Below are 115,343 nucleotides of genomic sequence, written 5' to 3'. Positions count from 1 at the left end.
AACATCATATTTATCTAGTAAAGGTACAAGTTCTTCTGCATGTCCTAAATCTAAACTTAACACAAGATCAATACCATTTTCAAGAGCAACTTTAATCTCTTTAGGATTCAATGTATCAATACTTAATGGTCTATCTCCAACAATAGGCCTTAAAGTTTTAATTAAATCTGGAATCATATCAGAATTGTCTTCACCTGCAGCCATTCCAATATCAATCATATCAGAACCACTTTCAACAAAATGTTTACATTTTTTAATTAAACGTTCTTTAGAAAGAGAAGGTGCATTTGCAATTTCAGACAATACTCTAATTGGGAAATCTTCACCAACAGGTAAATTTCTAACTAATATATTATTTGGTTTTTTAAGAAGTTCTTCTCTTTTATCAGTATCATTTTCAAAATCTTCAATAAATTGAAATGCCCTTTTTCTTTTTTCTTCTTCAATTAATTTATCTGCTGCTTTATCTGTAGCTAAATCTAAATCATTTATTAAATCAATAACCATACCTAAATCAGCACAATCAGTTGGTCCTTTAAATGTAGGGATACCTAGCTTTTCATTAATTTCATTAGTTGTTTTTCTTATTAAACCTGGAACCAAAATCATGTCAATTGTAGATAACTCATTTTCATAATTATCTTTAACTTCTTTTATGATTTTATTAGGAGTTAAAAAAGCAGCTACTTGAGTATTTGCTTTATGAACAATAACATCTTCTTTTGAATTTTTTACAATATCAATAATTGCAGGATATGCAAGATTTCCAGTAACAATAAGTATTTTCATAAAAATCCCCTTAATAATTAATATAATACATATTTATTTTACTAATTATTAACTTTTTTTAAAATAAGTTTAACCTATAAAAATAGCTAAAAAAAATAAGTTTTATTAAAATTCACTAATATTTAAAATGAACTTTTTAAAATTTAATTTCAAGTATTAAAGATTGTTTAATTCTTTATAAAAAATAGAATTTTAAAAAAAAAATTAAAAAAATGTTAAATTATTGTTCATTATGAATAAATTTATAAAAAACCATTTTAAATTTATCCACAATTGAATCATTAACATTTTCAAAATTAACATCATCATCTCCATGAGCCATGAAATAATCTTGTGCTGAAAGAAGGTCTACTCCCCTCATAACTTTAGCATAATTACCATTTGAATCAATAAACCTTGCTTTAACATTATCGGTAAGATAAATATTTAAATCACGAAGAATTCTTTTTTTCAATTCATCACTATAAATAGGGAATGCAATTTCTACCCTTTTATTCATGTTTCTAGTCATTAAATCAGCACTAGATAAATATATCTCAGTATTAGATGGAGTGATAAAACAGTATATTCTAGAATGTTCTAAGAATCTTCCAACAACACTTATAACCTCAATATTATCAGTTACTCCAGGAATTCCTGGAACTAAACAACAAATACCACGAATAATTAATTTAATTTTAACTCCTTCTGCAGAAGCTTGTTGTAATTTATCAATCATCTGTCTATCAGTAAATGAATTCATCTTCATAATAATACTAGTTGGAATTCCACTTTTAACATTTGTAATAGCTCTATCAATTTTTTTAATAAGATTTTGTTTAAGAGAAGTTGGTGCTACTAAGAAATGTTTATATTTACCATTTAAATTAGATATTGCTAAATTTTTAAAGAACAATGTAGCATCTTTACCTATTTCTTCATTACTAGTAATTAAACAGTAATCAGTATAAATTTTACAGGTTTTTTCATTATAATTACCAGTACCTAATTGAGTGAAATATTGTAATTCATTGTTTGGTCCTTGTCTAACTACAAGACATATTTTTGAATGTACTTTATATTTATCATAACCATAAATAACTTTAGCACCTGCATTTTCAAGAAGTTCTGCATAATAAATATTATGACTTTCATCGAAACGTGCTTTTAATTCCATTAAAACAGTGACAGTTTTACCATTTTCAATAGCAAGAAGAAGATTTTTAACAACTTCAGAATTATTAGCTAAACGATAAATTGTCATTTGTATAGATAAAACATTTTCATCAATTGCTGCTTCATGTAAAAATTTAACAAAAATCTCAAATGATTGATATGGATAAAAAAGTAAAACATCTTTTTCTTGAGCTAAATCCATTATTCTATTATTTTTAAAAATTGGATTAAATTTAGATTTAAATGGTTTATAAGAAATTTTCTCAAATATTTTAGGTTCTACATGCTTTAATTTATCATAAACATCAGAAACATAATCCATATTAATAGGTGTTTCAGTTAAGAATACTTGTTTTTTAGATAAATCAAATTTTTTAATTAAAAATTTAACCATATCATCATCAAAGTACTTATAAAATTCAAGTCTTATAGGTGCAAGACGGTTTCTTTTTTTAAGAATCTTTTTCATATATCCCCTATAATCTTCATCTTCATCAATTTTAGATTTAGATAAGTTAATATCTGCATTACGTGTTAAACATACAACTGTTTTAAAATCAATTGAATAATTAGTGAATATATCATTAACATATTCATATATTAAATCTTCAATTAACATATACCTTAAAGAAGATTCAGGTGAAAATACTACTTTAGGTAAACTATCTGGAATTTGAATAATACCAAATTCTTGTTTATTATCATCTAAATTAGTCATTGAAATAATAATATTCAATGCATTATTAATTAAATGAGGAAAAGGATGTTGTGGATCAATAATTTGTGGAGCTAATACAGGGAAAACATGATCAAAAAAATATTTATTGTAAAATTCTGCTTCTTTCTCATGTAAATCAGCAAATTCTAACTGTTTTATATTATGTTTATTTAATAATTTTTTAGATATTTTTTTAAATATTTCATCTCTTCTTCCATATAAACGTCTAGTTTCTTTAAATATGTGATTTAATTGCTCTTGTGGAGTCATACCTGTTTTATTATCAATATCATTCTTTTTAACAAGAGTTAAATCATAAAGAGAACCACAACGAATCATGTAAAATTCATCAAGATTACTTGTAAAAATGGATATGAAGTTTAATCTTTCAAGAAGAGGAACAGTATTATCTTCAGCTTCTTCTAATACTCTTTCATTAAATTTAAGCCAAGATAACTCTCTATTTTGTGTAAAACTATAATTCCTTTTCTTTTTACTTTTTTTATCTTTTTTAGATTTTTTAGATTTTTTTGACATGAAATATCAATTCCCCATTATAATGAATTTTAAATTAATATACTTAAAATAATAACTCATGACTTAAGATAATAAATCACAATACATAGATATTATAATTATATTTTATATATTTATAAATTTTAAATTAAACAAGTGAATTTAATATTGAATATAAACAATATTTTAAAAATTGTTTAATAAAAAGATACAATAGTTTTAAAAATAATTATAAAAGAATAAAATTTAGATAAATAATTAATTAAACCTTTAAAAGAATTTCCAAGTTCTGTGCTTACTTATATATAAAATTTAGACAAATTATTAATTAAACCAAAGTTTTAACTGAAAATATTAAATTTAAAAAAATTAAAATAATTATTAAATTAAAATTTGAAATCTTTAAATTTAAGATATATTTTCAGTAAATAAAGAATTTAAAAAATTAAAACCTAAAATAAAATATCTTTTCAATATTTAAATTAAGAATTAACTTAAACTTTAATTAATTTAATATAATATCATTTAAATATGTAATTTAATTAATCATTAATATATTTTTTATAAACATTTTCTATAAAGAATCCTTCCCTTACACCAAATTTACTTACCTGAATTTCATTACATCCAAAATATTTAGTTAATACTTTAAAAATTAATAAACCAGGTACAACTGTATGGATTCTACTAGGTTTTACATGTAAAATAATATCATAACTTGATCTATCACCATTAGATAATTTTCCATCTAATTCAGTAAGCATTTCAACAGGAATACAATCTTTCTTTTTAAGTAATCCAAGTTCAGATAACATATTATTTACTGCACGTATAGTACCACCTACACCACACATAAATGGAATTTTTTTATCATATTTAATATTAAGTTTTTCAATTTCTTTAAAAACCCTTAATTCAATTAATTTCTTTTCTTTAGCATTAGGAAGAATATGTGAAACATATTCATTAAATAAATTTAATGAACCTATAGGCATACTATAAGATTCTATAACTTTATTATTTTCATATATTACAATTTCAGTAGATCCACCACCAGAATCAATAACTACTCCATCTTTTTTACTACAATTTTTTTTAGCTCCAATAAAACTAAGTTTAGCTTCATCTTCAGAAGGTAAAATACTAACATTCATTCCAATAACATCTTTAACACATTGAACTACTTCATCAGAGTTATCTACATTACGAATAGATGCAGTTGTAAATGCAGTAAAATCATGAATATGTAAAACTTTTAAATCTTTTTGCATATTTTTTAAAACATTGATTAATTTTTTAATAGCTTTTTTTGGAAGTTTATTATCTTTAACATATGCAATTAAACCTAAAGTTTCTTTTTCTGAGAAAATTTTTGAAAAATGTTTTTTATCATAAGAATACACATTCATACGAACAGTGTTTGAACCAATATCAATAATTCCATATAACAATTTAGACACCTGTAATTATTAAGATATAATTATATATAATATTATAATTATTTTTTATTATTTAAAATTATACTTTTTGTGAATAAAAATTCATATTATTAGAATAAAACTTAAATAGAAAATTAAAATACATTATAAAAATATAATAGAAAGAAAAATTAAAAAATTATAAAAAATATATAAAAAATTAAAAAAATAAAAAATTATAAAAAAGACTACTATATTAATAATTTAAAAATAAAATAGATAAAAATCGATTTAAGTAAATTTTAAAATTTATGTTCGTCATTATAAAAAACAATAAACAAAATAATATTTTAAAGCAAAAATAACATATCTTTTTTGTTTAATTTTAATTAAAAATATAATAAAAAATATACAAAAAAATAATTTATAATGATTTTACATGATAAATATAATTAAATTTATATACTTGGTAAATTATAATAATTTATAATGATTATACATGATAAATAATTTTTACTAATCATCAAAATTTTTTAAAAAATGGAGGAAAGATAAATGATTGAAATTCGCTTTCACGGACGTGGAGGTCAAGGTGCTGTAACTGCAGCTGAAATTTTAGCAAAAGCAGCATTCGAAGATGGTAAATATGCACAAGCATTCCCATCTTTTGGAGTAGAAAGAAGAGGAGCACCAGTAGCAGCTTTCACAAGAATTGATGACAAACCAATACAATTAAGATATCAGATTTACAATCCAGATCACATTATTGTACTTGATGATGGATTAGCAAATGTAGTAGATATCTATTCTGGTATTAAAGAAAATAGTGATGTTGTAATAAATACTAAACATGATATTAATAGTGATAAAGTACCAGTATATAAAATTGATGCAACTAAAATTGCACTTGAAACTTTAGGAAGACCTATTGTAAACACTATTATTTTAGGATACTTTGCTAAAAAAACAGGTATTGTAAGTATTGAATCATTAGAAAAAGTTATTAGGGAAGTATTCCCTGGTAAAATTGCTGACAAAAACGTAACAGCTATTAAAAAAGCTTATGAATTAGAATAGGTGATTATATGAGACCATCAGTAGGATGTACAAATAATAAACCAGGTAGTACAAAAATTAACAAAACTGGAAGTTGGAGAACATTTAAACCTATTAACAATCAAGAAAAATGTGTCAAATGTAATAATTGTTACATATTCTGTCCAGAAGGTTGTATAGACACAGAATTTAATATTAATTATGATTATTGTAAAGGATGCGGCATATGTGGACAAGAATGCCCAGTCAATGCTATTGAAATGGTAATTGAAGAATAAAAAATTAAAGGGAGAATTTAATAATATGACAAAAAAAGTTATGACAGCAACAGAAGCTATATCCGAAGCTGTAAAATTAGCTAAACCAAAAGTTATTCCTGTTTATCCTATCACACCAATGACTACAGTAGCAGAACATATTGCAGATTATGTAGCTAATGGTGAATTAGATACTGAATATATTAGAGTAGAATCAGAACATTCTGCAATGAGTGCAGCAATTGGAGCAAGTAGTACTGGTGTAAGAACTTTTACCGCAACTTCATCACAAGGATTAATGTATATGCATGAAGTATTATTTGCAGCAGCAGGAATGAGAGCACCTATAGTCTTAGCAGATGCAAACAGAGCAATATCTGCACCATTATGTATTTGGAATGATCAACAAGATTCTATTGCACAAAGAGATTCTGGATGGATTCAACTTTATGCTGAAGATGGACAAGAAGCATTAGATATGGTACTTGCTGGATTTAAAGTAGCAGAAAATGAAAATGTTTTATTACCAGTTATGATAACCATTGATGGATTTATCATTACTCATACAAATGAAGTTGTTGATATTCCAGATCAAGAACAAGTAGATAAATTCTTACCAGATTATGTACCTAAATATTCTTATTTAGACCCAGAAAAACCTGTAACTGTTGGAAGTTTTTCAGATCCAAGATTTTATATGGAAGCAAGACATGCAATGCAAGTTGCAATGGATAAATCAATAGATGTATTTGAAGATGCATTTAAAGATTTTGAAGAAATCTTTGGAAGACATCATGACCTTATTGATACATATAGATGTGAAGATGCAGATATCATATTCGTTGCATTAGGATCTGTTTGTAGTACATTAAGAGTTGTTATTGATGAAATGCGTGAATCTGGAGAAAAAGTAGGACTTGTAAAAATATTATCTTACAGACCATTCCCTGGAGAAAAAATCAATGAAGCTGTTAAAAACGCAAGTAAATTAGCAGTACTTGATAAAGATATTAGTTTTGGTGTTGGTGGAGCATTATATGAAGATATGAAAACCAACGTAGACAAAGAAATGTATAACTTTATTATTGGATTAGGTGGAAAAGATATCACTCCAAGTACCCTTTATGAAATATTAGAATTAACTAAAAACCCAGTTGAAAAAGTTAATTGGGTAGGAATAGAGGAGGATGAATAAGATGGATATACCTAAAGAAGAATTATTAGCACCAGGACACAGAGGTTGTGCAGGATGTGGAGCAGCTATTGGAGTAAGATTAGCACTTAAAGCATCTGGAAAAAACACTGTTGTAATAGCTGCAACTGGATGTCTTGAAGTTATGACTACCCCTTACCCAGAAACTGCTTGGGAAGTTCCATTTGTTCATGTAGCATTTGAAAATGCAGGTGCAGTAGCAAGTGGTGTAGAACGTGCACTTAAAAGCCAAGGAAAAGAAGATACACATGTTGTAGCATTTGGTGGTGACGGTGGAAGTGTAGATATTGGTTTACAATCTATTTCAGGAGCTATGGAAAGAGGACATAATATAACATATATTTGTTATGATAACGAAGCATATATGAATACAGGTATTCAAAGAAGTGGAGCTACCCCATGGGGAGCATCAACTACTACATCACCAAGCGGTAGTGAAAGTTTCGGTGAAGATAGACCTAAGAAAAATATGCCAATGATTATGGCTGCACATGGAATTCCATATATTGCAACTGCTTCTATCGCATATCCTGAAGATTACATGAGAAAAGTTAAAAAAGCAGTAGAAACTAAAGGACCTGCATATATCCATTTAAATCAACCTTGTACTACTGGTTGGGGATTTGCTGCATCTAAAACCATAGAAGTTGGAAGACTTGGAGTAGAAACTGGATTCTGGCCATTATATGAAATTGAAAATGGTGAATTCAAAGTAACTTACAGGCCAACTGAAAGAAAACCAGTTATTGAATACTTAAAAGCTCAAAAAAGATTTAAACATTTAACTGAAAACGAAGTACAAATAATCCAAGATTATGTAGACAACCAATGTGACGAATTAGGAATCTGAGGTGAGAATATTGAAAAAAATATTAGTACAAAGAGATATTTGTGATGGTTGTAAAGATTGTGAAAAAGCTTGTGAATCATTACATGGTACCTCTAGAATAAATATTTTAGAATATGAAAATTCTTACTATCCTGTTCTCTGTCAACAATGTCAAGATCCATCTTGTGAAGTTATTTGTCCTACTGATGCAATGACTAGTGAAGGTGTTGACTCAGAAAAATGTATTGCTTGTGGTTTATGTGCATTAGCATGTCCATTTGGAGCAATTAGTATTTATGATAAAAGTTCTGAAAAATGTAATAGATGTATAGATAGACCAGAAGGACCAGCATGTATTAAAGCTTGTTCTAAAAGGGCAATTTCATTAGTAGACACTGATAAACTTGTTGAAGAAAAACGTAAAGAATATGTTAAAAAAGCATTTGGACACAGTAAAAAACAAAGAAGTGTATTAAGTGTTTTAACTAGTGGTTCTAGATCACAAAAAATACTTGATGAAAAAATTTCAAAATAATCAACAAAGGAGGATAAATATGAGAGAACTAGTATTAAATCCTGAAGAATGTGTTGATTGTGGAAATTGTGAACGTGCTTGTCCAAACAATGCAATACATCTTTATGGAAATGTTCCATTATTCTGTATGCATTGTAGTCCAGATAAAGCACCATGTCTTAAAAATTGTCCAGAAGGAGCAATTGAATATGTTGGAGGAGCAATAACAATCAATGATGAAAAATGTATTGGTTGTGGAATTTGTAGAGATGTTTGTCCAATAGGTGCAATACATATGGATGATTCCCATGCAAAAAAGTGTGATTTATGTATAAACAGAGATACACAATATTGTGTAGAATCTTGTCCTACAAATGCGTTAACTTCAAGTTCACAAGACATGATTAATAAAAAAAGAGCTAAACTTGCTAAAGAGCTTAGTTTATTAAAATCTAAAAATAAAATTTTACTTGAAAAAGAATAATTTAAATCATATTATTCTTTCCCCTATTTTTTATAAATTTTAATATATTGAAATCCTATTTTTTATATAATTTAAAAGTATTAATACTCAAGAATTAAATTTAAAAAAGTTATTTAAAAAATAGAATGATTTTCAATAAAACCTAAATTTTAATAATTAATAATTAAATACTATTTTTAAAAATAAAAACTTATTTTAAATTTATTATATTTAGTAAATTCTATTTTTCATAATAATACATAGTATTTATTTAATAAGCAATTAGTTTAGACTAAAATAAAATATTATAAGCATTATAAAAATATAAATTTATATATCAATTATAATTTTAAGAATAAAAAATAGATTTATAAAAATAAAAAACTATGAAAAAAATAAAGAAAAAAATTTATAAAAATAAAAAGCTATGAAAAGAAAAAATATAGAAACTTATTTAATTTTTTAAAAATAAAATACAAATATTATTCTTATTAAAAATTAAAATTGTACATAATTTAGATAATAATTTATTGATGATAATATGATAAGTGAAAAAACAATTGAAAATACTGTTTGTCAACTTTATAAAGAAGCAGTAAATGATCTTAATGAAGATGTTATTAAATCACTAGAAAATGCTCTTAAAAATGAAGAAGATGATATAGCTAAATTAAATATTGAAGCTATATTAAAAAATATTAAAATAGCTCACGAAAAACAGATTCCAATGTGTCAAGATACAGGTCTTGGAATAATTTTTGTTAAACTTGGAAATGTTCAAGTTGAAAATCTTAAAGAAGGAATTAAAAAAGGAGTTGCAAAAGCAACAAAAGAAGTTCCACTTAGACCAAATATTGTAAATCCATTAACAAGGAAAAATTCAGGTAATAATATAGGTGTTGAAATACCATACATTAATATTGAACTTACAGACACAGATTACCTTGAAATAACAGTGCTTCCAAAAGGATTTGGATCTGAAAATAATAATAAACTTAAAATGGCACTTCCAAGTGAAGGAAAAAAAGGAATAAAAGAGTTTACAGTCCAAACAGCACTTCAAGCAGGAGGTAAACCTTGTCCACCTATGGTAGTTGGTGTAGGTGTTGGAGGTACATCTGACTTTGCTATGAAACTTGCAAAAGAAGCATTACTTGAAGAAATTGGAAAACCAAACGAAGATCCTGAACTTGCAGAATTAGAAAAAGAAATTTTAGAAGAAATTAATGCAAATGGAAAAGGACCAATGGGGCTTGGTGGTAAAACAACTGCTCTTGATGTTAAAATTAAAAAAGTTGATACACATACAGCAGGTTTACCTATAGGTGTATGTATACAATGTTGGGCAAATAGACATGCAAGTAAAATATTAAAAGATGAATAAATTAAATTAAAATATTTAATATATTATTGCTTTTAATATATTCTTATTTTTAATATATAAAAATCAATTATCAATTAAAAAATCAGAGTATTAATTTTTATTATTAGTTTAAAATATAATCAAATAATATAAAAAAAGCTTTTATTAATACTAAGTCTGTTGAAATCTTATTTTTTATAATAATTTAAACAGTATTAATACTTAAAAATTAAATTTAAGAAGATTTATTCTAAAAATTAAAAAGATTTCAACAAGCATAAATACTTAAAAATTTTAATACTAAAAATTAAAATAAAAAAATAAAAAAAAGAATAAGATAAATATTTATCTTAAATTATTCATCCTTTTTATGAATTGGATTATGTTGTTCTTTTTCAACAAATTTAGAAGCATCTTCTTTTAAGAAAGGTTCCTCATCATCATGATGAGGTTGATTATTTGGCCTTCTAAGAGTCATCATATAAATAGTTCTAGAACCAATAGCTACTGTACGATCTGCAATACGTTCAAAGAATCTTGAAATAAAAATAATTTGAACAAAACACATAACATCATATTGTGAATCATCAGAAGCAATATACTTAACACATGAATTCAATATTTTATCAAATAAACTATCAATTTTATCATCATCTTCACTTAATTCACTAGCCATTGTAATATCATAATTTAAAAATGCACAAATAGATTTTGAAATCATTACTTGTGTATAATCTGCCATATAAGATAATTCTTCAATTAATTCAGAAGGTACTTCAAAATCATTTAATTTTTCAATAGCTTCTGCAATATTAGAATCTAAATAACCAATTCTTTTAAGATGGCTAATATTTCTTACAGTAGACTGAATATATAATAAATCAGAAGCAACAGGTTGTTCTGATGCTAAAAATTTAATACAATCTCTTTCTAAATCAAATACTGCAAGGTCTATTTCTTCACTATTAGCTAATATTTCTGTTTTAATATTGTCATTATATTCTTTTAATAATGAAATAACTAAACGAGTATTATCTACTACTTTTTGACCAATATCTTTTGTTTGTTTATATACTAATTCAATCCTATCTTTAAAATTTGAAGTTGGATAATCTTTTATAGTGTATTCTTCATCCATAAATTATAACTCCTTTAATGAAAAAATTCTATTTAATCTAAATATGAAAATATCTTCTATCCAAATCTTCCAGAGATATATTCTTCTGTTTTTTCTTCTTTTGGATTTACGAATAATTCTTGTGTTGGACCATGTTCAATAATTTGACCATTTAAGAAAAATGCAGTTGAATCTGAAACCCTTGTTGCTTGTTGCATATTGTGAGTAACAATTACAATTGTATAATCTTTTTTAAGTTCAGTCATTAAATCTTCAATTTTTAAAGTAGAAATTGGATCAAGAGCAGAACAAGGTTCATCCATGAGAATTACTTCTGGTTCAATAGCAACAGTCCTTGCAATACACAATCTTTGTTGTTGACCACCAGATAATCCAAGAGCAGATTGATCAAGTTTATCTTTTACTTCATCCCAAATAGCTGCAGATTTAAGTGCTGCTTCAACTTTTTGTTTAATATAATCTTCATCTTCAATACCATGAATTCTAAGACCATAAGCTACATTTTCAAAAATTGATTTTGGGAAAGGATTTGCTTTCTGAAATACCATTCCGACTCTTTTTCTTAAGTTAACTACATCTACACTATCATCATAAATTTCATTATTATCTAAATATACATTACCTTCATGATGAAATGTAGGAATTAAATCATTCATCCTATTTAATGTTCTAAGGAATGTTGATTTACCACAACCTGATGGGCCAATAAGTGCAGTAATTGAATTCTCAGGCATACTAAGATTAATATCATGAAGAATATGTGCATCTCCAAAATACACATTTAAATTTTCACTTTTAAGTTTATCCATTTAACGTTCCCCCATCATTTTTTCTTGATATCTGTTTACTAAATAATTTGTTATGAAAGTAATTGCTAAAACAATAACAACAAGTACTGCTGCAGTACCAAATGCATTTTGCATAGATAATCCTTCAGTTGCAAGTACATACAAGTGAAGTGGTAATGGCCTACCAGGATCTGTAATAGAAATTGGAACAGTAATTGCAGAACCCACACAGAACATTACTGCTGCTGCTTCAGATATAGCACGAGTTAAACCTAAAATAACACCAGTGATTATTCCAGGAATTGCTGCTGGTAATATTACCCCAGTAACTGTTTGCCATTTTGTAGCACCTAAACCATAACTACCTTCTTTATATAAGCTAGGAACTGAAGATAAGGTTACTTCTGCAACTTGGAAAATTGTTGGAAGTGCCATAATAGCTAATACTAAACCTCCAGATAAAACAGAATATCCTAAATTTAAGGAAATAACAAAGAATTGGAGACCAAATAAACCAAATATAATTGAAGGGATTGAAGCGAGAATTTGAGCACCAAATCTTACAATTTCTACAATTTTTCCTTTAGAAGAATATTCAGAAATATAAATTGCTGCACCTACTGCAAGAGGAGTTGCAATAACAACTGCAATCGCAGTTACATATAAACTAGATATAATCATTGGGAAAATTCCACCAGATTTACCAGAATCAATTGGATTTGAAAGTAAAAATTCCAAATTCAATGAAGGAAGTCCTTTAACAATAATATAACCAATAATAATAATTAAAATTATTAATGTTAAAAGTCCAGCAAATATAAAAACTGCATTCATTATTTTTTGTGATGTATTAGGAGATATCTTTGAACCAGATTTTTTAATCTCTTCTTCTACTGAATTCATAATGTTCCACCTCCAACATCCATTTTATATTTACGTTGTACATAATTTGTAATAAGAAGCAATATAATAATTATTATAAATAAAACTACACCAGTTGCAAATAATGCATTATAATGAAGACCAGTAGCATAACCCATTTCAAGTGCAATGTTAGAAGTTAATGTTCTAACTGGAGATAATATAGATGATGGAACTTGACTTACATTACCTGCTACCATAATTACTGCTAAAGTTTCACCTATTGCTCTACCCATACCAAGTATAATACCAGTAACAATACCAGGTAAAGCTGCAGGGAAAATAATTTTCTTAATTGTTTGCCAATTAGTTGCACCTAATCCATAAGAAGCTTCCCTATAAGAGTTTGGAACAGCTCTTAATGAATCTTGTGAAACTGAAATAATTGTTGGTAAAATCATAATTGCTAAAATAATACCTGCTGTAAATATACTAAATCCAGTACCTCCAAAATTAGTCCTAACCATAGGAACAAGTACCATTAAACCAAAGAAACCATAAACTACAGATGGAATACCGGCTAAAGTTTCAATAACTGGTTTAAGAAATTTTCTTACATTATCTGGAGCTACTTCTGCCATAAATATAGCACATAATAATGACAATGGAACAGCAAGAAGAAGTGCAAAGAAGGTTACACATAATGAACCAACAATCATCGGAAATACTCCAAATATATTATTATTAGGATCCCATTTAAAACCTAATAAAAACTTAAAAAATCCATAATCTGCAAATGCTGGCCATCCTTCAACAAAGATAAAAGCCATAATAAGAAAGATTATGAAAATTGAGAATAAAGCTGTAATTAAAAGTATACTTTTAACTCCAGTTTCTTCAGTACTATTTGCCATATTAAACCTCTTTAAACTTAACATCATAAAAAAATATGACTTAAATATCTTATAGATTTCACAATAAGAAAAAAATAGTATAATTATTAGAAATTAATTTAAGAAACCACTAATTTAAATTATTAAGTTATTATAAAAAAATAAAAAAAAATAAAAAAGTAATAATCAATGATTATTAAAACACCTTTTTTATTATTCAAACTAATGGAGAAGAATATGGTTGTTTGTTAAATAACTTCATAATAAATAACTTTTAAATTTTCAACTTATTGTTTAATAACTATCAAATATAGTCTAAAATTTATTTATTACTAGTTTTATTGTTTGATTTAACAATTTTTTCATCTTTAATAACTTTTTGACCTTCAGGACCTTGTACCCAATTTAAGAAGTCTTGAGTATCTTTATTAGGAGTTCCTTTAACTAAGAATAAGAAAGGTCTTTGTAAAGTATATGAACCATCTGCAATAGTATCATCAGAAGGAGATACACCATCAATAGAAACAGCTTTAACATCAGAAGACATATGAGCATAAGATACAAATCCTATAGCATTTGGATCTTGTTTTACAGATTGTTTAACTGCTTCAGTAGAACTTTGTACTACTGCATCAGATTTAATTTTATCATTTCCCATTACTAATTTTTGGAATGCATCTAAAGTACCTGATCCATCTTCACGACGAATAACATTAATTTTAGCATCAGATCCACCTACTTGATTCCAATTAGTAATTTTACCTTGGAAAATTTCTTTTAATTGATCTTTAGTAAGAGAGTTTACTGAATTTTTATTGTTAACTGCTACAACAACACCGTCTTGACCAAGGTTAATTTCAGTTAATCCTTGTTTTTCACTATCTTTTAATTCTTTGGAACTTGTTCCAATATCTGCAGTACCTTGTTGTGCACTTTTAATACCTACACTAGATCCCCCACCTTGAACATTAATTTGAGCATTAGGGTGAGAGACTTTATATTTCTCTACTAATTTTTCTGCTACAGGTTGTACTGAAGTAGAACCTACAATTTCAATTTTATGAGAACCCCCATTTATTGCATAGTAAGCTCCTAAAAGTACAAGAATAACAACTATTATAAGAATAATCTTTTTTGTCTTTTTTTTCATTTTTTAACACACCATTTAAAATAAAATGAAATTTAAGATGGGTTTTAGAGGAATTATTTAATGAATATATTAATAAATATAAGATAATCAAATCTCTTAAACTTCATTTAATTAAAAACATAAGATTGAAAACAATGAGTTTTTTTCAACCTCAAATAAAAATTAATTTTTGTTACATATAAATGTTATCATTTTGTGTAAAAAAATTCCCATAATGTGAAATTATTAAATAATAAGTGAAATAATATGAAAAATAATTCACATAATGAGAAATTAGAAAAAATAAAAAAAATATAAGATGAAAAAAATATAATAAAATTAAAATATAATACTAAAATTAGTATTAAAATAAAAAAATAATAAAAAAAATTCATATAAAAATAAAAATATTAAACTAAAAAATATAATAAAAAATAGACAAAATGTACAATAATTTAAGAATAGTAAAAATATATTAAAAAATATCATTCAAAAATAAACTAAAAAGGTGATAAAATTAAAAAAACTAAGAATCTTCCCTAAATGTACGAGGAGTAATTGTACGTGGAATATTCTTATGAAATTCACCAGCAGTATCTGATATTTCTACAGAAATATCACCAATACGTTCAAATGCTTTAACAACACGAGATAAATAAATATAATAATTAGAACGTTCTTTATCATCAAATGAAGTTTCCGCCATTTGAGTAGCAATTTGACCAATAGAAACTTTCTGTAATTCATGAATATGTTCTTCTAAATCCATAATTTCACCTTTAAGTTCAATATTACCACTTAAAAATGCATCCATAGAATATTCAATCATTTTATCATTAATTTGATACATTTTTTTAATATATTTCAACATTTCTTCATCTGCTTCATAAACATCATTAACAACAAATTTAGCAATATGACCACAATAATCTCCAATACGCTCAAGATCATATGCAACTTCATTATAAACAACTGTTTTTGAAAAATGAGATTGTTGATTAATACTTACAACGGTCTCAACAGATGTTCTAATTTTTTCAAACATATTATTAGTTGTATAATCCATTTTTAAAGCATCTTCTGCTTTATCATAATCATTACTTAATAAAGATTCAACAGATAATTTTAATTGATTTTGAACATGCTCCTTCATACTATTTAACATACCAGTAATTAAAATATTACCAGAATGTTGAGAAGAGTTTACACTATCATCAAAATTTTCAGCAATTTTTTCATACTTATCTAAATCAATCATATATGCTCTTTTAATTGTTCCATCATTAATTAAAGGTCTAATTAATTGAGTAACATAACGACGTGTGATTCCTAATTTATCTGCAATCTCTTGTTGAGTAGATGGATTTTCATATAGTATAATATCTAAAATATCTTTTAGAGTTCTATTACCTTTAGAAACCATACTTTCACCTCTTATATATTATGAAAAATAAAAACCTAAAAAGTTCATATAATAGGAACTAATATTCACAATTATATTTATAGAATAAAACATTTAAATCTTATCATGAATTTATAAAAAATATTATAAAATTTTTAAATTTTTTAAAAAAATATTAAATAATATAACAAAATTTAAATAAAAAATAAATTTAAAAAAGTTTTCTTGAAATTCTATTTTTTATAATAATTTAAATAAAATATTCATACTTGAAATTTAAATTTAAGAAAATTAATTCTAAAAATTATAATAATTTTAAGATATCTAAAAAAATAATAAAAATAATAATCAAAATTAAAAAGATATAAAACCCAAATTTAATTTAAGTAGAATTTAAATACTTTTAAGTTTTTTAAGCAATAATAATAAAAATAGTATTTATTTAAATTAAACCTAATTTAAAACTTGTTTTGATTTTATAATAATTAAGAAGCTAAAAATTTAAATAAATAGATTTTAAAAAAAAGTTAATATCATGAAAAAATAAAAAATAATAGATAAAATTAATTAGCTATTTTTTCTTATTTGAAAAGAATTTTAAAGAATTTGATGATGAGTTAATTTTTTCATCTTCATCTCTATAATAAGAATGAATATTTTTTCTAATTGGTTTATTATATCTTCTATTTCTTGGATTATCATATTTAAAATCTTGTCTAGGTCGATTATATTCATAATAATCATCATATTCTCTATGACTATAAGGCTCATCATAATAAATATCTTTTTCATATCTTCTTTTAGGCATATTTGGACGATAAACTTTAGAAGAAAAATTCCTATTTCTTGAAGAAGGTTTCTCAGATTTCCTCAAAAGAATTGAAAATATTACATAAATTAATATTAATGATATTAATAATGAAATAAAGAAACCAAGTTTTTGAATTACAATTCCAATAACATCAGATATTGGATTATTTAAATCTATTAATCCCCATGCTAAAAGTAAAACTCCACAAAAAACAAGTAAAAAACCATTTACTTTTTTAAGAGTTTTAGAATCAAACATTGGATAAATACCTAAAATAATCAATCCAAAACCAATAACTCTAAATAGATTACCACTAGTAACATCTTCAAGTTTCATGAAAACTAATGAAAATCCAGAACTAAAGAATGTAAATATATAACAAATTTCTATTAATAAAATAACTACTAATGGAAATATGTAAAATAGTTCTAAATCTAGGCGTGGTTTTGAAATATCAATATTCAATCCACCAGTTTCTTTATGTTTTTCATCAATATAACCAGTTATAAAGTTATAAAGAACTGATGAAAATACAGAACCTACAACAGTTCCAGATAAACCAAATTTTGCAGTTAAAATAGCGACTAGACCGGAGACAATCCCTGCCCACATAATTTTTTGATGTTCAACCAAATAAATCACTTCCGAATTTATCACTAAACTTAATAAACATTCTAATTAAAAAATAAACAAAACAAAATATTTAAATAAATTATTTATTTTTTAATTAAAACCCTTAATTAAATTTGATTCTATATTGTGTTTTTAAGTATAATAATATAAAAAACTTTCTATAAGTTAAAAAATAGATAATAGAATTTAATAAAAGTAAAGTTAGTTTAAAATTAGAATAAAATAGCTAAAATTACTTTAAAACTAGAATTAAATAATTAAAAAGAATTAAGAATTTACTAAAAATAAATTTAATAATAAAAATAAAAAAAACTAGAAACAATTATAAGAGCTTTAGGGGGGATTCGGACCCCCGACTTCCACCTTACCAAGGTGGCGCTCTACCAGCTGAGCCACTAAAGCATTGAAAAAAATAAAATCACAAAAAAGTTCAGTGCAAGGGAAGGGATTCGAACCCTCGAAGGCCTACACCAGAGGATCTTAAGTCCTCCCCCTTTGGCCGCTCGGGCACCCTTGCATACAGTATAATTTTAGTAATAACTACTATATAAATGTATCGTTTTTTACTAAATATTACTGAGAAAAAACTAAAAGAAATATTTTAAAAAATACATTTTCCAAAAAAGTACAAAATATACTTTGTTAAAAAAACTATATAAATCTTAAGATATTTAAAATAGTAATTCATATAATATTATGTATGTCATAATATAAAAAGTATACGATTAAACTAGTATATTTTTTATAAAAAATTAAAATATAAAAAAATAAATCAATATATTTAATATTATTATATAAAATTATTAAATTAGAAATCAAATAATAATTATTATATAATATCTAATTTTATAATATATTATAAAAATTAAAAAATATAGGTGTTAAATTGATTATAATAGATTCTGATGAATGTGGAGTTTGTGAAGATTGTATTGATGTTTGTCCAAACGAAGCAATAGAAAAAAGAGCATTTAAAGTAATTGTCCATAATGAACTTTGTGATGACTGCGAAGAATGTATTGAAGTTTGCCCTACTGGTGCAATATACATTGATAAAGAAGAATAAAAGGTAAAAAATATGAAAAAACCTAATTTTTTAAAAAAACTTACAATAATTGATTTTATAATAATTATTGTAATAATTTTAATAGGATGTATTGCTATTTTACATATCTCCCCTGGTTCTAATCAATCTGATTCATCATCTTATGATTCATCAAGTTTTGATAAAGTAAATCAAAAATATTTATCTTTTTATGATGAAGGAGAAATTGTTAAAACACAGATTAATGGTATAAATGCAAGTTCTGGAAATAATTTAAGTATTCAAGGAACTGTATTATGGTGTGACGATGATTATGATAATAAAAATATAAGGGTTCTCGTAGATGATAATGGAAAAAAATTACTCGGAGGAACTTATAAAAACAATCCTGATGGAGATATTTATATTAATCAAATGACATTAGAAGTTGATGGAAGTAAAATAAATAATATTACAGAAGTTAAACTAGATCCAATATCTATTAATAATTTTAATGAATTAAATAAAGGACTTGAAAACTATACAAATTATGAAGTATCAACAAAAATTTCAATAAATAATATAGACATGATATCTTGTCAAAATATAGAAAACCAAGAAATTAATATCAGTAAAAAACCATGTATAAGCTTATTAAAAGACAATCAATTAAGAGTTGTAAGAGCAAATAATAAAGACTTAAATATAGCAAATCAAAATTACAAATCATTTGAAGGAAAAACTTCACCTATTACAATAAGAATATATAATTGTACAGATGATGAACTAAACACTATTAAATCTAATTATCATATTATTAATATAAAACATATAAATAGCTAATATTCATTAAAATAGAAATAATCAATAATAAATGAGGATAATATGAGTTATATATATTCAATTATTGCAAAATTATGTAAATTTATAGAACATAGAATAAGAGAATCTTATATTTTTTATATAATTCATAGTATCTTCTTATTTTTTGACAGACAGTGGGAAAAAAGCATATTAAGAAATATTTACCCAAAACAAAATAAAGAATTTATAAAAAGTAATATACTAAAAAATGAATTATTTAATCCACTTATTGTCATATTTTTATTTAGTCTATTTTTAATACTTGGATTAAGAGCAATGTCTTATTCTTTAACAATAAATATAATAATAGCATTCTTATCATTTATTATAGGTGCAAACTTAATTCCAAAACATTTTTTTAATAAGAATAAAAAATTCTTAAAATTTAATCCAGAAGATATTTATTCAATAGGTTTCTGCTTATTAATAATTGGAATAATATTTTTCTTTATAAATATTGCTTATCTTAAAGGAATTCCTCTTTTACATCCAACATTAAGATATAAATTAGTAGCAGCATTAACAATGCCTGTATTTTTAATTATTCCTGGAATAGGCATTATGGAATCTTACTATATTCATCTTAAAACAGAAGGTAAACTTACAAGATCACAAGTAAGATTTAGATTTTTAGTCTTAAATATAATAGGAATAATATTACTTCTCGTTTTAGCATATAGAACACCAATACTTGCATTATTATTAATAATGATAATAATAGGATATTATGGAGATAGCGTTTCTATAAATGAAGTAATATTAGTTGGTATAATAGGACTTTTAGGTTTAATTGGACTTGGATACATGCGATCATTAAGTGAGATGTTAATTACAAGTAATACTAATCCTTTTTATACCTTAGAAAGTAGGGCCACATTTACATCTAATGTACTTGACTTATTAACTTTATTATCTGGAAATTTTGGTTTAATGCATGGTGGTTTTATTTTAAAAAGTTTACCTGGAAGTGATTATGGACCTAGAATGATGGTTGGACAACTTTTAAATTGGAGAAGTGGAGTTACAATTACACCAACAATTATAGGCCCTATGTTAATAGATTTTGGAAGAATAGGTGTAGCAATAGGAATGTTTTTTATTGGACTTATTTTAGGAATTGGATATAAATTGTTAAAAATAAGTAAAAATTATTTTTATATTGGTTTATATGCTCTTTTATTAACATATACAATACTTGGAATTGAAACTGGAATATTAGATATACAAGTTCTTATTTATTTCTTCATAGGAATTTTAGTATACTTAGCTAATATAATAGCTTATAAAAAACATTTAATATAAAAATTAATAAATAAAGCAATAATAATTATAAATTTATAAATTTAGATGATTAAATTAAATATATAACATCTATTATTAAATTAAAGAAATATATTTAATTAAATTAAAATTAAAGAAATAAATATATAAATAATTATATTAATAAGGATTTATAAATATAAGAAAGTTGAATATTTTATACTAATTATATTACAATTGAAAAAATATATTTTATTTTTCAATAATTATTATTTTAAAAAAATTAATTTTTGTGATAGAATGCAAAAAAATAATACAAAAGGACACAAAATCAGTGTACCTGAGAAAAAATATAAAAAAACTCCTAAAATTCCACCAAAAGGATTTAAGAGTGCAAATGACTTTTTCAATTATACATTTGAAAACAAAGATTTAATATGGATGGGTCAAAATACAAACCATTTACATGATGAAAACATCATCAATGATGCAATGATTAAATGTATTGAAAGTAAAGAATATTGCAAATACCCAGCTCCAGAAGGATTTCCGGAATTAAAAAGACTAATTTTAGAAGATTTAGATTTAGATCCTGAAATTATGGATGTTTATGTTTCAGCAGGAGCTACAGAATCTTTACATTTATGTATGCATAATATATTACAACCAGAAGATAATGTAATCACATGTGATCCTGGTTACTTAATTATTGGTTCTTTTGCAGAAAGATTTGCTAAAGAAGTTAAATATGTACCTATATATAATAAAGAATGTAATTATAAATTAACTCCAGAACTTATTAAAGAAAATATGGATGAAAATACAAAAATTATAGTATTAATCGATCCATTAAATCCACTTGGAACTGCATATACTGAAGAAGAAATTAAAGAAATTGCAAAAATTGCAGTTGAAAATGATATCTTTTTAATACATGATGTTACATATAGGGATTTTGCAAGAAAACACTATCTTGCTGCAAAATATGCACCAAATAATACTTTAACAATATATAGTTTCTCAAAAATATTTGGTATGGCTGGATTAAGAATTGGAGCAGTAGTAGCACCAAAACCACTTATTGCATCAATTAAAAATGTAGTTGTAAATGATTTAGGTGTAAATATAATTGCACAAAAAGGTGCAATTGCAGGACTTAAATCTAAACCTGAATGGATTGATAGAATAAGAGAAATCACTTTCAACAACCAAAAATTAATTAAAGAAGCTGTTGATAAAATTGATGGTATTTTCCTTCCAGTTTATCCTGCAGATGCAAACATGATGGTTATTGATTTAACTGATACAGGTATTAAAGCAAAAGATTTAGCTAACTATCTTCTTGATAAAGACATATTTGTAAGAGAAGGAAATTATACAAGTAAAAAATATGGAGACAGATATTTACGTATTAGTTTCTCAATACCAACTGAAGAAGTTAAAGTATTTTGTAAAGAACTTCCTAAAGCAATTGAAGCTCTTAGAACTAAATAATTTTTAAATTTTTTTTACTATTTTTATTTAATATAATAAATTTCTTTAATTATTTTATACCTAATTTTAAACCATAAAAATACTTAACACAAAAAACTAATTTCAAATAAACCCCAAAAATATACTTAACACAAAAAAACTAATTTCAAATAAACCCCAAAAATATACTTAACACAAAAAAACTAATTTCAAATAAACCCCAAAAAACTAAATCTAAATAAACCAATAATTACCTAAAATAACTAAAAAACAGCAAAACTACAGAAAATTTAGGGTCTGTTAAAAACTATTTTTTATAAAAATTTAAACAATAATTAATACTTTAAAATCAATTTTAAGAAAGTTTATTTTGATGATTTCAACATAGCCAAAATTTAAAAAAATAAGATATTTAAAAAATAGATCCATGTGACATTTTTTTCAATTTCTTATCATATTTTGATTTTATTGAATCATAATCCTTATCAAAGAAAGGACACCTTTCAATACAAATCTCACATTTTTCATGAAATCCAATACATTTATCTTCAATAAGATTTCCTTTATGATCAAATGCATTTTCTGGACAATATCTATTACATTTACCACAAGTCATACAATATTCAATAACCCAATTAAGACCTTTACCACGTACTTTAGGTAAATTAGAAATACTTGTTGCAATTGCAAATATTTTAGGTGCAGGTCCTTCTTTAAATATAACAGCTTTACTTCTTCCAATTATTCCAGTTTTAGAATCTTCAGCACATTTTTTAATTTCATTTTCTAAATCAATTGAATCTATAACTTCTGCAAAAAAATTATTTTTTCTTAAAAAATCAGATAATTTATAAACATTAAGTATTTTTTCATTAAATTCATCAACTAATCCTTCTTTTTCATAAAATTCTGTTTTTAATCTTAAAAAACTAGAATCTAATTTACATCTAAGAAGAATTATATTATTTGATTCATTAGGAAATTTATCTTTGATTCTGAAATTAATATTACTATAACTTATTCCATTAAATCCAAGTTCTTTTGCATAATTTTCAAATTCTTCTAATAATTTTTCACTTATTTCAGTATCAAAATCTTTTGGGTTTTCTACTTTTGATTGGTCACTTATATTTAATTCTCCAAACATATAATCCGACTCTAATAAATTATTAATATTAAACTTATTAATTATTTAATTATTATATAATCTAACATAATTAAAATTTTAGTTTTTGAAAAAAAGTTTAAATAAAGTATATTTAAAAAAATAAAGATAATTAAATAAGTATAGAATAAATAAAAAGAAAAATGACCATGAAAATTAAAAAGATAAATCAAAAAATAGTTATATTAACTAAAAGTATTGTTTTAGCAATTACGAATAATATAATGAAATCATATATAATATTAAATTAAAAATATTAAAAAATAAAAAATCAATGAAATTAAAAGAATTAATAAATTCCATATGGAATTTACATTAATCTTCTAATATCAGTCATTTCAGTACTTGCAACATTATTTAAAGCACCAATAGCTTCTTCAGTAGGGTCAGTTCCACCTTCAGCATCTTCAACAATAAAGACAACATTTAATGCAACTAAACCAAAAGCAATAGGTTCTTCAGTAATTTCATGTAATTCTGCATTTTCAGGAATTACATTTTTAATATCAGTTTTTAAAGCTTCTAAATCCACTTCTGGACTTTCAGGCATAACTTTTAAAGTTGCTGCAACTTCTCCCATAATATCTCCTCTAATAATAATAATTAAACTTAAGGTCCTTCAAAACCACAGTCACAAACATAAGAGTGACCAAAAGTACGACATTTTTCACATCTTGCAATTACTTTTCCACATACTGGACATTTGAATTGTACAAATGGTTCTGTTTGTGGAATTTCTTGTTTACATGATTGACATATAATTTTTTCCATTTAAACACCTTTAATATACGTATATTTAAAATTGTAATCTTTGGGATTTTTATTATTAACTATAACATATACCCTTTCTGGATATTTCCCATTTACAATAAAACAATCAGCCCCGAACTTAATTAATAACGAAGGAAGCATTAAATCTATTGATGTTTCATCAAAAGTTAGTAGTTTTTTTGCATCAATTTTTTCAATGAATTTTGAACCTTTCGTTTTAGGTTTTCGGGTATATATACCATTTACATTTGTAACTATTAAAAGTTTTGCATTTAGAAGGTATGCTATATAAGCAGATATTGAATCAGAACTTACATCCCAAGATTTTTCAAATGGTCTATTTTCTTTTAAAATTCCACTACAAATAAGTATTGGTATATTTCCATTATCTGATATTTCTTTAGCCTTTTTTATAGAATATGCAATATCACAATGATTTACTTTATCATTAAGTAACTTTGAAATAATTGTCATGCATTCAATAGCAGTTTCATCACTTACTTCAGGAGAAAAATGTTTATTGTTATCATATTTACGTATAAGATTTGCAAATTCACCACCACCTGTAACAATAAGCGAATTTGTTCCTTTTAGCTTTTCTGCTACTTTAATAGCATCAGATGGAAAAAGACTCCCTCCAATTTTTACAACCCACTCAATAATAATATCACCATATTTTATAATATTTTAAAAACTTAGATTAAAATTTATAATAATTTTAAATCACCAGTAATTTTATCAATAATTTCATCTTCATCAGGACCAATACCTAAACAAGTAATTGTAGATTCCGGTATCTGTGTCCTACCTGCATCAGTAATTAAACAATTTGAAACATTATTCCTTTTTGCAATTTCTTTAAGTTCAAATAAATCTTCTACTGAAGAAACTTTTAATACAACTTTAGCACATGCTTCATTTTCCCATTTTCTTATTTTATCTTTATCAGTTTTTTTATATGATCCAATTGCTGCATGACAACATTGTGCAGCTATTTTTCCTTTACCCATTTTTAAATCAGTTCTTACAACAATAGCTTGTTTCATTATATCTTCCTTAAATCATTTTAAATAGAAAAATAAACTATAAAAATAATATTTAAATTAAAAATCAATCTAAATAATATAAAAATAAAAAATTAAAAAAAACTTCAATTATAATAATAAAAATAATTAAATTTAATAAATAAAATTTTAGAATAAATTCCTCAAAATTTAATGAAATTTTTATAAAAAACTTTTAATTTTTTATATTATAATTTATATAAATTAATATATTATATTTAAGTTGATAAAATTTTTTATAAAGACAAATAACAAGAAAAATATTAATTTAAATAATCAACTTATTTTTATAATTATTTTTATTATTATATTAATTTTATTTATTTAAGGAGATAATATGAGTCGAATTTCTATATTAGACCAGGAAAAATGTCAACCAAAAAAATGTAATTATGTTTGTATTAATTATTGTCCTGGAGTCAGAATGGAAGAAGATACTATAACTATTGATGAAGAAACAAAAAAACCACTTATTTCTGAAGAATTATGTGAAGGATGTGGAATCTGTACTAATAGATGTCCATTTGATGCAATATCCGTAATTAACCTACCTGAAGCACTTGAAGACCCAATCCACAGATATGGACAAAACATGTTTGAATTGTTTCATTTACCTACATTAAAAGAAGGAACTGTAGTTGGTTTACTTGGTCAAAATGGTATTGGAAAATCTACAATTATGCGAATTTTATCTGGAGAACTTATTCCAAATCTTGGAGATTGGGAAAGTAAAGCAAGTTGGGATAATGTTATTGAATATTATAGAGGTTCTGCACTTCAAGCTTACTTTAAAAAATTAGCAAATAATGATATTAAAGTTATTCACAAACCACAAGCTATTGAATATTTACCAAAAGTAGTAAAAGGTAATGTAAATGATTTATTATCTAAAGTTGATGAAAGAAACCAATTAGATTATGTTGTAGAAAATCTTAATTTAGAAAGTGTTATTAACAGAAACATGTCTAAATTAAGTGGTGGAGAACTTCAAAGAGTAGCAATTGCAGCATCTATACTTCGTGAAGGTGACTTCTATTATTTTGATGAACCTACTTCATGGTTAGATGTAAAACAAAGACTTAATGCTGTAAAAGTAATAAGATCACTTGCAGAAGCAGGTAAATCTGTACTCGTAATTGAACACGATTTAGCTACATTAGATGCATTATCTGATAATATACATGTTTTATATGGTAAACCAGGAGCTTATGGTGTAGTATCTGGTATGAAAGGTGTAAGAGTAGGTATTAATGCATATATAAACGGTTTTTTAAAAGAAGAAAATATTAGAATGAGAAAAACACCTATTGAATTTTCAATTCGTCCACCAACACCAGAAGATGAAGGTGAAACATTAAGTTCATACAATGATTTAACTAAAGAATATAAAGGATTTAAAATATCTGCAGATGCAGGTGAAATTTACAAAGATGAAATTGTAACTGCATTTGGTTCAAATGGTATTGGTAAAACTACATTTGCTAAAATGCTTGCTGGTGAAATTAAACCAACAAATGGTAAAGTAGATACTGAAATTGAAATTGCATATAAACCTCAATATATTGTAACTGATTTCAAAGGAAGAGTCCAAGATTATTTATATATGAATGTTCCAGAGTTTGGCTCAAAAATATTTGAAAGTGAAATAGGAAACCCATTACAACTTAAAGATTTACTTGACAAAGATGTAGAACATTTAAGTGGTGGAGAACTCCAACGTCTTGCAATTGCAACTACATTATCAAAAGATGCTGATTTATATTTATTTGATGAACCTACTGCTTTCTTAGATGTAGAACAAAGATTAATTGCAGGAAAAGTTATTAGAAAAATTATTGAAAGTAAAAATGCTGCAAGTTTAATTATAGACCATGATATAGTATTTATTGATTATATATCAGATAGAGCTATGGTATTCAATGGTAAACCCGGTATTGAAGGTCATGTATCTAAACCTACTGATCTTAGAACATCAATGAATAAATTTTTATCTGATTTAAATGTTACATTTAGACGTGATAAAGAAACAAAACGTCCACGTGTAAATAAACTTGATAGTTATCTTGATCGTGAACAAAAAGAAGCTGGAGAATATTACTACCTTAAATCTTAAGTAATATTCATCTTTTACTACTTTTAAAAAATAAAATAATAAGTCAATTTTAATTATTAAATTAAAACAAGCATTTAAATTAATAAAATATTTTTTTAGTTAAAAATTAAAATTTTTAAATTATATAATTTTTTAAAGAAAATAATTATTAAGAAACAAATATAAAAAACTAATTTTTAAAAAAATAATAGATTAATGAAATAAATATAAAAAACTAATTTTTAAAAAAATAATAGATTAATGAAATAAATATAAAAAAACTAATTTTTAAAAAAAAAAAAATAAAAAATAAAAGATTAATGAAATAAATTCATAATCCAAGGAATATTTAAATTTAATATTGCAATTACTAAACCAAATATTAAGAATATAATTATTCCAAAATTGTTAAAATATAAATTACATAACTTTTTATTAGATATTTTTAAATCATATTGCTTAAAATTAACTTTATATAAATAATATACAAAAAATCCAATAGATAAACACATTATTATAAATGCAATTAAATTATAAGATTTAACAAATAAAGGATTAACACCAACTAATGATGGAACAATTAAACCTAAAAAATTTGCAATTTGATGCATTGTAATTGTATATAAAATATTTTTAGTTTTAACATAAACATGAGCAAGTACAAATCCAAATAAGAATACTCCTAAAAATTGATAAAAATTCATATGATAAATCATAAACATAAATGCTGAACTTAAAACTGCAAATAATTCACCATATCTTATCGTTCTATCAATAAGAAATTTACGGAAAAAATACTCTTCAAAAATTGGACCAAATAAGACACCATATAAAAATGTTCCAATTAAACCAGAAGATTGAAATGTTTGAAGTGGATTTGTAACTGTTGGAACAAAGATATTTTTTATTATATTACAAATAAAATACCCTAAAAGCATTAATCCATAACCCATAATAAGATAATAAATATATTCAGTTAAAGATAATTTATTTTCTTTCTTAAAATTATCAGCTTTAGGTATTTTCTTAATAGAATAATATAGAATAATAAATCCAAATATAAAACCAAAGAAATTAAATAATAATAAAATATCATTATTTCTTACTGGAAATACACTTAACAATAGTGTTGGAACAAAAAACATTATCAAAAGCAAGAGAAAATAAGAAACCCCAACTTTTGATAATGTTGTCTTCTCCTTTTTATAATCGATTTTAGGTTTGGAATCAACAGTAAAATTTAAATCATTTGAATTATTTGTTTCATCCAAAATTTTACCTCCATTAATTATATGTAAAAAATACATTACATATTATTTGTTTCTTAATATATAAGATTTATTAAAAAACTTTAAATATCCTTAAAATAATAAAAAACTATTTAAAATTAAAAATATGAAAAAATAAGAATAAAAATTAAAAATAATATAAAAAAACAAGAATTAAAGAAACTATAAAAAAAGTATTAAAATAAAAAAATTAAAAATTTAATCCATTTTAATTACTGGAAATTGAACCTCAATAATTTTATCATCAGTATTTTCAAGAAAACCTTTATGATAAATTTCTTTTGGAGAACCAATTATATCATAATTATTATCAATAGAATATTGTGCAATTTTTTTATAAGTTTCTTGAATAGTATCTCTAGTACCTTTATGATTTTCAGATAAAACAGTATGTTCAACCATTGTTGCAGTGTTTATTAAATCACTACCATTAATTTTTTCTGAAATAGGATAACCAACATCATAAACAACTTCTTCAGGTCCAACATTTTCAGGAAGTTTATAAAAAATCATAAATGGATCACCAGTAGTGTCAAGTTCATTAGATTCAATCCATCCAGATAATCTTGCGAATAATAATTTTGCTGTTTCTAAAGAACCTTTATTACTAATAACTGCAATATTTTCTTCTTTAATAGTTTTTTCTTCAACCATAAATACACCTCTAAATTTTTTAGTAAATAAATAAAATTTAAAATATTATAAAATTATTAATTTCATAATATAAATAATTTTTTTAATTAAACAAAGTTACTTCTACTATTTCTCCTTCTTCTACCATTTCTGTATTTTTAGATACATTTACATAACCATCAGCACGAGCAAGAGAGAATATTGCACCAGAATCTTTAAATATAGGAATTACCTCTCCATTATCATAAGTTACTAATTGATATTGTTCTCTTCCAACTGCAGAGTGAATTCTTTTTTTAAGTGTTCCTTTAACAGTATTAAGAGTTTTTTCTGAAATTCCTGCAAGTTCTCTTATTACAGGAGCTACAAATACATTAAATATTACAAGTGCAGATACAGGATTTCCAGGTAAACCAATTACTAATTTATCATTAACAACTCCAAGTATTGTTGGTTTTCCTGGTTGAACAGCAATTCCATGAAGTTTTACTTCACCAATATCATCAAGAACATGTTTCAATACATCACCAACACCTGCAGAAGTTCCACCAGAACATATTAAAATATCATGTTTATTAAGAGATTTAAGAATAATTGATTTTAATTGATTATAATCATCTTTTATAATCCCTTCTTTTGTAGCGATTCCTCCAGCAGCACTTACTCCATTTTTAATCATAGTACTATTTACATCATAAATTTTAGATTCTTTAAGTTCAGAACCTGCTTTAACTAATTCATTACCTGTTGATATTACAGCAATATCTGGTTTTTTATAAACTTTAACATTAGTAAATCCTTGAGCTGCTAATACACCAATTTTATCAGCAGTTAAAACAACACCTTTTTTAATAAGAAGTGTATCTTTTTTAACATCAGATCCTTTTTTACCAACATCTTGAGTAGGAGTTACACTTTTATAAAGTTCTACCTCATTTCCATCTTTTAAAGTATATTCAACCATTAAAACAGAATCTGCACCTTTAGGTAATGGTGAACCAGTACTAATTTCTACAGCAGTTCCTAATTCAACAGTTTTTTTACTATATGAACCTGCTTCAAGAGAATCAATAATTTTAACTTTTTTTGGATTCTCTTCAGATGCACCATAACTATCCTCAGATTTAATAGCAAAACCATCTTTTAAAGCTCTATCAAATGGTGGAAAATCAATACGACTATAAATATCCTCAAAAACTATTCTATTATATGCTTCTTCTAAAGGAACCTCTTCAGATTTTGATTCATAAAATTCATTAAAATAAGTTTTAATTAATTCTTTAGCTTCATCTGGTTCTTTTATCTGTAAAAATTCAGTACCCATTTAATCACCTTATAAAATTATAAATAAATAATAAAAATAAAGTTTAATTTATATATAAATAAATATTTATTAAAACATTTAATAAATTTTTATATTTAATTATCTTAAGAGCTAATATAATATATAATAAGTTTTTATAATATGAAATATAAAATATTAATATTATATATTTAAAATGTAAAGGCTTTTTTTAAATATCACAATACTTAAAATTTTATAATTATTATTATGTATTGAATTAATTAAAAAAATCGGAGGAAAATACTTGGCAAATAAAAACAAAAATAATAACAATCAACAACAAAGTTACAGAAGGGTAAGAACTCCACGTAAAGGAGAAATTGCAGGTGTTGTTGAACAAATTATGGGACATGGAAAACTTAAAGTAAGATGTGCTGATGGTTATACTCGTATGACACGTATTCCAGGAAAAATGAAAAAAAGAATTTGGATTCGTGAAGGAGATGTTATCCTTGTAAAACCATGGGATTTCCAAAGTGAAGAAAAAGCAGATGTAATTTGGAGATACACAAAAACAGAATCAAACTGGCTTGATAGAAAAGGATACTTAAAAATGTAAACCTTTTTTATATCTTTTTAAATTTTTAAATAACTAATTTTATTATATAACTTTTATTTAACTACCTAAAAAATTACTATTTTTAATAACTTTGGTGATACTATGAATCAAAAAATAGCTAAAGCTGATGAAAAAGTACAAAAAATAATATCTGAAAAACGTAAAAAAGATGCAGATGATAGGAAAGTAGGTAGTGAGATTTTTGATAATAAAACTCTTGAAACACTCTATAAATTATCTAATAAAAATTATATAGATGTTTTAAATGGTGAAATAAGTACAGGTAAAGAAGCTAATGTTTTAAAAGGTATTAAAGGAAACAAATATTTTGCAGTAAAAATATACCGTATTGCTACATCTGACTTTAAAAAAATGAATTTTTATGTAGATGGAGACCGTAGATTTAAATCTCGTCATGGCAATAAAAGACAATTAATCAACTCTTGGGTGAGTAAAGAATATAAAAACTTAGAACGTTTATATAAAGCAGGAGTTAAAGTTCCAAAACCAATTACTTATTTAAACAATGTACTTATATTAGAATTTATTGGTGATAAAGAAGGCAATCCTGCTAAAACTGTAAAATATAATCCTCCAAAAGATATTGATAATTTCTTCTTAAAAGTTTTAAATGAAATGGATAAATTTTTAAATAATGCAAAACTAGTGCATGGAGATTTATCAGCATACAATATAATGAACTTAAATGAAGAACCTGTAATAATTGATGTTTCCCAATCTGTAATTTACAATAATCCTATTTCTAAAGAATTACTTGAAAGAGATATCAATAATTTAACTAATGATTTTAAAAAATTAGGTTCAAAAATCACGAAAGAAGAAATTGAAGAAAAACTTGGAGTTAAAGATGGAATTATTTTATCATTAAAAAATTAATTAAATAAAGATATTTTAATAGAAAAATTAAAAAAGATATAAACTATTTAGAAATTAATTAAAATAAACTTATTTTAATAGGAAATTAAAAAAGATATAAACTATTTAGAAATTAATAAATATAATTATAAAAATAAAATTATATTGTTTTTAGAAAAAAGAGGTGAATTATAATGCCTGAAACAGATTATCTTAAAATCCCTCGTGAACGTGTTGGAGTATTAATTGGAAAAGAAGGTAAAACTAAAAAAATTATTGAAAACACTACTCAAACAATATTAGACATTGATAGCGATGAAGGCACAGTAACTATATATCCACAAGAAAACATGGAAGATCCTTTAGGAATATGGAAAACAAATTATATAGTTAAAGCTATTGGACGTGGATTTAATCCAAAAACTGCACTAAAATTAAAAGAAGATGAGATGTATCTTGAAGTATTAAAACTTACTGATGCAGTTGGGAAAAATAAAAAAGCATTGTCAAGACAAAAAGGACGTATAATTGGAAGAAACGGCATTACAAAAGAAATCATTACAGATATGGCAGATGTCGATATGGCAGTATATGGTAAAACCGTTTCACTTATTGGAAGAATGGAAAACATAATGGTTGCAAAAGAAGCTATAAATATGATTTTAAGTGGTTCAAGACACAAAACAATTTATAGTTATTTAGAAAATCAAAAACGTGAAAGGAAAGAAAAAGAGTTCAAAGAAGTTATGGGAATTAGCCATGAAAAAATTGAACTTAGAGACGATTTAGATTAAATATAATAATTAATCCAATTATTATATTTTCAAATTCAAAATAACTAATTTTATAAAAGTATTTTTTTAAATATATTTTAATAATCTAATAATTTAAAAACTTAATAATATACTGATTTTAATAAAATTTAATAAAAAATAGTTATAATAAACTTATTTTAAATAATTTTAGGTTTTTCAAATTCCAAAATTAATAAGGAATTTAATAATTAAAAACAAATAAAATTTAAAATTAAAATTTTAAACAAAATCTATTTTTAATAATAAAAATTTCAATAAAGATACTTCTTAATTTTTATTAGAGAATCTAATTCAAACTAATAAAAATACTTTTCAAATGCTCTTAGATATTTTTTTTAAATAAATTATAAAATATAATATAATTATAAAAAAACAATTAAAAAAATTAAGACCCCTACTTAATCAATATAATTTATATATAAAAAATCTAGTAAAGTAATTAAATTAGTAGTATATTAAAGATTAATTATTTTAATTTTATTAAGATTAAATATTATAAAAAATAATAAGAAAACATTATATATAAAAATCAATATATATACATATAAGCATTAATAATGATGTATTTTTTACTATTTTATATAGAAAATTATTTTTAATATATTTATAATTTTTTTAAAATCATTATTGCTTTAGATTTTTTATAATAAATTTTTAATTTTTAGCATTAACATGTTAATTTAATCTAAAAATTATAAAAAAACTATTTTATAAAATCAATACTTATTTAGGAGGTATATTTTGTCACAACAAGCATCAGAGCTCTTTACAAATTTCCAAGAATTAACTCCATCTGAATTTTTTAGAAAAAATAAACAGATGTTAGGATTCTCTGGAAAAATAAGATCTTTAACTATTGTATTTCACGAATTAATTACTAACAGTTTTGACGCAGCAGAAGAAGCAGGAATATTACCTGAAATTAAAATTGACTTAAGAAAAGTATCTAAAGAACATTACATTTTAAGACATGCAGATAATGGTCCAGGTATTCCTGAAGATTATATTTTAAAAGTATATTGTACTATGTTTGCTGGTTCTAAATTTAGAAATATCCAATCCAGAGGACAACAAGGTTTAGGTTGTAGTGGTTGTGTACTTTTATCACAGATGACTACCGGTAAACCTGCAAGAGTAATTTCTGGTTACATGGAAAATGGAGAGCTAAAAGGAGTAAAACTTAAATTTAAAATGGATGTTAAGAAAAATGTTGGTCTATTAATGGAAAGAGAAGAAGTTGATGTAGATCATACTGGTGTATGTATTGAACTTCAGTTTAAAGATGTTGCATATTCCATGGCAGAACAAGGTGCTTTTGAATATATCAGAAGAACCATGATTGCTAATCCACATGCTAAAATAACATTTAGAGATCCAACTGGACATAAATACATATTCAAAAGAGCAGCAGATGTTATTCCAGTACTTCCAAAAGAAGTATTACCTCACCCAAAAGGAGTTACTGCAGATGATATCCATTTCATGGCAAAACATACAGATAAAAGAAACTTTAAAAGTATGCTTACAAGTAACCTATCTAGGATGTCCAGTAAAAAAGTTAATGAAATTGCAGAAGCTACTGGAATTGATATGAAAAAACGTCCTAAAGATATGAAATGGGAAGAAGCTGAAGCAATTGTTAAATGCTTCGATAAAATGAAATTTATGGCTCCTCCAACAAATGGACTTATACCAATTGGAAGTGAACAAATTGAAAAGGGTATTAAACAAATCCTTAAACCAGAATTTGTAGAAACCATTACTAGAAAACCTGTTACATATAAAGGTGGTGTAGCATTCATTATTGAAGCAGGTATTGCATATGGTGGAGAAGCAGGACGTTTAATTAACGACCAAAGAAAATCCGAAATTATGAGATTTGCAAATAGAGTACCTTTAACTTTTGATCAAGGAAGCTGTGCAATTACTGAAGCACTCAAGAGTATTGATTGGAAACGTTACGGAATTAAAGATTTCGAAAACTCACCAATTACAGTATTTGTAAATATGATTTCTACCCAAATTCCATATTTATCAACTGGAAAACAAAGTATTGCACCAGAACCTGAAATTTTACATGAAGTAAGACAAGCCACAATGACCCTTGCTCGTAAATTACAAAAACACTTAAAACATAAAAAAACAGAAAAAGAAAAAGTAATGCGTTCTAAAATCTTTGAAGAAATAGTACCAGTAATTATTGAAGAATCTGCAAAACTTGGAGAAGTAGCAGTACCAAATTATACTAAAGTATTATCTAAAGTAACTAGAAGAGGACTTGCGGAATTACTTGGTGAAAAACCTGAAGAAGATGAAGAAGAAGAGGAAGAAGAAGCAATCTTAATGGAAGAACTTGATGAAAACGGATATGCAGTAAATGAGGAAAACTCAAATATTACAAATAATAAAAAGCAGAATTACACCGTTTCTGAAGATGATCTCATTAATGAAAAAATAATGCAAGAGAAAGAAGCAGCTAAAGAAGCAGAAAGAGCAGCAAGAAAAGCAGCTAAAGAAGCAGCAAAAGCTGAAAAAAATAAAAATGGGGATGACTAAACATGGCTGAACATGAATTAAAAAAACATATGCCTAAAGAAAAACGTAAAGAATATACTTACAATAAACTTAAATGTTTAGGTCAGGATATTATTGATGATGTTACTAAAGATAAAATCCCAACTCTTAAAGTACCATCAAGAGGAACTGGTAACATTCATTATGACCCAGACAAAAGATACTATGTATTAGGTGACAGATACAGTAAAAGATCCATGGGTAATGTTAAACAACTTAGAAAATTAGGCCAAATGGTTTGTACTGCAAATTTCTGTAAAGATCTTGTTCAGAGAGAAAAAACTGCAACTATAAGGGAAATGTATTATATTAGTGAAGGTTGGGGAGTAGAATTTAATACCCAGCAAGAATCTAACACTGTTGGAGAAGATTTGGAAGTTATGTTAGGTACTACCCGTGAAGAGCTAGGACTTATGCCAGAAGAAGATGGTGCTTCAGTATATGGAGATATTACCCTTTTAGATGATGATGTAGAAATAAATGCATTAAAAGCAGGAAAATCTGGTTATACTATTTCACCTACAATTGATGAAGTAGAATTTTTAGATTGCAATGTAGATCGTGTAATGGCAGTGGAAACCATGGGGATGTTCCACCGTATGGTTCAAGAACATGCTTATGATAAATTCAATACTCTTATTGTAGGTCTTAAAGGACAAGCAGCTCGTGCTACAAGAAGATTTATCAAAAGAGTAAATGAAGAATTAGGTCTTCCAGTATACATTTGTAACGATGGAGATCCTTGGGGATTCCATATTGGCCAAGTAATTATTTCAGGTAGTGCAAAACTTGCACATGTAAACCATGAACTTGCAACACCAGATGCCCAATTTATGGGAGTAACTGCAAGTGATATTATTAAATATGATTTACCAAGTGATCCATTAAAAGATGTAGATGTAATGAGACTTAAAGAATTATCTAAAGATCCTAGGTATCAAACTGAATTCTGGCAAACTGAAATTAAAAAAATGCTTAAAATAGGGAAAAAAGCAGAGCAACAATCTTTCTCTAAGTATGGTCTCGAATATGTTATTGATGAATATTTCCCAACTAAACTTAGAGAAATGGGAGCACAAATATAAATTTTGCTTCTAAAAAATAAAATCCATAATATTTTTATTATGGATTTATTAACTTTATTTAAAAAAACTAAAAAATTAAGATATTAAATAAAAACTATAAACTATTTTTTTCAAAATAATTATTTTTCAAATAATATAAAAAATTAATTTAAAAAAAATGTAATAAGCATATTCAACATTTAAATATGTTAAATATAATAAAATAAACACTATTTAATTAAAAATTTCAAGAATCAATGAAAAACAATTAAAATAATTATTTTAAGTGTAATCTAAAATCAAAAAATACTTTAATAAATATTTAGATAAAATAAATATAAGATTAAGAATAATTTAAATTTTAGATTAATATAAAGGAAAGAAATAAAATGAAATCTATAGCTGTAAATGGAATTGGAACAATTGGTAAAAGGGTTGCTGATGCAGTTTCAGCACAAGATGATATGAAAATAGTTGGTGTGTGTAAAACAAAACCTGATTTTGAAGCAAAAGTTGCTGTTGAAAAAGGTTATCCATTATACATCGCTATACCAGAAAGAGAACAATTATTTAAAGATGCAGGAATTGAAATTGCAGGAACTGTTGACGATATGATTTCTGAAGCAGACTTAGTAGTAGACTGTACTCCAGGTAAATTTGGTAAAGAAAATATGGATAAATATAAAAAAGCAGGAGTAAAAGCAATTTACCAAGGGGGAGAAGACCATTCACTAACTGGAAGATCATTTAACTCATTTTCAAATTATGATGAATCTTATGGTGCAGATTACTCCCGTGTAGTATCTTGTAATACAACAGGACTTACACGTTCCTTATACCCAATTAGTCAGATTGCAGATATTAAAAAAGTTAGAGCAGTAATGGTAAGAAGAGGTGCAGACCCTAATGAAATTAAAAAAGGACCAATTAATGCAATTGTTCCAAACCCTGCAAAAGTACCATCACACCATGGACCAGATGTAGGAACAGTAATGAAAGGAATAGACATTACAACAATGGCTCTTCTTGTACCAACAACACTTATGCATGTACATAATATTATGGTTGAACTTGATAGTGATGTAAGCACTGATGACATTATTGATGTTCTTAGTAAAAGATCAAGAGTTATACTTGCAGAAGCAGGTATGGGACTTGATTCTACTGCAACATTAATGGAATATGCAAGAGAATTAGGAAGAAGTAGAAATGATTTATATGAAATCCCAGTATGGAAAGAATCAATCAATGTAGTTGATAATGAACTATATTACATGCAAGCAGTACACCAAGAATCAGATGTTATTCCTGAAAACATTGATTGTATCCGTGCAATGCTTGAATTAGAATCAGATAATGAAAAATCTATTGCAAAAACAAATAAAGCAATGGGTATCTTATAAAAATTTTTAAAATCTTGAATAATATATTCAAGAAAAACTACTTTTTTTATTTCAATTTTATTTTTTTAATAAATAACTTATTTTTAATTAGAAGATGATTTTATGGATAAAATTATATTTGGACCTGCAGGAAAACCGAAAGAATATAAAGGAAGAGCATATGAAGCATGTGGATATTTAAATGAAAGAAAATTATTTGCATATGAATATCAATCTACACATGGATTAAGAATAAAAGAAGAAAGTGCAAGTAAACTTAAAGAAAATAGCCATAAAAATAAAGTACTTGTCTCAATGCATTGTCCATATTATATAAACATGTGTTCAAAAGAAGATAAAAAAATAGATAAATCTGTAGAAAGCTTATTTAATTGTGGACGAATTGGAGAATATATGGGAGCATATAGATTAGTTTTCCATCCAGGATATTATTCAAAACAAGATTCTAAATTATGCTTAGAAAAAGCTATGTTAGGATACAAAAAATTATTAAATAAATGTGAAGAAGAGGGTCTTAAAAATTACACATTTGCACCAGAAACAACTGGGAAAATAAATCAACTTGGAAATCTTGATGAAATTATTTATATGTGTGAAAACCTTGAACACTTTGAACCAACAATAGATTTTGCTCATATCCATGCAAGAAACTATGGTAAATTAAATAAAAAAGAAGATTATAATTATATTTTCTCAAAATTAGAAAATCATTTAGATATTAAAAGATTACATTGCCATTTTACAACAATAGAATATAATAAAAATGGTGAAAGAAAACATCATACACTTGAAGAAAATGATGAATATGGACCTAATATAAAAGATTTACTTGAAAATCTAATTGATTATGGATGGAATGCTACAATAATTTGTGAAACTCCTTTACTTGATATTGATGCAATAAAAATGAGAGAAACTTATGAAAAATTATTATAAGATACTTAAAAAATACAAAAAACTTTAAGAATTTAATAATAAAAATGTTAGTATTTTACTAAATTAAGATAAAAAAGCTAAACCGTTTTAATATTTTAATAATACAATCAGTAAATAAATCAAATAAAAAAATATTAATATAAATTAATTAAAATTAAAAAATAAATTAGTAATATTTATATAAGATAAATTAAAGATTAAAACATACTAATAATTAAACTTAAGATTATTAGAATTAAAAAATAATAAAAAAGTGATAAAAAATGAAAAATGAATTACCACTTGCTCCTGTAGGAAGAATTGTAAAAAATGCAGGTGCAGAAAGAGTTAGTGAAGATGCTAAAGAAGCTCTCGCTGAAAAATTAGAAGAATGCGCAACTGAACTTGCTAAACAAGCAGTAGCTTATGCTAAACATGCTGGTCGTAAAACTGTTAAAGCAGAAGATATTAAATTAGCAAAAAAATCTTGCGAATAAATTTAAACTGTTAATTCTAGAATTCTAGAATTAACTTTACAATTTTAAACTTTTAATAATAATAATTCATTTTTAATTAAAGTATTTACAAAATTTAAAATACTAAATATCAAAAACACCTTAAATAAAAAACCCCAAAAAATACTATTTTTAAACAAAAAAATACCCTAAATAAAAAAACCCCAAAAAATACTATTTTTAAACAAAAATTAATTTATAAATTTTACAATAAAAAAACTATTTTTTAATTTACTACTAAGTTTATATTAAAAATTAAAAAATCTAAAAAATAGTAAGATTAATAAATAGAAAATATAAATTATAATTTTTACAATAATTTTAAATTAATTTATATAATCCATTAATAAAATTAATTAAAACCCAATAGTAGGTGTCTATTTGAAATCAAACAATAAGAATCAAGAAATTAAAATCAAAAATTCCAAGATAATACCCAATCCTACAATTGATGAAATTCCAGCTAAAAAACTAAAATTAGAACCTGTAGGTTATCCTTTTAAATTTAGTTTGATAGAGAATATCCCATTAGAAATCTCAGATGAAAAATTATTTGAAGAATATGCGAAAGAACAATGGTTAGGTCTAGAACTTAAAACAGATTCATATCTATTTGATCAAAAAATGATTCCAGATTATGCATTTAAAATTTCACAAGTAGAACCTAATAATTCAATACTTACAAATGATACAAAAATTACAGTAGACAATACATTAAATACAATTTCTAAAAAAGCAGAACCTGAAAAATTTAATATTAAATTTGAAGACATTATTGGTCAAGAAAATGCTAAAAATAAAATAAAAATTGTAGAAAGATATGTAAAATCACCTGAAAAATTTGGACAATGGGCTCCGCAAAATATATTATTCTATGGACTTCCAGGTACTGGTAAAACAATGCTTGTTAAAGCATTGGCAAATAATCTTAATGTTCCATTATATTTAGTTAAAGCAACAAGTTTAATAGGAGATCATGTAGGTGATGGTGCACGTCAAATACATGAATTATATGAAAATGCTAGTAAAAATGCACCTTCAATAATATTTATTGATGAAATTGATGCTATAGCATTACATAGACAATTCCAATCATTAAGAGGAGATGTTTCCGAAATTGTCAACTCATTATTAACTGAACTTGATGGTATAAATCCAAATACTGGAGTAATAACTATTGGTGCTACAAACAATATTAATTTCTTAGATCTTGCAGTAAGAAGTAGATTTGAAGAAGAAATTGAATTTAAATTACCTGCAGATAAAGAAAGAAAAGAAATTATTGAAAAAAATATTAAAAGCATGCCAATTAAAGCCAATATTGACATCAGAAAAATAGTTAAATTAACAAAGGGGATGTCTGGAAGAGATTTAAAACAAAAAATCCTCAAAACTTCATTACACCATGCACTATCTGAAGAAAAAGATGAAATCGACATGTTAGATGTACAGTATGCACTAAAACAATCAAAGAAAAAAATAGAAAATGAAGTAAAAGACATGTATGAATAAATAAATTCATACTTTTATATTTTTATTTAATTAAAATAAACAATTATTAAATTAAATGAACGAAAATATTGGGTAAAAAATTTAATAATTTTAAAAATTAAAAAAAAAAAACAATCATGCAAAAATTAAAATCTACTTTTAAAAAAAAAAGAAAAGAAAATTTAATTGTATTATAATAAAAAACTTATATACCATATAAATGATATTGAATCTATTTTTTACGTTTTAAATTAAATCCTAAACCAAATAAACAAATTAAGGATAAAATCAATACAATTAAAGGATTTCCTGTTTTCTGTACAAAAATTAAATTTGAATTCTGACTAATATGTGAAATGTTTTTAGAATATTGACTGATATGTGAAATGTTTTTAGAATAATTTCCATTAGGATTTATTTTATCGTTAACAGTGACATTACAATCTGCAATATTATTACCCATATTATTATCAGTAGTATTAGAACTAAGAATAACCACATTATCAATAATTCCAGATTTCTCTGCAATACAGGTTATATTTAAAACTACTATATCATTAGAACTTAAATTACCAATATACCAATAGCCAGTATTAAAATCATATATACCTTTCGTTGCAGTAAAATTAATAAATTTAAGTTTGTTAGACAAGCTATCAACTGCACATGCATTTATTGCAGTGTTAGGACCATGGTTAATAACAACAATTGTATAGACCATTTTATCCCCAATATTAATAATTTTGATATTAGAGAATTTTTTAACTTCTAAATCTGCAATAGGAAGATAACTTACATTATCTTTATTATTAGAAATATTCCTATCAAATTCATTACCACTTACATTAACAAAGTTTATGATAGTTCCATTCATAGCCATATTAAAAACAATAATAATATTTTCAGCTTCTCCAGACTCTAAATCACCAATATCCCAAATACCCGTATTATTATCATAATAACCTTTTGTAGCATTAGATGATACATAAATAAGATTTTTAGATAATACAATATCAGTTACATTAACACGAGTAGCATTAATAGGTCCATCGTTTTTAACTGTTACTTGGTAAATAATTGTATTATTAAATGAATCAATAATAGTTTTGTTAACAATTAAATCAACTGATTCAAGAATTTCAACGGTTACATTATCTTTATTGTTAGATAAATTCCAATCCAACTCATTAGAAGCAACATTAACAAAATTAGTAACATTACCAGTACAATTAGCTTTAACAATAATGGTTAAAGCAACTTTATCCCCTGAAGATAAATCACCAATAATCCATAAACCAGTAACTGGATTATAATTACCTTTACTAGCATTAGATGATGCAAATACAAAACCATTAGGTAAAACATCAGTTACATTAACACAAGTAGCAAGATCCGGACCATTATTAAATACAATAATATTATAACTAATATAATCCCCATAATTAACACTACTTACATTAGAAGACTTAACAACAGATAAATCTACAGTGTTGGGAACCTCTATAGTTACATTATTAACATTATTTGTTAAATTAGTTTCATTTTCATCAGCAGAAACATTAACAATATTTGTTATGTTTCCAGTTCTGTTAATTTTAGCATTAAGAATGAAACTTAAAGATTCACCAGAATGTAATGAATTAACTAACCATTTAATAATATTTCCATCAATGGAATAATCCGTATTAATTGATTTAAATATTAAACCATCAGGAATAATATCTTTAACAATAACATTATGGGCAACATTAGGACCATTATTTTTTATAGTAATATTATAAACAACATCCCCATTATAAAGACCTTGTGAAATAACAGTTTTATTAATAGCTAACTCTACAAGAACTATAGAGATTGTAATATTATCAGAGTTTATATAAGTCCTATTTTCATTATTATTAGCTGAGGTATAAGTTAAATTAGCAATATTAGTAATATTTTTACCTAATATATCACTTATATTTTGATTTACGTTACATGAAACAATAACCAGGATGCTTTGATTTTTTTCTAAATAAGAACCATTGATTAGGATTTCTTTTTTAGATGCATCATAATTTACAAACCAAGAATTATTATTTACATAAACAGATTTATAAATCAAATCATCAGGTAAAACATCATTTATTTTAATATTAAAACCTGGAGAATTTCCATTATTCTTAATAATAATTGAATATTCCACAGTTTCATTAACATTATATTTAGTATCATTATTATGGCCAGATATTGTTTTGTTAATACTTATATCTGGTTCGACAATACGTACACCAACACTACTATTACTTATTAAATCACCATTTAAAGTGAGATTTACATTATTAACCTTAACCATGCCTTCAATATTACTACTATTATTTAATACAAGTACATTGATTTTAATTAATAAATTATTATCATAGATGTTTGAATTAAATGAATCTACAACTATATTAATAAACCTACCATTATTTACATTAACAGTTACTCCCCCAATACTTGAAGAATTTATGAATTTAAATCCTTCAGGAAGAACATCATTAATAACCATATTAGTATAATTACCAATAGGTAAAGTAATGTTTAAACCATAAGTGATAATTTCACCAATAGTAACATTATTTAAACCGTTATCAATAGAAGAGTTAATAACTGTTTTATCAATTGAAGGTTTTGCTAAATTAAATTTAGCAGTACTATTAGCAAAGTAGACTCTTGCTTCTTTGTTTTCAACAGGTACAGAATAGGCAGTTACATTAATATTATTAATATATGGAATATTGTTAATTAATGTTGAATTTTTAAGTGTAAATTCATAAGTAATATTTGCAGTTTCACCAACATTTAATTGATTAATAAGAACATTAACTACACCACCATTCCAGATTACAGAATTATTAACTTCTTGATTATTGATTTTAATAATGATTTTACTTCTATCATTATTCTCAATGAATCTATTTAATAACTCAGTTAAATTATCAACTACAGTAATATTGAATAATGGAGAATCCCCATTGTTTTTAACCACACTAATAATTTTAATACTATCGTTACCTTGAACATTATTAGTTTTATTGAAATTTTTACTAATGATAATATTAGGTTCAACTACATTAACAATGCAATTTGCCTTTGTAGTTAAATTATTCCAAGTAAGTTCAGCTTTATTTATTTTAGATTGATTTGCACTATTTGAACTTATATTTAATAATGTAGCATTTAAGTAAACTCTAAACTTTGAATTATAATAATCTATTAGATCTTTAGTAGTTGTACTAGGATTTGTAAATTTAATTATTATACTATTATTTTCTACAATAACTTCATACTCATCACTATTAAGTAAAACATCCCCAGTTTCACCTTTATAAATAGCTACAGAACCATTGACATACCTAAGACCATTTGGAAGAGTATCATTTATAATAATGGTATTGTATTCACCAGTTGCTAAGTTAGCACCAATACAATAAGTTATATTTTCACCAATTGTAATATTATCCTTACCATTAAGGACGGTAGAATTAATTACAGTTTTATTAATAGTTGGATTTTTAGTATAAATTGTATCATTAGCAGAACTAGAATAAATCCTAAATTCTTCACCAGTAGGTACAGAAATACCGCTTGCATTAACAATATTTAAATAGGAATTACCTATTAAAACATCATCCTTTACTTTGAAATAAAATCTAACTACAATATTTTGATTTTTATTTAATTGTTTAACTTTAATTGTAATTAATCCAGTACTATAATCAATAGAAACATTAACATTATCTATATCCCCAAGAAGAATATCATAAGTAATAGAATCTTTTGAAGCAATATCAGAAGTTAACTTAGTTATGTTATCTATTGCAGTAATGTTAAATAATGGAGTATTACCCTTATTTCCAACAGAGATATTGAAACTAATATTATCATTACCTTCAATATTGGTTTCATTAAATTTTTTATTAATTTTCAATATTGGTTCTACAATAGTAACCAGATTAGACTTAGCAGAAGCTGAACCATTATTATTCCAATTTAAACTTGCATTATTAATTTTAGATACACCCATAGTATTAGAAGAACTATTTAATACTAAAACAGTTATGTTGATTGTGAAATTACCATGATTATTACGAATAACATCTTGGGCAAGTAAATTATCAAAATTTAAAGTTATATATCTTTTTAAATTATTTTCATCATGATTAACAGAAATATTACCATAATCAGTTATTGGAGTACCATTAGCAAAGATAGCACTTCCATCAATATACTCAAATCCTTCAGGAAGGTTATCAACTATTGTAATAGAGTTATAAGTACCATTAGATAAATGAACTTTAATATTATATAGAACATGTTCACCAATACTTGCTTCATTATACTCATTATAATGAGTACCATTGATTAATGAATCTACCAATATTTTTTCAATAGTAGGATTAATCAAAGCAATAGTTGCATTAGAATAAAAACTTGCACCATTAACAGATGAATAAGTCCTAGTTTCATTAGTGGTATTATCGGGCATAGAATAATAAGTCAAATTAGCAAAATTGACATACTTAGTGTCATTAATGATTACATCTTTTTTAATACTAAATCTAAAACTTATATTAACTTTTTGGCCTATAGTTAAATTACCAAGATTAAATACAGCGATATTTCCAATCCAAGTCATGTTTTCAGTTATTGGAATACCATTTAAGTAAAATTCAATGTTATCCCTAGAATTATCTTTAATAAATCTATTTATTAATTCATTTAAATCGTCAATAATAGTCGTATTATAAGATATGGAGGTACCATTATTAAATACAGTGATAACACACTCTACTGCATCCCCACCTTCAACTTCAGTAATATTGAATGATTTATTAATCAAATTTTTTGGTTGATAAACATTAAGTTTATCAGATTTATATATGTTAACAGTTTTATTATTAACACGATATGTTAAGACTGCAGTGTTAACAATAGTTTTATTTAAGTTATTTAAAGGAATTGATGACTCATTATCAAATGGAGTGAAATATAACTGAATAGTCAAATTATCATCACTAGAAGTAGGAATTATTTTATGAATATCAATAACAATATCTGATTTAATACCAGTATTACTACCATTAATAGTCATATCATAGTCCACACTATTTTCATTAACAATATTATAACCTAAATATTTTAATCCATATACAGTATCATTAATTGTTAAATTTTTAGCAATTAAATCAGGAAAATTAATTGTTAAATTAAAAGTACAGTTTTCTCCAATTGTTACTCCGTCTTTACCAATGATATTAGATCCAACATAAATTTTAGAAAAATTTAAATCCTTTGCTTTAACTGATGCATTAGCAGAATACTCAAACTGATTACCAGAATTAACAAAGTTTGTAGCATTATCCCTTGCATAAAATGAAGTTATATTAGCAGTATTAGTAATATCTTGTCCTAAATTTGGATTTTCATTAAATTTAACATAGTAACTTATAGTAAAATTATTAGATACATTAGTGTAACCTAATTTAGATAATTTAAAACCATCACCAAATAAATCATTAGCATTGATGTCTAATTTAGTACCATTACCATAACATGCAGTAATATTAACAACATTGCCATTTCTAATTAAATCTTTATATAAATCAATGAAATCATCTTTCACAGTTATATTATAAGCTGTAGAATGTCCAATGTTTTTTACTGTAATATTATAACATAAAATAGTGTTATTTTCAACAGTAATATTATCTACAGTTTTATTAATAATTAAATTTGGTTCATTAGTTATTAAATTAATGAATACTTCATTCGAATAAATTACATTTAAAGAATTATCATAAGATAATTGAGCAAAATTTAATAAATTAAGTAAATCACCCATTGGTTCATCAGTTGCCATGACTGTAATTAAAATTTTTGCTACATCATTTGAAGATAAAGGATTGTAAATAGTACCTGGAGAACATGCTGTAAAAGTATTTTCAGCAGCATTAATTGAAACTATTGGATAAGCAAATGAACCATTTAAATACTTACAGAAATAAGTATCATTAGTAAAAGTCCAATGATTAGCAGTAGGAATAGTTCCAATACCAACCATAGTAGTATTAAAATTTTCTAAATTAAAGAAAGGTATTGGGAAATAATCAACAACAGTTAAATTATTTACATTACCAAAAGGAACATCCAAAGTTAATATAAATGTTACATTTTGACCTGGACGAACATTGACAGTATTATTGTTATTTATAACAACCCCATCAACTGCATAGATACCTTTAGAAAATTGCATAGGAAGAATTTTAATCTCCTTATAACTTGAATCATTAATAGCTATATTAGTATTCAAAAGAGTACCATTTCCAAATACAATATTTTTAACATAATCACGAGCAACTAAAGTTTTATTATTAGAATAATGGTCATTAATTCTAAATGTCATTGAAAGAGAACCCTCTAAAGGGTTACCATTAGAACTTTCATTATAATAACCACCAATACATCCACTAAGATTATTATCTTTTAAAAATTTTGAAACATGGATAATAATGATATCATGAGTTTTCTCATTTGGGATAAAATCATAATAAGAACTATTTAAATAATAGGTTTGATTTTTTATTATCAATTTAATACTATTAAGATTAATGACTTGAGCATTACCCCATTCATATCCAACAGTATCATAAACATCAAAATCATTTAATGCAAAATAATCTGAAAGTTGGAAATCAATGATATAAGTAACATTTTCATTAGGTTTTACTTCATAGGAACTTGAATATTTTTGAATAGCCATAACTTTCAAAATGACATTATCATAATCAGATTGATTAAAAGTATTATTGTCATAAACATAAGTTATGTTAACATTATTAGTCACTAATAAAGAAGTTTTATCTTTAGTGAGAATCTCTTTTAATTCCCCAGTAGAATTATCATATTTTGGAGCATAAACCCAATAAGACAATAATAAATCTTTATCACCATATCCAGTACCAGTTAAATTAGATAATTTTACAATAATTTTACCACCAGTAGTATTACCATTAGGAATTACCTCAATAGTATACAAACTAGGATCTATTAAAGTTCCATTACCATAATATAAACTAATAGGATATTTACTATTATTAATAAACATTAATACAGATGGAATATCATCCTTAATAGTCAAGTTTTCAATTGTAACATTATTTGCAACATTAATAGAAACATAATACTTAAATGGAAAATTAGGACCTGTAACAGTCTCATCCTCATATAATGAAGAATCTTTATATAATTTAACAATTACGGGTTTAACATCAGCACTAACAGTATTACCTACAATTTGTGGATCAACATCAGGATTATCCAATGGATCATTACCATAAATAAATTCTGCAGTAGCATAAAGTTTCAATGTATCAAATACATTAGTTCCATTTAATAAAGCAGTGAAATTCACTGTCATTGCAGGCTGATTATTGGTATAACTACCAAAAGGTAATTTAAATACATAAAATGTTGAATTTTCAGCACCAACAACATCCAAACGAGAATAAGGATCTTTTAAGGTATAATTGTTCATAGCTGAAAATACACCTACTTTAATATGCTCTAAAGGAAAACCTAAATATTCTGCACTTAAAATTTCATCACAACCAAGAGGTAATATTAATCGAATAACAGGTTGAAATCCTGTTTGAGAACCAGTATTATTAAATAAAAGTGCAAAATTCAAAGTTTCATTAACAAAAGGATAATAGGAACCATTACTAGTATTAATAAAAATTAATGAAGGATTCGCACTAGAATTTTTACTTGAAATTTCATTTTCTTGAGCAGAACCAACAAAATTAGAACTAATATTTGAATCTTTTGAAGATTCATTAGATAAGTAATTAGAATGATTATTAGAATTACTTGATGAATTAATTAAATTATCATTATAATTAGTGATACTAGTTTCACAATTTACAATAATTGAATCCTCATTAGATAAAGAGGAAGAGTCATTTGCAAGCTCTGCTGCATAAACATTTCCACAAAATATGAAAATCAGAATAGACATCATAAAAAATATAAATATTTTCTTTGAATTTTTCATATTTATCACATATAAACAACAATAAGCAAATAGTTCATTTTAATAAAATTATTTAAAAAATAAATAAAATTATAAAAAGTCATACTTAACTTATATCCAAAAATTAAAAATTTACATAATTTTTAATAATTTACTAAAAAATATAATTTCATTAAAAAAGATTAACCTTATTGAAATTCTTTAAATTTAGGATAAAAATTATTTTAAATTTAAAAAAATGTATTTTATAAAATCAAATTTTTAAATAAAATATATTTTCAATAGAGGCAAAAATCAATTAATAAAAAAATAATTTTTAGTATATAATAATTTAATTTTCATATAATATAAATATACACAAATTTACGAACAAAAATAAAAAACAAATAAATATCCTAAGAAAAAATATAAAATTATTCAAAAATAAGAAATTAAATTTAAAAAATTTCAACAAGATTAAATTTGTAAAAAAGCCCAAGTGATAGAAACATAGTAATTTTTAATTAAAATAATTAGAAAAAATTAGGATTTTAAATCATAAGTAAAAAAAATAAAAAAATAAGTAAAAAAATGCCAATAAAAAATAACTAATTATCTTCATTATTATTTAAAAAAAATATTTCTGCAGCCCTTATTAAATCTTCATCATTATTACAAGCTGCTTTCTTAATATTTTTAGAAATATCAAAGAAAATTTTATTAACAATTGAATTTGTTAAATTATCTATAATTTTTATACTTCCATCTACATCAGCCAACTTAACAATTGCTTTTTCAGCTTCACGTTGGCGTATATTTTCCATAGATGATCTTAAACTAGCAAGAATATTATCAATTTCCATTATTTTAAATGAATTTTTAAGTAAATCAAATTCATAATTGATTATATTTTCTGCTTCTTTAACTTCTTTTTTCCTTTCATTAGCAGTTTTTTCAGCAATCCCTCTTAAGTCATCAATATTAAATAAATTAACACCAATCTCTTTAACATCTTCAGAAACATCACGAGGATTAGCAATATCAATTATAACAATTTTATGATTAGTATAATCTTTATTAGTATCTTTTTTTATTTTATTTGTAGCTTCTTCAATACGACTTTTTGTTATAATTGTATGAGGAGATCCTGTAGCACTTATAATAACATCAGAAATTGGAAGATACTTATATAAATCATCGAAAAATATTGCTTGACCATTTAATTCTTCTGCCAATTTAGTCGCTTTATAATAAGTTCTATTAGCTACAAATATAGCTTTTAAATTTTTTTCAGCTAATGCTTTAGCAACAAGAGCCCCCATTTTACCTGCACCAATTACTAAAACACATTTATCTTGTAAATCTCCTAAATATTCCTCTGCAAGATCTACTGCAGCAGAACCCATAGAAATGTGTCCTTTATTAATATTAGTTTTACTTCTAACTTCTTGACCAACATGAATTGCTTTAGTAAATAAAGTATCTAAAACTTTACCTAAATGTCCTTCTTTTTCAGCTTTTTTCTTAGAATCTTTAATTTGACCAAGAATCTGATCTTCACCAACAATCATAGATTCTAAAGAAGAACTCATTCTAAATAAATGAAATACAGAATCTTCTCCAGATTCAATAACAATATTTTCATTAGTAAAATCATTAAAAACATTTTCTATTGCAAAAGCATCAGAATGTATATAAAACTCATGTCTATTACATGTAGATATTTCCACATATTCATTTATCTGAAATTTTTCCCGAATATTATTAAATAATTCTTTTAAATCATTATAAACTATTTCCATAGTTTTTATATCAACCATTTTATAATCAACACGAATATTAAATATCAATATAATTTCCCCAATTTTTAATAGATTTAAAGTGTTTAAACATTTTTTCAAAAATCATTTTAATATAATTAAAAATAAATTTATACTTAAAAGTATATTAAATTATATTTTTAAAACAATATAAACTTTAGATAAAAATTTAAAAAGTAATAATTAAATTAATAAAAATAAAAAAATAGACTAGCTTTTTAAAAACAATAATAATTGAAACCATAAAATTAAGTTTTATCTTTAATTAATTTATCAACAAGAACTTCAATTTTATCAAAATCTTTATTTTTAATAGCTTCTTTTATATTAACATCATCTAAAATCTCATAAAGAATTTCTCTTCTTCTTTTAGGATTTTCCACAGTATTTTTAAGTTTTTTTCTTGCATAATCTTGAATTCTTATTTCTAAAATTTCATCATCAGTAATTATAGATTGAATCTTTTTTCTTAATTTTTTTGCCATAAGTGGACTTTTACCACCAGTAAATATTGAAAATTCAACATCACCAATATAAAAACTAGTAGGAACTATAATATTTCCATCATCAGTTTTATCCGCTCTATTTAAAAGCTTTCCTTGTGAAATCTTTGAAGTATAATCTGCAAGTTCATAATCACCAGTTGCAATAATTATAAAATCTGCTTTTTCAACTTCTCTTTTAATAAGTTTCTTATTTGATTCCATATATTTAATTTGAGTATCTTCATCAAATACATATAAATTAGTATATATTTTAATAAGTTTAGCTCCTTTTTCAACAAGCAAATTATTTAACTTATCACCAGCAAGAACAAGATTTGCCCCTTTATCTAAAAATCTAATTGCTCTACGAGTAGCAACTTCACCAGTACCTAAAACAAAAATATTTTTATCTTTAACATCAAAATAAAGGCTTAACCAGGACATAGTAACACTTAAAATTTAAAAATATATAAAAAATAGTAAAAAAAATAAAAAAAATTAATCAGATTCTTCTTTTAATGATTTAACTCTTAAAATTTTAATAGCCATTCTTAAATCATCCCCACAATCAGATAAAACTTTCCTAGCCTCATCAGGTTCAATCTGGAATGCATTTACAAGAGCAGTAACATTTTCATCATCAGTATTTTTGACTTTAGATTTTGCAACTAATTCTTCAGATAATTGTTTTTTCAAATTAGTATACTCTTCAACACTCATGTTAATGTTTCTCATAGACATATCCCTTAATGGACATGGTTTAGTAGGCTTACAACACCAAACTAAAGAACCAAAACAGGTTCCAGGACCTTCCCCTAATCTTGTTTCTTTAGCAAATTTAGTTTTAATATCAACATATTCTTGAGGTGAAAGTCCAGCTTCATGTAATGCATTTAAAAGTGGACATGGTTTAACTGGTGGACAACAAAAAGTTAATCCCCTAAGGTCTCCTCCCCTACATATATGTGAAGGCATATTCTCCCAAGACATATTTTTTCCTCCAATTATAAAAATAATATAATAATAAATAAAAAATTCATTATAAGATTATTATTAATTTAAACTAAGTATTATAACATTCATAAATATAAATCTTATAATTTATAAAAGTAATTATTTTATTAGAATATATATTGAAAAAATAGAAAATATAAAAAATATCAAATTTTAAAAAAAATAAAAAAATCAAATAATTAAAATAGATAAATAATTATTGATTTTTAAGCATATCCTCTTTTTCAGATGAAGTTAATTTTTTAACAATTTCTTCAGGAGTACCAACATCAAGGAGTTTTCCTCCTCTCATTAAACCAGCACGATCACAAACATCAAGGACGAAGTCCATATCGTGAGAAACTATAATGAATGTTTGTTTTAATTCATCACGAGCTTTAAGTATTGAATCAGTAACAATAACTCTTGTAATTGGATCCATAGTACCTGTTGGTTCATCAAGCATTACTATATTTGGTTCTTTAATAAGTACTTGTGCAATAGCTACTCTATGTTTTTCTCCTTCACTTAATTCATCAGGATATTTAGTTAAGATTTCACTTACTTGTTGAGAAGTGAAACCTACTGCTTCAAGAACATGCAAAGCTTGGATTTTAGCAAATTCTGCAGGTAAATCTAAACTTATTGAATTTGAAAGGTTTCCAAGAACATCCCTATAAGGATATAATGAAAATTCTTGATGTAATAAACCAATATATGGAATTACACGACCTCTTGCAAGTGGTCCTGGTTGTGACATATCAATCCAATCATCACCTAATTTAATAGAAACTTTACCAGAACTAGGTTCAGTAAGACCTTTAATCATTTTAGTTAATGTTGTTTTTCCTGCACCACTTAATCCAACAATTCCAAAAATTTCTTGATCTTTAATTTCAAGAGAAACACCATCAACAGCTTTGACTACTCCTCTTTCAATTGAATAATAATGTTTTTTAACATCTTCAATTTTTACAACAGGTGCACCAGATTCATGAGATTCAACTTTTTTAGGAATTGGTACTGTATCTAAGAAAGATTCAACAACTTTTACAGGATCTCCAGAATGAGCAATTTCTCCATCTTCTAACCATATAACTTTATCTGCTAATTTTTCCATAACCTCTGGCCAGTGAGAAGTAATTACCATAGTAATTCCTTTATCTTTAATTGCATTTTGAAGATTTCTATGAAGTGTTTCTGCAGTTTGTGGATCTAATGTTCCAGTAGGTTCATCAGCTAAGAATAACATAGGATTTTTAGCTATTTGCCTTGCAATTACTACCCTTTGTTTTTCTCCACCACTTAAATCACGAGCAATATGAGTAACCCTATGACTCATTTGAACCATTTCAAGAATATCTAAAGCTTTATAAATTCTTTCTTCATATTCTCCTTCATCACCCATAGCTTTAAGTACATTTTCAATTACTGTAGCTTCATCATATAATGCAAAGTTTCTTTGAAGCATAATAGCAATTCTTCTTTTAATTGCATTAAATTCTAATCTATCACAGTTCCATAAATTAATATCTCTTAACTCTAAAGTTTCTCCACATTCAGGACATTTCTCCCCTGCTTTAGAAGGAGCTTCTACATGTAAACATTTAGGACATATTGCTACATGGAAAATCATTTCTCCACTATCTGGTGCATATTCTTTAGTTCCACGCATCATATTTATTAAAACAGATTTTCCAGATCCACTACGACCTAAAATACCTAATGTTTCACCTTCATCAAGTTCTAAATTAATATCTTTTAAGACCTGAACTCCATTAAAAGATTTATTAATATTTTTTAATGTAATAAATTCCATAAATCCACCTTTATTAAGAAATTAAAATTATAAATAAAATTATACTTCTTTGTTAAAATAAAAAAATTATACTTACAATATATTTTAAAAATCATTATTTATAAAAATTTCTAAAAAATGAATTTTTAAAAACTATTTTTAATTAAAAATAAAGATTAAAAATTAAAATTAAACTAATTATTTTTTAAAAATCCAAATTATATTATATTAATTTTAGAATAAATATTATATAATTATTTTTATAAAAAATAAATTTAATATAACCCCGTTATAAAATTTTAAAAACTTATTAAAAAACTATGAAATTTAAAATTGTTCTTAAAATAACGAATAAAAAATAGCTTAGAAAATTAAAGAAAGTAAAATAAAAAAATTAGAACATTAAATAAAATTAATTAAAAAACAAAGCACTAAATAATATAGAAAAAATAAACAAAATCATATTTAAATTATATAATATAAATAGCTACAAATCATTTAAATTAAAATTTAATTTTCCACTTATTGCAGCACGAGCTATTGAAAAACCATTTGCACCTGAATTTAACATTTTTCTTGCTTTATCTAAAGAATCAATAGAATTATTTCCAATTATAAAAATATCAGTATTTTCAGATATATCAGTAATTAAATCATAATCTGCATCAGAAACACCAGGTTTCATTGCATCAACATGTAAATAATCTGCACCAGAATCATCAATAAGTCTTGAAATATTTAATGTATCAACTCCATTAACATTTCCTCTTATTTTAACAGAAACTTCAGAATGAGACTTATTTACAACTTCATTAATATACTCTTTTAAATCAGGACGTTTAAGCATTGCTTGACCACAAGAAATTAATTGTAATTCTTTTTGTCTACAATGACAATTAATTTCAACTATATCAACAGAATCAAGTTTACTAACCTCAATGATTTTATCTGGATTAACACTTCGTAAATTAACAGAAACTTTAGCATCAGAATTATTTTTAACTTTAGATGCTTCATTATCAATAAAATTTATAATTTTAGAATAAGGTATATCAAACTCTTTTCTTCCTCGTTTAATAATCTTAGAGCCTGCATCAATAGATAATTTATCAATATTAAATCCACCTAATGTAACAGTATCAAAACCATAAGGGATTAATTTTAATGCAAAATCACCATTACAAATACCAGCCATAGGTGCTAAAACTTTAATAAATACAACACTCCTTAAAAAACAGTAAAAAAATTAAAAATCATAAAAAATTAAAATAGAATAATATGATTAGAAATTTATAAATCAACAACCTTTTTCAAAAACTTCAGTCCATTCTATATTATGTCCTCTACGGATTTTTCTTAGACCTAAATCAGCCATATATGCAGCATCTTCAGCATTTCTTCCTCTACCAATACCCGCTTTAAGACCAATGCCAATTTCATCTTTAATTTGAATTAAAATTTCTTTAATTTCATCTTCAGATAAACCATTACATGGAGCCATAAAATTATCTCCACCTATAAAAAACAATAATGCTCCTTTCTTAATAAGTTTAGTCATTAAATAATGTTGTGCCTTATTTACCATAAAATTTGTATCAAAAGCAGATTCTTTATCTGTTAATGTTTCTGTAACACTATTAATATCAACATGAGCAACTTGAACATAAGAATCATCAGAATCAGCCATAGAATCAATAGCTAAAATTTCTTTTCTATTTGATGATTGAGCACCACCTTCATGTTGTAATGCAAGAGTTGCTTTTAATTGAGCTTCGTGTGGTGTTCTTGCTGCACCTACTCCCATACTTATAGTAATAGGATATCTATTTCTTATAGATCTTTGTATTCTTAAATGATCTTCTTCATTTAAACCATTTGTAATAGCTAACATATTATCAAAACGTGTGAAGAAGACTAAACCTTTTTTCATTGCAAACTGTCTTTGAACATCTGCAAACAATTCAGCTTGTAAAATTTGAAGGTCAGACTCATTACGAGGTCTTGGAGTAACAGTCCATGGACCATAATTATCAATTTGTATTAATGTCATTTGAATCATATTATTCACCAATAATAAATTATATTATATTAATAGTATTTAATTATTTTAGTTTTACTTTAAAACCTAAAGTTTATATAAAACTTAAAAAAATAAGAAAGAAAAATTAAAGTTCTAATTAAAAAAAATATCAATAAATAAAGATTAAATTTTATATGAATCTAAAACTTTTTCTGCAAGATTTTTCTTAATATTTAATGAATTCATCATAGTATCACAGGTTCCAACATCCCCAATGATTTTTTTAACCTCATCTTCTAAATTTTTATCTTGATAATCAATAATTAATTTATCTACAAAATCAGAATATAATTTTGCAACCCCAATACAAGATGCTTCATAACCTAAGGCATTCATAAATTTACCTGCAGGACCACTTACTGCACCATCACCAACCATAGGAGATACTGCAACAACATATTTATCTTTCAATGCATCTTTTACACCATCGATTGAAACAATAGGCATTATAGAAGTTATAGGATTTGATGGACCAATAATAATCATATCTGAATTTTTAATTGTACTAATTACATCTGGAGCAGGAGGTACAATAGAATATACAACATTATTAACATGAGGACTACATTGTTTATCAATTAGAAAATCATGAAAATCTAATTTACCAATATCAGTATCAATGTAAATATCAGAATCAACATCACTCATTGGCATAATCTTAGATTTAATACCTAATTTTTTTCTTTGTAAATCTACAATTTCAGATAATTTATATCCCTCTTTTAATAACTTGGTTTTCTGTATCATTATTGCACGATCTTTATCACCAATTCTTAATTTTTCAGGACAACCTAATTTTTCAAGAGTATTATTTGTAAGATATGTATCTCCTTTAATACCATACCAAAATTCCTCATCAATCACATCTATTAAAGTATACATTACAACATCAATATCTCCACTAATATAAACTCCAGAAAAATAATTATTTTCCACAGTATTTACAATTATACTTAAATCTTCTGGATTTACAATCTCTTTTAAACCTTGAAGTAATTTTGGAGTTCCAGTTCCTCCAGATAAAACAGTAATTTTCATGAATACACCTAATATTTTAACAATTAAAAAAAAGATATTAAAAAAGAATTTAATTTCTAAATACATCAAATTCTTTTGGACGAAGAAGTGGATGAATATCACTTTCAGTGTTTCTTAAAGTATCAAATGCAGAGAATCCTCTAATAACAACAACAGGTAAACCTTCGTCTGCTTGACCTTGTACTAAAGAAGCTGCAGCAGCAAGTTCATCTGCAGTAGCTACTTCAGAACTATGTAGTTTTCTACCATATAAATCTTCATCACCTTGTCTTTTCCACAAAGGATCAATACCAGAACATCCAATAGCAACACCAACAGCACCAACTCTAAATGCTCTTCCTTGAGTATCAGTAATTATTACAGCTAATTTCTTACCTGTTGCTTTTTCAAGTTCTTCTCTTATTTTTTTTGCAGATAAATCTGCATCTTCAGGCATAGGTGTTGCTAAACCATCACCTACATTTGATTCATCGATCCCAGAATTTGCACATACAAAACCTTGATTTGTTTCAGTAATAACAAAATCAGGACCAACTGCAACAACTTCCCTTGCCTCTTGAATAATAGCTTCAACTAATTTAGAATCCTTTTTAGATTTTTTAGCAATTAATATTGCATCTTCTGAAGGTAAAATATCACCTAACTTTATAACATTACCTTCTGCTTTAGAAACAAGAGTTTCTGCAACTAAAACAATATCTTTATCTTCAAGAGTTTTACCCTGATTTTTTAATGCTTTTAAAATTAATTCTGCAATATTTTCTCCTTTATTAACAATAGGAATTCCTTCTAATCCAAATAATTCTAAATTCATAATATCATCCCTTTTTTATATAATTTCTTAAAATATAAAAATAATTATTTAACAACTAATATTCCAGATTCTTTTACATATAGAAGTATAAATTAATATGCCATAATATTTTCTATTTAATGATATTAAAAAGTATTATAAACAATAATTTTATTCATTAAAATCAGGTACTATTGCAGAAGTATTCCAGTCTCCATCATAAACAGAACCAACAGAAGTTACAGGATGTTCAAAATCTGCAAATTCACCTTGATTAAAAATATACTGAGCAATTTCTTCACTAGAAGATGCATTATATTCTATAGTATGAGGTTCTTGATGCTCATATACAGAAATATAAACTGCTTGACCATAATCTAATTTTTCAACAATAATTTTTGAATCAGTTACAATACCAACATATGCTTCATATTCCTCTTCATTAGTATTTGAACTAACAACACCCGCAATACGAGGAGTATGATAATCATCTTTTTCATAATCCATAGTTAAAAGAGAATATGCAAGTGCATCTTTTATATTCATACCCATAGCAAGTTTATCTGCAATAACATCTGTTTGAGAACCATTAGATACAATAGCTAAATCATCAACAATTCTAATACAATTATATGCAATATAAGTATTTTTAAAAATATCTGTTTCAAAACCAGGTCTTGGAATTATTGCTGCTTCTTTACCATTTACTTTTGCTTGTCTATTAGGAAAATGTCTACTTGATACTCTATATGCAACAAATGGTTTTTTATCACAATTCATACCTACTGCTAAAATTCTTCCCAAATACATTAAATTCCTCCTTAATAAAAAATATTTATTATTTAAAAATAGATTTGATAAACAAAATATTTATTATTTCTTATTTAATTTTTTAAAAAAATAAAAAATAAAGAGATTTTAAACTTATTTTATTTAAAAATATAAAATTCTATAATTCATTTATTTTAAATTAAAGATTAATTTACTATAAAACCTAGAAAAAAATAAAAATAAAAAATAAAACATTAAATTATCATAAAACCTAGAAAAAAATAAAACAAAAACTAAAAATAGAAAAAATAAAAATTAATTAAAAATTATTATTCCGTCTTATCCTTATCTGAAGGAGATCTTACAGCTTTTTTAGGATCCATACCATCCGGAACCGTAATAATAATTTCTTTATTTTTACTATCCACATTTATTTGACCAGAGTCAATAACTTGCGAATGAATAGCAATAGAATCATCTTTAATATAAGAAGACATATCCTGTCCATTAACAGTTACTTTATGTAAACCTTGAACTGGAATAATATAATATTCAGAATTACCTGAGGTATCTGTTACATTAGGTTTACCTGAGGCAGATACATTATTTTGTGACTGATCTTGCATTGCAGTACCAGCAAAACTACTAGTTACAACAACAAATATTAAAATTGTAAATAAAATATCAATGAAAGGAACAAGATTAATATTAACCTTATCTTCTTTTAATCTCTCCTTTCTTGATTTAATATCTAAACTCATAAGCTCACCTTATTGTTTGAGTTTACTTTCAACAATCTCAGAACCAACATTACACATCTCTAAGATAATATTACTAATACTTTTTTCTAACATACTAGGTTTAAATGAAATTTGAATATTAGCATTAGGTTCAGATATTTCCCTTACATTAACAATACCTTCACCTTCTTGTAATGATTTAATTACACAAGGTAAATTTTCAGATACCCTAATTTTAGCTACTGCATAATTCCAGTTAGTCATTTTAGTAGCGAGTTCAATTTTATCCATTTCTTTATCAATTAATGATTTAATATATGTATAAAGAGGTAATAATACAATAGCTACACATAAACCAGCAATAGTTGTAATTAAAGCTACATAAATACCTTCAGCCATAGCTGCAGATGAAGGATTAACACCTAAAGCTTTAAATGTCATCCAAATACCAAATACAGTACCAATCAAACCTAAAAAAGGAGCAAGTTCTGTAATTGTCTTAATCATATCTAAACCTTTAGTCATTTTACTTGTTTCAACAATAAAAATTTGTTCCATACTTTCTTCAACTTCAGTCTTATTTTTATAACCGATTTTCAAAGCCTCAGAAATAATTCTTGAAACAGGATTCTTATAAGGACTAATCTCTTTTAAAGCTTCAATAGCACCCCCACGTTCCATAGCAACAGAAACTATACCCATAATCTCAGTTGCATCAACATCACCTATTCTTCTAAGATAATTAATTTTTTGAAGTGCAGTTAAAAAACCATAAATCCCAATAAATGTAATAAGATAAGTAATAATACCCCCATTTTTAAAGAAATCAACAATTCCTGCCATGAGGGTACCAAACTGTTCAATAATCATTTTATTCCTCACTATTTTATAAATTATAAAAAATATTTAATGAAAATCAAATCAATCTTCAAAAAAATATAATATACAAATATAATATTTAGTTTAAACTTAAATAAATTTTATTATTAAATAGGAATATTGAAACTATTAAAAAATAGATTTTCTTTAAAAAATAAAATAGAAAATTAAAATAAAATAGACTTGTTAAAACATCAAAATTTCTATAAATAAACTTTCTTAAAAATTAATTTTCAAGTATAAATAAGTTTAAATTTTAAAAATAGTTTTCAACCAGAATACATCTAATATGGTTTTAGGTTTAATCTCAGTTTAAATTTTTAAAAAAATAGTTTTCAAGAAACCATAAAATAAGAAAAAATAAAAAAATTAAGATAAATTAGAATCTTAGTTGAGATTCATCATCTTTCATTTTTTTAACAGTATTCCAAGATTTTCTAACGAAATCTGGAAGTTCATTATAAGTAAATTTAGATAAAAAATGTTTAGTATGAGGATCACTTGGATAACCAGATCCAATACCTCCCATATCTTCATAATCTTTATTTATATCTGCAATAATATTATCACGAGTAACTTTAGCCATAATAGATGCAGCACCTACTTGAACATAAGTGTCATCTGCTTTATGTTTAGCAATGACTTTAATATCATCCCCAATTTCTTTTTGAATTTGGTTTTGAAAACGTAATTCTTTAATATCTACAGCATCAATAATAACTTCTTCAGGATTTAATTTACGAATAAGTTTAATCATTCCTAATTTTTCAATATCATTAAGATTAACACCTTTTGATCTTAAATTATCAATATCTTTTGCACTAATTATTACTGTATCATAATCAAACATCTTAGATAATTTACGTGCAAGTACAGCTCTTCTTTCAGGAGTTAATTTTTTAGAATCTTTAACACCCATTCTTTCAAGTACTGGATTCATTTTTTCAGGAACTACAATCCCTCCAATAACCATAGGCCCTAATACTGGACCTCGTCCTGCTTCATCAACACCCATTATATCCATAATATAACCTTAAAATAAAATAGTAAATAGTCTAAAAATAAAAAAGTAAAAAGTCTTTTTAAGAGAATAATAAAAAATAGACTAATAAAATTAAAAATAAAAAATAATTATAAAATATTAATAAAAAAATAAAAATAATAGATTGAAAAAATCTATTTCATAGCTCTAAGACGTACTTCAGGTTCTAAAGCTAATGGTTCTGCAGCAACAATAGCAGTACCTTTTGCAACTACAGTCATTGGATCATCTGAAATAGTTACAGGTACACCAACTTCATCATAGATTCTTTCTTTAAGACCACGTAATCTTGAAGTTCCACCTACAGCAACGGAATTTTTATAAATACCCATAATTAATTCTGGAGATAATCTTTCAAAGATTAAATTTAATCCATCAATAATTGCTTTCATAACTGGTTCAACAGCATCAGCTACAAGCATAGAATCAATAACTACTTTTTTAGGTCTATTAGTTTCTAAAGATTTACCAATAACTTCTACAGATAAATTTTCAAGTGTTTCACTACAGTGAATCATACCAACTTCCATTTTAGCAGATTCTGCATCATGAATACCAATAGCTACATTATATTTTTCAGCAATTAATTCAACGATTTTATTATCAATATCGTCTCCACCAACTCTTACAGTTTCAATATCAGTAATTCCACCAAGAGAAATAACAACTAAATCAGTAGAACCTGCACCAATATCAATAACCATAATACCATTAGGTTCTGCAATTGGTAATCCAGCACCAATAGCTGCAGCTAATCCTTCACTAATTACAATAACTTCATCTGCACCAGCTTTTCTTCCAATTTCTTCTGCTGCATTTTTTTCTACTTCTGAAGAATCTCCAGGAATACCTATAACAAGTCTTCCAACAGATTCACCATCATTAATACCTATTTGAATTGCACGAATAAGTAAAGATTGAGCTTGAACAATATTTTCAATAACTCCTTTTTTAAGTGGCCTTACAGCAACAATATCTTCCGGTGTTCTTCCTAACATTAATTTTGCTTCTTCACCAACTGCTAAAACAGAAGTAGGGTCATCTTTTTTAACAGCAACAACAGAAGGAATTTGGTATAAATCAAATTTATCTCCTGAAGGTTTTGCAATTACAGTATTTAAAGTACCTAAATCAATACCTAAACTATTACGGATAGTGGATTGTTTAGGTGTATCTTTAGTATTATCATCATTATTATTTCCAAATAAACTCATTTAATTAAGCCTCCATATCAATATCCTTAAAGTCAATAACAAAAATTTTATCTGATGTAGCAATATCTGAAACTTTATTTACATCTTTATCCTCATCAACAGATATTAAAATTGTTTTTAAAACAACTTCACTAACATTAAACAATGGATTAAATGTATTTTTTAAAAATTTAGGTAATTTAATATTTATATCTGTTTGGATAAAACCAGTAGTTTGATCATCTAACAATATACCAAATTGAATTCTAGCTCTTTCCATCTTAGCAACAGATTTTCTGATAGTGTCTTCTGGACCTACTAAAATCATTAAATTAGATTTTTCTTCAATATAATTTTGAGGTATCTTAATATATGCTCCTCCACCATCTTTACAATCATTACTAAGTCTTTTAATAGTAGCTGCTTCACCATATAACATGATAAAATCAAATTTTCTGTTGATTTTATCTTCTTCTAAAGTAACATGCTCCCGAAATAGGATTTTAACTTTATCTCTAGAAGATATAGCATCGTATGCAATGTCATCAATTAATTTATCATTACCTGCCATTACACACCATAACTTTTTAGGAGGTTGATTGATAGAAGAATCATTATTATCTTCTTTATCATCAGTAATCCTTGCAGCTTCTCTTAAAGCTCGAATATTATCTTCAATCATCGTACACACATAAAACTGTTTTTTATATATAATTTATGAAATTAATAAATTAAATATTTAATTATTTCAAAAAAATCAATCAAAAATTACAAAAAAATATCAAGTCAAAAATTAATAGACTATTATATTATTATAATGTTTATACATTATATATATTTAATCATATTAAAAAATTTATTGATAAAAATAAATAAAATCTTATAAAATACAAAAAAATATTTAAAATAAAAACAAAATTTAAGTATATAATAAATTAATAAAAAAGCATGAAAATTAAAATTAAAAATTAATTAATTCTTAATATTTATTTAAAATAAAAATAATCAAGAATATTAAATAATTAAGAAAAAAAGGAGTATAGGAGTCAATATGAAAATTGAAAAAACAGGAATGGAACATTTTATAGCTATACCTGATTTTATATCATTATCAAATATGAGTTCAGGTTTCTTATCTATAATATGTGCTATAAATAATAATTTAAGTTTAGCTACATTATTTATTATTTTAGCAATAATTTTTGACTCATGTGATGGATGGACAGCTAGAAAAGTAGGTAGAGATGATATTCACGGATTTGGAAAGAATATTGATTCATTATCTGATATAGTTTCATTTGGAGTAGCACCTGCAATATTATTATATATTTCAGGAATGAATTTAAATGGTCCTGAAATTGGTTTAATAATTGTTTCATTATTTATAGTAATTTGCGGAGTATTAAGATTAACACGATACAATGTAATTGCAGATAAAATAGATTTTAAAGGTTTTATTGGTTTTCCAATACCTGGAATAGCATTTATTTTAGTAACATACTATTTAAGTGGTATATACAATGTATACATTGCAATGATACTTATGGTAATTGTTGGAATACTTATGATAAGTAATGTAAAATATGAAAAATTTGGAAATATAAAAGTTATAATTTTTGCATTATTCTTAATTATATTGATGTTTATAAAATTCCCAGTAATATATAATATTAATATTGCAGCAATAATATTACTTGTAATGACTTTATACTACCTAATAAGTAATATATTAATAAATAAATAAATTTATACTTACTAAATAATATATAATGAAAAATAATAATTATATATTATACTTTTTTTGTTCGTCTAAAAAATGTTCCATCCATTAGGTTGGTAGGAAATGAAGGACGAAAAACATAAACCAAAATCATTAGAACCTATAAAAGAAGAAAATAATAGTTTAATAAATAAAATTAAAAATTTTTTAAAAACTGAAAATAATAAAAAAGATTTATCTGAGATTAAAGATTTAGATGATTTTTTAGATGATTATTTTAATAATGAAACTGATTTTGAAAAAGATTATTATAAAGATATAAATACTGATTCTTCTAATTTTAATAAAAATAAATTAAATACTAATTCTGATTTAAAAAACAATAAAGAGAATATACTAAAAAATGAAAGTATATATGAACTAGCAAATAATGATAAATTTAATTTAAAAGGAATAAGCAAGGACATAGACTCAAAAAATAAGATAGAAAACAATGATTTAAAAAAACTAGAAAAACCAAGAAAAAAAGAAAAACTAGGAAAACCATTACTAAATCATTTTAAATCCATAAATAATAAAACAGAATATACAGATAAAGAAAAGGCTAAAATGGGACTTATACTTTTTATAATACTATTTATTATAATAATTGGAGGAATATATTATTTTACAGTATATGAACCTAAGGAAAATGAATTGAATAATGAAAAAATAGCTAAATTAAATGAAATAAACAGATTATATAAAGGACCATTAGTTAATGCAAAAGAAGCTAGTGTTCTTGAAGATCGTATAAGTAAATGTCATAATAAATTAGATATTGACAGTGTAGATGTTTTAAGACCTGCAACAGCACAATGGAAAGATTATCATTTAAAAAAGATTAAAGAAAATAAAGATATTGGAAATAGAATAATGCTTACATATACAAATGATAGTAAAAAAAATATTCTTATAAATGAAGATGAAGCTATTAAACTTATAGAAGATAATGATGGATATGTATTATCCAATATAGAATTTAAAAAACCAGACACTGTAGCTGTACCTATTGAAGTTTCAAGACTTCAAGCTGCAAGTGGTTTAATAAGTACTGGAAGTAAAATAGATATTTATTATATAAATTCAAGTGATAATAAGCTAGAAAATAATAATAATACAGAAAATACTTCAAATAATAAAGTAAGTAATAATTCAGAAGAAGCTAATCCTGAAATTAGTGGTTGTAAAGTACTTACTATAATGAGGGGAAAAGATAGTGGATCAATAAACTCAAAAACAGAAAAAAGTATTTCAAAAACAGAAGAAAATACCTCATATACTTATACCACAGATGTTGAAGAAAATATTAAAGCAGAAACCTTAGAATATAGTGATACCGAAACAGAAAATATACTAAATAATTATGGAATCAGATTATCAGATTATGAAAGAAAATCAAATATTGGAGATTTAGATGCTAATTACTTAATACTTCTAGAAGTTCCAAGAGAAGATGTAAGATTTGTATTAAATAATATGAATAATTTAGTATTAACAATACCTACAAAAAATAGTCCAGATTGGATGATTAATGAAATTAAAAACAATAATTCAAACTAAAAAAATTAGAAAATTATATTAAAAAAATATTTCAATAAAGTTAAATGTTAATAAAAAATTAAATATTTAATAAACCATAAATTAATATTTAATTAAAATAATTATTAATAAAAATTAAAGCAATTAAGAGGATAATATGGACAAATCAACAATTGTAATAATAATTGCCCTTTTAATTGTTGGATTATATGCTGCAAATGAGGTTACATATTTCTCACATAAACTTATTACAGAAAATGATATGAATAATCCAGTAGTAGTTTGTGAAAAAATAGGATTACATGAAAAAATAAATAATAACTCTATATCTGAAGGAGTTTATCATGAAAGAAAATCATATAATCCTGGAGAAGGAGATGTAATTCTATTTGGACATAGAACATTACTTGGTTCACCATTTTTAAGATTAAATGAACTTAACCCTGGAGACATAATAACATTACAATGGCCAGGAATTGGTGAAGTAAATTATACTGTTTATAATAAAACAGTAGTACCTGCAACATATAGACCAATAATAAGTAGTGATACACAAACATTATCATTAATTACATGTACTCCAATAGGTACAACAGAAAAAAGGCTCATTATTAAAGCAAATTACACAAGTAAAGGACCTTTAAATCAGTACGTTATTAAAGATAATCCACAATCAAATTATGGAATATATATAATAATTGGATTTATATTACTTGGATTAATTGTAACATTTTTATCACCTAAATCTGAAAGGAAATTTATAGGAACTTGTGTTATACTTATAACACTGTTTTTAGTATATTGCCATATAAATCCAGGTCCAGTAAATGAATTCACATCAAAAATAGAATTTTTAAATCAAATATTCACATTAGGAATAGGATAAAATGGATGTAAATAAAAAATACTTTTCAAACATAAATTCTAGAGAAAGAGCTATATTTGAAGGAGGAATTACAATGGGTGCATTATTCCACCAATTTGTAGGAATTCCTTTAAATAAAGAATCAGTACCTAGTATTGAAAAATCAATAAAAGAATCATTTGAATTACAACCTGCAATTGAAGAAGTTGATGCAAAAATAGATCTTAAACGATTAGATTCTGCATTAAGTGATTTTGATTATACTTCTTTAAGTGGAGATATGTTAAATATTAAAATAAAAACAAAAGTGGATAATGTAATTGCTACTATCAGAATTGAATTTATTGAAGAGCTTAATTACCCATTAATGTATGTAGAAGAAATTAAAGAATTATAAATCATTTTATAATTCTTTTAATATTTTTTAAAAAACAATAATTCACAAAAAACATTAATTTTATAAACACAATATTTTAAAAAAACAATAATTCACAAAAACAATAATCTTATAATCACAATATTAAAACAATAAAAAAACATTAAATTCAAGAAATAGATTATTTCATTTAAAAATAGCCTTTAAAAATTAAAACTTATAAAATAAGTTTTTAAATATTATTAAAAAAATTAAAATAAATACTTTTTTTTAAAAATTTTATAATTCATATATATTAAAAATAGTATATAAATGAATAATTAAAGATTAAATATTATCTGCAATTTCAGATAAATCATTTAATAAATCTTTTATATTATCCATAGAAATATGTTTCATTACAATAACACGAATTGCTTTAGGACATGAAGAACATGAAACTCTCCAATTTCTTTTTTCAAGTTCCAATGCTAAATCATCTGTCTCCATATCAGGATGATTAAAAGCAACGATATTAAGTTCAGGTTCAACAACTATTCCATAACCTAATTCTTCAAGCCCTTTTTTAAGATACATAGTTTTTTTCATAGCATATAATGCATTTTTCCTATAACCTTCATGACCCAAAGATTCCATAACAGCATATGTTGCTGCTGAAGATGCACCACTACGAGTACCAACAATAGTTGATTGTTCTTTTTTAGTAAGATAAGGTGCTTCTACAGCCATTACATCAAGATATTTTCTATCTCTAAATAAAATACATCCAGAAGGAATAGTTGAAAGACCCATTTTATGTGGATCAATAGTCATAGAACACACTGCATCTAAAGAGAAATCAAATTGTGGAAAATCATAACCTGCTTCTTTTAAAAATGGTATTGAAAATCCACCAAATGCTGCATCAACATGTAAATAAATATCATTATTCTTTGCAATTTCTGCAATTTTATCAATAGGATCCACCATTCCTAATTCAGTAGACCCTGCAATTGCAACAATAGCAACAGTATTATCAGTGATTTTATCTTCTAAAGAATTAGGATCTATTTTGTAATTATCATCAAAATCAGCTCTAACAAGTTTTAATCCAAACATATCAGATGCTTTTTTAAATGAAAAATGAGCAGATTGAGGAACAATAATTTCAGGATTATCAATACCTTTATATCGTCTTGCATAATTACGAGCAGCACGCATTGCCATTAGATTAGCTTCAGTCCCACCAGTAACAACATGACCATAAGGATTATCAATTGAAACAAAAGAACCAATGTTTTTAATAACCTTATTTTCAATCTCTTTAGTACCTTTAAATAAACCAGGATCACCAAGATTAGAATTTATAAATTTATAAAAAACTTCTTTAGCAATTGGTTCCGCCTCTGTACACATAGAACCAAGAATTCTACCATCAGAATATTTCATATCTTTTTTCTGAAATGAATCTAATTCTTTAAATATTTCTTCTTTAGATTTAGGTTGTTCTTCCATAAGTATTACCTTAAATATATTATAAAAATAAAAAATTCACAAAACTAGTCATTTAAGATAAAAGTTTTAAAATAATTAGTTAAATAATCAAAAAATAGCTATTTAATTAATTTTAAAATAAAATTTTTAAGATAAATAAATGTTTAAAAAAAATAAAATAAAAAATAAGATAAAAATCTTATTGTTCTAATCTTTTTCTTGCAGCATTAAGAATTAATTTTTTCTCTGCTATAGCAACAGTACGTCTTACATCAGGAATTGCATCTGCATTTGATGAAACACTACTAATACCAAATTCTACTAATTTTTCAACAATATGTGGTACACTACCTGCTTGACCACAAATACTACAAGTTACTCCTCTTTCAGCACATATTTTAATTGTTCTTTCAATTAATTTCATGACTGCTGGATGTTCTTCAGTATAGTTTTTAGCTACAAATTCATTATTACGATCAATAGCTAAAGTGTATTGTGTTAAATCATTAGTTCCAAGACTTACAAAATCGATTCCTTCATCAATATAATCTTCAACAGTTAAAGCTGCAGCTGGAGTTTCAACCATCATACCAAATTCCACATCTTTTTGAGGTATGAGTCCTACTTCAGCACATAATTTTTTAGCTTTTCTTAATTCAGAAACACTTTGAGATAATGGAATCATAATTCCAATATTAGTATATCCTTTTTCATGAAGTTTTTTAATAGCTTTAAATTCAGCTTGAATAATTTCAGGTTCATCTAACTCTCTTCTAATACCTCTCCAACCTAACATTGGATTGTGTTCTTCAGGCTCATTTTCTCCACCTTCGAGAGTTACAAATTCATCAGTAGGTGCATCCATAGTTCTGTACCATACTGGTTTAGGATAAAATACATCAGCTACTTTTAAAATATTCTCAGCTAACATATCAACTAATTCGTCTTCTTTACCATCTAAAATATATTTTTTAGGGTGTACTCCACCATTTAACATCATGTGTTCTGCTCTTAATAATCCAACACCATCAGCACCAACTGCTGCTGCCCTAGGTGCTGCTTCAGGCATACTAACATTAGCTTTTACTGAAGTAACAGTGACGATAGGTTCTGCAACTGCTTTTATATTTTGATCTAATTCCATAGTAGAATCTGTATTTTCTGCTGATGATATAAGTCCTTCATAAACTAATCCTTTTTTACCATCAATAGAAACTTCTTCACCATCATTTAAAACATCAGTTGCTTCACCAGTACCAACTACACAAGGAATACCTAATTCCCTTGAAATAATAGATGCATGACAAGTTACTCCACCTTCATCAGTAATAATACCTGATGATTTTTTCATAGCTGGAACCATATCTGGAGTGGTCATTGTAGTAACCATAATATCTCCATTTTGGATTTTATCTAATTCTTCAATGTCTTTTATAATTTTAACTGGTCCAGCAACAATACCTGGACTTGCACCTAATCCTTTAATAATAACATTAAGATCAGTTGTAACTTCTTCAGAACCAGAAGTTTTATTATCATCTAATGTAGTAATAGGACGAGATTGTAATAAATAAAGTTTTCCGTTTTCAATAGCCCATTCAGTATCCATAGGTGATTTATAATGTTTTTCAATCCTTTTACCCATTGCAACAAGATTTTCTAAATCTTTATCAGATAATACTCTTTCATTACGTTTTTCTTCAGGAACTTTTACTCTTATACTAGTACCTTTTTCATCATTTACATACATGTATTTTTTATCACTAACTGTAATATTAACAAGTTTTCCAGTTTTTTTATCTACATCATAATGATCAGGAGTAACATCACCAGATACAACAGCTTCACCAAGTCCCCATGAAGATTCAATCATAGCAACATCTTCACCAGTTGAAGGATTTACTGTAAACATGACTCCTGCTTTGTCTGCTTGAGCCATTTGTTGAACACAAACTGCAATAAATACTTTATCATGATCGAAATTGTTTTCTTCTCTGTAAAAAATAGCTCTTGCTTCAAATAAAGAAGCCCATACTTTTTGAACATATTTGACTACTTCATCTACACCTTTAACATGTAAATAAGTATCTTGTTGACCTGCAAAAGAAGCATCAGGTAAATCTTCAGCAGTAGCAGAAGATCTTACAGCTACATCTGCAGCTTCTTCACCAACACTTTCTGAAAGTTGATTATAAGCTTCAATAATTAAAGTCTTAATATCTTGAGGCATTGGTGTTTTAACAATTATATCTTTAATTTTTTCAGCAGATCTTTGAAGAGCTTTAGTATCATTGACATCAGTATTTTCAAGTATATCCATAATAGTTGTATTAATTTCAGTGTCATTCATAAATTTTTCATAAGTTTTAGATGTTATAACAAATCCTGGTGGAACAGGAATACCTGCTTGAGTTAATTCACCTAAATTAGCTCCTTTACCTCCAGCAATATCAATATCATCTTTACTTATTTTCTCAAATTTTGCTACATACATACTTTTTCCCTCATTTTTTAAAATAATTATTTAATGAAAATAATATTTAAAATATTCAAGGAGCTTAAAATATTGTAAAATTGTTTAGATAGTACAATATTAGTGTATAAGTTTAAAAGAAGATTGTAAAAACTTTATAATCACATCTAAACCAAATGCTTAAAATATTGTAAAATTACCAAAATAATACAATTTTTTACACTCTGAATATACAATTAAGAATTTACAATAAAATTATAAAACTAATTCTTGACCTTTATCTACAACAATTCTAGTAGTAGTAGGTAATTTCATTGATGCTCTTTTTAATGCTAATTTAGCATCATTGAAGTTTGCTTTGTTACAGTCAATAGTAATTAATTTTTGACCACGTTTAACAATAGCAGATACACTTACAGCTTTACCAAAAGCATTTCTCATACCACTTTGTACCCTATCTGCACCTGCACCAGTTGCCATAGGATTTTCTCTTACAATTTGATGTGGGTATGGTCTAACTTTCAAATGGTAACCAAATCTACCAGCTTTTAATTGCATTAATCTGTTAGATGCAATCCTAGCTGCTTCTAAAGAATTGTGAGTAATCTCAACATTTTCTTTTGAAACTAAACTTACTTTAATAGGGAAATCCCCACTTAAATTACCCATATCGAATTGTACAATTCTTGAATTAGGTATTTTTCTAATATAATCTCTTCTTGTATAAGCACGAACCATAAATAATCCTCCGATTAATAATTTCTATCAAAATAATTTTTTGAAATAAATGATAAATAGCCATATCTTAGCTATATAAGTTTGAGTAAAATTATAAAATAATAAAATTTACACATAACAATTAGATAGAATAATTATTTATTTTTAAATTAACATTAATAAATGTTATTATAAAATTAGTAAAAATATAAAAATTTCAAAAATATTTCTATAATAATATTATAATTCTATAGTATATAAAATTTAATTAAATATACTAAAAAATTATAAAAATAAAACAAAATATTAAAATATATAAATAATATTGAAAAATATTTAAAAAAACATAGATTTTACAATAAATTATCTTAGAAAAAATAAGATAAATAATAAAAACGAATATTTAAAAAACTAAAGTTCAAAATTAAGATAATTAATAAAAATAAAATAATTAAATTTAATCATTAAAATAGAAATATTAATAGACAAAAAACAGTATATATAATATTATTATAAATAAAAAGATGTTGAAAGTTATTATGAAAATTAAATCAAATATGAAAATTAAATATAAAGATAAGAACTCTGCAGAAATATCTTACAAAACATTAAAAGTAGATAATGAAAGTTTTATTGAATCAAAACTTAATGAAAATATAGTTGAATTTGATATAAATAGTGATTCTTTAGGAAGTTTCTTAAATACTGTTGATGATTTAATTGCATCTGAAATAGTAGTAGAAAAAATAATAGATACATCATTATCTAAAAAATAAATAATATGAAAAATATTATACAAATTGAAAAAATATATAATAAAAATTAAACAAAATTATTTTTCATTTATAAATTAAAACATTAATATTAAATATAACAATTACTAATAACATTATATTATTATTAATATAATTTTATTAAAAATTAAAATTCATATAAAAAATGGAGTAAAAAAATATGAAATGTCATTACCATCCAGATAGAGATAGTGTAAATAACTGTGCTATCTGTGGAAAACCAATATGTTCTGAGTGTGGAATGGAAGTTGGTGGAAATATATTATGTAAAGATTGTGTAAACAGTTTAATAAGTGATAGTTTAACATCAAAAGTTTCTGAAAAAATAAATCAAACTAAAAATGAATCTAATAAAGATCAAAATATTTCAGAACAACCACAAACAACACAACAACCAAAACCAGAACCACAACCACAAACAACACAACAACCAAAACCAGAACATAAAATTGAAAAAACAAGCAGTATTAAACAGGAACCTGCAAATATATTTAATAACGATAATGAAGAAAAAATAGAAGAAAATACACCAGAAATAAATAATAGTTCAGAAAAAATAACAAAACAAAAAGAATTAGAAGATAAATATGAAAAATATTTAGATGATTTATACTTTGATGAACCAGATAAAGAAGAATTAAACTTAGAAAATTATAAAAAAGAAGAAGATTTAAGTTTAAGTGAACAACTATCTAATGATGAAGAATTAAATAAAAAAGTACCTTATGAAAAACCATCTAAAAAAGGTAATCAAGGATATTATGCAGGTAGTGTTAAAGAAGATGAGAAAAAATATGTTTGGTCTACAAAACCAAATATGAACCACAAACCAAGTAGAAACAATTTAAATAGGAATTTCATAGAGAAAAATAAACCTAAAAAAGAAAAAGAACCATACAGTGCTACTGACATAATATTAACAATTATTTTAATTATATTAATATTAATTGTAATATTCTATATCGTTTATTTATTTGCATTATCAAGTAATTATCCAACATTCCTTGAAGCGGTTATAGGATTAGTAACTAATCCAATTCAATTTATTGGAACCATTTTTAGTTAAAAAATCTTCCAATATTTTTACTCCTTTTTTTACCAAATCATATACTAATTTTAAATCATACATATAAAACATACAATTTATACTAATCTAAATAAAATACTAATTTTAAAATTAATCAAGAAACTTTTTTTTAAAAATGTTTTATTAAGATGAGATTAAATAATGTATAAGAAATAATTTAAATTTAAAATAAATTTTATATTAAGTCAGATTTTTAAATAAATAGCTAAAAACTATAAATTTTACTTCTAAAATAAGAAATCTTCATGAATTAAATTTTAAATGCATAAAAGTATATTAATAATTATTAAATTATATTTTAAAAATAGATAATACAATTATAATTTTTAATAAAACTAATAAAAAAAGCCATATTATAGAATAAATTATTATTTGTAAAAAAAAGTTTTAATGATAATAATATAATTTTATAACTCTATTAAAAGTTTATAAAAATTAATCATCATTATAATAAATAAAAAAAGATTAGAATCTATTCTTCAGATTCTTCATCTTCATTTGATTCAGTATCTTTTTTCTCAAAAGTATCAACAAATTGAACTTTACTTACATCCATATTATCCCAAAGATCTTTAGCTATTCTAAATCTTTGAAGGGTAACATCCATATAAGATTTTTGATCGAATCTAGTGATTTCATCTAATTTAATACTTACAGTATCATCATCAAAGTTAACTTCAGTTTTATCAATATCCATATTAGGATAAGCATAATGTAATTGAACCATACTTTTTACTTTATCTTCATCATTATCAATTACATCTTCAACTTTTACATCATAAACTAAATGTTTACCTGCTAATTCATGGTTAAAATCTACTTTTACTCTTCCACCACTAACTGTTAAAACTTTACCAGTTTGACCTTCAGCTTGAATTCTCATTCCAGGGAAAGGTTTCATGTTTTGTTTTTTAAATTCTCTCATAGGAATTAAAGTTATTAAACTAGAATCTCTTTCACCAAAACCATGTTCTGGATCTACTTTAACTTCTTTTTCATCTCCAGGTTCCATACCAACAATAGCTTCATCAATAGCAGGAAGTAAATGTTTTCCACCGACAACTATTGGAATTGGAGTATATTCTTTATTTTGATCATCAATACCTGCTTCTTTAGCTATATCTTCATAAGTAGTATCAAAAACATCACCAGTTTCTTCAATTTTACCAGTAAAATTAACTTTAACAAAATCACCGTTTTCTATTGCCATAAATCTATTCTCCTATTATTTATTTTATTTTCAAATTGATTTAACACATCTTCATTTTTATAATCTAAGATGCGAATATTATAAGGATATTTATCAATATAATTTGATATTATATCTTTATTTATTTTAGTTTCTAATATACTTAAAACCCTTTGTTTATAATTACTTGAGAAACCATACAATAAAGAATCTTCTAATTCATTTAATGTTTCAAATGGTTTTTTATCACGAGTTTCAATTATTTTAGAAGCTAAATTATCATTAAATAAGTTTAAATAAATCAATTCTTCAAAAGATAAATTATTAGCATTATCTAAAATAGTTTCACAATCACGAATATTATTTAATGGTGCACAACCTGAATCAATATCTCTTTTTAATATAGATATTGTTTCTTTAGGCATCATATTTTTAACCTTATCAAAATTATTATTCTCAATAGAATTACGAATTAAAGTTCCACTAACTCCTTCAATACGTTTAACAAAAATAAATTTATTTTTGAAATCAAAACCAATTTTTTTTAAGGATTTAGAAAAAGAAACTATAACATAATTATCTTCTTTTAATTTATCTCTCATGATAACTTCATTAGTATCCATATCAACAATTTTATAAGGTTTAGGTGCAATACCATGACCTAAACTTATTCTATTTAATATATCATTAATACCATCAAATGGTTTATATCCTCTTGGGATGAAATCTGTATTTAAAGCTTGAAACATTTTACATAAACATAAGGAATATTGTCCAGAACCCATAATACCCATAGGTGGACCTTCAACCACAATATCTGCACCAACATTTATAGCGATTTCTGCTCTAGAACGTCTATGCAAAATATAAGGTACTCCTCTACCATTTCTTTCAAAAAGTCCTGGTACAATAGCAACAAAAATACCATTTGGAACCTTTTCTTTTGCAATTTTTAAACAATGATAATGTCCATTATGTAATGGATTATATTCTGTAAAATCAGCTATTAAAGGTTTTAGAGAACATTTATCCAGATTACTTTCTAATTCTTCAGAATATTTAAATTTATTTTCTTGAGAATTTTTATAATCTTTAAAAAATGTTTTTCTATCCTTCTTAATAATTTCTTTAACAAATTCATTTGAAGGCATGATAATATATTATAAAGATATATTTATAAAATATTCTATTAGTATATTATGGTTAATAAAAATTTTTATAAAAATAAAAATAATATAAAAATTAAATAATAAGAAAATACCTTAAAGAATAAAATATAAAATCTTGAGAAATAAATTAAAAAATAATTAAAATCTATTATTAGGAAGTATTATTATGGATTTATTATTAAAAAATTGTAAATTAATAAATAAAAAAGGAGAATTTTATATTGGTATTGAAAATGGAATAATAAAAAAAATATCAAAACTTCCAGAAGAAGCAGATGAAATAATAGATATTAATAATAATATCGTTTTACCTGGATTAATAGATCCTCATGTTCATTTTAGAGATCCTGGAATGACATATAAAGAAGATATAAAAACAGGTTCTATGGCTGCTGCAAATGGTGGATTTACAACAGTTATTGATATGCCTAACACAAAACCAAAAACAAATACATTAAAAGCATATAAAGAAAAAGAGAAAATAATTAAAAATAAAAGTATTATAAACACATTAATACATGCTGGTATCAATAATCTTAATGAAATGAAAAAAATCTCTAAATTAAATCCAATATCATTTAAAATATTTATGAATGAATATGAAGATGAAGAGCTTAATACAATATTTAGAAATATTTCAAAATTAAACACAAATCCAATAGTCACAATACATGGTGAAGATAAAAAAACAATAGAAAAATACACAATTAAAATGAAAGAAAAAGGTAGTAATTTACCAATAGACCACGCATATGCACGACCAAGTATTGGAGAAGATATTGCAATAGAAAAAGCAATAAAACTTAGTAAAAAATATAATTTAAAATTACATGTTTGTCATTTAAGTAGTAAAAAATCAGAAGAAATAATAAAAAATAATAAAAGTGATGTAGATACTAGTTATGAATTTACTCCACATCATCTTTTACTTGAAGCAAATTCATTTAACAAGTTCGGAAATATAGTTAAAACTAATCCACCATTAAGATTCTATGGGGAAAATATAACTATTAATGATGTAAATGAAAACTCAATTATAGGTACTGATCATGCACCACATACAATTGAAGAAAAAGAAAATATGATTTGGAATTGTCCATCTGGAATGCCAAATTTAGAAACTGTATTAAGTTTATTATTAACAGAAGTTAATAGAAAGAATATACCCCTTAATATAATACCTAAAATATTATCAGAAAATGCTGCAAAAAGATTTAATTTAAAAAATAAAGGAAAAATCCAAGAAGGTTATGATGGAGATTTAACAATAATAGATATTAAAAAAGAAGGTAAATTTGACCTTGATAAATTTTATACAAAAGCTAAATTTTCACCATTTAATAATATACCATATAAAGGTCAAGCAGTAATGACAATATATAATGGGAAAGTTAAGATGGATAATAATATTATCATAGAATAAATTAAAAATTAAATATTCTATTTTTATTTGATATTATTAATAAAATTCACTATTTTTATATAATCTAATAAATTTTTAAATTAAATTTATTAGTATAAATTTTTAATTAAACAAAAATAATCATAATATAAATTTCTTTTTTTTAAAAACAACAGTTATTAAAATTTTAATATTAAAAAATTTAGATTTGTTGAAATAATTTTTTATAAAGAGTAGATAATAATTGAAAATCAAATTTAAGAATTTTATTTATAAAAATTTTGAGAGTTTCAATAAAACTTAAAAATTTAAAATAAACTAATTTTCAATGGTAAATAAAAAAAATAAAAATACTAATTTTTAAAATTAATAAAAAATTAATAAAAAATAAATTTAGAAAAATATGATAATAAAAAGTAATTAATAATAAAATAAAAGCAAATTTAAAGGTAATATAATAAAAAATAGTTATAGAAAGAATAATAAGATAAATAGAATTATAAAAAAAATAATCATTTATTAAAATTTTTTTAAAAATTTAAGATATGAATTACTCTAAATTTAAAATACTTATAAAAATTAAAATTTCTTAATAAAATAAGTTTTTAAAAAATGAAATATCGTTAAAATAATAAAAAATCTAAAAATAATTAAAAATATTAGAAAAATAAAATAGATGAAAAAATCATCTAAATTATTTATCTATTTTAAGCAAACTGCGTCTCTAGGACATGCTTCAATACATTGACCACAAAGGGTACAGAATCCAACAACAGGTAAGTTACCTTCTTCTTTGAATTTTAACATGTCATAAGGACAAGCTTCAATACAAGTTCCACATTGTTCACATTTAGATGGGTTAGCTTGAATCCTGTTTCTTAATACAGATTCTCCGTCAATAGTTACTTCAAATTCATCTAATGTTAAAGCACCATTAGGACAAGCTGCAGCACAGGCACCACATCTAGCACACATAACAAATGAAGGTTCTTCATCACATTTAACTTGTTCAGGTAATTTCATACCCATTTTACTGACAACTTTAATAGCTTCAGTAGGACAAGCAATAGCACATGCACCAGTGAAATCACATTTTTCAACATCTCTGGAAATACCTAAAGCTTCAGCAGGAGTTGCTTCACCGAATTCAACTTCTAAACTAATTGCATCAACAGGACAGAGTTGTTCACATAAACTACAAGCAGCACAAGATTTAGGAAGTTCTACACTTAAAGAAGTACCTTTAGCTACAATAAAGTCTCCAGGACATGCTTCTACACAAGTATTACATCCAATACAAGCTGATTCATCAAGTGTAAAGGATTTAATAGTTTTAGAACGTTTAACAGGTTTATTTTCAGAAATAAATACTGCATTCCAAGGACAAGTTTGAGAACAAACACCACATTTAATACATTTAGTTTCATCAATAGAAATTGATTCACCGACTGCAGGTAAAGTAATAGCATCAGCAGGACATTCAGGAACACAAGTTCCACATCCAACACAATCTTGGATGAAAATAGGTCCACTAATATTAAGTTCTCTTACAGCAGGTTCTTTAACTCCAGGTATACCTATAACACCTACAGGACAGATATCTACACATTGTTTACACATTACACAGAATCCATCAATAGGTATTTTAGAATCACTATTTAATTTAAGTGTTTTTGGTGGACAAACATCAACACATTTAGGTTCTCCACCACATTGATCACAGAGGACTGGGTTATATGATAATCTGATTTGTGTATTACCTTCATCATCAACAGCTACTTCATCGACTGTAAGTGCACCATTTGGACAAACTTCAGCACATTTAGGTTCTCCACCACATGTATCACAGAAGATAATTTGTTTTTCACCTACTTCAATAGCAGATGAAGGACATGTACCTTCACAAGCTCCACATTTGATGCAGTCGTCTTGGTTGACTACTATCATATATCACACCTCTAGATTTTTTTAACTAAGTTTCCGTCACTATCAATAACTTCTAAAGTAGAAAGTCTCATTTGACTATCCATAGTATGGGTAGCACAGGATAAACATGGATCATATGCTCTAATAACCATTTCCATTAAATTGAAGATTTTATCATCTACTTCTACACCAGGTTTGATGTATTTTTTAGCTACTTGATCAATACCCATTTCCATAGCAGGGTTGTTTTGAATAGTTGCAACAACGAGGTTTGCTTTAGTTACTAAACCATTATCATCAGTTTTGTAATGGTGGATTAAAGTACCACGAGGAGCTTCTACAATACCTGCACCTTCACCAGCAGTTCTTTCAAGAGCATCTGGGAATTTTTTACCAGATAAATCTTCATCTAATGCAGTAGCTGCACATTCAGCAGAAGCTAAGATTTCGATTAATCTAGCCCAATGGAATAACATAGGTTGTTGTGCATATCCGAATTTTTCACGGAATTCATTTAATCTTTCTTGAGCAAGAGGAGCTTCATCAGGCATTGAATCACAAACGTTAATCCTAGATAAAGGAGCTACTCTGTAAATACCTTCAGGGTATCCTAATTCTTTAATATATGGGAATTTTAACCAAGAGTAAGGTTTAACATGTTCTGCAACAATGTCTTGGTATTCTAAATTATTGTATTCATATTCAATTTTAGAACCATCTTTACTTTTGATTCTTACATTACCATTGTATACATCCCATTTACCATCATTTACTAAACCACAGTGACGAGTATCTCCGAAGTAACCTAAATCATTAACAAGATCAATTTTTTCTTCGAAAATAGGAATAGCTAAATCTAAGGTATTTTGAGCTAATTCAATGTTTCTTTCAGCTTTTTGTTTTAATTCTTTTTGTTTATCCTCAGTTAATTCAGTAGAAATTCCTCCAGGAGTGGAAGAAGTTGGGTGAATTGGACGACCACCAATAGCTCTAACCATATCTAAACCATTTCTTCTGATTTCAATAGCTTGTAAAGCAATATCTGGTTGATCTTTGATAATTTGGAAAACATTTCTTGTTTTTCTAGTTCCATTAGGAACAATTAAATCTGGAGCTGCTAAGAAGTAGAAATGAAGTGCGTGAGAGTGCATAAATGAACCCCAATTCATAATTTCTCTCATTCTGTAAGCAGTAGGTAAGATATCGTCTCCAAATCCATAAATTTGATCAACAGCTTTAGCAGCTGCTAAATGGTGTTGAACATCACAAATACCACAGATTCTAGGAACTAAACGTGGTAATTCTTCTGCAGGTCTACCTTGTAAGAATTTTTCAAATCCTCTAAATTCCATAACATGTAATCTAGTTTCTTCAACGTTTCCTGCATCATCTAACTGAACAGTAATTTTTGCGTGACCTTCAATACGAGTTACAGGTTCCATAGTTAGTTTTGCCATTCTATTTTCCTCCATTTTGCATTTTCATTGGGATTAAAGCAGCTGGTAAAGTATAAGTATAAAATGTACCAACAATATCATCTAATTGGCTAGCTACTTCTTCAGGATCAACAGTTTTATCTTTTTCTACACCATAATCTGAAGCAATAGCTGAAATCATTTTAGCACCTGCATCTTTAATTTTTGCAGTTGGTCCATAACATCCTCTACATGGGATTGCAATTTCAGGACATTCTGCACCACATAATGAAACTGTAGCAGGACCTAAACATACTAAACCTTGTGCAATTAAACATAAATCATCTTCAGGTCTTCCGACTTCAAATTGTCTTTTAACGAAGTCCATAGCTAAACCTTCAGGTGGTTTTTCTCTAGGACAAACTTCACATAAGTTTGTAGTAGGTAATTCAACTGTTTCACCATTGAGTAAGGTAATAATTGCATTAGCAATAACATCTGATCTTGGTGGGCAACCAGGAAGCATCATATCAATATCAATTGCTTCACTTAAAGGTCTTACCCTGTTTTCTAATTGAGGTACATCTTCATTAGGAATGATACCTTCTGGGTTAACAGTAGAAACAGAATTAATATAAGCTTCTTCTTCTAATTCTTCTACAGTATGTAAGTTTCCAAGTCCTGGAATACCTCCATAACATGCACAAGTACCAAAAGCAATAACATATTTAGCTTTTTCTCTTAACATTTCAGCTAATTTTCTGTTTTCATCGTTTCTGATTCCACCTTCAATAAGAATTACATCTAAATCAGGTACTTCATCATATTTAGTATCCATTAAAACTGGAATAAATTCGAAATCAGCTAATTCTAAAACATCTAATAATGTTTCATGGAAATCAGCAACAGCTAAGTGACAACCTGAACATCCACCTAACCACATAGTTCCAACTTTTGCTTTTTCTTCTGCCATTATATATCCTCCACTAAATTAAGCTTGAATTTGTTCTTTTAAAGGTGAAGGTCCTAAATCTTTAACTCTAGCAACCATCATTCTAACAGTATTTGCGAATTTTTCACCTTCAGATGCGGAAATCCAGTCATGGTATAATCTTCTTTTATCAATACCTAAATCTTCAATTAATTTGTAGACAATTCTCATTCTTCTATCTAATTTATAGTTTCCTGCATCATAGTGACAATCACCCATGTGACAACCAGTTACAAGTACACCATCAGCACCTTCTCTGAATGCTTTTAAGATGAATTGTGGATCAATTCTACCAGAACACATTACACGAATAACCCTAATGTTAGGTGGGTATTGCATCCTAGCAGTACCTGCAGTATCTGCTCCACCATAGGAACACCAGTTGCAACAAAACATTACAATTTTTATATCATCTGCCATAGAGTTAACCTCCTCTACTATTCAAATTTTTTTAAAAAAACATTGGAAAATATATTCTCCAAAATTTTTACCTTTCTCTTTTTTTTAAAACGTTTTAATCAACAAAAAATATATTTATAAAAAATATTTTTTCATTGATAAATATTGTACCTCAATGAGCTAGCTCAGCATAACATTAATGTACTAATACAATATTACTTTAAAATTAAATATAAAGGTTACTTGGAAATTAAAACCGAAAGCTTTAAATAAAATAAATTAATTTAAAAAAAAATTAAATTAAAAAAAATTTAAGAAAAATAGAAAAAAATAAATTAAATATATATAAATAATTGAAAAAAATAAAATAAATAAAGTAATTTATTAAAAAAAATAAACATGAATAAAAAATACGTTTTAATAAATACGAATGAAAAAATAATACAAATATGAAAAATTAGATAAAAATTAATAAAAAATCAGAATAAAATTAATAAAAAATTTAATAAAAATAAAAAATAATCTAAATAAAATATATAAAATTAATAAATCTTAAAATAAAAAAAGAAAAAAATTAATATTAAAATAAAAAAGAAAAAATTTACATTCCTTTAATACTCATATCAATCATTTTTTTAGTACTTTCAGCAAGAGCAGGAGGTAAACCTGTAATATCCATATTTAAGAATCCTCTAACAATCATAGCTGCTGCTTCTTCTTCAGTAAATCCACGAGATGTTAAATAATAAATTTCATCTTCATCAATTTTACCAACTGCAGCTTCGTGAGATAATTCAAGTCCAGAAGAATTAGCTTCAAGAATTGGAACTGCATATATAGAAGATTCATCAGATAAAACTAAACCATTACATTCAAGATGACCTTTAACATCTGGAACATTACCAACTAAATCTCCTCTAGCATAAATTTTAGATTCATCATTTGCAACAGAACGTGAAAGAACTTCAGCAGAACTATTTTTGTGATTAAGAATAGCACGTGAACCAACATCAATATCTGAATCTTTTTGACCAGATAAAACACTTTGGAAAAGTGCACGTGAGTTATTACCTTCACAATATGCAGTAGGATAAGATTGTACACATTTAACAGGACTAGTTAAAATATAATTATTAATGAAAGTAGTATTATCTGCTAATTTAATACCAGTTCTAGGACGTACTTCAACTTGTTCAGCCCAATTATGGACCATTGTAAAAGTAATTTTAGAACCTGGTTTAAGATATAATTCACTTACACCAACATGAAGTGCAGAAGATATATCACTACCAGTAGCACAACCAGTTATTAAATGAAGTTCAGAGTTTTCCTCAGCAATAATAATATTATGTGCTGTTTGCATAATATCTGCATCAGCAATAAACATACATGCTTGTACTGGAAAAACTTCTTTAGTGTTAGGTTTAGATCTAATGAAATAACCGCTATAAACATCTTCTTTTTCTTCTCTCAATGCAGTTTCTGCAGTATATTTATCTTGATCCGGTTTTACAGCATTCCAAAGATAATCTTTTAACCATGGATATTTATCTTTTGCAACACCAGTATTCATAATTTCAATATTATCAGATAAAGAATTAGAAAAGATATTACTTTGATCAAATTGAACGAAACTTCCACTTCTTTCTTTTTCATCTGAATCAACACCTACAGAAATAAGAGTATCTTTATCTTTTTTAGATAAATCATTTAAATCATCAATAGCATCATAAACAGAAATATCTTCTTTAGAATAATTTGCAATAGTAACATCTGTTCCTAAAGGTGCTTTTTTATTTTTAGCTTTTTCAGCATCATTGAGTACATTGCGCACAACTAACACATCCTTTAAATCCATTTTCACGAACATCATTTAAAATTTCTTCAGGATTTCCTGAACAAGCAATTTCACCATTCATTAAAATATGAGCTTTATCTGCTTTTACAAAATTTAAAATATATCCTAAATGAGTAATTAGTAAACCTGCACGTTTACGTTCACTGATTTTTTTCTGTTTATCTAAAATAACATTTAATTCTTCAGCAATAAGTTCTACATTTTCAATATCAACACCAGAATCTGGTTCATCAAACATTGTAAAATCTGGTTTTTGAGCTAATAATTGAAGAACTTCAGATCTTTTAACTTCCCCACCAGAGAATCCTAAGTTAACATCTCTTTTTAAAAAATCATCATTAAATTTAAGTTTATCAGCTAAAGCTTTCATTCTTGGATTTAATTCATCTTCTTCATTTTGACCAGATTCATATTTTAATAAATTTTCAACAGAAATACCTCTAATTGCTGGAGGATTTTGAAAACTTACTCCCATACCTAATTTAACTCTTTCAGCAGTTGATAAGTTAGTTATATCTTTACCTTTGAAAATAATTGAACCATTAGTAACATGATATTTTGGAAATCCTAATATAGTCATGAACAAAGTACTTTTACCTGCCCCATTAGGTCCTAAAAGTACATGTGTTTCACCTTCTGCTATAGAAAGATTAACATTTTTTAATACTTGTTTACCTTCAACTTCAACAGCTAAATTGTGAATTTCAAGTAACATATTTTATCACCATATATTATTAATAGAATAAAACAAAATTCATAAAAATATAAATAGTGTTATATTTTACATATTAAACTTAATTTTTATTAAATAAAAAGTTTATGATAAAAATCATGAAAATAATAATAAAATAAAAAATATAACAATGAAAAAATAAACAATTGTTATATTTTATTTAAATAAACTAAATAAATAGATATATTGTTAATAAAAAAATTAATATAAACATTATAATTAAAGTATAAAAAAAATTAAGTCTATTGAAATCCTATTTTTTATAACAAAGTATACCTAAAATTTGAATTTAAGAAAATTTTTTTAAAAAAAAGAATTTTAACAAGCTTAAAAATTAAAAAATTTATAATTGATAAAAATATTAAAAAATTAAATAAAATCCTCAAAATAAAATACTAAAACACAATTTATATAAAAATTAAATAATTAGAAAAATTAAAGTTAATAAAAAATTAAACATTATTTTTACTAAAAAATATTAATATTAGATAAGAACAGAATTAGTATTAAAATAAAAGAAATATAAAAAATAATTAAAAACTAATAAAATAAAAGTTAAAACCAAGAAAAAAAGTTAATATAAAACCAGAAAAAAGATAAAATTAATAAAAAGAAAATTTATTCTGCTACAATAATAAATTCTCCAACTTTTTCAACTTTTGAGAAAGGAACAAGTAATAAATCACCTTTTCTTTTAGCTCCTTTAACATGAATATTACGATCTTCTTGTACTTTAATAGCAATATCTACAATTTTACCGGTTTTATCATTAATAATAAGTTCATCAAGAACACCAAGAATACGAGCATTATTAGTTGCTACTTGATAATTCTTAACCTCACTCCATAATTTTTCTTCTCTTTTTTGAATATTTTTTTTATTTTCCATGATTACACCGTTAATGAATAAATCAATATAATAATTAATATTATTAATTTTATAATATTTAAATTAAACCCCAAAACAATAATACAATAAAGAATAAAATTAATTTAAAAAAAGTAATAAGAAAATAAAATAATAAAATTAAAATAAAATATTAAATTATGGAATAAAACTTAAAGATAAATAAAACTATATCAAAGAATCCTTAATTTTATATGCTATATCTACATCATCAATAGAATTTAAGTTAAATGCTAACTTTATATTATCCATGATTAAATTAGTTTGCTCTTGAATAGAATTTTCACTTTTTAAAATATTAAGACCTGATGGAACAAGACCATTAAATTCATAAGAATAAGATACATTATATTTTTTATAAAGTTCAACAGGGATTTGAACTGATAAACTAGGTTTATTAGAGTCAAAATATTTACTTAATACATAATCAATAATATCAGAAGTAATAAAAGGAAGATCTGCATTTATAACTAATATAATATTATCCTTAGATATTTTCTCAAAAACAGATAAAATATAAGATAAATCATCAAGATAACCTTCACCAGGAGTATCTAAATAAAATTTATTAAAGTCATCTAGAGAATTACCAAAATAAGAAAAATCATGATTTAATAAGTAATTTTTAGTATTAGGAGTATTATGACTTACTGCAACAACAATTTTATCAATTAAATTAGAAAAAGAAATATTTTCTATAACATAATCAATTAAACATTTATTATTAAATTTAAAAAGAGGTTTCTCAATATTAGAATTCAATCTAGTACCTAAACCACCAGCCATAATAAGAGCAATAATCATAAAATCACTGAAAAATAATACAATAATTAAAAATTATCAATTTTAGTTATTATAATAATTTAATACTAAAATTAAATTTAAAAAAGTTTATAAAAAGAATTTCAAAAAGTTAAAAAAATAATAAAAAAGGTAAAAATTACCTATTTTTATTCTGAAGTTTCATTCTTTTACCAAGAATACATTTACCGCCTTGGTGACCACCAATAGGATTATTTTGAGTACCCATGGAATTCATACAACGAGCCATAATTGCAGAACCTAATGCTAAACCATCTTCAACAAATACAGTGTCTTTGAATTTATCCTGAGAATATTCTAATATAAGTTGAGGTTTACGTCCAGTAATACCTGCTCTACCAGTAATACCTAAAACTGAACCTTCAGTAATAATATTTTCATCAAAAGCTACATCAAGTGCACGATAAACAATATTTGCAGAGACATAATCCATAGTAGATAAAAGTGTTGGTAAACCATCATTTTCATAAATTTCTTTACCAATATCCATTAAAACAGGAAGTTTATCTCCATTTTCACCAACATCACAACCAATTAAAGTAGTACCTGCAGATTCTGCAGCTTCTGGATCAATAGGTACAGTCCCAAATCTAGTAATACCTAAAGGTACTTTACGGATATCAATATATTTATGGACTTTTTTAGCATTTTCTTTTGCTTTTTTCTTATCTCCTTTTTTATCTAATTTAGGATCATATAAATCTAATGCTGCACCATTATTTTTATCAACTTTATCAGTACCACGAGCAAGAGAATCTGAAACAACACCTGCAAGACCTAAAAAGTTACCTACAGTATTAGCATAAGGTCTATTATCATTTACAACACGACCTGCTAATGTTGAACCAAAATCAAGAGATACACAAGGATTTCTAAAATCAACATCAGTCCATTTAGCTCCTAATTTAATACCTGCAGTAACTAATTCTCCTTCCATTTCATTTGCAGTAGCTTGCTTACCTTTTGGAGGAACTACACTTACAACAGCACCATCAAATGTTACATGATCAAGTAAAGTATATTTTCTAAGTCTTTCAGGTAATTGCTGAGGACTCATTGCAGGAGACATTTTTCTAGGAGGAATACCTGCATCTAAACATCCATCAGCAAGAGCAATAACTAATTTACCTGCTTCTTCAGCAGTAGCAAAACCTGCAGTTACTCCAGTAGATCTTACTACAAAATCAAGATCTTCATCTTTATCAACATTAGCTTTTTTAAGGGATTCTAAAACAGTATCTTTAATCATTTCAGCAACAGCTTCTTTTGATAATTCAATACCCCAAACAGTTTTACCAAAAACTTCTTCACTTGGTTTAGGTGGTCTAATATCCCTAGTCATTTTAACTGTTTTATTTAATAAATAACAATGACTATTATTTAAATTAGTTGCAGTTAAAATACATTTTGTAGTAGTATTACCAAGTTCAACAGAAGCAGTTACATAATAAACATCTTGATGAGTTTTAAATCCAGGATCTTGAGGTCTATTTGTACTAGCTTTTAACATATCTAAATCTTTTGGTTGGCTATGTGCAATTATTGGTTTAGGCCCTTTATGAAAAAGATTATCCAAAAATGACATAATTTTACCCCACATTATTTTAATTAAATTAATTGAAAAACAATTAAGATTATATTTAAAATTATAATAATATAAATTTTTTTAAATGAATTTAGAATAAAAAAATAAGTCTTCTTGAAATCTTTTAAACTTAAGATTTAATCCAGTCAAAAATAAATGGGTTTAAAAAATATCTTCTAAACAAAAAACAGAAAAAATAAAATTAGAAAAAATAAGATATTTAGAAAATTAACATATTTAATCAAGATTTTAAAAAATAAGTAATTAAAAATGAGAAATAAACAAATAAACTATTTAAAAACAGTAAATAAAAATCAAGAAAAACAGAAAATAAGACATATAAAAAAACAAAAAAAACAAAAAACACATATTTAAAAAAAACTAGAAAAAACAAAAAACGATAAGATAAAGAAGTTAGATGAGAAAATCACCTAACTTAAATATACCTATACTAATTTATTGAATGGGTGACCTTCTACAGGTTCAGTTCCAATATCTTTAGCAGCTTCAGCCATGAAACAATCAGCCATAGCAACAGCAGGGAAAACTTTTGAAGAGTTTTCAATAGGACCGTATAAACAGAAGTCTCCACCAGCAGCTACTTGCATTAAATCAGAACCTATATCACATACAGGCCATGCATCTTTATGTTCTTTTTTCCATGTTTTTAACCAATCCCAAGCAGAAGGTACGTTGTGAATACCAGAACCTACAGGGTAACCCCATTTAGATTTTTCTGCAAAGGTAGTTCTTAATGCAGGTCCTCCACCTTGTCCTAAAGGAGTGACAGCTACATCCATGAAGAATTTAGTAATTCCACAATCTTCAGCCATAGGAATAATACCTTCATCTACTACAGATCCACCATTATCCCAGATGTCGATTTTACCTTCTACACCAGCTTGCATAGGGTTAAAACCTAAAATAATAGAAGCTTCAATATCAGATTCTTTAACTTTTGCAATTTCGTCAGCTTCACAAGACATGTTTAAAGAGTTGTAAATAGCCCTATCACAAATACCTTGTTCTTGACAGTAATCTACACCAGCCATTTTAGCGTCTGCACCAGTTGAATCTATTAAAAATGGTTTATCAGAAACATCAGCTACAAATTCTAAGTAATTTACCATAGCTTCTGGAGTTGCTCCAAAAGTTTGGATAACACAAGGGTTTCCTGTAACATCAGACATTTCTTCCATTTCTTTAATTAATCCTTCAGCAGCATCATGATCAAATATACCTGCTTTTTCATCACTAATAATTTTGTGTCCACCATAAAAGATAGTTCCACAGAGAACTGTTGGATATTCACCAGGTTGTCCTCCACATTTTACACCTGCAACATCTACAACAGTTTGTTCTTTATCAAACCTAAACATTTAATTAACCTCCAATCTTAAATTAATCCTGATAATATTGAGGTCATTACAGCTGCAAGATTGTATTTAATAAATACTATCATTACTAAAAGACCTATTATCATTCCGTATAATATACCAATATCTCTACCTGTTTGTTGGCCTAAACGTTGAGAATATTCACCTAAAGCAAATTCAACTTTTTCTTCAACATCATCTAATTTTTCCATTGCTTTATTATATTCTTCTGGATCGACCATTACACTTGGTGTTGTTTCTTCTTCAGACATTCATAAACACCTCTATAATCCACATAATTTAGCAATATAAGGAAGAAGTACTAATAAGATAAATGCGAAAGCAATACCAATTCCTATACCTTTAACTCTACTAACAGATAATGCTGAATAAGCTCTTCCTTGCCTTCCAATAAGTTTGGATTTATAATCAATATTTTCAGATACGTTGTTAATACCACGTACATTTGGATTAGTTGAAATTTTTACCATATTAAACTACCTCCAATTAGAAGAATATGAATAATGATAATATTACTATAGTAAATACAAGACCAATCATAATACCTTGTACTTTACCAGCATAATTACCAGATAAATTCTTTTGAATTGCACCAATCATATTGATTTCAGATTCAATGTTTCTCATTCTAGCTTCAATTAAAGCTGTTTCAGGAGAAACTGCTTTAATTTCTTCACCACTATCTTCTTCTTCATCGTCGTCAGAAACTTCAACGACTAAAGCTTCTTCTTCAAAAGCACCAGGATCTTTTTCAATACATTCTTTTACTTTAGAAGTGATTGCTCCACCATCTTCAGTATCAATTAAATCAACGATTTCTAATTGGTTTTGGAATCTTTCAACACCTTCCATAGGAATGTTTTCTACAAAAGGAATTGCCCCAGTAGCACCATTAATTTTCTTTTTCTCAGGGTCACAACCATTTGCATGTAAAGCTTTAAATGCTTGACCAGTAATATGACCTTGTACTTCTGCACCACATAATATTAAGAACCTGATATTTGGGTTAGAGATGATATTAGCAACTACTTTTTCAATACCGAGGTTTTCTGTTTTACATGGTCCTGCAATAGCTGCTCCAGCAGCAGCAGGAATATCCTCAATGTGAGAAGCTAAAGTTGCTACAGCAACAGGACTTTCAGGGTCCCCTGCAATGTAATCTCCAGTGACAATAGGCCATCCATCTGCAGGTGATTTTTTATCAGCCATCTATAAAACCCCCAATTTGATTAATACAGGAATCATTGCAATAATAATAAATACTGCAATTAAGAATCCATAAACTACGTTAGTTATAGTACCAGCGGTAATATAGTTTCCTTCTCTGTTAGGATAAGCACCTAAAGGAGCACTATATGGATCTAATGAACTAACTAATTCATCAGCATCAGCTTCTAATTGATTAATAGCATTGTTGATGTCATCCATATTTAAGATAACTAAACTTCCACTTCCAGCACCAATAATACCTGTCATAGGGTCTAAACTAAGACTCATTTCAGGAACAACATTTACAAAAGGTAACATTTCTGCCATAATTAGTGCCTCCTATAATTCTACTTTTGGCCATAATCCAGACCATTTTACAGATGCAGCAGCTTCATAAGATGCTTTCATAAAGCTTCTAAATGAAATTAACCATCCGATTAATCCGACAATAATAACAAGTAACCATGCTAAGTGACCTGCAGGAATAGTACAAATACCTACAATAATCATAGATAAGAATGCACATGAAACAGCACATTTTAAAGTTCTTACTTGATCTTCATTAGGTCCTAAACATGCGTTAAATGGATGTTGAATAGCCATTGTGTTTAAGATGAAAAGTAAAGCAATAAAACCAGTTGCAACAACAGATTTTAAAATTACTAATAAGTCTAAACTTCCACCAGCAATAGCAACAGAGAATGCAACAAGAGATAAAGCAGCAGCACCAACAAGTTCAGTAGTACAACCTACCATAATAGGAATTTTCATACCAATAATTTTAGTTGCAATTAAAGCAATAATACAACCTAAAATTAAACCGATAATTAATGCGAAAACAGGTCCTAAGTAGATAATATTACCTGCCATAGGTACAAGAGCTAAACCAGTTAAAGCAGCAATAACACCAGCACCAAGAGACATGTATCCAATAGATGGTACACCAGTACCGAGACCATATTGAGCTACTCTACGAACTGCATCTGATCCCCAAACTATAGCACATACTCCACCTAAACATGCAAATAAAGGTCCAATAGTAGGATTAACAGTACCTAACCAAGTGAGTATTAACCCACCAATGACACCTAAGCATAATAATTTTTTTGAACTTACAGCTTGTTCTTCATCAGCCATTTTAGATACCTCCACAAAGTAATATAATAACGATTGCAATTACTAATGAAGCTATTAAACTACAGACAGCACCTCTACCAATTCTTTTGAATTTAGGGTCCATCATACCTTCAATAGTACCTCCAATATTATAGGAAGCAAGTACAGAGTTAATAAAGAATAAACCAGTTGCACAAATTGCAGCTAATGCAATACAAATAGAAGTGTTAGAACCAAATACTTTTGAGGTTGAAGCGATGGTTTGGATAGCATAAAATGCAATTCCTCCACCTACACCACCTAAAAGTGATCCAATAATACCACTTACATATGCAACAGTAGGAACTCCGTGACCTTCAGTACCTGGAGTTTTATAAGCTTCTTGATCAAAACCAGTAATAGGATCTTTTTGAGTTTTTGCAGATACAGGAACAACACCTACACCATATACATAAATGTAGTTTGCAAATAACATGGTAATACCCATCATTAACATTGCACCAATTCCACCTGCAATAATAATCATGACTAAACTAGCTCCTTCCATTGAAGCAGCAGTAATAAGACCGGTCATACCAGCACCAGCAGCTAACATTGCAGTACCAGTACCTACACCAGTAGCAGTAGCCATAGCAGCAGGAGCTCCACCTACAGGAATGAAGTGTACACCTGCACCCATACAGATTCCAGCAATAATAATTAATATAATTAAGAAAATTAAATCCATGATGAAACCTCCTTATTCTTCTTCATATGGGCCGAATTTATTTCTTGCAAATACTTCAATTTTGTAGTTTAAGTAAATTAAAATAAGAACAATAATAATACCGACAACTTGTCCGCCAATAGTTCCGAAAACAACAGTAATCCAGAAACTAATAAATACAACTAAACCAAAACAGAAACCAGTAACTGGTCCACCATATTTTGAACAGAAGTTTACTACATCAATGGAGTTTTTAGCACCAACAGATTCTTTAGTAACAATATCTCCTTGAATAGCTACAGGAGTACCTGATCCGTAAGGGAATTTTTGATATTCACTTTCAGCTCCATAGTAAACATCTCCAGTAGAAGAACCAATTGCACCTACAGTAATACCCCAAAGTACAGCTAAAATAGGTAATGGGAATGTGTGTAAAGGTGTTCCTTGAATTGGAACTATCATTAAATAAGACATACCTACAATACAAAAAGTAGCAATAAATCCATGAGCTGCAATAGGGCCTAAACATTCATTTAGAGCATCCATAAATAAAGGTTGTTCAAATTGAGATTGACCTACAATACGTCCTACGTGAGAAGTAATTGTATAAATAGTATGAACAAATGCAGCAACTACAGAACCTATAGCAATTGCGACAATAGGTAAAACATTTAAATATGACATAAATACGAAAGCAACAGCACCAGCAACACCACACCATACACCGTATGCTACAGGTTCACCAGAAACTGCCTTATTTATAATTCTGTGTAAATGTCCCATTTGAGGAGCTAACTGAACTTGTGAGTTAGGGTTACTTTCAGATCCTACATCAGACTCTAAATCTTCTGCAGCACCACCGATAGTTGCAGCAGCACCCATCAATGCGACAACACCTAATGTTATAGGGTCCATATTTCTTTTCCTCCTTAGTTTTTATTAAATTGATAATTTAATAAACATGAATAAACCGATTTTATATTTTAATTGTCAAATCAAACAACTTTGAATAATATTTAATCAATACTAATTTTCTAAGAATAAACTATACTCTTAAAACATCAGTTTAGACTAATGTATAATAATTTTTAAAACTTTATATAAAAACTTTCCTAATTATTTTTTAGTTATACTTAAAAATTCAGACTAAAAACTTAAATGATTTTTAATCTAACAAAAAAATAAAAAAATAGGTGTTAATACACCTATTTAGCTGGAATAATTAAAGATCTTTCACCAGCAGGTTCGAATTCTCTTAATGCACCTTTAGCAATTTCATTACGAGGAGCAGAGAAGTCAAATACTAAGTTTTTATCTGCAAATGCGATTTTAATTAATGGGTTGTATGTGAAAGCATCTCCACGAGCTGCGTGAGGAGCTTGTGCAATACCAGCATATTCACCTTGGTGACCTACGTTCATTGCATAGTTAGGATAGTTAGGTCCTCTCATTTCAAGAGGTAAACCTTCATCATTTCTGAAGGAGAATGTGTTAGCAGCACCACATTGATCTTGTAAATCGTAACCATAGAAACCTAATCTGGAATGTTGTTCTTTGTGTAAGTATTGAGATAAGTACCATGCACTTAAACCAGTTTGAGCATTTCCAGTAGCAAATGCAGTTGAAATACCTGCAGCAGCTGCAACAACAGCAGCCCTTTGGGATCCACCGAATTGAGTTTCAAGTAATGCAGGGAATTTTTCATATTGTTCTAATCCGTAGAAGGTAACTTCAGAACCAACATCAAGAACAGTGTCCATGTTGTTAGGTGCTTTGGTTAAACCATATTTATCTTCTACATAATCTTTACCATAGTAAGCAAAGTCATCAAGAACATTATCAGTATATGCTGCAGTAGCATATTGAGTAAATCCTACACCACCAGACATGTATGAACCTAACCATACTTGATCGTATAAAGCTGCACCAGCAGCAACAACATCTAAAGATATTTTTACAGGATCATCAGAGTTAACTCTGGAAGATTGTACAATATCTGCCATGTAACCGAAAGGAATTCCTCCAGGTTCGTTAGCAGCTCTTGCTCTTCTTTGTGGTAATGGAGTACCCATTTGAATAACTTCTGCGTGTTTAGATGCGTATGCGAAATCTCCAGTTGCACCTTCACCAGCACATTGGTTGTATGCAGAAATCATAGACATACCAATTTGCATAGCAGACCATCTAGAGGTTACACCTCCATCACAAACTCTTCCTACAACAGAAGGAATTCTTACAGCTTGCCAGATTTTATCTCCAACTTCAGCTTTTAAAGCTTCAGCTTGTTCTTCTGGGAACTCTTTATTAATATCTAAAACGTAACATTTATCGATTTCATCTGCTAATTCATCATCACCAGTGAAAACTTTTACGTAAGAATCAGCTGCTAAGTATGGGTTAATTTCTACCATATGTTCCTGTACAACAGCTCCACCAGGCATAGCGTGGTTTAAGGTTTCTAAGTAACGAGTAATGGTTTCAGGAGTTACTTCCATACCTAATCTTCTTTCAAGAACGTTGTGTGCAGTGTTTAATCCTACAATTACAGTTCTTCTAATGTCATCCCACATTTGTTGGATAGCAGCGTTGTTAATAAAGTGTAAATCGTCTCCTTCTACGAAGGTGTCAGTACCAGAAAGTTGGTAAGGCATTAAAGTCCTTTGTCCTAATGGACTTCCAACATCAGGGTTGAATTGAGGAATACCTCTTTTTTCAGCTATTTCTTTACCTGCTTCATAAAATTCAGTTTTCCTTTCAGATTGTCTCCAACCACCTAAATTATAGAAAGTAGTGGTTTTATCTTCAGGAGATTCTTTGAATTTTTTATTTAATGCATCAATAAACTTTTTATCAGCCATAACATAACCTCCCCTATTCAGGGTTGTATCCTCCTTTGGATCTTGTGATGTGTATTCTGTGTAATACTTCTACAGCATCTTTATCGTCTTTATAAGCATCACCATCTACTCTATAAATAGTAGTGATTTCTTTTAATTTTTCTTCGTCTAATGGTTCACCTAAATCAACAGGTTCATCTAATGGAATACCAATTTGGTTTTTAACCATTTCGACATGACCGGTTTCTTTGTTCATAAGTTGTCTTCTTAACATATCGAACATGATACCGTCTTCATCTAACCTTAAAGAGTGACCGTGTACAGATTTACCTCTAATTCCAGTCCTTGCTGGATCGAAGTATTCTGTTTCTAATAATTCTTTGGAGAGTTTTTCAAGATCTCTTTCCCTTGCTTCAATAACTTGTCTTCCAGATAAGGTACCAGTATCTACTCCTCTGTATCTGTTTAAGTAAGCTCTTGCTCTTACATAAGGTTGAGCTGGAGCGAAGTACATTGAATCAGCGAATTGGATATATCTTACTCTGTCTCCTGCTTTTGCACCATCAATAGGTGTTACTAATTCTCTTACAATGTCATCAGGCTCATCCATTTCATCTAAAGGTGGGTGAACTGATTTATATTCTTCACCTGGAGCTCTGTGACCTAATATTTTTACTACATCTTCATCAGAAATTTCTCGTAATTTTTCTAATTTTTCATTTGGATCAGAAAAATGTCTTCTGTTTTGAGAAACTTTTGAAGTTCCTGGATAATATTGTGCCATAATCATGCATCTCCTAATGCTAATTTAACTTTTCTAATAATTTCATCTAATTGTTCTTGAGAGACTGTTTGTCCTCTAATTACACCGCTAATAATATTAACGATTGTTCCTTTTGTTTTGACCTCATCAGGCATAACTTGTGCTGTTTTAACACCAATTTTTGCAAAATCCTCAAAATCAACAGGATATTCACAAATAATCACACAAGGTTTATCAATATTTCTTAATATTAATCTAGCTTTGTAAATAATGTGATTTCTTACTCCACCTAAATGAACTACAACAAGCTTATACTGATTTAATTGTTCAATCTCCTTAGGAGTTAAACCCATTAAACTAGAAGCACCTACTCCTGGTGCATCACCAGGTACACCAGCACCAGCATTTAAAATCATAGTACTAGTAAGTAAATTTGCTTCACGTAAAGCAAAAGTAATTTCACATACAGGTTTTGTAATATGTCTACGACCAGGAGACATTGCTACAGCAATAACGTCACTTCCACATTTAGCAAAAGTTCCTCTCTGAGCAATACCTCCACCTTCACCAAGACCCATAGTTTCTCGGCAATCAACAACATGTGTAGAACGTCCAATCATATTATCTATTCCACTCTATCATAATCAATGAAATCAACACTTTCAGCAAACTGTTTATTATTATCTGCTAAACCAATTAACTCGTCTGGAAGATCATTTTCACCAGTTCCATACTTAATAGCATCACTAACTGTTTTATGTCTTCTAATATATTCATTTCTTGATGTATTAATATCATATCCAAATTTAAGATTTTCATCACAAATTTTTTCAATTTCATCAAGAGCAGATTCAGTTGAAAGCTCAACTAATATACGACCAGTACGAACTTTAAGTTCTATTGGTTTACCACAAACAGTAATGTTTCTTCTTTCTTTATATTGTGGAAGGAGGTCAGGATCATCTGGGGGAAGTCTTGGACCATGAATTACTGTCCTTTTTACATCATCTAAACTTTCAATGCTATTTAACATTTTTTCAGTAGTGTCTGCACTAAGAAATCTATAAGGAAAAATTTCAATATCCATAATTATCTACCCCTTCAATTAGATGTTTTATTTTTACGAAATTAGATATCTCCTTTTATGTCGGAAGCAGCTTCTGCGACATATTTAAGAGGTTCTCTGAATTCGTCAATTTTACTGTATACTTCTTTAATTAAACCAGAAGTAGCTTCTGGAGAGAAGAGTTGAGTTCCTGCATCTAAAGACATACCTGCAGCAGCACAAGGAATTGTGAAACCTTTACTATGTCTAGTTACAATGTGGTTACCGTTGAATAAACCAGGTCCTCCACCACCATAAATAGAGTGACTGAAGAAACTGAATCCTACAGCTACACCTTCACCTCTACCGAAGTCAAGACCAGGTAAACCAGTAGCAAATTCGATAGAATCGTTGAAGTATAATAATGTAGATGGAATACCTTGAGCAGCACGAGCAGCACCGACGTTTACCATAACTGCAGCTACAGAACCAGCAGCAGTATATGCATTCCATTTAGCTAAGTCATCAGTTTGATATACATTGAATCCGTTTAAATCTTTTTCAACAGAAATAACATTATCTTCAACAGCATGATCAACAGTATCTGCAATAATAGAACCAACAGTACCATCAGTAGCGTTATCTTTAACCATACTTAAGACTAAGTTATCTGCATTCATTCCTTGGTAAGCTAAACCTAATAAGTGTAATCTTTCGAATGCACCTACAGCATCACCCATTTCAAACATTGCTGTTTGTTCTAAGATACTAGCTAAAGCAGCAGCTTGAACACTGTTTTTTAAAGTAGCAGCAACAATGTGGTTTACAGGAATGTTCCTGAAAGAATAACCTGGACCTTCTAATTTTTGAGGTACACCTAACATAGAAGAAATGTTAGATCCAGCATAATCTACAGTTTGTGGGTAAGAACCTAAGATAGCAGCTTTAACCATGTTTGCATCATACATACTGACATCAAATTGGTCAACGATTGCTTGAGTTAAAGCAGTAGCAGTTACTAAAGTTGATACAGAATATTCTGCAGAAGCGTTTATTCTTTTAGTTGGAAGTTGAACTAAAATCCTTTTTCCACCAGAAATAAGTTCTACTTTAGTATCATCATCATCAGTTACTTTAATCATGTCTTTTAAAGAAGATGCTATAGCTTCAGCATTACTTGTAATATCAAGATCTAATTCTCTTCCTAAAATTTTACAAGCTTTACCACCTACGGTAGCATTTCTTAATGAATTTTCAATACCCTCTAAGTTTACAGCAACTGTTCTTTTAACATCAGATACAATACTTTGTATAGCTGGGTTGCGTATAGGACTTAGAGCTTCAATTGGTACATTAGAGTCTACTAATGAACCTCTATCGTCGTATAAGTCGACTTTATCATCATACTTCGCCATTTTTTCCCTCCTAAATAAATAGAGTTACTAATATACCTCTTAGCAAAAAACTGGATAAGTTTGTAGTTAATGCTAAGTCAGCCTAAAGCAAGTTTTTGCAATAGCAAGCAATATGGTATACAAATTTTAATTTGATTAAGATATAATATAAACATTACCTTTTTTTACAATTAGTAAAACTTATAAGTAATAAAAAAGCTCAAATGTATTAAAAAATATAAATAAAGTAATAAATTTTTAAAAAAGAACTTAAAATAAGATAATTATCAAAATAAGAAAAATAAAAGATAAAAAATAAAAATAAAGATAAATGAAAATTTAAAAAGATATTAAACTATAAAATAAAGATTAAATAAAAAAAATATTAAATTAAAATCAAATAAAAAAGGAAGAAAAATTAAAAAAATTAAAAAAAATAGTATTACTTTAATCATATTAAAATAATAATCAAAAAATTTTTTTCAAAAAACACCTAATAATATATATTATAAAATTGAAAAAAATAATTTCAAAAATAATAATATTTATTAATTTAAAGACTCTTTTAAATAAAATTTTTATACAAAAATATAATTTTAAATATAAATTAAAAAATCAAGATGATAAAATGCAAATATTAGCAGATGTTGGTGGAATTCCAGGAAAAGATTGTAGAGGTTTTTGTAAATACTGCTACTTTAAAAAAGTAAAAGATATAAAACCTCTTGGATGTAAATATTGTTCTCCAACTAAAATTGGCTGTGATAAATGTTCCATTGGAATCCAAGATGCAGAATCAGAATTTAAACCAGTATTTTTAGTTGCAAACGAATTACAAAGTAGATTAATGTTTAATCCAATACGAGATAATAATCTTAAAGTAAATATCAGCGGTGGAGGAGATGTAAGCTGTTATCCACAAATAAAAGAACTTGCAGAAGTAATAAATCAGTTTCAACTACCTATGCACTTAGGATATACTAGTGGTAAAGGAATAGATAATGAAAAATGGGCAACAGATTTAATTAATTATGGTGTAGATGAAGTAACATATACATTATTTGCAGCTGATGAAAAACTTAGAAGAGAATGGATGGGTGATCCAAGTCCAGAAGCATCTCTTAAAGCAGCAGAAATATTTAGTCAAAATACAGAATTACATGCAGCTATGGTCATTGTTCCTGGAGTAAATGATGGAGAAGTTTTAAAAAATACTTGTGAAAAACTTGAAGAATGGGGAGCACATGCAGCAATTCTTATGAGATTTGCAAACACAACTGAAGGTGGACTTATATTAAACAATGCACCAATTGTAAAAGGAATAGAATCTCAAAGTGTTGAAAGTTTTGAAGAACTTGTAAAAGAAATAAATTCAGAATTCCCAAAACTTAGAGTAACTGGAACACCTGTTTGTGATCCTGAAACTGGAGCCCCATTTGCAATAGCAAATGATGGAAATGAAATTTATTTACAATTTATACCAAAAGTAACTGGTGAAGCAACAATCATATCTTCATCTATTGCAGGACCAAAAATAGCTAAAATATTTGAAAAAATCAATGCAGATGATAAGGTAAATGTAATCTCTACAAAAAAAGATATTGCATGTCTTATTACAAAGTATGACTTAGAAGATATTGATTTATCTGAAGTTAAAGATACTGTATTAATACCAGGAAGAGCATATGTACATGAATTAGATTTAAATAGAATATTCTCTGCAGATGGTAAAGAACGTCTTGTAACAAGAGGACCTGATACTTTAAGTGTTGATGGAGAATTAAGTGGAAATTTAACTGATGAAGATGTTATTGAAAAAGAATTAGAACAATTCAGAGATTTAGTAGAAGCTATTAATTTCTTTGGTATGGTAGTTCCAAAAAAATAAATTTACTTAAATCTCTTATATTTTCAAAATATATCAATAAAACTGAGCTTAAACAATATAAAATTAAAAATAAAAATCAAAAAACTAATTTATAAACTATTTTTTTAAATTTTTATTATAAAAAATATTAAAAAAGAATATTTATACTTATTTTTTTTCTTCTTTAAGTCTTAAAACAATAATTTCAGAATCTGTTCCAAGTCTTATTGGAGGACCCATAGTACCTATACCATTTGTAACAGAAAGATGACTATTAGTAAATCTACCAAATATAGTAGGTAATTCAATAGAAAATATTCCTTTTAAAAATGGATAAAATGCTTTTACCCAAACATTTGCAGGATAAAATTGTCCCCCATGAGTATGACCAGATAACTGGAGATTTACACCTAATCTTGAGAAGTATTCAAAACCTTCTGGAATATGAAATACTAAGATATTAGTCTCATTCTTAATAATAGGAATAGTTGAAATGTCCATATCTCCCTCTAAGAAATCATTATCATCATAAGGATAACTTAAACCAATAATATTTAAACCAATATTTCTAAGATTAAGATTATCATTATCAAGTACAGTTATTCCAGCATTACGTGCTGCAGATTCAACATTCTCAATACCTTGATAATAATCATGATTTCCTGGAGTAAAGATTATAGGAACTCTTACATCACCTAATGGACTAAAAGCATCTTCTTCAATAGGACATGAACCATCAGCAAGATCACCAGAAATAACAACAATAATATCATTAGCACCTTCTTGTCTTAATTTAGTAGCTAATCTATTAAGTTTACGACTAAGACGACGAAGCATAGTTTTACCACGTATAGAACCTACATGTAAATCTGAAATATGTATAATAACAACATTATCATCTATTTCATTAGGCATAATATTTAAATCATGATATTTTACAACAATCCTATGTGCCTTATAATACCCAATTACTCCAAGAACAGGTACAAAAAGATACATAACATATATTAAAAAAATTGGAACTTTAATAATAAGACTAATTAAAAATATTATGAAAACTTCTAAAAGATACATTAAAGATGCCCATTTCCATAACTCAGAAACTTCCATTAAAAAACGAGTAATAGGTCTTGATTTTTTAAGTTCTTCTGTAATTGAAACTATATTTATAATAGCAAGAAAGCTTACAATAATTATAATTTGATTAAAACTTAAAGGATGATTAATATAATTAAACATTGTTTGTATTAAGTAATAATTAAAGACAAATAAAACAATAGTTGATATCGGACCATTAAATATATATCTTTGTTTTAAACTATACATTGTAATTCCTTCAAAATAAATTATAAATAAAAAAATTAATTAAAAATTTCAAAATATTAAAAATTGTATTAACTAAAAGATTTAAAAAAAAGCATAAAGATTATTAAAAAATAAAAAAGTATAAAATTATACAATTGAACTTTCATTTAAAAGTTTAACTAATGTATAACCATACATATGAGATTTTGTAATATCTGCAATATCAGATAATTTCCTACCATTTACATCAACATTTTCAATATCTTTATGGTAAGTATCATAATCAAGTTTTACCCTAACACCATCTAATTGACTTGTTACTGGGGTTGGAGTATATGCTTCTTTAATAGCAGGCACTTGATTTTCAATTGCATCTTTTACAAGAATAGAAGGTGCAAGAGGTGGATCTTCACCCATATATTTTCGTTTTTTATTTAAAATACTTTCAGTAGTTTCAACAAGCTTTTTAAGAGCTCTAATATTTTCACCACGTTTTAATCTACGAGGTATTCTACCTAAACCACTAACATATGCATCTGCACCTGGTAATTCATCAACATCTATTTCAGGTGCTCCAGTAACAATAACTGGAATATCAATATCATCATATAAAAATGACTTTTTAATAATACAATCTTTAAAACTACCAAGAGCAAAAATAGCTACATCATGCTCTTCAATTAAATATTTTTCTTCTTGTGAAATTCCACTAGTACCTTTACCATGACCTCTTGCTAAACCAATCATATTATCTTTTGCACCATAACGTCTAAGATATTCAGATATATCACATGCAGCATGAGGTAAATGATGTCTTGCAAGTGTTGGAGAAACAATAGCTATTTCTGTACCTGCCATTGGAGCAAAAGTAATTTTACCAAGTAATTCATCAGATTTCTCTTTAATTTTATCAACATCATCAACAGGAATAGCCATATTTATTACAAGATCCATTTGAATAATATTTTCTTGTATAATAAATCCACCTAAATCTTCAATTAATTCCCGCATTTCATTACCTTTATGAATTCCACCAGAATAAGTCAATGTTTCATACACAATAACCATCTCTATTATAATAAAATAATAAAATTTAGATAAATTATAATTATATAATCTATTATATTTACTTACTTAATAAATTTTTTAATTAACTTAAATAATATAATTCTTAACATATTTACTAAAAATTCAACTAAAACTAATTAAAATTTAAATCTTAAGATAAGAAATTAATAATGTGAAATATTTAATAAAATAGCATATCTCAACTCTGCTCTTTCAATAGGATTTTTTGGAACATTATGATGAGTTGGAATACTTATAAAAGAACAATCAATATTTTTATCAACTTCCATATAATCAGGATAAATTAAATAATCAAAATTATCATTATCAATATTAAAATTCATATCTAAAACAATATCCCTTAAAAATTTAGATTTTACAGAAACATTAATCTTAGAATTTTCATCTTTTAAACTTTTAACTTTACTATTATCAGATAGCCATGCATAAGCAAATGTATAATCTTCAAGCATACTTAATACATCATCATAATCAAGTTTTTTATTAGAATATTCTGATACTTTAATAACACTTTCTACAATCTGTTTAAATGTATTAAGTTTAATTTTTAAAGAATCCATATCAACTTTACTTTCAGATAATAAAATAGCAAAATCCCCATCATCTTTTGATGGATGAACTGCAATATTATAATCATTAATCCCTGCTAAATCTAATATTTTTTTACACATTGGTGTTGTAACAATATTCATTAAATAACCTGTATAAATTTATATTAAAATATCTGAAAATGATTTTTTAAAAATATTACTATTTTAAAAAGGAATAATATTCATAATTTAATATTTTAAAATAAAAAACTCCAAAAAAATATCTAAAAAAATAAGTATGTTATTAAAGCTTAATTAGAATTTAATAAATAAAAAATAAGAAATTAAATTCAATAAAACTAATCCTCCATAATAAAAGAATTTAATAAAAAAATAAAAATCTCAAAATAAAATAGACATTATATAAAATTTAAGTATTAAAAATAATTAAAATTGAAATTAATCAAAACTTAGTAATTATACCCTTTTCATATATACCAACAGTATCTGAAATATTATGTTTTAAACAAAATGGTATATCCTGAGAATAACCAAGGTTTCGAAGTCTATTAGCAGATCCTCCTCTTGAAATAGCTTCATTTGATTTAATTAAATCCCTTGAACTAAGAATAGCTACTTCTGCAAATTCTGAAAAATCAATATCAATACCTTTATCTTTAGAAAAATATTTTAACCAATATAATATTTCTCCACCAGCAATATAATCTTCAATAGCAAATTGACCAAGCCAACCTGCCATAACAATATCAATATGAGATTGTGAAAGTTTAAGTGCAGCTTCAGCACATGCTTTAGCATTAATAAAACATCCAACTAAAACATACTTACTTTTCATATTTTCAAGTACCCTTGTACCATTACTACTTGTTAATATTAAATTTTCTTTATCAGATTTATAATTAAGTATAGCATTAGGAGAATTACCAATATCAAAACCATCTAATTTTTTACCATTTCTTTCACCTGCAAGAACACCATTATATTTTTTAGATTTTTCAACTGCGTCTTCAGGAGAAAAAGCAGGAATAACAGTATTATAATTGTCTAATCCAACAGTAATTGTAGTACTAGCACGTAATGCATCAATCATTATTGAAACATCAGATGATATAGTGTTTTCAAAACTTATTGTAGCTTTCATAATTTAACCTAATAATATAATATATAATAAAAATTTAATAGAACTAATATATAATATTTTAAATTTAAAATGAAAATAAAAACTGTAAAAATTAATTATAAAAAATCATTAATAAAATAAAATTAATTATAAATATTAAAAAGATTAAATAAAACTTATAAAATTATTTTACAAAATTTATAAAATTCTAGAATAAATTATAAAAATAAAATTATAAAATTATTCTACATTATAAAGTTTTAAAATAATAAATTCTAGAAATCATTTTAATATTAATATAATAATTAAATTATTTATCAATTAAAACTAATCGAAGTGTTACTTTTGAATAGAGAAAACTTAACCATAATAGGTACTGCACATGTATCAGCAGATAGTGTAGAAGAAGTAAAAAATACCATTTATGAACTTCAACCAGAAGTAGTTGGTGTTGAACTTGATTATGGTAGATTTAAACGTTTAATGGATGAAAAAAATGGTGTAGAACCTGAAGATGATACAATATCTATGAGAAAAATCATAAGAGAAAATAAAGTAGGTTTATTTTTTATAACAAGTATTTTAAGTTACTTTCAAAATAAAATTGGACAAGATGTAAATGTTAAACCAGGTTCAGAAATGATTGCAGCAATTGAAGCTGCAAATGATCTTGATATTAAAATTGCATTACTTGATAGAGATATTAATATTACATTACAAAGAGTACTAAATAAAATGAGTGGATGGGAAAAATTTAAATTCATTCTTGGTGCACTTAAATCATTAGTTGTTGGTGAAGAGGAAGAAATTGATATTGAAGATTTAAAACAAGAAGATACAATTGAAGAAGTAATGGAATACTTTAAAGAAGCTTCACCAGATGTTTATCAAGTTTTAGTTCATGAAAGAGATGCATACCTTGCACAAAGTATATTAAATATCCCAGAAGATAATGTAGTAGCAGTCGTTGGTGCAGGACATAAGGAAGGAATTAATAATTATCTTGATTGTCCTGAAGAAATTCCAAGTTATTCAGAACTTACATCACTTGATGAAAAAAATGGTATTTCCTGGACAAAAGTAATACTTGCACTTATCCCAATAATATTTGTTGTGATATTTTTTCTGGCATTTCTTCATGGTGTAAATATCACCCATGAACTTATAAATTATTTTCTAATTTACATAATAGCAGGATTTATAGGATCAATATGTGCAGGTTCAAAAGTACAATCTGCAATTGTTGGAGGTTTATCTGCACCTTTTACAGTGATGCATCCCTTACTTGCTGCAGGAATGTTTTCAGCATTAGTTGAATTACATTATAGGAAAATTAAAAAAAGTGATATTAAAAATTTAAATAAAATAGACTCTTTAAAAGATTTATGGCATAATAATATTTTCAGAATACTTTTAGTATTTATTGGAACGGATATTGGAGTAAGTATTGCAACATTCTTTATATTACCTACAAGTGTTTTCATACCATTAATAACAAAAACATTTGGAATATAATCTACAAATACACCAAAAAATAGAGAGTTTCGTTTTACACCTACTCCCCAACATTTGGAATATAATCTACAAATACACACCAATAAAAATCCTTTTTTTAACTAAAAAAAGATTATATTCTAATTTTAAAAAAAATTCAAATTAATAAAAACAGTTAAAAATTAAAAGTACAATTTTAAATTTATTATATAAAAATAATTAAGAAAATAGAAAATAAAAAATTAAAGATATATTAAATAATAAAACAAATATATAATAAAAATCATGTAAAATATATAAAAATATAATGAAATTAATAGATTTTAAACAAAATATAAAATAAAATAAATCACTATTTTTTAAATTTTTATTTTAAAAATAATAAAACATATAAAGTTTTCTAAAACATTAATAATATGAAATAGCAATATATAAACAATATTATAATTTTAAAAAAATAAAAGATTAAAGGAATTATTTATTTGAAATAATTAAAAGGTGAATTCAATGTACTTAATCTTTAGATGTGATTGTGGAAGAGTACTTTATGCAAAAAAAGGACAAAACACAAGAAAATGTGTTTGTGGTAAAGTACTAAAAGTTAAAGAAAGAAGAATATTTAAAAAAGTTAACACAAGAGAAGAAGCATCAAAAGCAGTACAAGACATGCAAGAAGAAATTCACGGATTTAAAGGTTTTCAAAAAGCAAGTGATTTATAAAAATCTAATTAAAACTCACAATTAAAATATTTAAAAGTGATTTATAATAATCATTTAATTAAAAACTAAAAAATTTATTTTTTTATAAGGTATCGAAATGATTAAAGAAATAATAGAAATTATCATAATATTAATATTAATTATTATTAATGGTATATTAACAATGGCAGAATTAGCTATTGTATCGTCAAGAAAAATTAAACTTCAGAAACTCGAACAAGATAATGTTAGAGGAGCAAAAACAGCAATCAAATTGTATAATGACTCAACTAACTTCCTTTCAACTGTACAAATAGGAATTACAGTCATAAACATTATTTTAGGTGTAGTTGGTGGTGCAGCATTATCAAAACCACTAGCAGAATACTTAAGTCCTTATATACCTCATGCATATCCAATAAGTTATATTCTAATTGTATTTATTACAACATATATTACATTAGTAATAGGTGAAATAGCACCTAAACAAATTGCACTTAATGATCCTGAAGGAATATCTGTTAAAATTGCAAAATCAATGGATGTATTATCACGAGTTACTTCACCAATTGTACATTTATTAACAATATCCACTAATGTGTTTTTAAGACTCATTGGACAAAATGATGCAAAAAAACATGAAGTTACAGAAGAAGAAGTTAATTTATTAATTGAAGAGGGAATTGAAGAAGGAACCATTGAGAAAGAAGAACAAACAATAATTCAAAGAGTTTTCCGTCTTGATGCTCAAAAAGTTGATATGATTATGACACCAAGAAATGAAATTGTTTGGTTAGATCTTGATGATTCAAATGAAGAAAATCAAAGAAAAATCATTGAAAGTAAACGTTCAATTTTCCCAGTAGCAAGAGGAGAATTAGATGATTTTATTGGTGTTGTTCAAGCAAAAGATATATTAGGTCGTATGTTTGATGATAAAAATTCAACTGATATACATAAAATCCTAAAAAATCCACTTGTAATTCCAGATAATCTTCAATCAATGGAACTTCTTGAAAAATTTAAGAAAAATAAAACATATGTACATATGGCTCTTGTTGTAGATGAATTTGGTACAGTACTTGGTTTAATTACCTTAAATGATTTACTTGAAGGAATTGTTGGAGATATTCCAGGTATAGATGAAATGGATGATCCAAAAGCAATAAAAATAAGAAATCACTCTTGGTTACTTGATGGTAGAATCACAATTGATAGGTTTAAAGAACTCTTTGACATTAATGAGGAATTACCAAATGAAGAAGAAGATGATTTCTCAACAATTGCAGGATTCATACTAAGTTATCTTGAAAAAATACCTGTAAAAGGAGAAAAATTCCATTGGGACAAATATTACTTTGAAGTTCTTGAAATGGATGGAAATCAAATTGATAAAATCTTAATTGATATTGTAGAACCTGAAAAAACCGAAGAAAACACAGAAGATGAAAATGAAGATAAAGAATAATAAAATTCTTTATCTAAATTTTATATTATAAAAAAACTAAACTTACTAAACTATTTCTCTAAAAAAAACTAAACATAATATAAAAAATAAACTTACTAAACTATTTCTCTAAAAAAAAACCAAACATAATATAAAAAATAAACTTACTAAACTATTTCTCTAAAAAAGAGTTTATTTCTAAATTTAAATAAGTATAAATTATTTTAAACTTTCTAAAAAAAAACCAAACATAATATAAAAAAAACTAAACTTACTAAGCTATTTTTCTAAAAAAACTAAATTTTGTAAAATAAGATTAATATTTAAAATTATAAAAAAATAAGAGATTATTTTTTAGCTTTAATATTTTTTGTAGATGATTTAGATTTTGATTTTTTAGACTCTTTTTCAAGTTTTCTTTTATCCTTATTTTTATAGAAGTCATAAAATGCATAAATAACTATTAAAACAAGAATTAAATCAATTAAAATATCATAAGTATGAATATTAAATGAATATTTCTCAATTACAATAACAAATAAAATAGCTAAAATAATTAATAGGAAAATATATTTTCGTTTATCTTTATCCATAAATACACCTAAAATTCAACAACATGAGGTTTAACATCAGGATCATGACTTGCTAATATCTCAATACAATTATCAGCTTTACTTAACTTATTAATATACTTTAAACATCTTAAAGTTCTATCTCTATCATTAACTATACTAGGTAATTCAAATTTTTCCCAAGATTCTTTAGCATATGCAGCATCACCAGTAATAAAAACAAATTTACCATTATTTTTAATAAGAACTCCTGTTGAACCAGTAGTATGACCTGGAAGATATATTAAATTAATTTTACCATCACGGAAAACATCATAAGATTTGAAATAAGGTCCCATTTCACCATTCCAATCAAATCTATCAAAAATAGTATTTTGCCAAAGTTCTTTTATATACCTTCCACCACCATTATTAGCAGATTTTAATTCATCACGAGAAACAAGAACAAATTCAGCATAATCTTGAACTTCACTTAAAGCATCAACATGATCAACATGCATATGAGTTAAAACAATAAATTGTAATTTATTAATACCTAATTTATCTAATTGTTCAGTAATATTTTCTCCTGGTGGAAGTATAGGTTTACTAGCTAAATATCCTTTCATTGGTAAATGTTTTTTATAATCTCCTCTAACAGCTTTAGACCATCCAGTATCCACAAGAACATTACCCCTTGGATGTTCAATTAAATATACTGAGACTGGTAACTTAATTTTATTAGATTTATTTCTAAGTAAACCAGTATAAGCAAAAGGATTTAAAGATTTATTTCTAAATGGTAAAGCTTTATCTACTACAACTTGACCAGTATGTAAAACGTGAACTTTTAATTTATCATCCATAATATCCCTAATATAAACCACTAATAATAATTTAAATCTTTAAATATAAAAATTAAACTATTTTAATTCAAAAAGATTAAAACATATTAAGAAAAATCTCAAAAAAATTAAAATAGAAATAATTTATTTAATAATATTTAAAAAGCAAAATTTTATATAAACTTTAATTATTGTTTAACAATTCAACAATTTCACATGCTTTACATATATTAGAAGAAGTAGGTTCACCACATCTTTCACATTCATATAATTTAGGTATAGAATCTTCAACATCTAAAGATTTTATAAATGAAGATAAAATATTTTCTTTAATTCCAGGATTTTTATTTTCAACATCATTTAAAAATCCTTTAATTTTAGATCTTAATGATAAAGAAGAATAAGGACATTCTGCAAGATGTATATCAATATCATTCATTATAGCCCATAAACCAACTTCTTTTTCAGGTGTATTCCATAATGGTTTTATACGTGGCACAAGTTTAGGATGAATTCTACTAAGTTCTGGTCCAAATTTAGAAAATTTAAGAGTATCTCCACGAGCAAAACTCATAAGAAATGATTGAATTTCATCATCAAGATTATGACCAGTAGCTATTTTATCAGCACCCCAATCATAAGCTGCTTTATTTAGAATATGTCTTCTAAAAACTCCACAAGGAATACATGCACTTTTAAAATTTGTATAAATATCATCTAAATTATATTCAAAGTTATCTTTAAATGATTCTTGTATTAATGGGACATTACATAATTTAGCATTATTTACTGCTGAAGAAATTCCAGATGCTCGATAACCTTCAATTCCTTCATCAACTGCAATGGCAACAAGATCAAAATCAAATCCACATATTTTTCTATAAGAACTTAAAGCATGAAGTGTTAAAACACTATCTTTACCACCAGATAATGCTACTGCAATACGTTCATTCTCATTAACCAAAGTATACTCATCAATTAACTTATAGATACGTTTGAATATTTTTTGATTAAATTCATCTTTATCTATTTTTACCATACTAAAAAATTATCTTTTAAAATTAATAAAATTAATTATTTATTTAATTAAAGATTTAATAGAAAATTTAAAACTTTTATAAAATATATATTAAACTATAAAAATTAACTTTTTAATTAATATTACAATAATAATTTTTAATTAAAAAAGTTTTTAAATAAATTAATTATGGAGAGAATAAAATGATTACATGTGATTTTGCAATATTACCTGTTGGAGCAGATGACACAGAATGTAAAGAATATGTTACTGCTGCTGTACAATCAATTAAAGATTCTGGATTAAATTATCAATTAACAGGAATGGGAACTCAAATAGAAGCAAATAATTTAAAAGAATTATATGATGCAATTGCTACGGCTCAAGAAGAAATTTTTAAAACAGGTATTGGAAGAGTATATACTGTTATTAAAGTTGATGATAGAAGAGATCAAGAAAACAGAACCTTAGATGCAAAAGTAAAAACAGTAAATGATATGTTACACTAATCACTTATAAAATAAACATTTTTTCGTTGAAATCCTTAAATTAAAAAAATAAGAATTTATCTTAAAATTAAATAAATTAAATTTAAATTCTTAAATAGAGGTTTTCAACAACTTATTTTTAAATAAAAACAATATTTATAATCTTTAAAAAAACAATATTTATATAATTAAAGTAGAATTTAAAATATCTAAATAATTTACTAAAATCAGATTCTTGAAATTAAATTTAAGATAAAAATTTCTTTCTAATTTTAAAATAGATATATTAGATAAATAAAATTTTATTAAATAAACTAATTTTTCATATTTTTAAAATTAAAAAATAAAAAAATTCAAAATTTAAAAGCAAAAATATTTAAAATAAACTCATTTTTAAAATTAAAAAAATATTGAAAGAATAAAAAAAAGATGAAAAATTAAAAAAACTAGTAAAAACTAGCTTATAATAACTTTTCAGAAGCTTGTTTTAAAACATCAATAACAGTATCTAAATCTTCTTTAGATAAGCTTGGATGTACAGGAATGGAAATAACTTCTTTAACAACTTTATCAGTAACAGGTAAAGATTGATTATAACCTAAATCTTTGTAAAGTTTCTGATTATATAAAGGAATAGGATAATAAATTCCACAACCAATACCATGATCATTTAAGAATTCAATCCATTTATCTCTATCACCATCTACTTTAATAGTATATTGATGGTATACATGTTTACAACCATCAGCAACTACAGGAGTAGTGATTCCTTTAACATCTTTTAAACCTTCATCAAGATATTTAGCATTTTTAATTCTAATATCATCAAATTTATCAACTTTTTTAAGTTGTGCAAGACCAATTGCAGCTTCAATATCAGTCATTCTAAAATTATAACCAATATAATCATGATGATATTTTACAGGAGAACCATGTGCTCTAAATATTCTAGCATTTTCTGCAATTTCCTTATTATTAGTGGTAATCATACCACCTTCACTTGTAGTCATGTTTTTAGTTGGGTAAAAACTGAAACATGCAACATCACCAATACTTCCAACTTTCTTACCTTTATAACTTGCACCATGAGCTTGACAAGCATCTTCAATTACAAGTAAATCATGTTTTTTAGCAATTTCTAATATTGGATCCATATCTGCTGATTGACCATATAATTGTACAACAACAATTGCTTTTGTTTTATCAGTTATTGCCTCTTCAATTTTAGATGGGTCTAAATTAAAAGTATCTTCATCAATATCAACAAATACAGGTCTAGCACCAACATACAATGCAGCATTTGAAGTAGCAGCAAATGTAAATGGAGTAGTAATTACTTCATCTCCTTTACCAATTCCACATGCTAACATAGTAGTATGTAATGCACTAGTTCCATTATTAGTTGCAATACCATAATCAGTTCCAATCCATTTTGCAAACTCTTTTTCAAATTCAGTAACTTTTGGTCCTTGTGCTATCATACCAGATTTTAAAACTTCAACAACATTATCAATTTCTTCTTGTTCAATAATAGGACTAGCAATATTAATTTTTGCCATTAAATCACCTAAATAATTCATATAGATTTAAAAAATGTATATAATAATTTAATTAAAATCATATAAACTTAAAATACCATAAAAAAATTTATATGAGAATATTTCAAATCATATAAACTCTATAAAAAATTTATATAAATATTATTTTTAAATCATATATAATTAAATATTCTAATATAATTTATTAATAAGATAATATATAAATCAATTTATTTAATTATTAAAATTTTTATAATGTGATAAAATGGATGAAAATATAAATTATGATGAAAGTAATATTAAAACCATTGAAGAAGGATTAGTAAAAATCCAGTTCCCAGAATTCGAAAAAGTTTCATCCGAAGCACCTGTTTTTTATAATCCAAAAATGGAATTTAATAGAGACATTTCAATACTTGCAATACAAACATTTCAAGAACTTTTAAATAAGGATGTAAATATTGGAGATGTTTTTGGAGGAAGTGGAATACGAGGTATTCGTTATAAAAAAGAAATAGATAATATTGGAAACGTTTGTGTAAACGATATTAATCCTTTAGCAAATGAATTTACAAAAATTAATGCTGAAAATAATAATATTGAAATTAAAGAAGATAATTTTGAAATACATAAACATGAAGCAAATATTTTTTTAAGAAATAATGGTGGTAGATTCGATATTATAGATATTGATCCTTTTGGTACTCCAAGTTTTTTTATTGACTCAACAGCAGCATCAATAAAAAGAAATAGTTTACTATGTGTTACAGCAACTGATACTTCTGCATTATGTGGAACATATAAAACACCATGTATTAGAAAATATAATGCTAAACCATATAAAAGTGAATACTGTCATGAAAATGGAATAAGAATACTTGCAGGATTTGTAGCACTTACATTTGCAAAATATAAAAAATATATTGAAATCAAAATGTCTCACAGTACTGAACATTATATGAGAATCTATATGTTAATTAAAAAAGGATCAAAAGCTACTGATGATTCAATAAATGAAAATATAGGTTATATTTCACATTGTAAAAATTGTCTTTATCGTGAATCAACAATAGGACTTGCAACTAGCTTAAAAGATACTTGTCCCATATGTGGTGAAAAATTAATACATGCCGGACCAATGTGGCTAGGTAAAATAGAAGATTCAGATTATATAAAACATATGATAAAACTTCTTAATGTTAAAAAATTAAATACACATAATAAAATTGAAAAATTATTAAAAATATGTGCAGCAGAAGCAGATACAAATCCAAGTTCTTATGACGTACATGTAATTTCTAAAAACCTTAAAATAAGTGCTCCCAAAATTGATAAAACTATGGAAAAACTAGAAAAAAAAGGATACTATGCATTTAGAACTCATTTTAGTCCTACAGCAATAAAAACAGATGCTCCATTACAGGAAATTAAAAAAGTTATTAAAGAATTAAGTAGTACTACTAATAAGTAAACATTCTAAATTCAATTAATTTATTGAAATAAACCGAAAGACGATTATTTTAAATTTAAAAATAAGTAGATTTTATAAAATTAAAATTAAATAAAACATATCTTCTTTAAAGTTATTATAATAAATATAAAAACCAAAATAAATGTATCCTTATTAAAAAAGTAATAAACTAAAAATTTTTATAAATATTAAAAAATTATTTATAAAATACTGAAAAAATTGAAAATATAAATAAAATAAAAAAACACGAAAAATTTCAATAATAATTAAAAATTTAAATATTAAATTGTGAAAACTTATAAAAATAAACTAAAAAACTATACAGTAAACTAATTGTAGTAAAAGAAGAAAAATACAAATAAAATTAAAAATAACAAGAAAATGTCTAATAAAGAATAGATAAACATAAGAAAAAATTAATAAAATACTTTAATATATGAACAAAATAAGAGCATGATAATAAGAAAGATTTATTAATAAATTAAATCAAAATAAAATTATAGATTTTTTAAATTTTTAATAAGGTCGAGGGTTTTTATGAACAAAAATGATACAGATATAATAAAGTTAGATGAAACTGATAAAAAAATTTTAAAAATAATTAATGAGGATGTTAGAGTATCCTACAGACAGATTTCAAGGGATTTAAATATCTCTGTAGGAACTGTACATAATCGTATTGAAAAAATGGTTAAAAGTGGAGTAATTGAAAAATTTTCACCAGTAATAAACCATAGAAAATTGGGATTTGTACTTACAAGTATTATTGGAGTTAAAGTTAAAGGTGGCAAACTTGAAAACTTCGAAGAAAAAATATCATATAATAAAAATGTAGTAGGTATTTATGACGTTACTGGAGAATATGATGCAATTCTTGTTGCTAAATTCAGAGATACTGATGAATTAGACGTATTTATTAAAGGTATGCTAAAAGAACCAGGTGTAGAAAGAACATATACTCAAACAGTTTTAAATGTTGTTAAAGAAGATATGGGTTCAGCAAATATTCTTTAAACACATGATAAAAAATTATAATTAATTTATAATCTTTTATATAAAACTAAATTAAAACTAATTTTTATAAAATTCTATAAACATTCTAAAACT

At 25.7% G+C, this 115,343-nt stretch carries 103 protein-coding genes and 2 tRNA genes (1 of these 105 running past the window's edge); 35 read left to right on the top strand and 70 right to left on the bottom strand.

All coding sequences use genetic code 11. The annotated features are described in order from the left end of the window. From T523_RS07475 to T523_RS07465, 3 genes are all read right to left on the bottom strand, one after another. Nucleotides 1-789, bottom strand: the 5' end (the start) of a protein-coding gene (locus T523_RS07475) for a dihydropteroate synthase-like protein (protein ID WP_042708317.1). Its footprint begins 840 nt before the window's first position; 789 of the gene's 1,629 nt are visible here — the first part of the coding sequence; the start codon lies at nucleotides 787-789; its stop codon lies off the left edge, out of view. A gap of 220 nt (nucleotides 790-1,009) precedes the next feature. Beyond that, nucleotides 1,010-3,199 (bottom strand): polyphosphate kinase 1, encoded by a 2,190-nt coding sequence (ppk1, locus tag T523_RS07470; RefSeq protein WP_052334688.1) that lies wholly within the window; start codon nucleotides 3,197-3,199, stop codon nucleotides 1,010-1,012. Between the two features lie 521 nt (nucleotides 3,200-3,720). After that, complete coding sequence (locus tag T523_RS07465) at nucleotides 3,721-4,629, bottom strand: Ppx/GppA phosphatase family protein (RefSeq protein WP_052334687.1); 909 nt, start codon at nucleotides 4,627-4,629, stop codon at nucleotides 3,721-3,723. Nucleotides 4,630-5,151: 522 nt separating this feature from the next. On the opposite strand from T523_RS07465, the gene T523_RS07460 reads away from it, so the two are divergent. The 7 genes from T523_RS07460 to T523_RS07430 all read left to right on the top strand — a co-directional run bounded on the left by T523_RS07460 (nucleotide 5,152) and on the right by T523_RS07430 (nucleotide 10,312). Continuing rightward, nucleotides 5,152-5,673 (top strand): pyruvate ferredoxin oxidoreductase subunit gamma, encoded by a 522-nt coding sequence (locus tag T523_RS07460; RefSeq protein ID WP_042708315.1) that lies wholly within the window; start codon nucleotides 5,152-5,154, stop codon nucleotides 5,671-5,673. A gap of 8 nt (nucleotides 5,674-5,681) precedes the next feature. Further along, nucleotides 5,682-5,930 carry a pyruvate synthase subunit PorD gene (gene porD, locus T523_RS07455; RefSeq protein WP_042708314.1) on the top strand — a complete coding sequence of 83 codons (249 nt, stop codon included), beginning with the start codon at nucleotides 5,682-5,684 and terminating at the stop codon, nucleotides 5,928-5,930. A gap of 25 nt (nucleotides 5,931-5,955) precedes the next feature. After that, the gene (gene porA, locus T523_RS07450; protein ID WP_042708342.1) at nucleotides 5,956-7,104 is read left to right on the top strand and encodes a pyruvate synthase subunit PorA; all 1,149 of its coding nucleotides are present in this window, start codon (nucleotides 5,956-5,958) and stop codon (nucleotides 7,102-7,104) included. Between the two features lies 1 nt (nucleotide 7,105). Then, nucleotides 7,106-7,972, top strand: coding sequence for a pyruvate synthase subunit PorB (porB, locus tag T523_RS07445; protein WP_042708313.1), 867 nt, complete (start codon nucleotides 7,106-7,108; stop codon nucleotides 7,970-7,972). A 10-nt stretch (nucleotides 7,973-7,982) separates the two neighbouring features. Further along, nucleotides 7,983-8,486, top strand: a complete 504-nt coding sequence (locus T523_RS07440) for a 4Fe-4S dicluster domain-containing protein (RefSeq protein WP_042708312.1) — start codon at nucleotides 7,983-7,985, stop codon at nucleotides 8,484-8,486. Nucleotides 8,487-8,505: 19 nt separating this feature from the next. After that, the gene (locus T523_RS07435) at nucleotides 8,506-8,949 is read left to right on the top strand and encodes a 4Fe-4S dicluster domain-containing protein (RefSeq protein ID WP_042708311.1); all 444 of its coding nucleotides are present in this window, start codon (nucleotides 8,506-8,508) and stop codon (nucleotides 8,947-8,949) included. A 520-nt stretch (nucleotides 8,950-9,469) separates the two neighbouring features. Continuing rightward, nucleotides 9,470-10,312, top strand: a complete 843-nt coding sequence (locus T523_RS07430; protein ID WP_042708310.1) for a fumarate hydratase — start codon at nucleotides 9,470-9,472, stop codon at nucleotides 10,310-10,312. A 334-nt stretch (nucleotides 10,313-10,646) separates the two neighbouring features. Here T523_RS07430 and T523_RS07425 read toward each other — a convergent pair whose 3' ends face one another. The 9 genes from T523_RS07425 to T523_RS07385 all read right to left on the bottom strand — a co-directional run bounded on the left by T523_RS07425 (nucleotide 10,647) and on the right by T523_RS07385 (nucleotide 18,463). Continuing rightward, nucleotides 10,647-11,429 (bottom strand): phosphate signaling complex PhoU family protein, encoded by a 783-nt coding sequence (locus T523_RS07425; RefSeq protein ID WP_052334686.1) that lies wholly within the window; start codon nucleotides 11,427-11,429, stop codon nucleotides 10,647-10,649. A gap of 56 nt (nucleotides 11,430-11,485) precedes the next feature. After that, nucleotides 11,486-12,238 (bottom strand): phosphate ABC transporter ATP-binding protein PstB, encoded by a 753-nt coding sequence (pstB, locus tag T523_RS07420; protein ID WP_042708309.1) that lies wholly within the window; start codon nucleotides 12,236-12,238, stop codon nucleotides 11,486-11,488. Next, nucleotides 12,239-13,120, bottom strand: a complete 882-nt coding sequence (gene pstA / locus T523_RS07415) for a phosphate ABC transporter permease PstA (RefSeq protein WP_052334685.1) — start codon at nucleotides 13,118-13,120, stop codon at nucleotides 12,239-12,241. Continuing rightward, entirely contained in the window at nucleotides 13,117-13,992 is an 876-nt protein-coding gene (gene pstC, locus T523_RS07410; protein WP_042708307.1) for a phosphate ABC transporter permease subunit PstC, read from the bottom strand. Before pstC ends, pstA begins: the two co-directional genes overlap by 4 nt. A 301-nt stretch (nucleotides 13,993-14,293) precedes the next feature. Next, a complete protein-coding gene (locus tag T523_RS07405; RefSeq protein ID WP_042708306.1) occupies nucleotides 14,294-15,121 on the bottom strand; it encodes a phosphate ABC transporter substrate-binding protein in 828 nt (275 codons plus the stop codon). A gap of 505 nt (nucleotides 15,122-15,626) precedes the next feature. Further along, nucleotides 15,627-16,523, bottom strand: a complete 897-nt coding sequence (locus T523_RS07400) for a PhoU domain-containing protein (protein ID WP_042708305.1) — start codon at nucleotides 16,521-16,523, stop codon at nucleotides 15,627-15,629. Nucleotides 16,524-17,073: 550 nt separating this feature from the next. Beyond that, entirely contained in the window at nucleotides 17,074-17,946 is an 873-nt protein-coding gene (locus tag T523_RS07395) for a hypothetical protein (RefSeq protein ID WP_042708304.1), read from the bottom strand. A 329-nt stretch (nucleotides 17,947-18,275) separates the two neighbouring features. Continuing rightward, nucleotides 18,276-18,348, bottom strand: a tRNA-Thr gene (locus T523_RS07390). Nucleotides 18,349-18,380: 32 nt separating this feature from the next. Then, nucleotides 18,381-18,463: transfer RNA gene (locus tag T523_RS07385), tRNA-Leu, on the bottom strand. A 372-nt stretch (nucleotides 18,464-18,835) separates the two neighbouring features. On the opposite strand from T523_RS07385, the gene T523_RS07380 reads away from it, so the two are divergent. The 4 genes from T523_RS07380 (at nucleotide 18,836) to T523_RS07365 (ending at nucleotide 22,588) form a co-directional block, all read left to right on the top strand. After that, nucleotides 18,836-19,012, top strand: a complete 177-nt coding sequence (locus tag T523_RS07380) for a DUF362 domain-containing protein (RefSeq protein WP_042708339.1) — start codon at nucleotides 18,836-18,838, stop codon at nucleotides 19,010-19,012. A gap of 12 nt (nucleotides 19,013-19,024) precedes the next feature. Next, on the top strand, nucleotides 19,025-19,813 hold the full coding sequence (locus tag T523_RS07375) for a hypothetical protein (protein WP_042708303.1): 789 nt from the start codon (nucleotides 19,025-19,027) through the stop codon (nucleotides 19,811-19,813). Between the two features lie 42 nt (nucleotides 19,814-19,855). Then, nucleotides 19,856-21,136, top strand: a complete 1,281-nt coding sequence (locus tag T523_RS07370; protein WP_042708302.1) for an oligosaccharide repeat unit polymerase family protein — start codon at nucleotides 19,856-19,858, stop codon at nucleotides 21,134-21,136. A 258-nt stretch (nucleotides 21,137-21,394) separates the two neighbouring features. Then, the gene (locus tag T523_RS07365; RefSeq protein ID WP_052334684.1) at nucleotides 21,395-22,588 is read left to right on the top strand and encodes a pyridoxal phosphate-dependent aminotransferase; all 1,194 of its coding nucleotides are present in this window, start codon (nucleotides 21,395-21,397) and stop codon (nucleotides 22,586-22,588) included. Nucleotides 22,589-22,979: 391 nt separating this feature from the next. Here the strand turns inward: T523_RS07365 and T523_RS07360 are convergent, their stop codons facing one another. The 5 genes from T523_RS07360 to pth2 all read right to left on the bottom strand — a co-directional run bounded on the left by T523_RS07360 (nucleotide 22,980) and on the right by pth2 (nucleotide 25,549). Continuing rightward, nucleotides 22,980-23,714, bottom strand: a complete 735-nt coding sequence (locus tag T523_RS07360; RefSeq protein WP_042708301.1) for a hypothetical protein — start codon at nucleotides 23,712-23,714, stop codon at nucleotides 22,980-22,982. A 328-nt stretch (nucleotides 23,715-24,042) separates the two neighbouring features. Beyond that, nucleotides 24,043-24,312 (bottom strand): elongation factor 1-beta, encoded by a 270-nt coding sequence (locus tag T523_RS07355; protein WP_042708300.1) that lies wholly within the window; start codon nucleotides 24,310-24,312, stop codon nucleotides 24,043-24,045. A gap of 29 nt (nucleotides 24,313-24,341) precedes the next feature. Then, nucleotides 24,342-24,503, bottom strand: a complete 162-nt coding sequence (locus T523_RS07350) for a zinc finger domain-containing protein (protein WP_042708299.1) — start codon at nucleotides 24,501-24,503, stop codon at nucleotides 24,342-24,344. Then, nucleotides 24,504-25,115, bottom strand: coding sequence for an amino acid kinase family protein (locus T523_RS07345; protein WP_232229051.1), 612 nt, complete (start codon nucleotides 25,113-25,115; stop codon nucleotides 24,504-24,506). It abuts the gene before it with no gap. A gap of 95 nt (nucleotides 25,116-25,210) precedes the next feature. Beyond that, entirely contained in the window at nucleotides 25,211-25,549 is a 339-nt protein-coding gene (gene pth2, locus T523_RS07340) for a peptidyl-tRNA hydrolase Pth2 (RefSeq protein WP_042708297.1), read from the bottom strand. 355 nt (nucleotides 25,550-25,904) lie between these two features. Here pth2 and T523_RS07335 point away from each other — a divergent pair, with 355 nt between their 5' ends. Continuing rightward, a complete protein-coding gene (locus T523_RS07335; protein WP_042708296.1) occupies nucleotides 25,905-27,680 on the top strand; it encodes a ribosome biogenesis/translation initiation ATPase RLI in 1,776 nt (591 codons plus the stop codon). 296 nt (nucleotides 27,681-27,976) lie between these two features. Here T523_RS07335 and T523_RS08780 read toward each other — a convergent pair whose 3' ends face one another. The 3 genes from T523_RS08780 to T523_RS07320 all read right to left on the bottom strand — a co-directional run bounded on the left by T523_RS08780 (nucleotide 27,977) and on the right by T523_RS07320 (nucleotide 30,905). Beyond that, on the bottom strand, nucleotides 27,977-28,930 hold the full coding sequence (locus tag T523_RS08780; protein ID WP_052334683.1) for a CPBP family intramembrane glutamic endopeptidase: 954 nt from the start codon (nucleotides 28,928-28,930) through the stop codon (nucleotides 27,977-27,979). 216 nt (nucleotides 28,931-29,146) lie between these two features. Continuing rightward, nucleotides 29,147-29,602 (bottom strand): GyrI-like domain-containing protein, encoded by a 456-nt coding sequence (locus T523_RS07325; RefSeq protein WP_042708295.1) that lies wholly within the window; start codon nucleotides 29,600-29,602, stop codon nucleotides 29,147-29,149. Between the two features lie 82 nt (nucleotides 29,603-29,684). Beyond that, a complete protein-coding gene (locus T523_RS07320; protein WP_042708293.1) occupies nucleotides 29,685-30,905 on the bottom strand; it encodes a molybdenum cofactor synthesis domain-containing protein in 1,221 nt (406 codons plus the stop codon). 232 nt (nucleotides 30,906-31,137) lie between these two features. On the opposite strand from T523_RS07320, the gene eif1A reads away from it, so the two are divergent. The 9 genes from eif1A to T523_RS07275 all read left to right on the top strand — a co-directional run bounded on the left by eif1A (nucleotide 31,138) and on the right by T523_RS07275 (nucleotide 41,159). Further along, on the top strand, nucleotides 31,138-31,485 hold the full coding sequence (eif1A, locus tag T523_RS07315) for a translation initiation factor eIF-1A (RefSeq protein WP_198016040.1): 348 nt from the start codon (nucleotides 31,138-31,140) through the stop codon (nucleotides 31,483-31,485). Between the two features lie 102 nt (nucleotides 31,486-31,587). Then, nucleotides 31,588-32,382, top strand: a complete 795-nt coding sequence (locus T523_RS07310; protein ID WP_042708291.1) for a serine protein kinase RIO — start codon at nucleotides 31,588-31,590, stop codon at nucleotides 32,380-32,382. Between the two features lie 173 nt (nucleotides 32,383-32,555). After that, nucleotides 32,556-33,155, top strand: coding sequence for a KH domain-containing protein (locus tag T523_RS07305; protein WP_042708290.1), 600 nt, complete (start codon nucleotides 32,556-32,558; stop codon nucleotides 33,153-33,155). 762 nt (nucleotides 33,156-33,917) lie between these two features. After that, nucleotides 33,918-35,732 (top strand): DNA topoisomerase VI subunit B, encoded by a 1,815-nt coding sequence (top6B, locus tag T523_RS07300; protein WP_052334682.1) that lies wholly within the window; start codon nucleotides 33,918-33,920, stop codon nucleotides 35,730-35,732. Nucleotides 35,733-35,734: 2 nt separating this feature from the next. After that, a complete protein-coding gene (locus T523_RS07295; protein WP_084486456.1) occupies nucleotides 35,735-36,835 on the top strand; it encodes a DNA topoisomerase IV subunit A in 1,101 nt (366 codons plus the stop codon). Between the two features lie 368 nt (nucleotides 36,836-37,203). Next, on the top strand, nucleotides 37,204-38,217 hold the full coding sequence (locus T523_RS07290) for a phosphorylating glyceraldehyde-3-phosphate dehydrogenase (protein WP_042708289.1): 1,014 nt from the start codon (nucleotides 37,204-37,206) through the stop codon (nucleotides 38,215-38,217). A gap of 102 nt (nucleotides 38,218-38,319) precedes the next feature. After that, nucleotides 38,320-39,153, top strand: a complete 834-nt coding sequence (locus tag T523_RS07285) for a TIM barrel protein (protein ID WP_042708288.1) — start codon at nucleotides 38,320-38,322, stop codon at nucleotides 39,151-39,153. Nucleotides 39,154-39,416: 263 nt separating this feature from the next. After that, nucleotides 39,417-39,629: a histone family protein gene (locus T523_RS07280; protein ID WP_042708287.1), complete on the top strand. Its 213-nt coding sequence runs from the start codon at nucleotides 39,417-39,419 to the stop codon at nucleotides 39,627-39,629. Nucleotides 39,630-40,028: 399 nt separating this feature from the next. Beyond that, nucleotides 40,029-41,159 (top strand): AAA family ATPase, encoded by a 1,131-nt coding sequence (locus tag T523_RS07275; RefSeq protein WP_042708286.1) that lies wholly within the window; start codon nucleotides 40,029-40,031, stop codon nucleotides 41,157-41,159. 211 nt (nucleotides 41,160-41,370) lie between these two features. Here T523_RS07275 and T523_RS07270 read toward each other — a convergent pair whose 3' ends face one another. From T523_RS07270 to T523_RS07200, 15 genes are all read right to left on the bottom strand, one after another. After that, nucleotides 41,371-49,215 (bottom strand): isopeptide-forming domain-containing fimbrial protein, encoded by a 7,845-nt coding sequence (locus T523_RS07270; RefSeq protein ID WP_042708285.1) that lies wholly within the window; start codon nucleotides 49,213-49,215, stop codon nucleotides 41,371-41,373. Nucleotides 49,216-49,781: 566 nt separating this feature from the next. Continuing rightward, nucleotides 49,782-51,023: a glutamyl-tRNA reductase gene (gene hemA / locus T523_RS07265; RefSeq protein WP_042708284.1), complete on the bottom strand. Its 1,242-nt coding sequence runs from the start codon at nucleotides 51,021-51,023 to the stop codon at nucleotides 49,782-49,784. A 218-nt stretch (nucleotides 51,024-51,241) separates the two neighbouring features. Next, on the bottom strand, nucleotides 51,242-51,922 hold the full coding sequence (locus T523_RS07260; RefSeq protein WP_042708282.1) for a precorrin-2 dehydrogenase/sirohydrochlorin ferrochelatase family protein: 681 nt from the start codon (nucleotides 51,920-51,922) through the stop codon (nucleotides 51,242-51,244). A 54-nt stretch (nucleotides 51,923-51,976) separates the two neighbouring features. Then, a complete protein-coding gene (locus T523_RS07255) occupies nucleotides 51,977-52,468 on the bottom strand; it encodes a methanogenesis marker 9 domain-containing protein (RefSeq protein ID WP_042708281.1) in 492 nt (163 codons plus the stop codon). A gap of 220 nt (nucleotides 52,469-52,688) precedes the next feature. Further along, the gene (gene atwA / locus T523_RS07250; protein ID WP_042708280.1) at nucleotides 52,689-54,290 is read right to left on the bottom strand and encodes a methyl coenzyme M reductase system, component A2; all 1,602 of its coding nucleotides are present in this window, start codon (nucleotides 54,288-54,290) and stop codon (nucleotides 52,689-52,691) included. 466 nt (nucleotides 54,291-54,756) lie between these two features. Continuing rightward, nucleotides 54,757-55,464 carry an MJ0144 family RNA dihydrouridine synthase-like protein gene (locus T523_RS07245; RefSeq protein WP_042708279.1) on the bottom strand — a complete coding sequence of 236 codons (708 nt, stop codon included), beginning with the start codon at nucleotides 55,462-55,464 and terminating at the stop codon, nucleotides 54,757-54,759. 102 nt (nucleotides 55,465-55,566) lie between these two features. Beyond that, entirely contained in the window at nucleotides 55,567-56,328 is a 762-nt protein-coding gene (locus tag T523_RS07240; protein ID WP_042708278.1) for a GTP cyclohydrolase III, read from the bottom strand. Nucleotides 56,329-56,472: 144 nt separating this feature from the next. Next, entirely contained in the window at nucleotides 56,473-57,387 is a 915-nt protein-coding gene (gene cofD / locus T523_RS07235) for a 2-phospho-L-lactate transferase (RefSeq protein WP_042708334.1), read from the bottom strand. Between the two features lie 49 nt (nucleotides 57,388-57,436). Continuing rightward, the gene (locus T523_RS07230) at nucleotides 57,437-58,201 is read right to left on the bottom strand and encodes a coenzyme F420-0:L-glutamate ligase (RefSeq protein WP_042708277.1); all 765 of its coding nucleotides are present in this window, start codon (nucleotides 58,199-58,201) and stop codon (nucleotides 57,437-57,439) included. A gap of 150 nt (nucleotides 58,202-58,351) precedes the next feature. Continuing rightward, the gene (locus T523_RS07225; protein ID WP_042708276.1) at nucleotides 58,352-58,990 is read right to left on the bottom strand and encodes an IMP cyclohydrolase; all 639 of its coding nucleotides are present in this window, start codon (nucleotides 58,988-58,990) and stop codon (nucleotides 58,352-58,354) included. Between the two features lie 290 nt (nucleotides 58,991-59,280). Beyond that, complete coding sequence (locus T523_RS07220) at nucleotides 59,281-59,712, bottom strand: ExbD/TolR family protein (RefSeq protein WP_042708275.1); 432 nt, start codon at nucleotides 59,710-59,712, stop codon at nucleotides 59,281-59,283. Between the two features lie 9 nt (nucleotides 59,713-59,721). After that, nucleotides 59,722-60,561, bottom strand: a complete 840-nt coding sequence (locus T523_RS07215; RefSeq protein ID WP_042708274.1) for a MotA/TolQ/ExbB proton channel family protein — start codon at nucleotides 60,559-60,561, stop codon at nucleotides 59,722-59,724. Between the two features lie 388 nt (nucleotides 60,562-60,949). Continuing rightward, nucleotides 60,950-61,594, bottom strand: a complete 645-nt coding sequence (rnhB, locus tag T523_RS07210) for a ribonuclease HII (RefSeq protein WP_042708273.1) — start codon at nucleotides 61,592-61,594, stop codon at nucleotides 60,950-60,952. 152 nt (nucleotides 61,595-61,746) lie between these two features. Beyond that, complete coding sequence (locus T523_RS07205; protein WP_042708272.1) at nucleotides 61,747-62,826, bottom strand: rod shape-determining protein; 1,080 nt, start codon at nucleotides 62,824-62,826, stop codon at nucleotides 61,747-61,749. 4 nt (nucleotides 62,827-62,830) lie between these two features. Further along, nucleotides 62,831-63,487 carry a hypothetical protein gene (locus T523_RS07200; protein ID WP_042708270.1) on the bottom strand — a complete coding sequence of 219 codons (657 nt, stop codon included), beginning with the start codon at nucleotides 63,485-63,487 and terminating at the stop codon, nucleotides 62,831-62,833. 369 nt (nucleotides 63,488-63,856) lie between these two features. On the opposite strand from T523_RS07200, the gene T523_RS07195 reads away from it, so the two are divergent. The 4 genes from T523_RS07195 (at nucleotide 63,857) to T523_RS07180 (ending at nucleotide 67,368) form a co-directional block, all read left to right on the top strand. Further along, on the top strand, nucleotides 63,857-64,549 hold the full coding sequence (locus T523_RS07195) for an archaetidylserine synthase (RefSeq protein WP_042708269.1): 693 nt from the start codon (nucleotides 63,857-63,859) through the stop codon (nucleotides 64,547-64,549). 99 nt (nucleotides 64,550-64,648) lie between these two features. After that, nucleotides 64,649-66,127 (top strand): hypothetical protein, encoded by a 1,479-nt coding sequence (locus T523_RS07190; RefSeq protein WP_052334681.1) that lies wholly within the window; start codon nucleotides 64,649-64,651, stop codon nucleotides 66,125-66,127. A 136-nt stretch (nucleotides 66,128-66,263) separates the two neighbouring features. After that, nucleotides 66,264-66,992 (top strand): class E sortase, encoded by a 729-nt coding sequence (locus tag T523_RS07185; protein ID WP_042708268.1) that lies wholly within the window; start codon nucleotides 66,264-66,266, stop codon nucleotides 66,990-66,992. A gap of 1 nt (nucleotide 66,993) precedes the next feature. Continuing rightward, entirely contained in the window at nucleotides 66,994-67,368 is a 375-nt protein-coding gene (locus T523_RS07180) for a dihydroneopterin aldolase family protein (protein WP_042708267.1), read from the top strand. A gap of 306 nt (nucleotides 67,369-67,674) precedes the next feature. Here T523_RS07180 and mfnA read toward each other — a convergent pair whose 3' ends face one another. From mfnA to rplJ, 3 genes are all read right to left on the bottom strand, one after another. Next, nucleotides 67,675-68,841, bottom strand: coding sequence for a tyrosine decarboxylase MfnA (mfnA, locus tag T523_RS07175; protein WP_042708266.1), 1,167 nt, complete (start codon nucleotides 68,839-68,841; stop codon nucleotides 67,675-67,677). Between the two features lie 178 nt (nucleotides 68,842-69,019). Further along, nucleotides 69,020-71,314 carry a phosphoenolpyruvate synthase gene (ppsA, locus tag T523_RS07170; RefSeq protein ID WP_042708265.1) on the bottom strand — a complete coding sequence of 765 codons (2,295 nt, stop codon included), beginning with the start codon at nucleotides 71,312-71,314 and terminating at the stop codon, nucleotides 69,020-69,022. Nucleotides 71,315-71,548: 234 nt separating this feature from the next. Then, entirely contained in the window at nucleotides 71,549-72,031 is a 483-nt protein-coding gene (gene rplJ, locus T523_RS07165; protein WP_052334680.1) for a 50S ribosomal protein L16, read from the bottom strand. Nucleotides 72,032-72,549: 518 nt separating this feature from the next. Here rplJ and T523_RS07160 point away from each other — a divergent pair. Together T523_RS07160 and T523_RS07155 are read left to right on the top strand one after the other, a co-directional pair. Further along, nucleotides 72,550-72,786, top strand: coding sequence for a KEOPS complex subunit Pcc1 (locus T523_RS07160; protein WP_042708263.1), 237 nt, complete (start codon nucleotides 72,550-72,552; stop codon nucleotides 72,784-72,786). A 178-nt stretch (nucleotides 72,787-72,964) separates the two neighbouring features. Further along, complete coding sequence (locus T523_RS07155) at nucleotides 72,965-73,870, top strand: hypothetical protein (RefSeq protein ID WP_042708262.1); 906 nt, start codon at nucleotides 72,965-72,967, stop codon at nucleotides 73,868-73,870. A 493-nt stretch (nucleotides 73,871-74,363) separates the two neighbouring features. Here the strand turns inward: T523_RS07155 and T523_RS07150 are convergent, their stop codons facing one another. Together T523_RS07150 and T523_RS07145 are read right to left on the bottom strand one after the other, a co-directional pair. Beyond that, the gene (locus tag T523_RS07150) at nucleotides 74,364-75,101 is read right to left on the bottom strand and encodes a peptidylprolyl isomerase (RefSeq protein WP_042708261.1); all 738 of its coding nucleotides are present in this window, start codon (nucleotides 75,099-75,101) and stop codon (nucleotides 74,364-74,366) included. Further along, entirely contained in the window at nucleotides 75,092-76,231 is a 1,140-nt protein-coding gene (locus T523_RS07145) for a nucleotidyltransferase family protein (protein WP_042708260.1), read from the bottom strand. Before T523_RS07145 ends, T523_RS07150 begins: the two co-directional genes overlap by 10 nt. Before the next feature lie 184 nt (nucleotides 76,232-76,415). Here T523_RS07145 and T523_RS07140 point away from each other — a divergent pair, with 184 nt between their 5' ends. Continuing rightward, a complete protein-coding gene (locus T523_RS07140) occupies nucleotides 76,416-77,672 on the top strand; it encodes a dihydroorotase (RefSeq protein WP_042708259.1) in 1,257 nt (418 codons plus the stop codon). Nucleotides 77,673-78,353: 681 nt separating this feature from the next. Here T523_RS07140 and T523_RS07135 read toward each other — a convergent pair. The 22 genes from T523_RS07135 to mcrB all read right to left on the bottom strand — a co-directional run bounded on the left by T523_RS07135 (nucleotide 78,354) and on the right by mcrB (nucleotide 98,774). Next, on the bottom strand, nucleotides 78,354-79,598 hold the full coding sequence (locus tag T523_RS07135) for a 4Fe-4S binding protein (protein WP_042708258.1): 1,245 nt from the start codon (nucleotides 79,596-79,598) through the stop codon (nucleotides 78,354-78,356). Between the two features lie 11 nt (nucleotides 79,599-79,609). After that, a complete protein-coding gene (locus T523_RS07130; protein WP_042708257.1) occupies nucleotides 79,610-81,034 on the bottom strand; it encodes a Ni/Fe hydrogenase subunit alpha in 1,425 nt (474 codons plus the stop codon). A 1-nt stretch (nucleotide 81,035) separates the two neighbouring features. Further along, a complete protein-coding gene (locus tag T523_RS07125; RefSeq protein WP_042708255.1) occupies nucleotides 81,036-81,965 on the bottom strand; it encodes an NADH-quinone oxidoreductase subunit B family protein in 930 nt (309 codons plus the stop codon). An 18-nt stretch (nucleotides 81,966-81,983) separates the two neighbouring features. Beyond that, on the bottom strand, nucleotides 81,984-82,403 hold the full coding sequence (locus T523_RS07120; protein ID WP_042708254.1) for a hydrogenase iron-sulfur subunit: 420 nt from the start codon (nucleotides 82,401-82,403) through the stop codon (nucleotides 81,984-81,986). Nucleotides 82,404-82,983: 580 nt separating this feature from the next. After that, nucleotides 82,984-84,240 (bottom strand): SufB/SufD family protein, encoded by a 1,257-nt coding sequence (locus T523_RS07115; protein WP_042708253.1) that lies wholly within the window; start codon nucleotides 84,238-84,240, stop codon nucleotides 82,984-82,986. Beyond that, nucleotides 84,197-84,955 carry a Fe-S cluster assembly ATPase SufC gene (gene sufC / locus T523_RS07110; RefSeq protein WP_042708252.1) on the bottom strand — a complete coding sequence of 253 codons (759 nt, stop codon included), beginning with the start codon at nucleotides 84,953-84,955 and terminating at the stop codon, nucleotides 84,197-84,199. The genes T523_RS07115 and sufC overlap by 44 nt, the downstream gene beginning before the upstream one ends. Before the next feature lie 636 nt (nucleotides 84,956-85,591). Then, nucleotides 85,592-85,861 carry a PRC-barrel domain-containing protein gene (locus T523_RS07105; protein ID WP_042708251.1) on the bottom strand — a complete coding sequence of 90 codons (270 nt, stop codon included), beginning with the start codon at nucleotides 85,859-85,861 and terminating at the stop codon, nucleotides 85,592-85,594. Between the two features lie 186 nt (nucleotides 85,862-86,047). Then, nucleotides 86,048-86,683 (bottom strand): NTP transferase domain-containing protein, encoded by a 636-nt coding sequence (locus tag T523_RS07100; RefSeq protein WP_042708250.1) that lies wholly within the window; start codon nucleotides 86,681-86,683, stop codon nucleotides 86,048-86,050. A 136-nt stretch (nucleotides 86,684-86,819) separates the two neighbouring features. Next, nucleotides 86,820-88,286, bottom strand: coding sequence for a methanogenesis marker 14 protein (locus tag T523_RS07095; protein WP_042708248.1), 1,467 nt, complete (start codon nucleotides 88,284-88,286; stop codon nucleotides 86,820-86,822). Nucleotides 88,287-88,732: 446 nt separating this feature from the next. After that, on the bottom strand, nucleotides 88,733-89,665 hold the full coding sequence (gene mtrH, locus T523_RS07090) for a tetrahydromethanopterin S-methyltransferase subunit H (RefSeq protein WP_042708247.1): 933 nt from the start codon (nucleotides 89,663-89,665) through the stop codon (nucleotides 88,733-88,735). A 17-nt stretch (nucleotides 89,666-89,682) separates the two neighbouring features. Further along, the gene (gene mtrG / locus T523_RS07085) at nucleotides 89,683-89,934 is read right to left on the bottom strand and encodes a tetrahydromethanopterin S-methyltransferase subunit MtrG (protein WP_042708246.1); all 252 of its coding nucleotides are present in this window, start codon (nucleotides 89,932-89,934) and stop codon (nucleotides 89,683-89,685) included. Nucleotides 89,935-89,946: 12 nt separating this feature from the next. After that, nucleotides 89,947-90,153 carry a tetrahydromethanopterin S-methyltransferase subunit F gene (locus tag T523_RS07080; protein WP_042708245.1) on the bottom strand — a complete coding sequence of 69 codons (207 nt, stop codon included), beginning with the start codon at nucleotides 90,151-90,153 and terminating at the stop codon, nucleotides 89,947-89,949. 16 nt (nucleotides 90,154-90,169) lie between these two features. Next, entirely contained in the window at nucleotides 90,170-90,892 is a 723-nt protein-coding gene (gene mtrA, locus T523_RS07075) for a tetrahydromethanopterin S-methyltransferase subunit A (RefSeq protein ID WP_042708244.1), read from the bottom strand. Then, a complete protein-coding gene (mtrB, locus tag T523_RS07070; RefSeq protein WP_042708243.1) occupies nucleotides 90,893-91,219 on the bottom strand; it encodes a tetrahydromethanopterin S-methyltransferase subunit MtrB in 327 nt (108 codons plus the stop codon). 12 nt (nucleotides 91,220-91,231) lie between these two features. Next, nucleotides 91,232-92,029, bottom strand: coding sequence for a tetrahydromethanopterin S-methyltransferase subunit MtrC (gene mtrC, locus T523_RS07065; protein WP_042708242.1), 798 nt, complete (start codon nucleotides 92,027-92,029; stop codon nucleotides 91,232-91,234). 1 nt (nucleotide 92,030) lies between these two features. Further along, nucleotides 92,031-92,735 carry a tetrahydromethanopterin S-methyltransferase subunit D gene (gene mtrD / locus T523_RS07060; RefSeq protein WP_042708241.1) on the bottom strand — a complete coding sequence of 235 codons (705 nt, stop codon included), beginning with the start codon at nucleotides 92,733-92,735 and terminating at the stop codon, nucleotides 92,031-92,033. Between the two features lie 12 nt (nucleotides 92,736-92,747). Further along, nucleotides 92,748-93,629 carry a tetrahydromethanopterin S-methyltransferase subunit E gene (gene mtrE / locus T523_RS07055; RefSeq protein ID WP_042708240.1) on the bottom strand — a complete coding sequence of 294 codons (882 nt, stop codon included), beginning with the start codon at nucleotides 93,627-93,629 and terminating at the stop codon, nucleotides 92,748-92,750. 290 nt (nucleotides 93,630-93,919) lie between these two features. Next, nucleotides 93,920-95,572: a coenzyme-B sulfoethylthiotransferase subunit alpha gene (gene mcrA / locus T523_RS07050; protein ID WP_042708239.1), complete on the bottom strand. Its 1,653-nt coding sequence runs from the start codon at nucleotides 95,570-95,572 to the stop codon at nucleotides 93,920-93,922. Nucleotides 95,573-95,585: 13 nt separating this feature from the next. Next, nucleotides 95,586-96,335: a coenzyme-B sulfoethylthiotransferase subunit gamma gene (gene mcrG, locus T523_RS07045; protein WP_042708332.1), complete on the bottom strand. Its 750-nt coding sequence runs from the start codon at nucleotides 96,333-96,335 to the stop codon at nucleotides 95,586-95,588. A gap of 2 nt (nucleotides 96,336-96,337) precedes the next feature. After that, nucleotides 96,338-96,934, bottom strand: coding sequence for a methyl-coenzyme M reductase I operon protein C (gene mcrC / locus T523_RS07040; RefSeq protein ID WP_042708238.1), 597 nt, complete (start codon nucleotides 96,932-96,934; stop codon nucleotides 96,338-96,340). Nucleotides 96,935-96,939: 5 nt separating this feature from the next. Continuing rightward, entirely contained in the window at nucleotides 96,940-97,401 is a 462-nt protein-coding gene (gene mcrD / locus T523_RS07035) for a methyl-coenzyme M reductase operon protein D (RefSeq protein WP_042708237.1), read from the bottom strand. A gap of 41 nt (nucleotides 97,402-97,442) precedes the next feature. Continuing rightward, nucleotides 97,443-98,774, bottom strand: a complete 1,332-nt coding sequence (gene mcrB, locus T523_RS07030; RefSeq protein ID WP_042708236.1) for a coenzyme-B sulfoethylthiotransferase subunit beta — start codon at nucleotides 98,772-98,774, stop codon at nucleotides 97,443-97,445. A 607-nt stretch (nucleotides 98,775-99,381) separates the two neighbouring features. Here mcrB and mmp10 point away from each other — a divergent pair. Then, nucleotides 99,382-100,641, top strand: coding sequence for a methyl coenzyme M reductase-arginine methyltransferase Mmp10 (gene mmp10, locus T523_RS07025; RefSeq protein WP_042708331.1), 1,260 nt, complete (start codon nucleotides 99,382-99,384; stop codon nucleotides 100,639-100,641). Nucleotides 100,642-100,788: 147 nt separating this feature from the next. Here mmp10 and T523_RS07020 read toward each other — a convergent pair whose 3' ends face one another. The 4 genes from T523_RS07020 to comB all read right to left on the bottom strand — a co-directional run bounded on the left by T523_RS07020 (nucleotide 100,789) and on the right by comB (nucleotide 104,706). Next, nucleotides 100,789-101,946 (bottom strand): metallophosphoesterase, encoded by a 1,158-nt coding sequence (locus tag T523_RS07020; RefSeq protein ID WP_052334679.1) that lies wholly within the window; start codon nucleotides 101,944-101,946, stop codon nucleotides 100,789-100,791. A 126-nt stretch (nucleotides 101,947-102,072) separates the two neighbouring features. Next, the gene (locus tag T523_RS07015) at nucleotides 102,073-102,984 is read right to left on the bottom strand and encodes a methanogenesis marker 7 protein (protein WP_042708234.1); all 912 of its coding nucleotides are present in this window, start codon (nucleotides 102,982-102,984) and stop codon (nucleotides 102,073-102,075) included. A 173-nt stretch (nucleotides 102,985-103,157) separates the two neighbouring features. Next, entirely contained in the window at nucleotides 103,158-103,706 is a 549-nt protein-coding gene (locus T523_RS07010; RefSeq protein WP_042708233.1) for a hypothetical protein, read from the bottom strand. 301 nt (nucleotides 103,707-104,007) lie between these two features. After that, nucleotides 104,008-104,706, bottom strand: a complete 699-nt coding sequence (gene comB / locus T523_RS07005) for a 2-phosphosulfolactate phosphatase (protein ID WP_042708232.1) — start codon at nucleotides 104,704-104,706, stop codon at nucleotides 104,008-104,010. Between the two features lie 315 nt (nucleotides 104,707-105,021). Here comB and T523_RS07000 point away from each other — a divergent pair, with 315 nt between their 5' ends. The 3 genes from T523_RS07000 (at nucleotide 105,022) to T523_RS06990 (ending at nucleotide 108,346) form a co-directional block, all read left to right on the top strand. After that, entirely contained in the window at nucleotides 105,022-106,200 is a 1,179-nt protein-coding gene (locus T523_RS07000) for a TraB/GumN family protein (RefSeq protein ID WP_042708231.1), read from the top strand. Between the two features lie 486 nt (nucleotides 106,201-106,686). Next, nucleotides 106,687-106,899: a DUF1922 domain-containing protein gene (locus T523_RS06995; RefSeq protein ID WP_042708230.1), complete on the top strand. Its 213-nt coding sequence runs from the start codon at nucleotides 106,687-106,689 to the stop codon at nucleotides 106,897-106,899. 97 nt (nucleotides 106,900-106,996) lie between these two features. After that, nucleotides 106,997-108,346 (top strand): hemolysin family protein, encoded by a 1,350-nt coding sequence (locus T523_RS06990; RefSeq protein ID WP_042708229.1) that lies wholly within the window; start codon nucleotides 106,997-106,999, stop codon nucleotides 108,344-108,346. A gap of 326 nt (nucleotides 108,347-108,672) precedes the next feature. Here the strand turns inward: T523_RS06990 and T523_RS06985 are convergent, their stop codons facing one another. The 3 genes from T523_RS06985 to T523_RS06975 all read right to left on the bottom strand — a co-directional run bounded on the left by T523_RS06985 (nucleotide 108,673) and on the right by T523_RS06975 (nucleotide 110,760). Beyond that, on the bottom strand, nucleotides 108,673-108,918 hold the full coding sequence (locus T523_RS06985) for a hypothetical protein (RefSeq protein ID WP_042708228.1): 246 nt from the start codon (nucleotides 108,916-108,918) through the stop codon (nucleotides 108,673-108,675). A gap of 8 nt (nucleotides 108,919-108,926) precedes the next feature. Beyond that, complete coding sequence (locus T523_RS06980) at nucleotides 108,927-109,742, bottom strand: N-acyl homoserine lactonase family protein (protein WP_042708227.1); 816 nt, start codon at nucleotides 109,740-109,742, stop codon at nucleotides 108,927-108,929. Nucleotides 109,743-109,905: 163 nt separating this feature from the next. After that, complete coding sequence (locus T523_RS06975; protein WP_042708226.1) at nucleotides 109,906-110,760, bottom strand: TIGR00269 family protein; 855 nt, start codon at nucleotides 110,758-110,760, stop codon at nucleotides 109,906-109,908. Nucleotides 110,761-110,942: 182 nt separating this feature from the next. On the opposite strand from T523_RS06975, the gene T523_RS06970 reads away from it, so the two are divergent. Next, a complete protein-coding gene (locus T523_RS06970; RefSeq protein WP_042708225.1) occupies nucleotides 110,943-111,248 on the top strand; it encodes an MTH1187 family thiamine-binding protein in 306 nt (101 codons plus the stop codon). 440 nt (nucleotides 111,249-111,688) lie between these two features. Here T523_RS06970 and T523_RS06965 read toward each other — a convergent pair whose 3' ends face one another. Then, nucleotides 111,689-112,786: a DegT/DnrJ/EryC1/StrS family aminotransferase gene (locus T523_RS06965; protein WP_042708224.1), complete on the bottom strand. Its 1,098-nt coding sequence runs from the start codon at nucleotides 112,784-112,786 to the stop codon at nucleotides 111,689-111,691. A gap of 244 nt (nucleotides 112,787-113,030) precedes the next feature. On the opposite strand from T523_RS06965, the gene T523_RS06960 reads away from it, so the two are divergent. Together T523_RS06960 and T523_RS06955 are read left to right on the top strand one after the other, a co-directional pair. Then, on the top strand, nucleotides 113,031-114,236 hold the full coding sequence (locus T523_RS06960) for a tRNA (guanine(10)-N(2))-dimethyltransferase (protein WP_042708223.1): 1,206 nt from the start codon (nucleotides 113,031-113,033) through the stop codon (nucleotides 114,234-114,236). Nucleotides 114,237-114,773: 537 nt separating this feature from the next. Further along, a complete protein-coding gene (locus T523_RS06955) occupies nucleotides 114,774-115,250 on the top strand; it encodes an Lrp/AsnC family transcriptional regulator (RefSeq protein WP_042708222.1) in 477 nt (158 codons plus the stop codon). Nucleotides 115,251-115,343: the final 93 nt, after the last annotated feature.

Origin of the sequence: Methanobrevibacter wolinii SH, assembly GCF_000621965.1 — an archaeon.
In the GTDB taxonomy this organism is placed as follows: Archaea; Methanobacteriota; Methanobacteria; order Methanobacteriales; family Methanobacteriaceae; genus Methanarmilla; species Methanarmilla wolinii.
The sequence above is the reverse complement of the archived record's forward strand: the minus strand, read 5'-3'. Positions and strand labels throughout refer to the sequence as shown.

What these genes read in the sequence shown, in the direction of transcription:
- T523_RS07155 (WP_042708262.1), top strand. Translation starts at nt 72,965, where the DNA reads ATGAAATGTCATTACCATCCAGATAGAGATAGTGTAAATAACTGTGCT.
- T523_RS07010 (WP_042708233.1), bottom strand. Translation starts at nt 103,706, where the DNA reads ATGAATATTGTTACAACACCAATGTGTAAAAAAATATTAGATTTAGCA.
- T523_RS07125 (WP_042708255.1), bottom strand. Translation starts at nt 81,965, where the DNA reads ATGGCAGAAGAAAAAGCAAAAGTTGGAACTATGTGGTTAGGTGGATGT.
- T523_RS07130 (WP_042708257.1), bottom strand. Translation starts at nt 81,034, where the DNA reads ATGGCAAAACTAACTATGGAACCTGTAACTCGTATTGAAGGTCACGCA.
- T523_RS07285 (WP_042708288.1), top strand. Translation starts at nt 38,320, where the DNA reads ATGGATAAAATTATATTTGGACCTGCAGGAAAACCGAAAGAATATAAA.
- T523_RS07260 (WP_042708282.1), bottom strand. Translation starts at nt 51,922, where the DNA reads ATGTCCTGGTTAAGCCTTTATTTTGATGTTAAAGATAAAAATATTTTT.
- T523_RS07400 (WP_042708305.1), bottom strand. Translation starts at nt 16,523, where the DNA reads ATGGTTTCTAAAGGTAATAGAACTCTAAAAGATATTTTAGATATTATA.
- T523_RS07435 (WP_042708311.1), top strand. Translation starts at nt 8,506, where the DNA reads ATGAGAGAACTAGTATTAAATCCTGAAGAATGTGTTGATTGTGGAAAT.
- T523_RS06975 (WP_042708226.1), bottom strand. Translation starts at nt 110,760, where the DNA reads ATGGTAAAAATAGATAAAGATGAATTTAATCAAAAAATATTCAAACGT.
- T523_RS07100 (WP_042708250.1), bottom strand. Translation starts at nt 86,683, where the DNA reads ATGATTATTGCTCTTATTATGGCTGGTGGTTTAGGTACTAGATTGAAT.
- T523_RS07245 (WP_042708279.1), bottom strand. Translation starts at nt 55,464, where the DNA reads ATGGCTGGTATTTGTAATGGTGATTTTGCATTAAAATTAATCCCTTAT.
- T523_RS07460 (WP_042708315.1), top strand. Translation starts at nt 5,152, where the DNA reads ATGATTGAAATTCGCTTTCACGGACGTGGAGGTCAAGGTGCTGTAACT.
- T523_RS06960 (WP_042708223.1), top strand. Translation starts at nt 113,031, where the DNA reads ATGGATGAAAATATAAATTATGATGAAAGTAATATTAAAACCATTGAA.
- T523_RS06965 (WP_042708224.1), bottom strand. Translation starts at nt 112,786, where the DNA reads ATGGCAAAAATTAATATTGCTAGTCCTATTATTGAACAAGAAGAAATT.
- T523_RS07355 (WP_042708300.1), bottom strand. Translation starts at nt 24,312, where the DNA reads ATGGGAGAAGTTGCAGCAACTTTAAAAGTTATGCCTGAAAGTCCAGAA.
- porA (WP_042708342.1), top strand. Translation starts at nt 5,956, where the DNA reads ATGACAAAAAAAGTTATGACAGCAACAGAAGCTATATCCGAAGCTGTA.
- T523_RS07225 (WP_042708276.1), bottom strand. Translation starts at nt 58,990, where the DNA reads ATGTATTTGGGAAGAATTTTAGCAGTAGGTATGAATTGTGATAAAAAA.
- T523_RS07020 (WP_052334679.1), bottom strand. Translation starts at nt 101,946, where the DNA reads ATGTATAGTTTAAAACAAAGATATATATTTAATGGTCCGATATCAACT.
- pth2 (WP_042708297.1), bottom strand. Translation starts at nt 25,549, where the DNA reads ATGAAACAAGCTATTGTTGTAAGAACTGATTTAAAAATGGGTAAAGGA.
- mtrE (WP_042708240.1), bottom strand. Translation starts at nt 93,629, where the DNA reads ATGGACCCTATAACATTAGGTGTTGTCGCATTGATGGGTGCTGCTGCA.
- T523_RS07220 (WP_042708275.1), bottom strand. Translation starts at nt 59,712, where the DNA reads ATGAGTTTAGATATTAAATCAAGAAAGGAGAGATTAAAAGAAGATAAG.
- T523_RS07370 (WP_042708302.1), top strand. Translation starts at nt 19,856, where the DNA reads ATGAGTTATATATATTCAATTATTGCAAAATTATGTAAATTTATAGAA.
- mmp10 (WP_042708331.1), top strand. Translation starts at nt 99,382, where the DNA reads ATGCAAATATTAGCAGATGTTGGTGGAATTCCAGGAAAAGATTGTAGA.
- mtrB (WP_042708243.1), bottom strand. Translation starts at nt 91,219, where the DNA reads ATGGCAGAAATGTTACCTTTTGTAAATGTTGTTCCTGAAATGAGTCTT.
- atwA (WP_042708280.1), bottom strand. Translation starts at nt 54,290, where the DNA reads ATGGAATTTATTACATTAAAAAATATTAATAAATCTTTTAATGGAGTT.
- T523_RS07150 (WP_042708261.1), bottom strand. Translation starts at nt 75,101, where the DNA reads ATGGCAATAGAAAACGGTGATTTTGTTAAAGTTAATTTTACTGGTAAA.
- T523_RS07160 (WP_042708263.1), top strand. Translation starts at nt 72,550, where the DNA reads ATGAAAATTAAATCAAATATGAAAATTAAATATAAAGATAAGAACTCT.
- T523_RS07205 (WP_042708272.1), bottom strand. Translation starts at nt 62,826, where the DNA reads ATGAGTTTATTTGGAAATAATAATGATGATAATACTAAAGATACACCT.
- T523_RS07200 (WP_042708270.1), bottom strand. Translation starts at nt 63,487, where the DNA reads ATGATTGAAGATAATATTCGAGCTTTAAGAGAAGCTGCAAGGATTACT.
- pstB (WP_042708309.1), bottom strand. Translation starts at nt 12,238, where the DNA reads ATGGATAAACTTAAAAGTGAAAATTTAAATGTGTATTTTGGAGATGCA.
- T523_RS06970 (WP_042708225.1), top strand. Translation starts at nt 110,943, where the DNA reads ATGATTACATGTGATTTTGCAATATTACCTGTTGGAGCAGATGACACA.
- sufC (WP_042708252.1), bottom strand. Translation starts at nt 84,955, where the DNA reads ATGTTACTTGAAATTCACAATTTAGCTGTTGAAGTTGAAGGTAAACAA.
- comB (WP_042708232.1), bottom strand. Translation starts at nt 104,706, where the DNA reads ATGAAAGCTACAATAAGTTTTGAAAACACTATATCATCTGATGTTTCA.
- T523_RS06980 (WP_042708227.1), bottom strand. Translation starts at nt 109,742, where the DNA reads ATGGATGATAAATTAAAAGTTCACGTTTTACATACTGGTCAAGTTGTA.
- rplJ (WP_052334680.1), bottom strand. Translation starts at nt 72,031, where the DNA reads ATGGTTCGTGCTTATACAAGAAGAGATTATATTAGAAAAATACCTAAT.
- T523_RS07310 (WP_042708291.1), top strand. Translation starts at nt 31,588, where the DNA reads ATGAATCAAAAAATAGCTAAAGCTGATGAAAAAGTACAAAAAATAATA.
- T523_RS07430 (WP_042708310.1), top strand. Translation starts at nt 9,470, where the DNA reads ATGATAAGTGAAAAAACAATTGAAAATACTGTTTGTCAACTTTATAAA.
- mfnA (WP_042708266.1), bottom strand. Translation starts at nt 68,841, where the DNA reads ATGGAAGAACAACCTAAATCTAAAGAAGAAATATTTAAAGAATTAGAT.
- T523_RS07105 (WP_042708251.1), bottom strand. Translation starts at nt 85,861, where the DNA reads ATGGAAAATAAAAAAAATATTCAAAAAAGAGAAGAAAAATTATGGAGT.
- T523_RS07335 (WP_042708296.1), top strand. Translation starts at nt 25,905, where the DNA reads ATGAGTCGAATTTCTATATTAGACCAGGAAAAATGTCAACCAAAAAAA.
- T523_RS07115 (WP_042708253.1), bottom strand. Translation starts at nt 84,240, where the DNA reads ATGGATTTAAAGGATGTGTTAGTTGTGCGCAATGTACTCAATGATGCT.
- mcrA (WP_042708239.1), bottom strand. Translation starts at nt 95,572, where the DNA reads ATGGCTGATAAAAAGTTTATTGATGCATTAAATAAAAAATTCAAAGAA.
- T523_RS07215 (WP_042708274.1), bottom strand. Translation starts at nt 60,561, where the DNA reads ATGATTATTGAACAGTTTGGTACCCTCATGGCAGGAATTGTTGATTTC.
- cofD (WP_042708334.1), bottom strand. Translation starts at nt 57,387, where the DNA reads ATGAAAATTACTGTTTTATCTGGAGGAACTGGAACTCCAAAATTACTT.
- T523_RS07080 (WP_042708245.1), bottom strand. Translation starts at nt 90,153, where the DNA reads ATGGTAAAAATTTCAACTAATCCAAATGTACGTGGTATTAACAACGTA.
- T523_RS07325 (WP_042708295.1), bottom strand. Translation starts at nt 29,602, where the DNA reads ATGGTTGAAGAAAAAACTATTAAAGAAGAAAATATTGCAGTTATTAGT.
- T523_RS07290 (WP_042708289.1), top strand. Translation starts at nt 37,204, where the DNA reads ATGAAATCTATAGCTGTAAATGGAATTGGAACAATTGGTAAAAGGGTT.
- T523_RS06990 (WP_042708229.1), top strand. Translation starts at nt 106,997, where the DNA reads ATGATTAAAGAAATAATAGAAATTATCATAATATTAATATTAATTATT.
- mtrC (WP_042708242.1), bottom strand. Translation starts at nt 92,029, where the DNA reads ATGGCTGATGAAGAACAAGCTGTAAGTTCAAAAAAATTATTATGCTTA.
- T523_RS07180 (WP_042708267.1), top strand. Translation starts at nt 66,994, where the DNA reads ATGGATGTAAATAAAAAATACTTTTCAAACATAAATTCTAGAGAAAGA.
- T523_RS07185 (WP_042708268.1), top strand. Translation starts at nt 66,264, where the DNA reads ATGGACAAATCAACAATTGTAATAATAATTGCCCTTTTAATTGTTGGA.
- porD (WP_042708314.1), top strand. Translation starts at nt 5,682, where the DNA reads ATGAGACCATCAGTAGGATGTACAAATAATAAACCAGGTAGTACAAAA.
- T523_RS07320 (WP_042708293.1), bottom strand. Translation starts at nt 30,905, where the DNA reads ATGGGTACTGAATTTTTACAGATAAAAGAACCAGATGAAGCTAAAGAA.
- mcrD (WP_042708237.1), bottom strand. Translation starts at nt 97,401, where the DNA reads ATGGATATTGAAATTTTTCCTTATAGATTTCTTAGTGCAGACACTACT.
- mtrG (WP_042708246.1), bottom strand. Translation starts at nt 89,934, where the DNA reads ATGTCTGAAGAAGAAACAACACCAAGTGTAATGGTCGATCCAGAAGAA.
- T523_RS07135 (WP_042708258.1), bottom strand. Translation starts at nt 79,598, where the DNA reads ATGATAGTAGTCAACCAAGACGACTGCATCAAATGTGGAGCTTGTGAA.
- T523_RS07195 (WP_042708269.1), top strand. Translation starts at nt 63,857, where the DNA reads ATGAAAATTGAAAAAACAGGAATGGAACATTTTATAGCTATACCTGAT.
- porB (WP_042708313.1), top strand. Translation starts at nt 7,106, where the DNA reads ATGGATATACCTAAAGAAGAATTATTAGCACCAGGACACAGAGGTTGT.
- T523_RS07095 (WP_042708248.1), bottom strand. Translation starts at nt 88,286, where the DNA reads ATGTCATTTTTGGATAATCTTTTTCATAAAGGGCCTAAACCAATAATT.
- mcrC (WP_042708238.1), bottom strand. Translation starts at nt 96,934, where the DNA reads ATGATTGGACGTTCTACACATGTTGTTGATTGCCGAGAAACTATGGGT.
- mcrG (WP_042708332.1), bottom strand. Translation starts at nt 96,335, where the DNA reads ATGGCACAATATTATCCAGGAACTTCAAAAGTTTCTCAAAACAGAAGA.
- T523_RS07240 (WP_042708278.1), bottom strand. Translation starts at nt 56,328, where the DNA reads ATGATTCAAATGACATTAATACAAATTGATAATTATGGTCCATGGACT.
- mcrB (WP_042708236.1), bottom strand. Translation starts at nt 98,774, where the DNA reads ATGGCGAAGTATGATGATAAAGTCGACTTATACGACGATAGAGGTTCA.
- mtrA (WP_042708244.1), bottom strand. Translation starts at nt 90,892, where the DNA reads ATGGCTGATAAAAAATCACCTGCAGATGGATGGCCTATTGTCACTGGA.
- T523_RS07145 (WP_042708260.1), bottom strand. Translation starts at nt 76,231, where the DNA reads ATGCCTTCAAATGAATTTGTTAAAGAAATTATTAAGAAGGATAGAAAA.
- T523_RS07255 (WP_042708281.1), bottom strand. Translation starts at nt 52,468, where the DNA reads ATGTCTTGGGAGAATATGCCTTCACATATATGTAGGGGAGGAGACCTT.
- T523_RS07425 (WP_052334686.1), bottom strand. Translation starts at nt 11,429, where the DNA reads ATGGATGAAGAATACACTATAAAAGATTATCCAACTTCAAATTTTAAA.
- T523_RS07360 (WP_042708301.1), bottom strand. Translation starts at nt 23,714, where the DNA reads ATGTTTGGAGAATTAAATATAAGTGACCAATCAAAAGTAGAAAACCCA.
- rnhB (WP_042708273.1), bottom strand. Translation starts at nt 61,594, where the DNA reads ATGGATATAATGGGTGTTGATGAAGCAGGACGAGGTCCAGTATTAGGG.
- T523_RS07120 (WP_042708254.1), bottom strand. Translation starts at nt 82,403, where the DNA reads ATGGCAGATGATATAAAAATTGTAATGTTTTGTTGCAACTGGTGTTCC.
- T523_RS07350 (WP_042708299.1), bottom strand. Translation starts at nt 24,503, where the DNA reads ATGGAAAAAATTATATGTCAATCATGTAAACAAGAAATTCCACAAACA.
- T523_RS07270 (WP_042708285.1), bottom strand. Translation starts at nt 49,215, where the DNA reads ATGAAAAATTCAAAGAAAATATTTATATTTTTTATGATGTCTATTCTG.
- mtrH (WP_042708247.1), bottom strand. Translation starts at nt 89,665, where the DNA reads ATGTTTAGGTTTGATAAAGAACAAACTGTTGTAGATGTTGCAGGTGTA.
- ppk1 (WP_052334688.1), bottom strand. Translation starts at nt 3,199, where the DNA reads ATGTCAAAAAAATCTAAAAAATCTAAAAAAGATAAAAAAAGTAAAAAG.
- T523_RS06955 (WP_042708222.1), top strand. Translation starts at nt 114,774, where the DNA reads ATGAACAAAAATGATACAGATATAATAAAGTTAGATGAAACTGATAAA.
- pstA (WP_052334685.1), bottom strand. Translation starts at nt 13,120, where the DNA reads ATGAATTCAGTAGAAGAAGAGATTAAAAAATCTGGTTCAAAGATATCT.
- T523_RS07365 (WP_052334684.1), top strand. Translation starts at nt 21,395, where the DNA reads ATGCAAAAAAATAATACAAAAGGACACAAAATCAGTGTACCTGAGAAA.
- T523_RS06995 (WP_042708230.1), top strand. Translation starts at nt 106,687, where the DNA reads ATGTACTTAATCTTTAGATGTGATTGTGGAAGAGTACTTTATGCAAAA.
- T523_RS07190 (WP_052334681.1), top strand. Translation starts at nt 64,649, where the DNA reads ATGAAGGACGAAAAACATAAACCAAAATCATTAGAACCTATAAAAGAA.
- mtrD (WP_042708241.1), bottom strand. Translation starts at nt 92,735, where the DNA reads ATGGATTTAATTTTCTTAATTATATTAATTATTATTGCTGGAATCTGT.
- T523_RS07295 (WP_084486456.1), top strand. Translation starts at nt 35,735, where the DNA reads ATGGCTGAACATGAATTAAAAAAACATATGCCTAAAGAAAAACGTAAA.
- T523_RS07280 (WP_042708287.1), top strand. Translation starts at nt 39,417, where the DNA reads ATGAAAAATGAATTACCACTTGCTCCTGTAGGAAGAATTGTAAAAAAT.
- T523_RS07305 (WP_042708290.1), top strand. Translation starts at nt 32,556, where the DNA reads ATGCCTGAAACAGATTATCTTAAAATCCCTCGTGAACGTGTTGGAGTA.
- T523_RS07405 (WP_042708306.1), bottom strand. Translation starts at nt 15,121, where the DNA reads ATGAAAAAAAAGACAAAAAAGATTATTCTTATAATAGTTGTTATTCTT.
- T523_RS07140 (WP_042708259.1), top strand. Translation starts at nt 76,416, where the DNA reads ATGGATTTATTATTAAAAAATTGTAAATTAATAAATAAAAAAGGAGAA.
- T523_RS06985 (WP_042708228.1), bottom strand. Translation starts at nt 108,918, where the DNA reads ATGGATAAAGATAAACGAAAATATATTTTCCTATTAATTATTTTAGCT.
- ppsA (WP_042708265.1), bottom strand. Translation starts at nt 71,314, where the DNA reads ATGTATGTAGCAAAATTTGAGAAAATAAGTAAAGATGATATTGATATT.
- pstC (WP_042708307.1), bottom strand. Translation starts at nt 13,992, where the DNA reads ATGGCAAATAGTACTGAAGAAACTGGAGTTAAAAGTATACTTTTAATT.
- T523_RS07375 (WP_042708303.1), top strand. Translation starts at nt 19,025, where the DNA reads ATGAAAAAACCTAATTTTTTAAAAAAACTTACAATAATTGATTTTATA.
- T523_RS07230 (WP_042708277.1), bottom strand. Translation starts at nt 58,201, where the DNA reads ATGAATTTAGAATTATTTGGATTAGAAGGAATTCCTATTGTTAATAAA.